This window comes from Maricaulis sp. (assembly GCF_048270095.1).
Taxonomy (GTDB): Bacteria; Pseudomonadota; Alphaproteobacteria; order Caulobacterales; family Maricaulaceae; genus Maricaulis.
On record NZ_JBLWTL010000009.1, the window covers coordinates 1 to 106,037 of the forward strand.

Here is a 106,037-nt window from a genome sequence, read left to right on the forward strand (position 1 = left end):
CCTTGCGCACCATCGGGATCAGGGCGAGGGCCTGGCGGCCGGGTTCGCGTCGGGTCAGCAGGAAGAAGAAGAGGGCATAGAGCAGGATGAAGAGATTGAGCGCCGCGATCAGCACGCCGCCCCTACCGGCGCGAAGGCTCGAGACCAGGATGCGCCCGACCGATCCGGCCAGCGATCCGATCTGGGTCGCGATTGTGGCCTGATACTGGATCATTTCGTCGCGGAAGGGCAGCCAGGCGGGCAGGCTGTCGAGTCCGTTTGTCCGGATCAGCGTCACCTGTTCCTGCACCCAGGGCGTCACCATGGTGGTGACCTCGATCGCCTGCTCTGCCACGACGCCGAGCAGGATGGAGGCGGGGATGATAAAAGCCAGCACCGAGCCGGTGACGAGCAGGCCGGCAGCAATCCCCTTGCGTCCGCCCAGCTTGCCGCTGAGCCAGTCCTGCGGCGTCTGCAGGAAGAGGGTCAGCACGGCGGCCAGGAAGAGCGCAGCGAGATAATCGCGGATCATCCACAGGAAGATCCAGGAGATCACCAGCGCCAGAACGATAATGAAGCCCCGCTCGAGGGCAATTTTGCGGATCGGGGTCATGGGGCGTGGTGATCCTGTGCGCGGTGACGGTGAGGCATACTAGCGCGTCGGCTGGATTCGCCAAGAGTGGGCGCGGGCGTTCCCACCGAATTAGAGGGGGGAGAGTGAGCGCTTGGTGGCGGCTCGCTCGGGACCACAAACGGGCGAATGGATGCGCAGGATGGACCTCTCGCGATCGGAGGCAACAGCGTCAGATGAATTTTGAACGTTGCGAAGTGACGGCTTCAAGGAGCGGAAGGTTATTTGTGTGACGCTTCAGCGGGCCGGGGAGTGTCGGCGTCAAATCGGCTTGGTCCATAGCCTCCATTCTAGCGGGGTAGGGTAGCACTCCCATTTGCCCGGGTTGTAGTCAAAAACCGGCGGCGCGCACCAACTGGTTGGCGACGATTATCGAAGCTGCGGCTGCGAAACACCAAGTTACGATCCGGTACGTCCATACCGCGGGAGATGGCCCAATCGTCCTTACAGCTAGCGCGGGAAGCAAAAGAGTGAATGCAGTCATGCAAATATTCCCCGATGCTGACGCGGCAATAGACACCCAGTTGCCCTCCCGGAGAAATTCAGGACCCGATCCGTTCGCGAGCATGTCGACCGTCATGGCCGTAGAAGCAACAAGTGCAACGATATGAGTAGCTCGCGCGTTGCGCAGGGTTAGATGTGATTGCTTCGGTACGTTTAACCGCTCACTTTCGCGAAAGTTTAGGAATTGCGCAGCAAAGGTCGTGAGCATTATTGGGCGCCTGAGATTAGGGCGCTTGAGCGGATAAATGCATTGCGGTTCGAAATTCAACAGCCGTATTAATTTCGATGTGTGATCTGGGTTATCCGGCTCTAATTGATCCAGTAATTTCAAATCTTTTAGTAAATTTGGTGTGTATGACGACTTTGGCGGAATTGATATGTCTTCAACCACCATTGGACAAAGCGATTTCCCATCTTTAAAAAGGTCCGCTGTCAATTTAACTACATGGCCAGCATCGCCGAAATTCTCAAACTTAATCAATCTGTCTCTTGATAACTCGTCCGCATTCGGAACTGTAATTTGGACGTCCCACTTCCACCGTCGATTGAATGGTGGTGACGTCATGGAAAATTTCTTTCGGGCGCGTCGCGCCCGATCATCATCCCATTCGAGCATGTCCCGGCGCACGTCTCGGCGCGCGCGCCGGAGCTCGTCCCGGGCAGCTTGGCGTTGCCACTTCGCTTCAAGCTGTTCGCGTTTCTTCTCAGCGCGTAGCTTGTGCCCTCGCTCTCCCAAGACGCCCATCCAGATAAGAAAAACTACTATCCAGCCCATCTTCAATAGCCCTGCACGCCATTTTTCTAAGAGTGTTGTAAGATAGCTGAAGGGGCTAAGCCAATATAATATACATTATGCTGGTGTTGAGTGAGCACTAAATTTTGCATATTTTTCGTCGCCTGCCCCCCTCCTGTGTGGCTGGGCTCAACAATAGTTTACACGCCACACCAACTCATTGAAACAATTGACGCCACAAGCGTCGCAGTTTATAGCTTATCCGTGGAATTCACATAAAGAACGCTTAATACTTAATCTGTTGCTCAAGCGGCCTGTCACACTTTTCCTCTGAACTAGAAATATTATCTGACGACGCGCTCAGTCGTAGTGCCGGCTGGATCGAGCTCCAATATCCTTACCAGCTCTACCGCCTTCGGTGGGACCTCCTCCATCTAGGAACAGCCCCCCCCCCTTTACCCGTAAAGCCATTCCGGCAATCCCGTCGCCAGCCATGGCAATAACACCACCGCCCCGATCGCCAGGATCTGGATAATCACGAACGGGATGGCGCCGCGATAGATCGCGGCGGTTGTCACCGTCGGCGGGGCGACGCCGCGCAGGTAGAAGAGGGCGAAGCCGAAGGGCGGGGTGAGGAAGCTGGTCTGGAGATTCATCGCCATCAGCACGCCCAGCCAGACCGGGTCGATGCCCATCATCAGCAGGATGGGCGCGACGATCGGCACGACCACGAAGGTGATCTCGATGAAGTCGAGGAAGAAGCCGAGCAGGAACATCACCAGCATCACCACGGCCAGCGCGCCATACTTGCCGCCGGGCACGGCGGCGAGGGCGTGCTGGACCACCACATCGCCGCCAAGCTCGCGGAAGATGAGCGAGAACAGGGCGGCGCCGATCAGGATGACGAAGACCATGGCCGAGATATTGGCGGTTGAGGCCATGACATCATCGAGCACGCCGGAGCGTTTCAGGCGCACAAGGCTGAGCGCGGCACCGATCACGGTGATGACGACCAGCACGAAGGCGAGCAGTGTGGCGGCGGGCCCGAGATCGGCGACATAGAGCCGTCGTTCGCCGCCGATATTGGCCAACAACACCAGGGCAAACAGGCCGAGCAGCGCGGCCAGGCCGGCAAAGGCGACCAATTGCCCTGCCAACGGGTTTTTCGCGGCGCCGGCATTGCGGGCTCCTGCAATGAAGGTCGCGCCGACCGCGCCGACACCGGCGGCTTCCGTTGGCGTGGCGACCCCGGTCAGGATCGAGCCGAGTACGGCAGTCATCAGCGCCAGCGGCGGCAGCAGGGCGTGCAGGAGCTGGCCCCAATCAGTGGCGCCTTCGCTGGCCGGAGCGGCGGGCGCGTCCTTGGGGCGGAAGATGGCGATGCCGACCTGGTAGAGAATATACATCCCGACCAGCAAAATGCCCGGGATCAGCGCGCCGGCGAAGAGATCGCCGACGGAGACGATGTCGGGCGAGAAAATACCCTGCGAGCGTTGCGCTTCCTGATAGGCATTGGAGATCTGGTCGCCGAGCAGGACCAGTACGATGGAGGGCGGGATGATCTGGCCCAGCGTGCCGGAGGCGGCAATCGATCCGGCGGCAAGCTCCGGCGAATAGCCGCGCTTGAGCATGGTTGGCAGCGACAAAAGCCCCATCGTCACCACGGTGGCGCCGACAATCCCGGTCGAGGCGGCCAGCAGGGCGCCGACAATGATCACCGAAATACCCAGACCGCCCCGCATACTGCCGAACAGGGCGCCCATGGCTTCGAGCAATTCCTCGGCGATGCGCGATTTTTCCAGCATCACGCCCATGAAGACGAAGAGCGGCACGGCAACGAGGATGGAGCGGTCGACCTCCATCAGATTGCCGTAAATGCGCTGCGGGAAGGCGCGCAAATGCACCGGGTCAAACAGGTCCAGCGCCAGGCCGAGCAGGGCAAAGCCCAGCGCCACACCGGCCAGGGTGAAGGCGACCGGATACCCGCGCAGCAGGGCGGCAAAGGCGGCCAGGAACATCAAGAAGGGCAGGGCTTCGATGAAGAGGCTCATCTCACAACTCCCCGGCACTGGCATTGGCCGGCGTGTCCGGCGCCTTGTCGCCGGCAATCGTCAGCGCAGCGCGCGCGGCCATGGAGATGCCTTGCAAAATCATCAGCACCGCGAACAGGGGAATGGCGGTTTTCAGGGCAAAGACGAGCGGCAGGCCGTCGGCCTCGCGCGAGCGTTCCAGGATACGCCAGGTGGAATTCATATAGCCGGTCGAGGTCCACAGAATGAGGATATTCATCGGGATCAGCGCCAGATAGGTGCCGATCAGATCGACCCAGGCTTTGCCGCGCTCATCCATCTTGGCGTAGAAAATATCAACGCGGACATGGCCATTGGCCAGCAGGGTCGAGGCCGAGGCGAACAGGAAGAGGAAGGCGTGCATATAGATCACGCTCTCGGCCAGCTTGGTCGAGGCATAGCCGAACACATAGCGCTGCACGACGACAGTCGCGGTGGCAATCACCAGGCCCAGGGCAAACCAGCGCGCGGCCCCGCCAATGCTGGAACTGACCGTGTCGATGAGGCTGATCGCGCGGCGCAGGCCGCCGGTCAGGGCGCCGGGCAGGGCCATGAAACGGCCCGCCAGCGCGGCCAGGAGCGGGATCAGCAGAAGCGGCCAGCCGATCCGGCCCAGCAGGCCCAGCCCGCTTCCGGCAGTATGGGCGCTGCTGGCCAGATGATCGGCGGACCATGCGGCGACGCCGCCGCCCGTGAGGATATCGACCAGGGTCAGCGCCAGCACCAGGGCCCCCAGGGTCAGGATGAGTCTATCGCCCGCCCGCATCATGCCTAGCCGCCCAGCACGCGTTCGCGCTGCGCCATATAGGGCATTTCGGAAATCCGGTCCCAGCTGCGCATCGAATTGCGGGCGCCGAGATAGCTGTCATAGACCCGCCGTGTCATCGCATCGCTATTGCCGGTATCGGCGACAACCTGTTCGGAAATCGTGCCGATCCGGTCCCAGATCGCGTCGCTGAAGGCGCGCAATTGCACGCCATGCTGATTGACCAGAACATCGAGGGCGAGGGCGTTTTGATACTGGAATTCGGCGAGACACTGATTATTCGCCGCCCAGCAGGCCTGTTTCAGGATTGCCTTGTGGTCCGCGTCGAGGCCATTCCAGACATCGAGATTAATCCCGACCGCCAGGCTCGAACCGGGTTCGTGGAAGCCCGGGCCATAATAATAGGGCGCTTCGCGATAGAAGCCGAAGGCAAGGTCATTCCAGGGGCCGACCCATTCGGTCGCGTCGATGGCGCCCGATTGCAGCGCCGGATAGATCTCGCCGCCTGACAGGGTAACGGCCGCCGCGCCCAGTTCGCGCAAGACTGATCCGCCCAGGCCGGGCATGCGCATGCGCAGGCCGCGGAAATCCTCCAGCGTGTTGATCTCGCGCTTGAACCAGCCCGCCATCTGATGACCGGAATTGCCGGCCTGGAAGGGCTTGATGTTGAACTGGGCCGACAGCTCGTCCCACAGGGCCTGACCGCCGCCAAACTCGACCCAGCCCATGATTTCCGAAGCCGTCATGCCCATCGGCACGGCGGTGAAGAAATTGAAGGCTTGCGACTTGCCCTGCCAGTAATATTCGGCGCCGTGATACATGTCGGCCGTGCCTTCGGAGACCGCATCGAAGGCCTCGAAAGCGCTGACCAATTCGCCGGCGGCATAGACGCGAACGTCGAGCGAGCCGCCCGAGGCGGCATTGGCGAAGGCGGCAACATTATTGGCTGCGGTACCGAGGCCGGGGAAATTGGCTGGCCAGGTCGTGACCATGCGCAATTGCTTGACGCCGCGCAGAATGGCGGGTGAAGCCGGTGACCCGGATTGGGTGTTGCTTGACGTGCTGTCACCGCAAGCCGTGGCTACCGTGGCCGCGGCGATACTCGCACCGCTGAGAAATGTGCGTCGATCCATGCTGGTCTCCCCCAAGAGCGCGTCAGTCGTGTCGCGGATTGCAGTCTATGTCGTCCTCATCGTCGAATTCCAGCTCGGCATGCGGCTGCCACCCGGCGGGGGTCAGCACTTGCAGGGGCTGGAATTCGGCCTTGTACGCCATTTTGCGGCTGCCGCGTACCCAATAGCCCAGATAGACGAAGGGCAGGCCGGCGAGTTCTGCCTGGCGGATCGCGTCGAGGATCATATAGGCGCCCAGGCTGCGGCGCTCTGCCTCCGGTTCGAAGAAGCTGTAGATCATCGAAATTCCGTCACGCAGCACGTCTGTGAGGACGGCCGCGATCAGGTCGCCCTCACGATCGCGATATTCGGTGACATGCGTGCGCTGGGCACCATCCTCGACCATCATCACGTATTCGCTGAACGACATGCCCGCCATATCGCCGTCGTGATGGCGGCTGTCGAGATAGCGGTCGAGCAGTTCATATTGCTCAAGCGTGGCGCCAACCGCGTCCGTGGAGACCCGCAAATCGCTGTTGCGTGACAGGATTTTCCGCCAGCGCCGCTTCCAGTTGAAATGCCCGACATCAATGCGCGAGGAGCGGCAGGCATCGCATTTCTCACAGGCGGGGCGATAGAGCACCGCCTGGCTGCGGCGAAACCCGGCATGGGTGAGGGCGTCATTGAGGGCCGGGCCCTCGCCGACCTCGATGCGCGTGAACACCTTGCGCTCCATCCGGTCCGGCAAATAGGGGCAGGGCGCGGAGGTGGTCAGGAAGAAGGGGATTTGCTGGGTGGCAAACGGGTGGGTCACGTTCTCGCCTTGGGTTGATTCAGGTCAGGTGTTCAGCTCACTGCCAGAAGCGCGCTCAAGCCCCACCGAGCGCGAAATGCAGGGCAATATAGGCCGTATATCCGACCCAAAACAAGAGGATAAGTGGCGTGCCGGCGCGCAGATAGTCGACGAAGCGGTAATGTCCGGGCCCCATCACCAGCAGATTGGTCTGATAGCCGATCGGCGTTGCGAAGGAGGTATTGGCGGCCAGCAGGACGGTCATCGCGAACAGGGTCGGGTCCAGCCCCATCTGATTGGCGGCGCCGATGGCGATCGGTGTAAACAGGATGGCGGTGGCGCTGTTGGACAGGACATTGGTCAGGATGGCGACCAGAATGAACATGGCCGACATCAGCACCACCGGACCGAAGGGCGAGAAGGCTGAAACGACGCCCAGCGCCAGCAGGTCAGCCGCGCCGGTGGCCTGCATCGCCGTGCCCAGCGCGATGGCCGAACCGATCAGAAGATAGACCCGCATGTCCACAGCGCGCGCCGCCTGGCGTGTATTGAGGCAGCCACCGGCGATCATCGCGACGGCGCCGAGGAAGGAGGCGACCGCAATCGGCATGGCGCCGGTCGCGGCAAACAGGACGACGCCAGCGAAAATCGCCCGCGCAATATTGGCGCGGCGCGGGTCGGCCAGGGCGGTCGAGGACCATTCCATCAACAAGAGGTCGCGATCGGCCCGCATGGAGCGCATCGAATTGGAGGTCCCGAACAACAGCAGGGTATCACCGGCTTCGAGCCGGATCTCGCCCATGCGCGAGCGGATCATGCGGCTGCGGCGCTGAATCCCCAGCACGACACAGCCGGTGGAATGGCGAAAGCCGATCTGGGCAATGGTGCGGCCGATCAGGCGCGAACCGGGCGCGACGACGGCCTCGGTCATTTTCAATTGATCGCCCGGGCTGGGCTCATCGCCTGGACCGGCCGTCTGCAGCAGGCCGCGCATGAAGTCGGCATTCTTCGACAATAGCGCGGTCAGGGTCTGGCGGGTTGTCGCGACGATGACCAGATCTCCGGTCCGCAATTCAATCTGGTCGAAGGGTGGCAGCAGGGCGTGCTCGCCGCGCTGGATCATCCGCACCGTCATGTCGGGCAGGTCGACGAACATGCCGGCGACCGGCTTTTTGCCGACCAGGGGGTGATCGCTGGTGACGTCGAGCTGGGCGATGAATTGGCGGCCCCCCGCACCGGCCAGTTCCTCTTCCATGGAGGAATGGTCTGGCAGGAGTCTGGGCAGGATAAACATCACGTAGACGATGCCGATCGCGGCGAGAAAGAGGCCGGGCGCGGTCGGCGCGAAAAAGCCGAGATGGATGCCCGATGTCGACATCAGCGAATCGGCCACCAGGAGATTGGTCGAGGAACCGATCAGCGTCGTCATGCCGGCGAATATGCAGATATAGCTCAGCGGGATCATGAGTTTGGACGGGCTTTGCTCCATCCGCTTGGCGATGGCGCCAAGGATCGGCACGAACATCACCACGACCGGCGTGTTGTTGATGAAGGCGCTGATCACGAAGACGAAGGCGAACATGCCCAGCAGCGTCGCCTTGGGGTATTGATCGAAGGAGCGCAGCAGGGCCTGGGTCGGGCCTTCCATCGCGCCGGTCTGGAAAATGCCCTGGCCGACGATCAGCAGCGCCATGATGGTGATCAAGGCCGGGTTGGCGAAGCCGGCCAACAGGACGCTGACCGTGGGATTATCGCTTTCGAGCGGGAAAATATGGAAGAAAACCAGCAGGATCGCGACGATTGCCGCGGACACCATTTCAATGGCGAAGCGTTCCCAGCAATAGAAAACGATGGCGATGCACAGGCCGCCCAATACGGCCCACATCTGCCAATCATCTACAGACGTTATTTCCGGCATATTTTCGATTCAGGAAGCATCGGGCCCGATCTGGCCCTGATGCAAGGCTAGCATATGCCCCGCGCGCTTGCGAAGCCCTTTTGGTGCAAGCCGCTACCATCCGCATGCAGAAGACTGCCTCAGGGATCAGAGTTCGTGACCGGCCGGCAGGATTGGCGCTTCGCGCAGCAGGACGATCGAGATGCGGCGATTGCCGGGCATGAAGGGGTCATCGGGATAGAGCGGCTCAGAGCCGGCCTTGCCGCGCACTTCATAGATGCGGTCATCGCTGATACCGGCTTCCTGGACGACGCCCCGTGCCGCATTGGCGCGGTCAGCCGAGAGGTTCCAGTTGGTATAATTGCCGCTGCCGGTTGGCCCCGAATCCGTATGTCCGGAGATGGAAAGCCGGTTGGGCAGGCGTTCCGCGATGCCGGCGATGGCGTTGAGCAGGGTGACGGCCCGCGGATTGGGTTCGGCAGCACCCGGCGCGAACATCGGCCGGCCCTCCTGGTCGATCAGCTGGATCCGCAATCCTTCCGGGGTGATATCCATGATGACATGGTTGGACAGTTCGGCCAGTTCCGGCATGGACTGCATCGCCTGGCGCAAGGACATCGCCGCGCTCTGGAACATGGCGTCCTCGCGGCGCTGTTGCGCCTGCGCCATGGCGGACTGGGTTACATCCGGCGAGTCGGTGGATTCCGACGTCGAGGCCGGTGTGGCCTGTTCACTGTCATCGCTGTCCTGGGGCACGGTTGGCGCCAGTCGGCGCACCATGGACGCATCGCCATTGCCCTGCACGCCGTCCTGGCCGGGCGTGGTGCCGCCGAAGGGCTGGCCGGAACCGGAGGTCGAGGGGCTGACGCTGGCCGGGGCGAAATAGTCGGCAATGCCGCGTTTTTGTTCCGGTGTGGTGGTGTTGATCAGCCACATCAGCAGGAAGAAGGCCATCATCGCGGTCACGAAATCGGCATAGGCGACCTTCCAGGCGCCGCCATGGTGTCCGCCTGCGACCTTGGTGATCTTCTTGATGATGATCGGCCTGTCATTCGCCGCCATGTCTACCCACCTTGTTTAATCTCACCCAACTCCTGTAGACCGTTAACGTTAAGGGCAGGTTTCGAGCCGGATTGCGAAGGGAAGACCTTGATTGATAACCGCGCATTCCGTGACGCACTGGGGTGTTACCCGACCGGGGTGACCATTGTGTCGACCTATTCCGGCGGCGCGGCCCTGGGCATGACCGTCAATTCCTTTGCCTCGGTCTCGCTCGATCCGCCGCTGGTGCTGTGGTCGATCGAACGCTCGACGCACCGCTATGACCTGCTGCGCAATGCCCGCGACTACGTGATCAATATCCTCGCCCATGATCAGCGCGAAATGGCCGAGGCCTGCGCCCAGGAAGCGGATCTCGCTCTGTGCGGTGCAAGCTGGACCGGCGATGTCGCGCCCATGATTGACGGCGCCGTCGCGCGGCTGGTCTGCCGCCAGCATGCCGTCCATGCCGGCGGGGACCACGACATCATCATCGGCGAGGTGATCGCCCTTGATACGCCGCGGACCGTAGCTTCGCTGGTCTTCGTGCGCGGCGGTTACGGCGAGGCGGGCTGAAGCCGCAGCCGCCGGGCACCGTCCGGCATCGTGTCCGGCGTCCAGTCGGTACGCACCTGGAAATACTCGCCCCGGCCCCAAAGCGGCGCCAGATCGGCATAATGGCGCGACAGCACATTGCCCGACTGGCCGGTGGTGATCATGAAGCGTGAATTATCCAGATCCGACAAATCATACAGCGAGCGGTAGGACGCGCCGTGGGTCACGGCATAGCCGGGCTGGCGGAAGGAGAAGGGCGCGACATTGACCGTCGATCCGTCGCCGGGCACCGGAGTGGTGATGGTGAACCAGTCCTTCAGGATCGGGAAGCTGGAAAACGGCGTGTGGTCGCTGCGCGCAAAATGCACATCACCCCATTGCCAGGATGCGATATCGCGCCCCTGGGAGGCCACCGTATTGGCGATGGCATCGTCGAGCGAGGCGCCGAGCAGATCATGGCAGGTCTCGACATCCCCGGTCAGCGTATCGTCGCACCAATGGCTCAGATCGCCGGTCAGGACATCCATCATGAAGACCCGGCGGTCGGCATACCAGCGATTGAATTGCGTCCCGAGTTCGTCGGCATAGACGCGCCGTTGCAGCTCCACCATCCAGGCTGAATAGATCAGCGGTTCGGGCCGGTCGACGGCCATGTCGGCATCCCAGTCCTGCAACAGGGCGAGGGCGTCCTGCCCGGCCGTCGTCAGGGGTTCCGCGCCCAGCAGGACCGGCAGGATGCGCAGTGCCATGTCGGAGACCGTATCGACTTGCAGCGCCTGCAGGCTGTCGAGATCGTGGCGCGGCTGCGCTTCAATACCGTGATAAATCCGGCGAATGCGGCTGACGCCATACCATTCGCTCGACAGGTAGTGAGGGTAATTGTCCGGGACAATCATGTTGTTGGCGGTGGCGATGAAGCCGCGCCCGGGATTGCGCGTGTGCGGCAGTTCATCGAAGGGAATGGTCGAGACCCACGCGCCGGCGGCGTCACGAACCGGGATCCGGGCCGGGGCGTAGAAGCCGATATCGCCATCGGTGGCGGCAAACACCATGCTTTGCTGCGGCGCGACGAAACTGCGGACCGCATCCACGAAATCATCCCAGCCGCGACCGCCGGCGATCGCCATGCCGACGCCGGGCGTGCCGTCATCAGCTTCGTCCAGCATCCATTGCAGGGCGAAGAAATCGGCACCTTCGGGCAGGGCATAGTCGAAATGCTCAGGGTCGAGCACCGGGCCGGTTGCGGTTTCGCGGCGCGTGATGGTGACATCGTCGCCAAAACGGACCTCGATGGTCTCATCGCGCGTCCCGGTCACATCGGCCTGGGTCACCGGATGCAGGTCACCGACATCGGGCCCGGTATTGGTGAAGCCCCAGGCGATATGGTCATTGCGTCCCAGCGTCACGAAGGGCGTGCCGGGCAGGGTGGCGCCCACGGTTGAGCCTTGCGGCGTGGTCACGCGGGCCAGATACCAGATATCCGGCGCCCGCAGGCCCAGATGCGGGTCATTCGCCAGGATCGGGGCACCGGTCGTGGTGCGGCTCGCGGCGAGGACCCAGTTATTGGAGCCGTCGCGGCCCGGGTCTTCCGGGCCAATGGCGGGCGGCGGGCTCTCGATTGCCGCAGGTGCGGACGCATCCGTCAGGCCGAGATCGGCCATGCTCAGCGAACGCGGCGCATCGGCGGGGTAGCGGCCAATGAATTCCTCGGTGCGCTCGGCGCCCAGCGCGGCTTCGAGCGCGGTGCGGGCCGGTTCCTGGAAGGCATTGCCAAACAGGTCAAGCGCGATCGCCTTGAAGACGGTGACGGTATCGGCAGGGGTCCAGGGCTCCGGCGCGACCATCAGGATCTGGTATTCCGGTGGGGCGACATAGCCCGGCGCGGTGATGACGGCGTTGACGCCATCGCTGTAGGCCTGCAGCGCGAGCTGCACGTCGTCGGGCAGATTGCCGACCGTTTCCTCGGCGACACGGGCCAGTCCCATGGTCCGGAAGAAAATGTCGGTATCCAGCGCATCGGGTCCGAGAATTTCGGCGAGCCGGCCGCGAATCGCCCGGCGGGTGATCTCCATCTGCCACATCCGGTCCTGGGCGTGCGCCGTGCCGAGGGCGAAATAGGCGTCGTGGGAATTGCCGGCAAAAATATGGGGCACACCATAGCGGTCGCGCACGATGTCGGTGGGGGCGTCCAGTCCCGCCAGTTCAAGCGTGCCGCTGGTCTGTGGCAGCGAGGCGTAGAGCCGGTTGGCGAAGACCAGCGCAAAGACGGCGATCGCCGCGACAAGAAGGCCGGCAGCGATGCCGCCGATGCGCAATACGGATTTGATCATGATGACTTGCTCCCCTGTGCGCGGGAGACTAGCAAGGGGACAGTCGAATTGGGAGTGGTCAATGGCACGGTGCGCATTTTTGGGTCTTGGCGTGATGGGCTTTCCGATGGCGGGCCATCTGGTGAAGGCCGGGCATGAGGTCAGTGTCTGGAACCGGACTGCTGCCAAGGCGGACGCCTGGGCGCAGCGCCATTCAGGACAGGCCGCAACGACACCGCAGGCGGCCGTCGCAGGCGCGGATTTCGTCTTCTTCTGCCTCGGCGATGATCCCGATGTGCGCATTGTCGCCGGGCAGGTGATTCCGGCCATGCAGCGCGGCGCCATTCTGGTGGATCATACGACTGCGTCCGCGGAACTGGCGCGCGAGCTTGATGAGCAGGCGCGTGCCGCCGGCATCGGCTTTGTCGATGCGCCGGTATCGGGTGGCCAGGCCGGCGCCGAGAACGGGCAATTGACCATTATGTGTGGCGGCAGCGAGGCCGATTTCGCGCGCGCTGAACCTGTGATGGATGCCTATGCCAAGGCGGCCTCGCTGATTGGCCCGGCCGGTTCGGGACAATTGGCCAAAATGGTCAATCAGATCTGCATCGCCGGCATTGTCCAGGGCCTGTCGGAAGGTCTTAATTTCGCCAAGCGTGCGGGGCTGGATCCGGCCAAGGTGATCGGTGCGATTTCCAAGGGGGCGGCCCAGTCCTGGCAGATGGAAAACCGCTGGGAGACGATGGTCGCAGGCAAATTCGATTATGGCTTTGCCGTTGACTGGATGCGCAAGGATTTGCGCATCACGCTCGATGAGGCGGGCCGTAATGGCGCTGAACTCCCGGTGACCGGCATGGTCGATCAATTCTACGCCGAAATCCAGGACGCGGGCGGCAGCCGCTGGGACACGTCGAGCCTGATTTTCCGTCTCGATTTCCCGGGAAAGGGCTGACGCCATGCGTCTGTTTGAACTCAGCATGGACGATGGCGACCGGGTCGGGCCTGTGCATCAGGCCGTGCTCGCGACCAATCCGCTCGATTGCAGCCTGACCGATGTCGATAGCGGCGGACGGCGGCTGATGCGTATGGTGTTCAGTGAAGGCGACGGCCAGAAGGCCCTCGACACGATTTCCACCATGCTGGAGCATCAGGAGGGCTGGCGCCTGGTGGTCTTGCCGGTCGAGGCCAGCCTGCCGAAGCTTGAGGCCGAACCCGATCCCGAGGCGAAGAAGAAAATCCGCACGGTCGCGCTGCGCGAGGAGATCTATCAGGACATCCAGGCCGGCACCAAGCTTGATCGCGATTTTCTGATTCTGACCATGCTCTCCACCATCGTGGTGGTATTCGGGCTGGCCGCCGACAATGTCGCCGCCGTGATCGGCGCGATGGTGATTGCGCCGCTGCTCGGGCCGATTCTGGCCTTCGCACTCGGATCCGCCCTGGGTGATTTCGAACTGATGAGCAAGGCGACCCGCACGGCGCTGTCGGGGCTTTTCCTCGGCATGGCAATCTCGGTCGTTATCGGTCTCGTCTTCGACGTCAATCTCGGCTCGGCCGAACTGACCAATCGCACGATTGTCGGGCTGGATTCGACGGCCCTGGCGCTGGCCTCCGGTGCTGCCGCCGCGCTGTCCATCGTGGCCGGCCTGCCCTCGACCCTGGTCGGGGTCATGGTTGCCGTCGCGCTTTTGCCACCGGCGGCATCGACCGGCTTGTTTGCCGGTTCCGGTGAGTGGGCGCTCGCCGGCCGCGCCGGGCTCTTGCTGATGATCAATATCGTCAGCGTCAATCTGGCGGCCTTGCTGGTCTTTTTCTTCAAGGGTGTGCGTCCGCGCACCTGGCTGGAACGCCGCTCGGCCAAGCGCTCGGTTTATATCAATGCTGCCGTCTGGGCGGTGCTGATCGTAGCGCTGACTGCGGTGGCGGTCTATCTGACCGTGCCGGGCGTGCCGGAAGTGCCCGGTGTGCCGCGGCCATGAAGGGCGAAGAGATGACACCAACGAGCAAAACGGACGCAAACGGCCTGATCCGCACAGATCCGATGGCGATGGAGGTCTGGAAACGGTTGACGAAGGGGTTCGCGACCTGGCGGCTGTTGCTGGTGGCCGGCTTCACCCGGCGTGGGCTCCACCATTTCGGCAATGACCATCTGACGCCGCTCAACAGGGCGGGCCACTGGAAGATCGGTCTCGGACTGCTCGGTGGCCTGAGCGAAGCCCAGATCGATTTTCTCACGACCTATGCCGAGTTGAATGCCAGCCGGGTGGACCGGTCGTTCCGGACCTACGCCTTGCTGTTGGTGACCCTGCCGGTCGGTGCGACCATCGGGATCAACGAGATCGACCGGGATATCTGGGACCGGCTGGGTTTCAGCCAGATCGAGTCGGTGATCGCTATTTTGGGACTGTGGGCCATCGCGGTCGGGATTTTGATGGCCGCCGCCTGGCGGGCGCGGGATCTCGCCGATCTGCTGGTGTTCGAGCAGGCCCGGCGCGAGCTGATGCGCGCGCAGCAGACCGCAACGCCATGAATGTCGGCTCGATCTTCCTGATCCTCGATTTTGCCGGGATCGGCTTCTTCGCTTTTTCCGGCGGCATGCTGGCGGCGCGCAAATCGCTTGATCCATTTGGTGCCGCGATCCTCGGGGCCGTCGCCGGCATGGGCGGCGGGACTTTGCGGGACGTATTATTGGGTGAATTGCCGGTCTACTGGATCGTTGAGCCCAAATATCTCTGGATCGCGCTGGGCGGCGCCTTGCTGGGCTATTTCCTGGCCCCCGGTGCGCAATGGCTGGCGACACGTCGCATCGTCCTGATCTGGGCTGATGCGATCGGCTTGGCGGTGTTCTGTGTCCTGGGCGCCCGTGCGGGCCTTGATGCCGGTGCCCACTGGACGATTGCGCTCCTGACCGGGGTGATGAGCGCCGCCTTTGGCGGGTTGTTGCGCGATATCATCGTCAATGATGTGCCGCTGGTCCTGCGCGAGGATATCTATGCGCTCGCGGCCCTGGCTGGCGCGGCCGCCTTCGTGGCGGGCATGGCGCTCGGCCTCGATCCCAGCTGGGTGACAATCGGCTCCGCCGTGCTTGCCTTCGTCCTGCGCGGCTGTGCGATTCAGTTCAAATGGTCCCTGCCGGCGATCACACTTGGCGATTAATCGCCCTGACGGGAAATGACCCGGCGCCACCTCGCAGTGACGCCGGGCCCCTCAATCTAGTCGTTTCGCTGCTTGGTCATGCGCACCATCGCGATCCCGTAATCGGGGTCGGTGAAGCTCTCCTGCATCACCCAGCCATGCTTGGTGTAGAAGTCGATCGCTTGCCGGTTATCCCGGAAGCTTTCGAGGCTGATCACCTCATGATCCGCGAACAGCATGGTCTCCGCCTCGGACAGGAGGGCTGAACCGACGCCGCTGCGATGGCGATCAATTGTCACCATCATCAGATCGACCGTATTGCCGCGCAGGGCGCAGGCGCCGATCACCTCGCCATCAGCCACGGCGACGCGCGTAAAGGCATTGCGGTCGGTATAGTATTGCGGCACCGCGCCCGAGGCGATGTAGCCCTCCACCATAATGGCCCCGATCACGTCGGGATATTTGACCCGGATCGTCCGGTAGGAGAGGGCGGTGAGGGGCTCGACATCGTCCAGCGTGGCGGGACGAAGTAGAATAATTCTGTTGTTTTTCAATGGTCTGTTCCTGAAATAGAAAAGCGATCCGCGCCGGCATGGCCGGGCGGAGTGGGGTTTTCAAACCAGCCCGCTGCATCAGCGGGCTGTATCAGGACTCAAGTATGAGGCGCATAAACGCTCCGATTGGATGAGGGGGCACGCTAGGTTTGGGCGACGACCCGGTCAAGGGGCCGGGCGAATGAAAAGAGCTCCGGACCAGGGCCCGAAGCTCTTCATCGTCATGGGATTGACGGTGTCGGCGGCTATTCGCTCGACATGCCGGGAATGAGGCGTTCCGCGGTGGCCATCACAATCACCATCAGGGATGCCGCCGAGAGCACGGCGCCGTAATTACTGAAGATCGCGGTCAGATAGGCACCGACCGCCGGGATTGGTCCCAGCGCGCTGGCACCGCCGACGGCGAGGAAGATGGCGGCCAGGATGACGGCGCGGCGATGGTCGCCCTTGATGAAGAAGCCGCAGGCGAGGCCGAGTATGGCGAGGACGAGGCCTGCCATTTCAAAAGTGAAGAATGCGAAAGCAATCGCGACAAGGGCCGAGATGGCCCAGATGATTTTGTCCAGTGACATGAGATTCTCCCCAGGGTGTTTATTGGAAAACTACGCACTTGAACCACAACATAGGCCTGACGTTACGCCCGATACTGATCTGGGTGCAAGCATAAATCATCAACATGTAGTGGAATGCTACGGGACGCTCTCAAGATGTGGCGTTGACCTTTGGGTCAGCCCTGGGTTTCGGCCGGTCGCACGAGCGCGGGATTCATGGCGCGCAAGGCGAGCCAGGCACAGGCGGTGATCAGCCCGGCCAGTCCGGCGAGAAAAGCGGGCAGGGGCCAGTGCGTCGACACGTGCATCGCTACGGGAATGCTCACCAGGGCAAGGCCCAGGCTGATTAGCAGGCCCGGGCCGATGGCCCAGCGCAGCCGGCTGCCGCAATGCGGGCAATTGAAGTGGCCGCCGGTATTGGCCGTCGCGATTTCCCTGCCGGGGAGATCGACGGCGCAGGCCGGACAGGTCTTCTTCAGGCCCAGTTGTGACAACATGCGAGCCTCCGCTGGCAATACATTGAAAGCTTGCGCTCCAGTCATGGGCGCGTCAAGGGTGTATCTCTAGGTGGAGGCGTCGGCCAGCGCGCCTTCCAGATCCGCCAGCAAATCCTCGGCGCGTTCCAGCCCGACCGAGACGCGCACCAGATCGTTCGGCGTCGGGCTGGCCGGGCCTTCAATCGGTTTGCGATGCTCGATCAGGCTCTCGACGCCGCCCACCGACGTGGCCTGGATGAAGAGCCTGGTGCGTGAGGCCAGCTTGCGGGCTGCTTCATGCCCGCCCTTGAGCCGCAGGGAGAACAGGCCGCCAAAACCGCCCGTCATCTGGCGTGCGGCGATGGCATGGCCCGGATGGCTGGGCAGGCCCGGATAGAGCACCGCGCTGAGAGCCGGGTGGCCGGTCAGCTTTTCGGCGAGGAATAATGCCGTCTCGCTCTGGCGCTCAAAGCGGACCCAGAGCGTGCGCAAGCCGCGCAGCATCAGCCAGGTCTCGAAGGCGCCGGGGATGGCGCCGGTGCGGGTGTGGATCTCGGTGATCTCGGCCCAGCGATCATTCAGCTCGCGCGTCGCCAATACGCCAGCCAGCACATCGGAATGGCCATTGAGATATTTGGTCGCCGAATGCATCACGATATCGGCGCCCAGGGCCAGGGCCTGGGTGGTGCACGGCGGGGCACAGGTCGAATCAACGGCCAGTGTGGCACCGGCCGCATGGGCAATCTGCGCGCTGGCAGCGATGTCGACAACGGCCCAGGACGGGTTGGCCGGGCTTTCAATCCAGACCAGATCCGTGCCGGGCTTGCAGGCGGCTTTCAGCGCGTCGGTATCGCCGGGCGTGACCAGATCAAGCGTGATCCGGCCCTTGGCGGCTGTGCGCTGCAACAAGGCCTTGGCGCCGTAATACATCTCGCTCTGCGCCACGACATGGCCGCCCGTCGGCACGCTCTCCACCACGGCGGCAATCGCCGCCATGCCGGAGGCAAATAGCTTGGCTTCCGGCGCGCCTTCCAGCATCGCCAGCACCCGCGCCGCCTGGAATTCATTCGGCCCCGCCGGGCGGCGATAATCCGTCTCGCCGATCAGCTGGTTGTCGGCATCGCGGGCAAAGGTTGTCGCCGGATGGATCGGCGGGATCACGGCGCCGGTGGCGGCATCGATGGCGTGCATCGCCTGGGCAGTGAGGGATTCGCGGGAGGGGGGCTTGGTCATGAGCTATGCCCCCAGCGCCATCGCCGCCCGCCGCGCATAATACGTCACAATCCCCGACGCCCCGGCGCGCTTGAAGGCCAGCAGGCTCTCCAGCATGCAGCGTTCGCCATCGATCCAGCCGTTTGCGGCGGCCGCCTCGATCATGGCGTACTCGCCGGAGACCTGGAAAGCGAAGACGGGGATGTCGAAATTATCGGCGAGCAGGCGCACGATATCGAGATAGGGCAGGCCCGGCTTGACCATCACCATGTCGGCACCCTCGGCAATATCGAGCTCGACCTCGCGCAGGGCTTCCGCCGCATTGCCGGGATTCATCTGATAGGTCTTCTTGTCGCCCTTCAGCGCTGCGGCCGAGCCGATCGCCTCGCGATAGGGGCCGTAAAACCCGGAGGCGTATTTGGCGGCGTAGGAGAGGATCATCGTATTGTAATGGCCCTCGAATTCGAGAGCCTCGCGGATGGCGCCGATACGGCCATCCATCATGTCGGACGGGGCGCAAACATCGCAGCCGGCTTCCGCCTGCACCAGCGCCTGCTCGATCAGGCGCTCAATGGTGGCATCATTATCAATCGTCTCGCCATCGAGCACGCCGTCATGGCCATGCGTGGTGAAGGGATCGAGCGCAACATCGCAGATCACGCCGAGATTGGGCGCGGCCTCCTTGATGGTGCGAATCGCGTTGGGGATCAGCCCGTCGCGATTGACCGCCTCGGCGCCATCCTCATCCTTCTTTGCCGGATCGATATGCGGGAAGATGGCCAGCGCCGGTATTCCGAGTGCTTGAGCTTCCTTCGCGGCCCTGGCGAGGCCTTTCAGCGTCAGGCGCTCAACGCCGGGCATGGCCGCAATCGGTTCGGGTGTGTCCTGGTCGGTGATGACGACCGACCAGATCAGGTCGTTGCTGGTGAGGGCGTTCTCCTGCACCAGGCGGCGCGTCCAGTCATGCTGGCGCAGGCGGCGAAGGCGGGTGGCGGGGAAGAGGCCCATGGCATTGTCCTTGGCTGGTCAAACATCTCAAACTTGCGGCACGAACTTGCGGCGCTGGCACTTGCGCGATACGCCATGACAAACACTCATAGCCGACAGGAAGCCCGCTGTGCACTTCGCTCTCACTGAAGATCAGATACTGATTCAGGACGCCGCCCGCAATTTCTCCAATGACCGCCTCAAGCCCAATGCGGCGAAGTGGGATGAGGACAAGCATTTCCCGGTCGATGCCCTGCGCGCTGCCGCCGAAATGGGCTTTGCCGGTATCTATACGCGCGAGGATGTTGGCGGCTCGAACCTGTCACGCCTCGATGCCTGTTTGATCTTCGAACAATTATCGCGCGGATGTGTCGCAACGGCGGCCTTCCTCTCGATCCACAATATGTGCGCCTGGATGATCGATAGCTGGGGCACCGAGGAACAGCGCCAGCGCTTCCTGCCCGACATGATGTCGATGGACAAGATTGCCTCCTATTGCCTGACCGAGCCGGGCGCCGGCTCCGACGCCGCCAGCCTGCGTACCAAGGCCGTGCGCGATGGTGATCACTACATCCTCAACGGTGCCAAGGCCTTCATCTCCGGCGCCGGGACGTCGGATTATTATGTTGTGATGTGCCGCACCGGCGGTGATGGACCCAAGGGTATTTCCACCATACTGGTCGAAAAGGACACGCCGGGGCTCACCTTCGGTGCCAATGAAAAGAAGATGGGCTGGAATGCCCAGCCGACCCGGATCGTCAATTTTGCCGACTGCCGCGTTCCCGTCGCCAATCGCCTGGCCGATGAGGGCATGGGCTTCACCCTGGCGATGAAGGGGCTCAATGGCGGCCGCATCAATATCGGTGCCTGTTCGCTCGGCGGTGCCAGCGAGGCGATCGACCTGGCGCTGGACTATGTCTCGACGCGGCAGCAATTCGGACGCGCCATCGGCCAGTTCCAGGTGTCGCAATTCAAGCTGGCTGATATGGCAACCGAGCTGGAGGCCTCGCGCCTGATGCTCTACCGCGCTGCGGCCTCGGTGGATGCCGGGGACCCGTCAGCCGCGAAATATTGCGCCATGGCCAAGCGCTTTGCGACCGATGCCTGTTTCGATATCGCCAACCAGGCGCTGCAGCTGCATGGCGGCTATGGCTATCTCAAGGATTACCCGCTCGAGCGCATCGTGCGCGATTTGCGGGTGCACCAGATCCTGGAAGGCACCAATGAGATCATGCGGGTGATCATCGCCAAGGATTTGATGCGCTAGGAGCATTTTCAGCAAAAGTGGGAACCGGTTTTGCGGTTCGAAAATGCGACAAGGCGAAGAGCAGGAGCCGGCATGACCGAAGACGTCCCCCAACGGAAATTCGCTTCCTCGATGGAGGCTTTTGAACATGCCTGTGCCGAGCACGACACCTTGATCGTGCCTGAACATCCCATGCTCGCCATGGTGATGGAATCGGTCGCGGGCGATGGACTGCGCGCTGAAGGCGATGGCTGCGCAGAACTGACCCTGAGAGTGGCATCGGAAGATGGCGGTTTCGTTGTTATTTCTCGCACCACATTCGCGCCGAAACAGCCGCTGCAGCCCGGTGATCTGGTCTGCTGGGTGCCCTTGCAACAGGACGCTGAACTCGCCGCCCGCGCCCAGGATGCCCGCTTTGGCTGGGTCGGCCTGGTCTTCGCCTCATTCGAGCCGGAATGGGTCGAGGATGAATGGGTCGTGCGCGAGTTTTTCGAATGACGCGAGGCGTGTAATTTGCTATTCTGACCATGTTTATGGTCAGAGGTGAGGCATGATTGAAGTCGGTGTTCTGGAAGCCAAGACGCGGCTGTCTTCGCTGCTCGATGCCGTCGAGCGCGGCGAGGGGCCCTTCGTGATTACCCGCTATGGCAAGCGCATTGCCGTGTTGTCGCGGGAGGAACCCTATGTCGATAAGAAGCTGTCCGGTGAAGAGCTGGTGGCCAAGCTGAAGGCGTTTCGGGAGACGCAGCTGCCCTGTCCAGAGCTTGACGGGCTCAGCTGGGAAGAGCTCAGGGCTGAGGCGTGGCGGAGCTAGGCCCGCTTGTCGTTGATGCGTCCGCTGCTCTCGGCTGGGTGCTGAAAACCCAAGGGGGCCCGTGCAGTGACAAGTTTCTGGCCCAACTCCGGCGCTATCGATTGATCGCGCCCGATGTGTTCGCTTGGGAGACCGGCAATGTCCTGCGCCTCTGGGCGGTGCGGGGGAGCCTCGATCTCGCCGCCGCGCTACGCGAACTCCACGATTTGCGTGTCACTATTCTGCCGCCACGAGTGTCCGGGCATATCTATGAACTCACAGCATTCGCACGTTCGGTCGGATTGAGCCTGTTCGACACCGCCTATCTCGCCCTCGCCATTGAATCTGGCGGAGAACTGGCATCGAGAGACAAAGCCCTGTTGACGGTGGCGCGGGCAAACGCCATCCCTTGTCATGATTTGAGCGAGCCGAGGCTGTCATGACGCAGGAGCTAGAGGTGCTGGATGAGGGCCACAAGGGTTGGCTCTCCTGGATTGTGGCGCGTGACCACTCGACCCGTTCATCGCGACACCGCCTCGATAGCCTTCTCCCCCGCATGGCCTTGCTGGGCGAGGCCGCCTGCGGGCGGCCAATCGGGAAAGGTTGGCAGGAGATATCGCGTAAAGCCGCAGAACTCCGGGCTCACAATTTTGCGAAATCTGGACTAGCCTACGCACCTATTAGAGCCCGTCTGCGTGAGGGTCTGGTTGAGCGCAAGGCCCGGTTATTTTTCGAGCACTTCGCGGAGGATGCGAGGGCTTTTACGAATTGCAGTTTGGTTGCAAATCTGGAAGGCCAGCAAACTGTTGCCGGCTGGGATCCAATCTCGGCCTCGACCTTTGACATGGCGTTCGGTTTGACCGGTGAGCAAGTGACTGGAATTTTCTGTATTGAGGACGAGGATTGATCGAATGCCCGAAGAACCCGAAATCATCGCCCGCAAGACCGGCCATATCGGTCGCATCACCCTAAACCGTCCCAAGGCGCTCAATGCGCTGACCCATGGCATGTGCCTGTCGATGATCGAGGCGCTTCAGGCCTGGGCTGAAGACGATGCCGTGCAAGCCATTGTGGTCGACGGGGCCGGGGAGAAGGGGTTTTGCGCCGGCGGCGATATCCTCAAGCTTCACGATAGTGGCAAGGCCGGTAATGACGACGCCTGGCTGTTCTGGCGCGATGAATACCGGCTCAACACCCTGATCCACCACTATCCCAAACCCTATATCGCGCTGATCGACGGGATCGTGATGGGCGGCGGCGTCGGGGTGTCGGTACATGGCTCTCACCGGGTTGCAGGCGACAGGACGATGTTTGCCATGCCGGAGACGGGCATCGGCTTTCATCCCGATGTCGGCGGCGCCTGGTTCCTGCCACGTCTGGGTGGCGAGATCGGAACCTGGATGGGCCTGACCGGTGCGCGCCTGAAGGCGCCTGATTGCATCGCCGCCGGCCTGGCCACGCATTACTGCCCCTCGGCACAAAACGAGGCCCTGATTGCGGCGCTGGAAAACGCCGACCTCACCGGGGAGGATGCATTGGAAGTCCTGCTGGAGGAGTTCTCCGGCGATCCCGGTGACAGCGACCTGGCTCTGACACGGACGCTGATTGATGCCGCCTTCGCTGGCGACAACGTTGAGGCGATGATCGAACGGATGACGGGCGCCGGTGATGCCTGGTCGACCAAACAGCTCAAAATCCTCGCCGGAAAATCACCGACGGCGCTCAAACTCACCCTGGCAGGCTTGCGCGCCGGTGCGGACCTGAGCTTTGAGGGCGTGATGCGCCAGGATTTGCGCCTGAGCGCCTGGTGTCTGACCGGGACGGATTTCTACGAGGGTGTGCGCGCTGTCATCATCGACAAGGATAATGCGCCAGTCTGGTCGCCGGCCAGCTTGGTCGAAGTCGATGACCTGGCCATCGCTGCGGCATTCGCGCCGCTTGACGACACCCATGAAATGACTTTCCTCGACTGAGGCTTGGCGCCCAGCGAGTGCAGCAACACAATTCGGGAGAGTTCACATGGCGATCATCGCATTCATCGGCCTGGGCAATATGGGCTCGGGCATGGCAGCCAATCTCGTCAAGGCCGGCCATGAGGTCCATGCCTTCGATCTCAGCGCTGCAGCGCTGGCACACGCGGTCGAAAACGGCGCCACGGCAGCCAAATCAACCGCCGATGCTGTGTCCGGCGCCGCGGCCGTCGTCACCATGCTGCCCGCGGGCAAGCATGTGCGCGCTGTCTACGCCAGTGAAGTCTTCCCCAATGCCGCACCCGGCACGCTCTTCCTCGATTGCTCGACGGTGGACGTCGACAGCGCCCGCTTCGTCGGCAAGGCCGCGGTTGAGCAGGGCTTCCGCTTCGTCGATGCGCCGGTCTCCGGCGGCGTCGCTGCGGCCGCGGCCGGGACGCTGACCTTCATGGTGGGGGGAGCCGAGGCCGATTTCGCCGTCGCTGAACCCATCCTCCAGGCCATGGGCAAGGCGATCCTGCATGCGGGCGAGATCGGCTCCGGCCAGGCCGCCAAGATCTGCAACAACATGCTGCTGGGCATTACGATGATCGGGACGTGTGAAGCGTTTGCGCTCGCCGAGAAGCTGGGGCTCGACCAGCAGAAATTCTTCGACATTTCCTCCAGGGCTTCCGGCCAGTCCTGGTCGATGACGAGTTATTGTCCGGTCGCGGGGCCGGTCCCGACGACGCCGGCCAACAAGGACTACAAGCCGGGCTTTGCGACCGCGATGATGCTGAAGGATCTCAAACTGGCCCAGGACGCGGCCCAGGCGTCAGGCGCCTCAACGCCTCTGGGGGCCCAGGCCGAAGCGCTCTACGCGATGTTCGGCAATCTGGGCGGGCAGGATCTCGACTTTTCGGCCATCTACAAGATGCTTAACGGAAGCTGGAAGGCGGATTAAACGCTCTTTAGCCTGTTGCTGTTAGGCTGCCGCCAAAGATCAGAACGATCAGGTGGAGTGGTGATAATGGCATTGGCAGAAAATCTGGCCCCGATTCCGGAAACGAACACACAATATCTCGAATTGCTGCAGCTGGTTGAACGCCTGCACCGGCAATTGCTCGATGTTGTGAAGGACGAGCTGGATCGCGACAGCATGGACAATCTCAACAGCGTTCAGGCGCTGTTGCTGTTCAATATCGGTGATCAGGAATTGACCGCCGGCGAGCTGCGCACGCGGGGTCATTATCTCGGGTCCAACGTCTCCTATAATCTGAAGAAGCTCGTGGATGCCGGCTATATCCGCCATGAACGTTCGGCGGTTGATCGCCGTGCGGTCAAGGTGTCCCTGACGGATAGCGGAAATGCCGTGCGGGCCAAGCTGTCGGCACTGTTTGATCGCCAGGGTGCCTCACTGGGCGCGGTTGGCGGTGTGGATAATGGCAGCCTGCCGGCGGTGAATACGGCATTGACCCGTATCGAGCGCTTCTGGGCCGACCATATCCGCTTCCGCATGTAGCCCATTTCCCGCCGACTGTGATTTTTTGCCGGGTGCGGCGCTTCGCCCATTCGCAGCGCGCGCCTTAACGGTCTATACGTCGATTCAAACTTGAATAGACGCAGCAGACCGTTAATGAGGCCGGCATGGATTACCAGAACGCGTTTGAGGCGGCCGTACGCCGCGTAAAGGCCGAGGGCCGCTACCGTGTCTTCGCCGATCTGCTCCGCCGCAAGGGTGAATTCCCCGTTGCGCGCTGGCGGGCTCCGGACGGGCAGGTCAAGGATGTCACCGTCTGGTGCTCCAATGATTATCTCGGCATGGGTCAATTGCCCTGCGTCGTGGAGTCGATGAAAAAAGCCATTGATGATGTCGGTTCCGGCGCCGGCGGAACCCGCAATATTTCCGGCACCACGCATTATCATGTCGAGCTGGAACGCTCGCTCGCCGATCTGCACAACAAGGATGCGGCGCTGCTCTTCACCTCGGGCTATATCTCCAACGAGGCGACGCTTTCCACCCTGGGCAAGATCCTGCCAGGCCTGATCATTTTCTCTGACGAACTCAATCACGCCTCGATGATCGCCGGTGTGAAAGGCGCGCGCTGCGAGAAGCATGTCTGGCGCCATAATGATGTTGCGCATCTGGAAGAATTGCTGGCTGCAGCCCCCAAGGACGCGCCGAAACTGATCGCCTTTGAATCGGTCTATTCGATGGATGGTGATATCGGCCCGATCAAGGCGGTCTGTGATCTTGCCGACAAATACAACGCCCTGACCTATATCGATGAAGTTCACGCGGTCGGCCTCTACGGTCTGCGGGGCGGCGGGATCGCGGAACGTGAAGGTCTGATGCACCGGATCGACATCATCGAAGGCACGCTGGGCAAGGCCTATGGTGTCATGGGTGGCTATGTGGCGGCCAATGAGATCGTTATCGATGCGATCCGCTCGCTGGCTTCGGGCTTCATCTTCACCACCGCGCTGCCCCCGGCTCTGGCCGCTGGTGCGCGCGCCAGTGTCGAATACCTCAAATCGGCGCATGAACTGCGCGAGAAGCACCAGGAGCGTGCTGCGACCCTGAAGGTTCGCCTCGCTGAGGCCGGCTTCCCGGTCATGCCGTCGGTCACCCATATCGTCCCGGTTCATGTCGGCGATCCGGTTCTGTGCAAGCGGATGACTGACAGGCTGCTCGACGACCACGGCATTTATGTCCAGCCGATCAATTACCCGACAGTTCCCAAGGGCACTGAGCGCCTGCGCCTGACACCGACACCGCTGCATACGGATGCCATGTTCGACGCCCTGATCGAGGCGTTGCGGGATGTCTGGCAGCGGGCGTCGCAGCAGGACGTGGCGGTGAAGGGCTGATGCCGGTGGCTCGATGAGTGGTCGCGAGATCTACATCGAAATCCAGCAGGTTGGCGCCAGTGTCCGGGTTGCCGCGGTCGACGCGGCGACGGGCGAGGAGGTTGTGTTCCAGGTTCCGGTGCGCACCACCAGGGCTGAAATCGATCAACTGGCCCTGTCCAAACTGGCCTGGAAGATGAGCAAGACCGCCGCCGAGGGCCCGGACGAAAAACGGCCAGGCAAAAAGCCTGGCCGTGGTATTTCCGTCTGATCGTGAGCTGAGTGGGCGCCTTATGCGTCCTTCTTGCCGCGTCCCAGCCCGATATCCTTTGCAAACTGCGAGCGTTTGCGGGAATAGGCCGGCGCGACCATTGGATAATCGGAAGGCAGATTCCATTTGCGACGATAATCGTCTGGCGACATGTTGTATTGCGAGCGCAAATAACGCTTCAGCATTTTCAGTTTCTTGCCATCTTCGAGACAGACAATGTAATCGTCGCTGATGGATTTTGCCACCGACACGGCCGGCTTGGATTTCGTTTCCTGTTTCAATTCAATACCGGACACTTCTTTCATCGCGGTATGGACCGAACGGATCAGGTCGGGCACATTATCGGCCGGCATCGAATTGTGGGACAGGTAGGAAGCCACGACATCGGTGGTCATCCGCAGCAATTCTTCCTGATCGACGAGCATGATGTTTTCTTCTGACATTCTTTGGGCCTTTCGAATTTCTTTGACATATTCGGGGGGAGCAGCACCGGTTCAATGATTATCTCTTGATTTGTATTTTGAACTGTTCAGCAGTTCAAGCAATAATCCATAAATAGCGGTAATCAGGTTTTGTTTTGCCAGTGGATCGTAATACGCGCCAATCCAGTTGCCTGTTCTGAGTTTCGATGTGTCGCCGCGGCAACTCGACGCTTGTTTGTGGCGCGGACCGGCCTTATCACTCCGCCAAGCCTGTGTGCGTTGAAGAGGACAGATCATGCCGGAAGCTAATGCGACACCCGATGCAGGGAATCGGTTTTTCACCCAGTCGGTGGTCGATTCCGATCGCGAGGTCGCCCACGCGATCCACGCGGAAATCCTTCGCCAGCAAAGCCAGATCGAACTGATCGCGTCGGAAAACATTGTTTCGCGGGCCGTTCTTGAGGCCCAGGGCTCGCCGCTGACCAATAAATACGCCGAAGGCTATCCGGGTAAACGCTATTACGGTGGCTGCGAGCATGTCGATGTGGTCGAAACCCTGGCGATCGAGCGCGCCAAGGCGCTGTTCGATGTCCAGTACGCCAATGTCCAGCCCAGTTCGGGCAGCCAGGCCAATCAGGGCGTTTTCCTGGCGCTGCTCAAGCCGGGCGACAAGATCCTCGGACTCTCGCTGAGCGCCGGCGGCCATCTTACCCATGGCGCACGGCCGAATATGTCGGGCAAATGGTTCGAAGCCCATGCCTATGGCGTGCGCGAGGATGATGCCCGCATCGATTATGATGCGTTGCGCAAACAGGCCAATGAGCTGCAGCCCCAGATGATTATCGCCGGCGGGTCGGCTTATCCGCGCGAGATCGATTTCGTCGAATTCCGCCGCATTGCGGACGAGGTGGGTGCCTATCTGATGGTCGATATGGCGCATATTGCCGGCCTGGTCGCTGGCGGTGCCATTCCCAGCCCGACGCCGCACGCCCATGTGTGCACGACCACCACGCACAAGACCTTGCGCGGCCCGCGCGGCGGCATGATTCTCTCGAATGATCTCGAGCTCGGCAAGAAGTTCAACTCGGCGATCTTTCCCGGCATGCAGGGTGGCCCGCTGATGCACGTCATCGCCGGAAAGGCAGTGGCCTTTGGTGAAGCCCTGCAGCCGGAATTCAAGACCTATGCGCGTAATGTGATCACCAATTGCCAGGCGATGGCCCAGGCGGTCACCGAGGGTGGATACGCCATCGTCTCGGGCGGCACGGACAGCCATCTGGCGCTGATCGATTTGCGTCCCAAAGGTCTCAAGGGCAATCTCGCCGAACAGGCCCTCGAGCGCGCCTACATGACTTGTAACAAGAATGGCGTGCCCTTCGATCCGGAAAAGCCGACAGTGACCTCCGGTCTTCGTGTCGGTTCCCCGGCAGCAACCACGCGCGGCTTTGGCGAGACCGAATTCCGCCAGGTTGGCGAGATGATTGTACGGGTGCTCGATTCCCTGGTGGCAAGCCCTGAGGGCGATGCCGAAGTGGAGAGCCAGGTGCGTGAAGAGGTGAAAGCGCTCACGGCCCGCTTCCCCATCTATCCCGAATTGGCCTAAGGTAGCGCCATGCGTTGTCCATTTTGCGGTCATCTAGACACCCAAGTGAAGGATTCCCGTCCGGCCGAGGACGGGAATGCCATCCGCCGTCGCCGGCAATGTCCGGCGTGCTCGGCCCGTTTCACCACGTTTGAGCGTGTGCAATTGCGCGAGCTGACTGTGTTGAAAAAGTCCGGACGGCGGGTCCAGTTCGACCGCGAAAAGCTCAACCGCTCCATCCATCTGGCGATGCAGAAGCGTAATATCGAACCGGAGCGCATCGAGCAGATGATCTCCGGCATTGTCCGGCGCCTGGAATCGACCGGCGAGAGCGACGTCACCTCCGACAAGGTCGGCGAAATGGTGATGGAAGCCCTGAAAAACCTCGATGCCGTCGCCTATGTCCGCTACGCCTCGGTCTATAAGGACTTTCACAAGGTCCAGGATTTCCGTGAATTCATCACCGATGAAGACCTCGCGCCCGGGCATCCGGATTCGGAAGACGCGCCCGAATGAGCGCGAGCGATCGAGCGCGTGTCACCCTCAAACTCGCCACCTCACTCGATGGCCGCATCGCCCTCGCCAACGGGGTGTCGCAGTGGATTACCGGGCCTGAAAGCCGTGCTGAGGTTCACCGAATGCGCGCCGCCCACGCAGCGATCCTGACCGGTATCGGGACGATCCTCGCCGACGACCCGCAATTGACCGCGCGGCCTGAGGGTGTCACCCAGCCGGTTCAGCCCGATATCCTGATCATGGACACGGCGGGCCGTACGCCCGTCACGGCAGCTGTACATGGCGAAACCTCGCGCCGGGTGCGCCTCTTCCGGGATCGCGATCTGGGCGCCGCCATGACGGGATATGCCAGCGTGATGATTGAAGCGGGCAGTGCGATTGCCGCGTCGGCCCTGCAGGCTGGTCTGGTTGACCGCATCGAATGGTTTCGCGCGCCGGTCGTGCTGGGCGGTGACGGGTTGGGGGCAATCGCAGCTCTGGGCCTTGAGCGGCTGGGCGCTGCGCCCACATTCCAACGCGTGAGCCTGGTCGAGCGCGGGCTTGATTTGCACGAAAGCTATGAGCGGATTTCCTGATGTTTACCGGAATTGTCACGGCGCTTGGGCGCATCCGAGCGATCAGCGGCGAGGCCGTCAAACGGTTTGAGGTCGAGGGGCCTTACGCGCCTGACGGAATCGAGCTTGGTGCATCCATCGCCCATGCTGGCGCTTGCCTGACTGTCGTCGAGAAGGGGCCTGCGGCCTCGGGTGGCTGGTATGCGGTCGAGGTCTCGCCGGAGACATTGCGCCTGACGACGCTGGGCGAATGGGCAATCGGCAGCATGGTCAATCTCGAGCGCGCACTGAAGATCGGTGATGAGCTGGGTGGTCATCTCGTCACCGGGCATGTCGACGGTGTCGGCGAAGTCCGGGGCCGCCGCGAGGAGGGCAGCTGGATTGTCTTTACAGTGACGCCGCCAATTTCCCTCAATCGCTTCATTGCCCGCAAGGGCTCGATCACGATCGATGGCGTCTCGCTGACGGTCAATGCGGTCACGGCCGACAGTTTTGAAGTGATGATTATCCCCCATACGGCCAGTGCGACGACACTGGGTCAGCTGCGCACCGGGGCGCGCGTCAACCTTGAGGTTGACCTCATGGCGCGCTACGCCGCCCGTCTGAGCGAATTTCCGGAGGCTTCCGCGTGAGTGATATCCCCCTGTCTCCGATCGAGGATGTGATCGAGGATGCGCGCAATGGGCGCATGTTCATCCTGGTCGATGCCGAAGATCGCGAGAATGAAGGCGATCTGGTCATTCCGGCCAAGTTTGCGACACCCGATGCGATCAATTTCATGGCCAAGCATGGCCGCGGCCTGATTTGCCTCGCGATGAGCCAGGAGCGTTGCGACACGCTCGGCCTGACGCTGATGGCGTCGGATAACCGTTCGCGTCACCAGACGGCCTTCACAATCTCAATTGAGGCTCGCGAAGGTGTCACCACGGGCATATCGGCGCATGATCGTGCGCGCACCATCCAGGTTGCCACCGATCCGGCGCTGGGCGCCGATGATATTGCGACGCCGGGCCATGTCTTCCCGCTCGTCGCCCGTGATGGCGGCGTGCTGGTTCGGGCCGGCCATACCGAAGCCTCACTCGATGTCGCACGCCTTGCCGGCGCCGGATCGGCCGGCGTGATCTGCGAAATCATGAATGAAGACGGCACGATGGCGCGACTGCCTGACCTGGTCGCCTTTGCGCAATTGCACGGTCTCAAGATCGGTACCATTGCGGATCTGATCGCCTATCGCCGCAAGCATGACCGCTTCATCGAACGCCGCCTTGAAACCGAGTTCAAAAGCGAGTGGGGCGGGCCGTTCAAACTGGTCGTGTTCCGCAACACGCTTGATGGCTCCGAGCATGTTGCCCTGGTCAAGGGCCAGCCCTCGGCCGACGCGCCGACCATGGTGCGCATGCACAAGGTCAGCTTTGTTGATGACGTGCTCAATGATGGCGGTGGCCGCGGCGGGCTCGTCGAGGCGGGGATCCGGTCGCTGTCGCGTCATGACGGGCCTGGCGTGATGGTGTTGATCCGCGAGACCAGCCACACGGCGATCGTCGAGCGGCTGGGCGCGCATCCGGCACTCCCGGAAAATGAGCGCCATGCCCGGCGGCTGCGTGAATATGGCGTGGGCGCCCAAATCCTGCTCGATCTTGGCGTGCGCGATATGATCCTGTTGACGACCAAGCCGCAAACCATAGTCGGCCTTGAAGGTTATGGGCTCAGTGTCAGCGAACAGCGCCATTTCCCGGAGACTCTGTGATGAGCCAGCCTCGTATCCTGATCATTGCCGCCAGCTTCTATCGCGATATCGCAGATGCCCTCGTCACCGGCGCCAGCCAGGCGCTGACCAAGGCCGGCGCCAGCTTCGAGATCGTCGAAGTGCCCGGCGCGCTGGAAATTCCCGGCGCGATCACGCAGGCCGTGCTTGGCGAAGCCGGTTTTGACGGATATGTCGCGCTGGGCTGCGTTATTCGTGGTGAGACGACGCATTATGACTATGTCTGCAGCGAATCGGCGCGCGGCCTGATGGATATCTCCCTGCGCGGCGTCGCGGTGGGCAATGGTATTCTGACAGTTGAAAATCGTGACCAGGCGCTCAAGCGGGCGATCGACAAGGATAAGGGCGCAGATGTGGCCGGGGCCTGCCTCGCACTGATCGCGCTGAGAGACCGGTTCAGGAGAGCTCCATGAGCGCGCAGAACAATGAGACCCCGTCGGACAACCGCGCACGCTTGCGCCGGGCGGCCCGGCTTGCCGCCGTCCAGGCCCTGTACCAGATGGAAATCTCCGGGCGCGGCGCGGCCGATGTGATCGCCGAGTTTCGCGAGCACCGCTTCGGACATGAGGGCGAGGGCGCTGATTTTGTCGAAGCCGACGAAGACTTCTTCGACGCCCTTGTTGCGGGCGTAGTCACCAAACAGGCCACCGTTGATCTGGCGATCAATGCATTGCTGGCCGATGGCTGGCGCCTTGAGCGTCTGGACGCGACCGTGCGCGCCATTCTGCGCTCGGGCGGCTATGAATTGTTCGAAAAAGCCGATGTCCCGGCGCGCGTCGTCATCGACGAGTATGTCGATGTCGCGCATGCCTTCTTCGAGGGTTCCGAGCCGAAATTCGTCAATGCCGCGCTCGACAAGTGCGCGCGCCAGGCTCGCCCCGGCGAGCTCTGAGCAATGGCGGGCGGCGGCGAGTTCGGTTTCATTCGAACGCGTCTGGCCCCGCTCGCCCGCGGCCATCCGGCGGCGCTTGACCTCACCGATGACGCGGCCGTACTGACGCCTGCTCCCGGCTGCCAGATCGTGGTGGCCAGTGACATGCTGGTGGCGGGCGTGCATTTCCTTGAGACCGATCCGCCGGAGGTCGCCGCCGAACGCGCGTTGCGGAGCAATCTGTCTGATCTCGCGGCGATGGGGGCTGAACCGCTCGGATATCTCAGCTCGATTGCCTGGCCCGCCGGCGTGACCCAGGCCTGGCGCGACGGATTCGTCGATGGCCTGGCCAGCGCCCAGGACAGGTTCGGCCTGGCCCTGTTGGGCGGCGACACCACGTCAGGCCCTGGCCCATTCACGATCAGTCTGACCCTGCTGGGGCAAGTTCCCGGCGGTTCCGCCCTGCTGCGCCGCGGTGCGCGGGCCGGTGATGATGTCTGGGTCTCCGGCACGATTGGCGATGCCAGGCTGGGACTGGAAATATCTCGCGGCGCGTTGGCCGCAGACCCGGTGCTGCTGGAGCGCTCCCGGCGGCCAAGCCCGCGTCTGGAGCTTGGCGTCGCGCTGCGCGGTCTGGCCTCGGCCTGTCTTGATGTCTCTGACGGGTTGATCGCGGATGCGGGCCATATCGCTGCCGTGAGCGGGGTCCGGCTGGAGCTGCAGGCGGGGCAGATTCCGCTTTCGCCCCAGTCGCGCCGCTGGCTGCAGGAAGCCCCCGGCGCCAGCCTGGTGACGCTGGTGACGGGCGGTGATGATTATGAATTACTGTTCTGCGCGCGGCAGGACTGCCGGGCCTCTATCGAGCGTCTTGGCCGCGAGACCGGCCTGGTCCTGACCCGGGTCGGATTGGTCGCGGACGGGGCGGGGGTCGCGCTGCTCGGCGAGGATGGCGAGCCCCTGGAGACAGGCGCGGGCGGATTTACGCATTTTTGACGCCGCTCTGGCATGATTGCCACTCAAGGTGAGGTGATCATGCGTATTTTCCTGGCGATAGTCCTGTCTGCCTGTTTCGCGTCTACAGCGCTGGCGAGTGGCGGCGGTGGTGGAGGCGGATCCGACAATTCCGGGCCGGTGAACCGCTTTCTGACGCTCTTCCATCTGCCGGCGACGCCAGCCGACGAGGAAACCGCGGTCGAGGATGAGATGCTGGAAGACCCTCGCGTCTTCACGCTTCCCGCCGTTGTTGCCCCCCTCTCGCTCAATGGTCGGCTGACTGGCTATGCCTATGTGCGCGTGCACGTGCGCGCCGGCGATGGCCAGAATGTCTGGACGATGCAGGAGCGCACCCATTTTGCCCTTGATGCGATGGTCCGCGCGGCCTCGCGAATGTCGCTGTCCAACGCTGAGGGCTCCGGTCTCAACCGTGATCTGGCGACCCAGGTCTGGACCGCCGTGTTGCGCGAATATTATGGTGCGTCGGCGATCGCCGAGATCCGGTTGAGCGGCGAAGACACCCGTATGCTGCGGCGCTAATACCCCTGCCGGACGGGTCCGGCCGCCCGCATTTCAATCTCTCCACAAGGCGTGTTGCGCCGCTCGAAGGCTTTGGGCATAGTCCGGCCTATCGGGGAGGTATGAAATAGGTCGACGTGATTCTCACGTTCGTGCTTTCCCCGTTTCCTTCCTCGACCAATCCGCAGAAATAAAAACGGGGCTACCTGCCATGAACATGCTTTTACTAGCAATTGCAGCGGCCATTCTCGCGCTCATCTACGGTGTCGTTCAGACACAACGTTTGATGAAGGAGAGTGCCGGAACAGAGAAGATGCAGGAAATTGCATCGGCCATCCAGGAAGGCGCTAACGCCTATCTCAAACGCCAGTACACCACGATCGCCATGGTCGGCGTCGCCGTCGGCATCCTGATCGCATTTTTCCTTGGCTGGCAGGTTTCTGCCGGCTTTTTTGTTGGTGCCATCCTGTCCGGCGCGGCCGGCTTTATCGGCATGCTGATCTCGGTTCGTGCCAATGTGCGCACGACCCACGCAGCGAGCAAAAGCCTGGCGGCAGGTCTGGACATCGCTTTCCGTTCCGGTGCGATCACCGGCATGTTGGTGGCGGGTCTCGCCCTGCTGGGTGTGGCCGGTTATTTCTGGATCCTGACCAATCTGATGGGCTTTGAATCGGCTGACCGCATGGTCGTTGATTCGCTCGTCGCGCTCGGTTTCGGTGCGTCGCTGATCTCGATCTTTGCGCGTCTCGGCGGCGGTATCTTCACCAAGGGTGCGGATGTTGGCGGCGACATGGTCGGCAAGATTGAAGCGGGTATCCCTGAAGACGATCCACGCAATCCAGCGACCATTGCCGACAATGTCGGCGACAATGTTGGCGACTGTGCCGGTATGGCAGCGGATCTGTTCGAAACCTATGCTGTGACCATCGTCGCGACCATGGTTCTGGCCTCGATCTTCTTCACCGGCGCGCTCGGTGTGACCATGATGCTCTACCCGCTCGCCATTGCAGCGATCTGCATCGTCACCTCGATCATCGGCACCTTCTTCGTCCGTCTGGGCAAGGGCACCAATGTGATGGGCGCGCTCTACAAGGGTTTGATCGCCGCGGGCGTGCTGTCAGTGGGCGGCCTGTGGCTGGTCACATCCTACTTCCTGCCGAACGGCATGGGCGATATCGCCGAGGTGTCCGGCCTGATGATCACGGGGCAGAACCTGTTCTTCTCCGGTCTCGTCGGTCTGGCGGTCACGGGTGCGATTATCTGGATCACCGAATACTATACCGGCACGGAATATCGCCCGGTCCGTTCGGTGGCGGAAGCCTCGGTTTCCGGACATGGCACCAATGTCATCCAGGGTCTGGCGGTTTCGCTTGAAGCCACCGCGATCCCGGCCTTGATCATCATCGCCGGTATCATTGCGACCTATTCGCTGGCAGGCCTGTTCGGCATTGCGATCTCGGTCACCACCATGCTGGCTCTGGCCGGTGTGATCGTGGCGCTCGATGCCTTCGGTCCCGTTACGGACAATGCCGGCGGTATCGCCGAAATGTCCGGGCTTGATGAAAGCGTGCGCAACACCACCGATACGCTTGATGCGGTCGGCAATACCACCAAGGCCGTGACCAAGGGCTATGCCATTGGTTCCGCCGGTCTTGGTGCCCTGGTGCTGTTCGCGGCCTACACGACCGATGTGGAACACCTGCTCCACCTCGCACCCGACTTCTCCCTGAAAAACCCCTATGTCATCGTCGGCCTCCTGTTCGGTGGGCTTTTGCCTTACCTGTTCGGCGGCATGTCAATGATGGCGGTTGGCCGGGCTGCAGGTGCGGTTGTCACCGAGGTCCGTCGCCAGTTCGCGGAAATTCCCGGGATCATGGAATACAAGGCAAAGCCCGATTATGGCCGCGCCGTTGATATTCTCACCAAGGCCGCGATCCGGGAAATGATCGTGCCGTCCCTCCTGCCAGTGCTCTCGCCGATCGTGCTCTACTTTGCGATCGACGCGCTCGCCGGACAGGAACAGGCGCTTGCAGCTGTCGGCGCCATGCTGATGGGTGTGATCGTCAATGGTCTCTTCGTTGCAGTCTCGATGACTGTCGGCGGCGGTGCCTGGGATAATGCCAAGAAATACATCGAAGACGGTAATCATGGCGGCAAGGGCTCCGAAGCCCACAAGGCGGCCATTACCGGTGACACGGTCGGCGATCCTTACAAGGATACAGCCGGTCCTGCGGTCAATCCGATGATCAAGATCACGAATATCGTGGCACTCTTGCTGCTGGCCTTCCTGGCCCGCTAGAGCGGATCCGGGCAGGGCGCCTTGCGTCCTGCCCACGCGCTCATCATCACACAGAGAAAAGCCCCGGTCGTAGGACCGGGGCTTTTTTCATGTCTGGCTCTGAAGCGCTTACTGGTTGCGGCGGGGTCCGCCAGCGCCGCCGGGGAGGTTTTCCTCGCCGCCGAACTGCTGGCCGGGCAGGCGGCCGATATTACCGAGCAATTGCTCGAGCAGGCTCAGCTCACGGCCCCGGGTCGGGGTTTCACGGCTGACATAATCAACCATGCGCCCGTCTTCGAGCGTGTATTCCACGACATCGGTCACGACGCCGGTCTCGTCATTGAAGCGGATGGCGACGATGCGGCGGTCGCGCGTTACGGGGCGCAGATAGGCCAGGGATTCGCGTGTTGCCGAGACGTAGAACCAGGTGTTCTCGTCGAACGTCCCGCGCATCGATGGATTGCCCAGCCGTTGCATGACCGAATCGCGCGAGTCCTCGTCGGGCATGATCGAGGGTTCCTGGCCGAGCGTGTAGCGATAGCCATGGGAACGAAGGATCGGATTGCATGCCGAAGCGCCCAGGGCGCAGGCGGCAATCAGTATGGACAGGCGAACGCGACGGCTCATGAAACACTCCTCGAGACCGCACGGGCGGTCTGTATGCCAACCTTGACCTAAACAAGGTGCAGCTTAGCTTCAAGCGCGAAGATTAGGGAGCCCCGATCACATGTGGCGGAACTGGTTCAGGCCGAGGCCTGAAAAGGCGATCGGAACGGCGCTCTACCGTGCCCTCCTGCAGGCGGCCCGGCAGCCGGCCCTGTATGGCGAAGCGGGCGTGCCCGATACGCTCGAGGGACGGTTGGAGCTGATCCTGCTGCACGCGGCGCTGGCGATCCGGACCTTGCGCCGGGATGGCGGTGAGGCCGGGCGGGTTGTCAGCCAGATCGTGTTCGACACGATGTTCGAGGATTTCGATATCGCCATGCGCGAGCTGGGTGTCGGTGATTCCGGCGTCGGCAAGAAGGTTCGCTTCATGGCCGAGGGGTTTTATGGCCGGGCGCAGAGCTATGCCAGCGCCCTGGACGACGCGGATCCGGCGGCGCTGGAGCTGGCCCTGTCACGAAACCTGCTGGCGGGCGAAACCGTTGATCCACGGGCCACAGCATTGGCGCGCTATGTCCGGACAGTGGTCGCCGCCCTTGATGAAACAGGCGGGCAGGCGCTGGCAAGCGGTGAATTGCCGGCTTTGCTGTCTCCGTGACAACCGAGTTCACGTGTTGCATCTCATCGGTCATCGGCTAAGTTCCGCCATCGTCCGGCGGCCGAAGCCGTCGTTTGGGACAGATTTGTTTGTCTATGAACGCTGAAATTATCATTTCCGTAGACGCCATGGGTGGCGATCTGGGTCCCAAGGCTGTGGTCGAGGGAATCGGGTACGCACTCAAGCGCTGGCCTGAGCGCCAGACCCGTTATTTGCTCCACGGCGATGAAGCGGCGCTTGGACCCTTGCTGTTGAAGCATCCCAAGGTGGCCGCTGTCTGCGAATTACGCCATTCAGATACCCTGGTCCAGATGACCGACAAGCCCGCCGAGGCCGTGCGCCGGGCGCGCGGGTCGTCAATGTGGAACGCGATCCAGAGCGTCAAGGCCGGTGAGGCCCATGCCGTCGTTTCATCCGGCAATACCGGTGCGTTGATGGCGATTTCCAAAGTTATCCTGCGGATGAAAAAGGGCATTCATCGCCCGGCCATTTCCGCCAATTGGCCGACGCCCAAAGGGCATACTGTCGTGCTCGATGTTGGCGCCAATGTGCAGTGCGGAGCGACCCAACTGGTTGAATTCGCCATTATGGGCGAGGCCTATCACCGCGCCGTATTTGGCGGTGAGCATCCGAGCGTCGGCCTTTTGAATGTTGGCCAGGAAGAGCTCAAGGGGAACGACATCGTTCGCGAAGCCGACGGGCTGATCCGCAATTCCGGCCTCGACATGGCCTATCAGGGCTTTATCGAAGGCAATGATATCAGCGCCGGCATTATCGATGTCGTCGTCACCGACGGTTTCACCGGGAATATCGCGCTCAAGACCGCTGAAGGTACAGCCCGACTGGTCGCTGGCTGGGTGCGCGAGGCGCTCACAAGTTCCTTCTTTGCCAAGCTGGCTGCGGGTCTGCTGGCCCTGGGTGCGCTCGACCGGCTCAAGCGCCGGATGGATCCGCGCTATATCAATGGCGGGGTATTGCTCGGCCTCAAGGGTATCGTGGTCAAAAGCCATGGTGGCGCCGATGGCGAAGGTTTTGCCTCGGCGCTCGGCCTCGCCCAGGTGATGGCGAAGAGCGATTTCATGAGCCAGATTCGCAAGAATCTGGACAGGTTTGCCAGCTTCGAAGAACAGGATATCGCTGCGGCGTCATGAGTGAATTTAGAGCACGTATTGCCGGGTTGGGCTCCTATTTGCCGGACCGGATTTTATCCAATGACGAGCTCTCCAACATGGTGGACACCAGCGATAGCTGGATCCGAGAGCGCACGGGCATCCGTCAGCGTCATATCGCAGCTGATGACGAGACAACCTGCGATCTGGCCGAGATCGCGTCCCGCCGGGCGATTGAACAGGCCGGGCTGACCCCGGACGATATCGATCTGATTATCGTCGCGACCACGACACCGGACTTCACCTTCCCCTCAACCGCGACCTTGCTCCAGGCCCGCCTCGGTGTCAGTGGCGGCGCTGCCTTTGATGTCCAGGCTGTCTGTTCCGGCTTCATCTACGGGCTGACCATCGCCGATAATTTCATCGCGCGCGGCCAGGCCCGCAATCTTCTGGTGGTCGGCGCGGAGACCATGTCGCGGATTCTCGACTGGACCGATCGCTCGACTTGCGTGCTGTTCGGTGATGGCGCAGGCGCCATGGTGCTGCAGGCGCACGAGCCCGGCGCCGATGCCGCCGCCGAGCCAGGCATACTGGCAACTTATTTGCGGTCAGACGGCCGCTTCAAGGATTTGCTCCACGTTGATGGCGGTCCGTCCTCGACAGGTACGGTCGGGCATTTGCGTATGCTCGGCAATCAGGTTTTCCGCCATGCGGTCACCAATATCGCTGAGTCCATGAGCACGATTGCAACGCGGACCGGCATCCGGATTGCCGACATCGACTGGTTCGTCCCGCACCAGGCCAATCAGCGCATCCTGGAAGGCGTGGCCCGGCGCTTGTCTATTCCGACCCACAAGGTCATCTCCACCGTTGCCGATCACGGCAACACCTCGGCCGCCTCTGTCCCGCTGGCTTTTGATCGCGCGGTTCAGGACGGTCGCATCAAGCCTGGCGACCTGGTTTTGATGGAAGCGCTGGGCGGCGGATTCACCTGGGGTGCTGTGCTGGCGCGGGTGTGATATCAATTATTACAGGTTTCACACGCCTAACCAAGACCTTGGCGTTGACCCGCAAGCCAATGCGGGCTTAACTCGGGACTCTGATTTGGGGATTACTATGTCAGATAAAACTTTAACGCGTGCCGATCTGGCTGAGGCCGTCTACCGGGAAGTCGGTTTGTCCCGGCAGGAATCGGCGGACCTGGTCCAGTCAGTACTCGCTTTGATGTCGGACACACTGGCATCGGGACATTCGGTAAAACTCTCGTCGTTTGGCTCTTTCCTGTTGCGTGACAAGCGTGGCCGGGTCGGGCGGAATCCGAAGACGGGAATTGAAGTGCCGATCGAAGCCCGGCGTGTCCTGGTCTTCAAGCCTTCCCAGGTGCTCAAGGAGCGCGTCGATTCGGCTCTGTCGAAAGACTAGTCACGGTTTGAGCCGAAGGCCGGCGCGAGACAGATATGTCGGTCACAGAGAAATCTCCGGACGCGTTCCGGACCATTGGCGAGGCCGCTGAAGAGCTTGAAGTGCCGGCGCACGTCTTGCGATTCTGGGAAAGCAAATTTCCGCAAGTCAGTCCGCTCAAGCGGGCAGGCGGGCGTCGCTTCTACCGGCCCGCGGACCTGGCGCTGCTGCGCGGGATCAAGCGTCTTTTGTATGAAGACGGTTTCACCATCAAGGGCGCGCGCAAATTCATTGCCGATAATGGCGTCGCTGCGCTGCTGGATCCGGTCGCACCTGGTGTGCCGCGTGAACCGGTCGCGGTCGACGCCGCGGATCGCGAAGCGCTCGACCTCCCGACCCGCCCGCCGCTCGCACCGGGCGACCCGGAGCGCAAGATTACCGATGTTCTGCGCGAGCTGGAAGCGGCCCGGGCCAGGCTGAAATCTGTCCTTGAACCGCGATAGTCCCGTCCTGCCTTTGCGCTGAACGCGCTGTTGCGGAGGCCGGGAGCTGTGCCTATAACCGGCTTCCCCGTTGAGGCTGGCTTTGGCCCGCCTGTTCAAGGAAAGTCGGAGCGTAGCGCAGTCCGGTAGCGCACTCGCCTGGGGGGCGAGGGGTCGCGAGTTCGAATCTCGCCGTTCCGACCATTTCCTGGCCTAACCACTGCCCAGTCTGACGGTTTCCGTGTCCCGGCTGACCGGTAAGCTGGCCGAGCGGGCCCTGCGACATCAAACCGCCGCCATTTCGTCTTGTTCCCGGCGCGTGATGCGTTACCAAGCCTTCCATTGCAGGAGGCCCCATGCCCTATCGCTCCACGTCCAGCCAGGCCGTCTCGAACTGGCTTTTCATCGTTGCCCTTATGGTCTGCGCCATGATCCTTGTCGGCGGGGCGACGCGCCTTACCGATAGCGGCCTGTCAATTACCGAATGGAAGCCGATCTCCGGCGCCATCCCGCCCTTGACCACAGCCGATTGGGAAGCCTCCTTCCGCCTCTACCAGCAAACGACGGAATTCCAGGAGCAGAATTCCGCCATGACGCTGGGCGATTATGAAACCATCTTCTGGTGGGAATGGGCGCATCGCCAGCTCGGCCGCATGATCGGTCTGGTTTATGGCCTGCCCCTGCTGGTGTTCTGGCTACGCGGCTCGATCAGCGCCCATCTCAAACCCCGTCTTCTGGCACTGCTGGGCCTCGGCGCGCTGCAAGGCGGTATCGGCTGGTGGATGGTCGCCAGCGGCTTGGTCGACCGGCTGGATGTGAGCCAGTACAGGCTGGCTGTGCACCTGGGGATGGCCTTCCTGATCCTCGGCGCCAGCGTCTGGTTTGGATTGACGGCGCGCACGGGCCCGCCACCCGTGCGCCAGGGCAGGCTGGTTGGCGCGGCAGCCGCGCTGCTGGTTCTGGTTTTCGTCCAGATCATGCTGGGGGCATTCGTTGCCGGCCTCGATGCCGGACGCATCTACAACACCTGGCCGTTGATGAATGGCCAATTGGTGCCAGAGGACTATCTCGCTGGATTGCCTTTCATGCAGGCGGTGTTCGAGAGCCATGCGGCAGTGCAGATGAACCATCGCTGGACGGGTTATGTCGTCGCGCTGGCCGTGATGGGCTTCGCGATTGCGATCTGGCGTGAACCGCGTGTGGCCCTCAAACCTTTCATGGTCATCTTGCCAGCCCTGGTGATTGCGCAGATCGGACTCGGCATTGCGGCGCTTCTGGCGGTCGTGCCGCTCGGCCTGTCTCTGGCGCATCAGGGCGGCGCAATTCTGCTTTTCATTGCCACGCTCATCGCCACCTGGACGGCCCGCCGCGCCATGTAGGGCATACCATGCAAAAGGGCCTGTCCAATCCGGACAGGCCCTGAAGGCGTGTATTATTCACCCTCGCGGGATTGCTTGGCGGCGCGATCAGTCTGCGCTGACGAGAGCCCGGCTGGCCGCATCGTGGGAGATGACCTTGATGCGCTGATCTTCCTGATCAAAGACGGCAATCATTCCCGAGATATAGGCCGTGAAGCCATAGGAAACCGGTGTGATCGCGATGGCCGATGGCTGGTCGATCCCCGGCGTGCTCAGACCGTCGATGATTGTCAATTCAGAGGCCGGCATCAGATCCAGAGCATAAAATGTATGAACCTGGCCGGTCGACCCGTCGGTCGCCAGCACAAGGCGGGAACCGTTGAAATCGCCAACCGCAAGGCTGACCACCGATTGATTGTTCTCCGCCTCGATGACGCCGTCCGGCCCGATGCGGGTGATGCCGCTGGCCGGGCTGGCAAAATAGATGTCGCCATCGAGCGTGGCGCATTGGCGGGCCGGAGCGGTGAGTGCGAAGCTCTGGCGCTGCTCGACGTGCAGGACATCCTCGCCGGCATCACGGATCCGCCAGATCTGGGCGCTCGCGCCATTGCCCAGAATCACCAGATCGACATAGCCGGCGCCCTCACGGTGCAGGCAGAGACCGGCCACACCGTCGGATGGCGTAGTCTCGGCCAGTGGCAGGTCGAGAACGCGAATACCGTCGGTGACGACGGCATAGCCCAGGACGGCGTTGGCGTCGGCGGAGGCCCCGAAGATCAGAGGCAGGTTTTCGCCGCGCAGCTGAAAGCCGGGCGCTGTCGCCAGGCCAGAGAGCCGCACACCGGCATGGCGGGTGCGAAGCTCGCCATCGGCATCGTACAGGTCGAGCCCGCCCTCACGCGGCGCGGAGACAATCAGGCCGAGCGAGGCGGCGTCGGGATTGGGCAGGAACGCGAGGGCCGCCGCGCCGCCTTGGGCCCTGACAAAGGCCGCGGTGACAAGGACTTCGCGATTGCTGGCCTCGAGTGCGGCGGCCTCCTCGATGGCCTCCTCTGGCGTCGGGCCACACGCGGCCAGTGCGCTGAGCGCCGCCGCTACAAGGAGCGATCGCCCCACGGGCCGCGCACCGCGAAGGTGCGGCCGGGATAGCGCTGAATGTTGAAGAACAGGGTTGAACCATCGGGACTGAAACATGGACCGGTAATCTCACTCTTATTGCCGTCCGGGCCGGAGGCTGCGTTGCGGCCAATCGTATACATCTGACCGGCAGGCGTCACGCCGCGGATGTATTGGTCGTCACTGCCGTCTTCCAGCACGATCAGATCGCCCCAGGGTGCGACGCAGACATTGTCGCATTTCTCCATGATTTGCGGGTCATCGCTTTCGACGAAAAGTTGCAGGCGTGCGGGGTGGGCGCTCTCGCCGGGCTGGCCTTCAAGCGGGCTGGGCTGGTAGCGCCAGATCTGGCCGATATGGGCCGGTCCGCCATCAGTGCTGGTGAAATAGCATTCGCCATCGCCCCAATACAGGCCCTCGCAACGGCTGAAGTGGGCTGCGCCGGCGGCAACGGCGCGGATCCACAGATCGGCATTGGGTGATTCGACATCGTCGAGATCAACCCATTCAACCTCAATCCAGTCGCCTACAGCCACATCCGGGCCGGACTCGGCCCAGTTGCGAACATCGAGCCCGGGGCGGCCGCGGACCGCCAGCGCCTGCAGCCGGCCGCCCTGGCTCAGCTCGCCGGGGACATCCGGCAGGAAGCGGTAGAAGCAGGACCCGTCATATTCGTCTTCGGTCTCATAGACGACACCGGTATCGGGATCGATCGCCACGGCCTCATGGCGAAAACGGCCCATTGCCTTGAGCGGGACGGGGGCGACCAAACCTGTTGCGGACGCGGGGACTTCAAAACAATAGCCGTGTTCGACCCGGGCAGCATCGCCGATTCCGACCGTGGTCTCCTCGCAGGTGATCCAGCTGCCCCAGGGTGTCACCCCACCGGCGCAATTATTATAGGTCCCGACCAGGGAGAGATATTCTTCCTCGACGGCCAGTGTCTGCGGATCGAGCACGAGGTGGCTGGTGCCACCCAGATTGGGCAAGCCATCGGCGGTCCAGTCATGAACACGCGTGCGATCAATCCGGTCAAGGCGCTCATTGACCGGGCCGAACGGGGAGACCTCGACCTGTCCCGGGTTGAGCTCATGATTGCGCACCAGCACGATGCGGCCGTCATCGCGGGCGAAACAACCCATGCCGTCATAATCGCCGGGGGCGAGAAGACCGTCGGTCATCTCGTCGCCGACCGTGGAGAGCACCTGATAGGAGAAGCCACGGGGCAAATCGAAGAGCTCCGCCGGATCCGCCCTGAGCGGGCCGTAGCCCGTGACCTGGTTGATATAGCCGCCAATGTCGCGTGACTGACATCCTGCCAAACTTGCCAGCCCGGTGAATGCCGCTGATGTGGCGATTGAATTGCGCAGGAAAAGCCGGCGGGTGAGGGTCATGACGTGGCTCCGGGTCGCTCAGGAATGCTTTGCTAATACAAGCGCATCACGACGGGAAGATGACGATCACAGCCAGATGCGGTATTATATAACCGCATTCCTAGCTGTATAAAAACGCAGCGGAAATTCGTGTGCCGCTTGACCGGGCGAAAATCCCGCCCTACACCGCGCGCTCGAAACCAAACCCACGCCAGCAGGCATGAGGCAGGATAATTATGAAAACCTTTTCCGCAAAGCCCGCGGATGTCGTCCACAAGTGGATCGTGATTGATGCGGAGGGGGTCGTTGTCGGCCGTCTTGCCGCTTTTGTTGCAACCCGTCTTCGTGGCAAGCATCGCCCGGATTTCACCCCGCACACCGATACCGGTGACCACGTCATCATCGTCAATGCCGAGAAGTGCGTCTTCACCGGCAAGAAGCGTGAAGACAAGCGCTATTATCGCCATACCGGTCACCCGGGCGGCATCAAGGAAACGAGCCCGGCCAAACTGCTCGACGGCCGTTTTCCCGAGCGCGTTCTGCAAAATGCGATCAAGCGCATGCTTCCCAAGGATAGCCCGCTCGCGCGTCAGCAATTCTCCAAGCTGCGTGTTTATGCCGGGACCGATCACAAGCATGAGGCCCAACAGCCCGAGCTGATCGATTTCAAATCCATGAACTCCAAGAATTCGAGAGGCTGATATGTCTGAAGAAGCCCGCTCGCTCGACGACCTGAAGGTCGTCATGAAAGCAGCCGATGCCGTCCAGGTTGAAGCTGAAACCGCTCCTGTCGAACCCCAGATCGACGCCCTCGGCCGTGCCTACGCGACCGGCAAGCGCAAGAACGCGATTGCCCGTGTGTGGATCAAGCGCGGTTCCGGCAAGATCACGGTCAATGGCCGCGACCAGGAAACCTATTTTGCCCGTCCGGTTCTGCGCATGTTGCTGCAGCAGCCGCTGGAATGTGCCGAACGCGTCAATGAGTTTGACGTTATCGCCACCGTCAAGGGCGGCGGTTTGTCCGGCCAGGCCGGTGCCGTGCGTCACGGTATCTCCAAGGCGCTGACCGCCTTTGAACCCGGCCTGCGTGGCGTCCTGAAAGCCGGTGGCTTCATGACCCGTGACAGCCGCGTCGTCGAGCGCAAGAAATACGGCCGCGCGAAAGCCCGTCGTAGCTTCCAGTTCTCGAAGCGCTAATCGGTCACCCGATTATCGGCTACAAGAATTACGGGCGGTTCCTTATGGGAGCCGCCCGTTTTTTGTTTGTGGTCCGGGCCGGGGTCCGACCAGACAGGGCCGGTCTGGCCCCGACGGAGATCAGGATGAGGCGCTGGGTGTCTTGGTCCGGGCTTTGACGGGCCTCTTGGTCGCCGGCTTGCGCTTGGCTGAGGGTTTGGCTTTTGCAGCGGATTTGGCTTTTGCAGCCGGTTTCGGCTTCGCGGGTGTCGGTTCCGGCGCCGCTCCCTCAGTCCTTACCTCGTCCTTCGCATCGCTCCTGACCATTACATTATTGCCGGGCGCGTCCCGGATGACCGCTAGCTTGCCACTCCCTGGCTGTCGGGCTGCCACATCCTTGCCGGAGCGCTCGTACAGCCAGTCGCGCCAGTCGAGCCACCAGGAGCCGGGGGTTTCTGTCGCGCCATCGAGCCATTGCTCGACCGTGTCGGGCAGGGCCTCATTGCTCCAGTATTGATACTTGTGCGCGTCGGGATGATTGATCACGCCGGCGATATGACCGGATCCGGCCATCATGTAGCGCACCGGGCCACCGAAGAGCTTGGCGCCGCGATAGACCGACGGGTAGGGCGCGATATGGTCGTCGCGAGAGGCTTGCATATAGACCGGCGTCTGGACCGAGCCGAGTGCGAGCTTGACGCCGTTGAAATCCAGCTCGCCCTTGGCCAGCTTGTTGTCGCGATACATGTTCTTGAGATACCAGAGATGCAACGCCTTGGGCATGCGGGTCTGGTCGGCATTCCAGAACAGGAGGTCGAAGGCCTGCGGCTGGCGACCGAGCAGGTAATTATTGACGACGAAGGACCAGACCAGATCATTTGATCGCAGCAGGTTGAAGGTATCCGCCATGGTCCGTCCGTCGAGCACGCCGCCCTGGGCGTCCATCAGGCGTTCGATTTCCTCGATCCAGACATCGTCAACGAAGAGCAGGAGTTCGCCGGCCAGTTCGAAATCGGTCTGGGCCGCGAAGAAGGTCGCCGAGGCGATCCGTTCCGGCGTTCCATTCGCCTCCAGCCAGGCCAGGGTCGAGGCGAGCAGGGTTCCGCCGACGCAATAGCCCACCGTATTGACCGAGGTTTCGCCGGTTGCGTCCTCGATGGCATCAATCGCGGCCAACAGGCCTTGATGCATATAGTCCTCGAAGGTCTTGTCCTTCAATTCCTTGCCCGGATTGACCCAGGAGATGAGGAAGACGGTGAAGCCCTGCTGGGTCAGCCAGCGGATCATGGAATTCTTTTCGCGCAGGTCGAGAATGTAGAATTTATTGATCCAGGGCGGCGCGATCAGAAGCGGGCGTGCCTTCACCGTTTCGGTGGTCGGCGCATACTGGATCAGCTCGATGATCTCGTTCTGGAACACGACCTTGCCGGGCGTGGTGGCCAGGTCGATGCCGACGCGGAACCCCTCCATATCGGTCTGGCGCAGGGCAAGACGGCCACCGCCCCCCGCCTGCAGATCCTCGACCAGGTTTTCCAGACCTTGCGTCAGATTGGCGCCATGGGTTCGCATCGTCTCGCGCAACACGTCCGGATTGGTCAGGGCAAAATTGGTCGGCGACAGGGCATCGGTCATCTGTTTGGTGAGGAATTCCACCTTGCGCTTGGTGCGTTCATCAACGCCCTCTACGCCCTGGACCAGCCCCATCATGAAATGCTGGTTCATCAGATAGGATTGCTTGATCGCGTCGAAAACCGGGTTCTCCGTCCAGTCATCACTGCGCCAGCGCTTGTCGCCCGGTTCCGGCTTGATGGTCGGTTCGACCGGCTTGTCCATCACCCGCCGCGTCGTATTACTCCACAGATCGAGATAGCCCTTGGCCAGTTCGGCCTGGGCTTTCATCATCAGATCCGGCTGGGTGACGATATGTTGCCAGACTTCCTTGAATTCCGGCGCCGAATGGAAGGGATCGGCCTGCGGCATCACCGCCTCGCCCTCGAGCGCCTTTTGCATCACATTGGACATCAGCTTTTGCGACTGCAGCGAGGCCTGCATCAGATTGCGTGATACCGTGTCGAGCGCGTCGAGTTCTGCCGCCGTCAGATTGGCCCAGGGATGGGTGGTATCGGCCTTGTCGTCGCTGCCGGAGCCGTGGGTCATGCCGATTCCTTGTGTTCGAGTGGTGACTCAGGAGATGATGAGCGTATAGAAAGCCATACACGCGTCCAGCGTCAGGAGATAGCATGACTTCGCCCCTTCGCTTGGCGGTTTTGCCGGTTGTGACAGTGTGCCTCCTACTGGGGGCCTGTTCGAGCTTCGAGCCGCTGGCCGACCAGAGTTCGACGCCGGACTGGGTGCGCGATCGGCTGGTGCATGATGTCGAGGGCCGCAAGGCACCGCCGGCGGTGGCTGCCGACAGCATGGCGGTCCGGGGCGCCGACCAGCTCGACCAGGCGGCCGCCGAAGTGTTGCGCCGTCGCGCGCAGCAGGCCGCCGAGATCGCTGTGATCGAGGCCGAGGGACGCCGCGCCGTTGATGATTTTGTCGCCGAGGGCCGCACCCGCACCACGCCGCCGCAATAATCCAGTTTCCAGTCTGTAGACCATCCATGCGCCGCGACGAGCCGGCGCCCCACAGGAGAATGAGCATGAGTGACACGCGCGCCCTGAGCGATCTGGCCCTGATGGCGGTCAATGCCGCTGAATCGGCGGCGATTGCCGCTTCGGCCTGGATTGGCCGTGGTGAAAAGGAATCGGCGGACCAGGCTGCGGTTGATGCCTTGCGTACCGGCCTCAATGCGATGCCGATGCGCGGCCGTATCGTGATCGGTGAGGGTGAGCGCGACGAAGCACCCATGCTGTTTATTGGTGAGGAAGTCGGCACGGGGACCGGGCCGGAGATTGATATCGCCCTCGATCCGCTCGAAGGCACGACGCTGACCGCCTGGGGCATGAATAATGCGCTCGTCGTCGTCTCATTCAGCCCGCGCGGCGGTCTGCTCAATGCGCCCGACACCTATATGGACAAGATCGCGATCGGGCCTGGCTTGCCGGCCGGCGTCATCGATCTCGACGCGTCGCCGCAGGACAATGTCGTCAACCTGGCCCGCGCCAAGGGTGTCTCGCCGTCCGAAATCACGGTGTGTGTGCTCGAGCGCGAGCGTCATCAATACATTATCGATGGCGTCAAATCCGTTGGCGGCCGGGTGCGGCTGATCAGCGATGGCGATGTCGCCGGCATTATGGGCGCGGCTGGACTGGGCACCGGAGTCGATATGTATATCGGACGCGGCGGTGCGCCCGAGGGCGTGCTGGCCGCGTCGGCGCTGCGCTGTATCGGTGGCCAGATGCAGGCCCGCCTCTTTTTCCGCACCGATGATGAGCGTGAGCGCGCGCGCCGCATCGGCGTGACCGATCTCGACCGCAAATATGAGCTCGATGAGCTGGCGTCCGGCCAATGCCTGTTCGTGGCAGCGGGCGTGACCCAGGGAGATCTGGTTGATGCCGTGCGTCATGCCGACGGCATGGTCCACACGCATACACTGGTGCTGGATTCGGCTGACCATTCGGTGCGCCGCGTTCGCAGCGCCCGGCCAGAGGCCTGAGCAGACCTGATCGGGCCGGAGGGGTGCGGACGGTATGAGCCTGGAGACTGATCCTCGCGAGGACGTGCCCGCCGCCTATCTCGGCGTTGAAAAATCACTGACCGGACGACGCTGGATTGCGCGGCCGGTCAATGAGCCCGATATCGCGGCCATCGCGCGCCAGCAGCAGATCTCTGACAGTCTGGCCCGTGTGCTGTCGGGGCGCGGCGTCGACCCCGGCGCGGCGGCTCAATTCCTGCGTCCGCGCCTCAAGGACAGCTTCCCCGATCCGTCGGATTTCCAGGACATGGACCGCGCCGCCAGTCTCGTCTGGGACGCACTTGATGCCGGCCGGTCACTCGCCGTGTTTGCCGACTATGATGTCGATGGTGCAACCTCGTCTGCCCAGCTTCGACGCTGGCTGCGCGCAGTGGGCCATGAGGCGATGCTCTATGTTCCCGATCGTGTCGCGGAAGGCTATGGGCCCAGCGCGGCGGCGTTCGACAGTCTTCGCGGGCAGGGCGCCGAGCTGGTCATCACGCTCGATTGTGGCGCGACCTCTCATGCCCCGCTCGAGCACGCCCGCGAGATCGGTCTCGATGTCATCGTGATCGACCACCATTTGATGGACGGGGATTTGCCGCCAACGGCCGCCCTGGTCAATCCAAACAGGCCCGACGACACGTCCGGCTGCGGACATCTGGCCGCGGCCGGGGTGACCTTCATCTTTCTCGTCGCGCTGAACCGGGAAGGGCGCCGGCGTGGCCGTTTTGAAGACGCGCCTGAACCCGATCTCATGCAATGGCTTGATCTGGCAGCGCTGGGCACGATTTGCGACGTGGTCTCGCTGACCAGCATTAATCGTGCCCTGACCGCCCAGGGGCTCAAGGCGATGGGCAGCTGGCACAATCCGGGTCTGAGACAGCTCGCCCTTGTGGCCGGCATCAAGGAAGACAGCGCTACCACCTATCATGCCGGCTTTCTGCTTGGCCCGCGAATCAATGCCGGCGGCCGTGTCGGCCGTTCTGATCTGGGCGCGCGGCTGCTCGCCACCGATGACGAGGACGAGGCCGCCGGGATCGCGGCCGAACTCGATGCGCTCAATACCGAACGCCGCGCCATTGAAGCCGAAGTGATGGAAGAGGCGCTGGCGCAGATTGAACGCCAGGGCCAGGACCGTGCCATTCTCGTGGCCTCCGGCGAGGGCTGGCATGCCGGCGTGATTGGCGTCGTCGCCGGCCGGGTCAAGGAACGCTATGGTAAGCCTGTGATCATTATCGGGCTCGATACCGGCGTCTCGCCCGTCCTCGGCAAGGGATCGGGGCGTTCAGTCGCGGGCGTCAATCTCGGCGGTGCCATTTCGGCGGCGCGCCAGGCCGGCCTGCTGATTTCCGGCGGTGGCCATGCCATGGCCGGCGGTCTGACGGTCGATGCCGAACGCATTCACGAACTGGTGGCCTTTCTCGACGAGCGATTGGCTCCGGAACTGGCCGCCGCGACCGATGCGATGGCGTTGCGGCTCGACGGGCTTTTGACCGCGGCCGGGGTCTCGCCGGAACTGGCCGGCAGTTTCCAGGCCGCCGGCCCGTTCGGACAGGGCAATTCAGAGCCCCGATTCGCGCTGTCCGACCTGCGCGTGAGTTTTTCCCAGCGCGTCGGCAAGGATCATGTCCGCTTCACCCTGACCGATAGCGGCGGCGCGACCCTGCAGGGGATTTCCTTCCGCACGGCCGACGGACCCATCGGTGAGGCGCTGCTGGCCGCGGATGAACGCCGCTGGCATGTGGCAGGGCGTGTTAAACTTGATCAATGGAACGGCCGAAACCGGGCCCAGTTCCAGCTTGAGGACATGGCAACAGCAATTCGCTGAAGTTTTTTCACATCAACGTCTTGCCACACGCCCCGGGCTTACGTATTAGACGGCCCTCATCGCGTTGGGCCCTTCGTCTATCGGTTAGGACGCTAGGTTTTCAACCTGGAAAGAGGGGTTCAACTCCCCTAGGGCCTACCACGCGATCTTCCACCCGATAATGTGTGCAAAATCACCCCTTCCGGGGACCGGAATGGTGTATCGGGTACAGACATATCGGTAATGGTCTCGACGAGGCCGTCAGGCAGGGAGAGCCGGGCATGGCCCATCTTTCAACCAAGACCTATGGCAATGATCGCGGACTGTCCTGCTGCTCGCGGCAATGGGCCGCCGACAGCGATTGCCACCTCCTGCACGGCTATTCCTTCGGGTTTCATTTCGTGTTCGCCGCTGAACAGCTGGATGCGCGCGGCTGGGTGCTCGATTTCGGGCGCGGCGGTTTCGGGCTGATCCGCGACTGGCTTCACGACATGTTCGACCACACCCTGCTGGTCGCGCGCGATGATCCGGAACGACCGGCGCTGGAAGCGCTCGGAACACGCGGTATTGCCCGCGTCCGGGTCGTTGAGGGGACGAGTTGCGAGCGGATGGCCGAGCTTACTTTCCGGCGTGCCGATGCGATTGTGCGTGAAGCGACGCAGGGGCGGTGCTGGGTGGAATCCGTTGAATGTTCCGAGCATGGCTCCAATAGCGCGATCTATCGCAGCCAGCCGGCGATCGAGCGGCTCGCCGAGTCGGATCGGCTCCGGCTCGCGATCGAGTCCGGGACCGACAGCGCCGATTGATTCGTTTCGAGGTGTGTGAACGCCGCTGACACGCTCCGGCGGCGATGCTTTGGTGCCGAATCCGTTCATTTTTTCCGTCACAGACTCGCCTGATAGGCGAAAAGTGCAGCCGGCGAATGTCACAGAAAAGACGCATTCGGTTGCGGGTTCTGCGGGCTCAGCCCACAATATGTAGTGGGTTCGCTTATGCCATTGCCGCGCAGGGGCAAGATATTGCGGATCGTTTACGCAACCAATTGCCCGATTAGACTTCTCTTCATGAATGAATTTGTGTAAAAACGTTCATGTAGGGTTGTTAAAGCGAGTGATGTGATGGTTCTGGCGCATGACGTGATTGAAGACACCGTGCTTGTCCGCCTTGAGGGGCGCATAAAATGGTACGATCCGGCCCGGGGTTACGGCTTCATTGATGCCAGTGACGGATCCGGCGATATTCTCATCCATGCCAGTTGTCTGCGTCGATACGGCCACGGTCCGGCACTGCCCGATGCGAAAGTGGTCTGCCACGCTGTGACAGGGGAGAAGGGCCGGCAAGCCGTCGAAATCCTCGAAATGACCGGCGGCGATGATGGGGCCGAGATCCGGCCGCGCCGCTTTCATCCCCATGCCGTCCTGAACACCCCCTTCCACGCGGCAGTGGTCAAATGGTTCGATGCCCTGCGCGGCTATGGTTTCGTCACCTGCGACGCGGTTGATGGCGATATATTCCTGCACGCCGCGACTTTGCGGCGCGCCGGTCTGGAAGATGTCCAGCCGGGTGAAACGCTGGAAATCCGCTGCGTAGAGGGCCCCAAGGGAGCGCTGGCCGCGGAAATCCGTGCCGGCGGGGCTGGCTAGACCGGGTGAATACCGCCTGTTGCGGACGGTGCGGCGTGATTGCGCCGCGGCTCTGGCTTGGCTAGCTTGCCGTCATGAAAAACCTGATCCTGATCTCCGCCCTGATCTTCGCCGCGCCCGCCTGGGCGCAGGACGATGCCGTGCCGGCCGAAATGGCTGCTACCACTCAAGCCGCGCCAGCGTCCGATAATGGCCAGGACGCCGGTCTGGCGCTGCCACCGGTCGCGTTTGGCGGTCCTGAAGCGCTGACCCTCGACACCGGCGAGACGCAACACGTCTTCATGGCCGAAATCGCCACGACCCCGGAACAGATGGAGCGCGGCCTTATGGGGCGCGAGCAGCTTGATCCCGATGCGGCGATGCTGTTCGTCTATATGCCGCCACGCCGGGCCTCGATGTGGATGGAAAATACGCTGATCAGCCTCGATCTTCTCTTCATCCGCGAAGACGGCGTGGTGGTGAAACTGATCGCCAATGCCCAACCCGGTTCGCATCGCAGCCTGGCGTCGGATTTCGATGTCGCTGCCGTGCTTGAAATCGCCGGCGGGCGGGCGGCCGAGCTGGGGATTCGCCCCGGCGCGATCCTGCGCGATGAGAGTTTCGGTTCGCTCGAGGTTGAAGCGGAGCTTGTCGAGCCCCTTGAAACCACATCAGAAGAGGGTGTTGCTGCACCTGAATCAGATTCAGAAGCACAGTAGACTTGCCTAACCGCAAAAGCGCTTTCATAAGGACGCTCTCGGGGCGTAGCGCAGCCTGGTAGCGCATCTGGTTTGGGACCAGAGGGTCGCAAGTTCGAATCTTGCCGCCCCGACCATTTACAAGGCCCGCAACAGGCAGGGCCGCAGCATGATGGGGAGAACCGCATGTTTGCGAAGATTTACCAGCCAGCCCGCAATGCAATGCAATCGGGCCGGGCTCTCTCCAAACACTGGTTTCTCGAATTCACGCCGGAAATGGCCGAGCGGTCGGACCCGCTGATGGGCTGGACCTCGAGCACGGACATGCGCGCCCAGGTGCGTCTGAGTTTCGACAGCCAGGAAGCCGCTGTCGCTTATGCGCGCCAGCAGGGCATCCCCTATCAGGTGACGACGCCGCAGAAAGCCAAGCGCTACGTCAAATCCTATTCCGATAATTTCGCCACGAACCGCAAACAGCCCTGGTCACACTGACCGGACGGGCCGTCGGCCGCGTCGCCTCCGTAGCTCAACCGGATAGAGCACCCGCCTTCTAAGCGGACGGTTACAGGTTCGATTCCTGTCGGGGGCACCATTTTCAGATTTTTGGTTCGTCGCGGCCTCGCATGCGCGGTCGGCGGCGGGATCGGCGGCGGGATCGGTGACCACTCGCGCCCCTGAAGGCGGAGTGATCACCGGCCAGTCATCAGAACCGCTGGAGGATCGCGATCCGGAAGGAACGTCCCGGGAGCGGGATCGTGTCCTTCAATTGCGAGGTGTGCAAACGCCCTTCCTCATCGGTGATGTTTCTCGCCTCAACAATCAACCGGGTGTCGGATCCGAATGGATGCGCGACTGCGGACAGGTTGACCATTGTATAGCCATCGGTTGGAAGCTCGGAATCGGCTGCGTCATCCTGGTCAGCTGCCCAGACAATCTCACCGCGCAAATCAATGATTTCACGCTGTAACTCCGCACCGATCGTGGTGGACAGCGGCGGCATGCGGGGAAGGGGGCCGAAACTGTCCGTTTCGCCCTGCACATACTCCAGGCTGAAATCGCCAACCAGCGCCCAGGGGCCGATCACGGTGAGATCGCGTTCGGCATAGAACTCGCCGCCCCACAGCGTGGCGTCGTCCTGCAGATAGCGATAGATCGGGGCTTCCTCAACGGGATCTTCCAGGCCAGTCGGGGCCAGGTAAATGAAGTCGCTGAAGCGCGAATAGAAGGCTCCTGCCTCCATCCGCCAAGCGCCGCCGCTCCACCGGGCGGTGCCGTCCAGCGCCCATCCCGTTTCCTTGCCGAGCGTGGATTCGCCGATTTCGACCGTGCCCGTCGCCGCATGCAGGCCGTCGGAGTAAAGCTCGGCATCGTTTGGTGCGCGCTCGGTCCGTGCGAGCGAGAGGCCGAGAAACAGGCCGTCGGCTGGCCGGATAAACGCGCCGGCGGCCACGCTGACGGTGTCGAAACTGCGGTCTGTTCCGATCGCAGTATCCAGTTCACGCCGCTCCACCCGCGCACCCATGTCAAATCCATAACCATCGAGGTCATAGCGTTGGGCCGCGAAGATGCCGACATCATGCGTACTGACCGGCGGAATGAAGGCTTCTTCGCCCGAGGCTGCGAGGTTGGTTTCCAGCATCTGGATTCCGACCGAGCCGTTCCAACGGCTTTCGCTGTGACCATTGACGAGGGCCGCACGGGCTTCCCAGCCATCGCTTTCGAACAGGGTCCCGATTTCGCCACCCGGCTCCAGCTCGACATGTTGATAGTCCGCAATGCCCGACGAAATATCGAGGTGATCGAACGGGCCCAGATCGAAGTTGAACTGGCCGCGAATGTCCCAGCGCGTCTGTTCCATCGCGATTTTCGGATCGCCTTCCTCGTGCTCGTCTTCGTGCTCATCCTCGTCTTCGTCGTGATGGTGGTCATGGGCCGGCAGACCATATTCGGCGTCATAGCTGCGCACCGATATGCCCAGGAAACCCCAATCACCGATCAACGAGGCCCCGGCGCCGAGGGTGTCAAAGGTCAGGCCGGAGTTTGGAACAGTGCCGGTGACTTCCTCGTCCTCGTGCTCATCCTCCTCGTGCTCATGCTCGTCGTGTTCAGCCTCTTCAAGCGCACGCAGCCGTGCCGATTCTGCATAACCGGGAATGTCGAAATCGCCGGCTTCGCGGTGCGAGGCCTCAAGCTGAAAGACGAAAGGGCCAACGCCGGTACGGATTCGCGCGGCTTCCTGATGGCCGCTGTCGACCGAGGAATACCCGGCATAGGCCTGGCCCTCGAACAGGCCATCAACAGGGCTGGTCGGGATGCGCCCGTCGATCACATTGATCACGCCCCCGATTGCGCCACCGCCATAAGCGATCGCCGCCGGGCCGCGCAGGATTACGATCTGCTCCGCGTCAAGGACTTCGGTGGTGGTGGCATGGTCCACGCTGACGCCGGACGCATCGACGAGGCCGACGCCATTGTTGAGGATCCGGACACGGTCGCCGCCCATGCCGCGGATGATCGGCCGGCCCACGGCTGGTCCGAAGGAGGTCGTGGAGATCCCGGGCAGGGCCGCCAGTGATGCTCCCAGCGATCCGTCGAAGGAGTCGACGACATCGTTCAGGCTGATCACATCAACGGACTGCAGTGTCTCTCCGCTACGAGCCTCGATCGCCGTCCCTGTGACGACGATTACGTCCTCCCGGGTGGGAGCGTCCTGCGCGGATGCGCCTGCCGCCAATGCCGCGGCCAATGCGATGCCGGACGCGGTGCTCAACCAGTTACCTGCCATGACTTCAATCCTTGCCGAAATGTTATAGTGTAACGGAGCAGAAGAAACGTTATAACATCTGAGGCGTCAACCCCGAATGCGGTGAGCAAGGCAGTGGAACTGATGACGTCGGGGGGAGTGGCGGAAAGGCACCGCTTGTACGGGTGCCCTGCTTGGCCGGCTGGAGGGTTTGGGCTTTCGCCGTGTGCCTCAACTGATCGCCGCGAAACCCTTTTCCAGGTCCGCGATCAGATCTTCCGGTGCCTCCAGGCCACAGGAAAAACGGATCAGGGCGCCCTCATGCCTGTGGGCCGTGGCGGTCCGCTTGAGTTGGGGATCGCAATGGATGGCGAGGCTTTCAAAGCCGCCCCACGAAAAGCCGAGACCGAAAATCTCAAGCGCATCGAGGAAGCGCTCGCTCTTTGCCACATCCCAGCCGGGGAACTCGACCGCAAACAGGCCACAACCGCCCGTGAAGTCACGTTTGAAGATGGCGTGGTCAGGATGGTCGTTGCGCACCGGATGGCGGATGGCGCCAGTCTCGCTGTGCGCGGCGAGCCAATCGGCAAGGACGAGGCTGGTCGCCTCGCTGCGTTGCATGCGCAGTGCCATGGTGCGAAAGCCCCGCAGGGCGAGATAGGCGTCGTCAGGCGCGGTGTGGATGCCAAAGGCGCGCTCGGTCGTCTGCAGCCGCCGGGCCATGGCGTCGTCGCGCGCAATCACAGCACCCATCAGCAGGTCGGAATGGCCGCCGACATATTTGGTCAGCGATTGCGCTGCGAGGTCGACGCCCAGGGCGAGGGGTTTCATCGTCAGTCCGGCCGACCAGGTGTCATCGATAATCGTCGCCACGCCCTTGTCACGGGCCACTTTGGTAATTGCCGGAATGTCCTGCAATTCCATGGTCAGCGAGCCGGGCGATTCCAGCACGATAGCCTGGGTATCGGACGTGATCAGGTCGGCAATTTCAGCACCCATGCGCGGCGCGAAAAACTTCGCCGTGACACCATAGCGCGGCAGGGTGTTGAGCAGGAAGCTGCGCACCGGACCGTAAATGCAATCGGCGGCCAGCACAGTGCCGCCGGCCTCGACCACGGTCATGATGGCGAGCGTGTTGGCCAGCAGGCCCGAAGAGGTGAGGGCGCAGCCGGCTCCGCCCTGCAGTCCGCTCAGGGCGTCGCGCAGGGCGCTCTGGGTTTCCAGTCCGACGCGGCCATAATGCGGCATGCCCGGCGGGAAATCATAGAGTTGTGCTGCCGAGGGCGCGAGAATCGTCGAGCCGCGCTCGACCCCCGGATTGACCAGGCCGCGCTTGTCATGGGGACGTCCCAGACGGGTGAGCCGGGTCTCGTCCTTCATCGTGGTCTGCGCCCGCCGCCCTTGACGATCGGCGTGTCCGTGCGCGACCCCCATTCCGACCAGGACCCGTCATAGACCGCCGAGGTCCGTCCGGCGCGTTCCAGCGCCAGGGCGAGGATGCACGCGGTCACACCGGAGCCGCAGCTGGCAATCAGTGGCAGATCGGGATCGAGACCGATATCATAGGCCAGATCGTCATCGATCTCGAGCAGCTGATTATCGTCATCGAACAGGTTCTCATATGGCAGGCTGGTCGAGCCGGGTATATGGCCGCTGCGCATCCCGGCGCGGCGTTCCGGTTCCAGACCGGCAAAACGGCTGAGCGAGCGCGCATCGAGGATCTGATGCGAGGCGTTGCGGCTGGCGATCTTGACGTCGGTTACGGTCGCGACCAGTTCGCGCCGATAGCTGGGCGTGTAGACGCCGGGCACTTCGGCTTCGGCGCCGGGTTGATCCTCGACCGGACCGCCTGCCGCGATCCAGGCCGGCAGGCCGCCGGCCATGACGCGGACATTGTCATGGCCCATCACCCGGAAGGTCCACCAGACCCGCGGAGAGCTGAAAAGGCCGATGCGGTCATAGACGATCAGCTCGCTATCATTGCCGATTCCGAGGGTTTCGACATGGCGTGCAAACACGTCCGGCTCCGGCAGCATGTGCGGCAGGGAGGAGCGTTTGTCCTTGACGGTATCGATATCGAAAGCCAGCGCGCCGGGAATAAACCCTTCGCTCTCAACCACCGGTCCGCCATCATAAGTCCAGCTGGCGTCGATGAATATTGTTCCGGGCTGACCCAGGCGGGTCAGGGCATCGGCGGCAGTCATAAGCGGGTCGGTCATGTGGCGGGCCATGCGGGCACTGGGAGCCCCTTTTCGTTTCGGAAATCCGGGTTATAGAGCTTTGGGCTATATTATAGAGCTTTGGATGGTAACGGGAACCTTGATTTCTCAAGTCTGCCACACGCCTGCGGACCGGCGGGACGCGGCCGGGGCTGGCGGGGTGTTTCAATCATGGCGTCTGTCCCTGGATTGACCATCGTCCGCTCTGCGCAATTCGGAGGCGCAGATGGGGTGGCGGTCATTGTGATCCGGCGGCGCGAGCGGGGCGTAGATACAGTATGAGATCATTATTCGAAGTGTTCAGGATAGCAGGCTTTTGCGCGGCGTTGTTCGCCATCGACATAGCCTATGCAGCAAACCAGCCCGAGCCGGCTGATATCCATTTCCAGGTGTTGCGCAATGGAACGCCCTTCGGCGAGCATCGCGTCAGCTTCACGCGGACGCCCGACGGAGAGCTCAGGGTGGATACCGAGATCGAGCTGACCGTCCGGTTCGGCCCGCTGACCGTGTTCCGCTATGAGCAGAGCATTGAGGAAGCCTGGGAGGGAGACGACCTGATTTCATTGGCCGGTGAGACATTGCGCAATGGCCGCGAATACACGATCGACCTGGGCCGTGACAGCGCCTTCACCGATCTCATCCCCTCCAGTCACTGGCGGGGTTATCAGCCAGGCACGGAGCAAATCCTCAACACCGAAACCGGCGAGCCGATGGCAGTCACGATCACCGAACTGGGCCGCCGTGAAATTCTCACGGGCCGCGGTTTGGTCGAGGCGCGTGGGGTCCGGATGACCGGAAGCCTCAGTGTTGACCTCTGGTATGATACGGACGGCGAGTGGATCGGTTGCGAGTTTGAGGTCGACGGGCAATCGGTCCGATATGTTTTGCTCTAGCCGGGCGGCTGATCCGGAACGGTCGCTTTCATATCCTTATAGGCTGCAAGGGCGGCGTCCCGTCCGGCTGCCAGATCACAGACCGGGAATGGATAATCACCGCCCAGTTTCAGGCCGGCCGCCTGGCGGATGCCCGCGGGGGCTTTCCAGGGTTGATGGATCCAGCGCACGGGCAGGCCTGCCAGTTCCGGTACCCATTGCTGCACATAGCGCCCGTCCGGATCGAAGCGCTCGCCCTGGCGGACCGGATTGAAAATGCGGAAATAGGGCGCAGCATCGGCACCTGAACCGGCGACCCACTGCCAGCTGGCCGCATTCACGGCCCGGTCGGCATCGACCAGCGTATGTTCAAACCAGGCCATGCCGTCGCGCCAGTCGCAGCGCAAATGCTTCACCAGGAAGGACGCGCACACCATCCGCACCCGGTTGTGCATCCAGCCCGTCGTCCATAATTGCCGCATGCCGGCATCGACCATGGGTATGCCGGTCTGCCCGGCTTGCCAGGCCGCAAGCCCGGCGGCATCGCTGCGCCAGGAAAAATGATCGAAATTGCGGTTGAAATTGACCGTCCGCAGATCGTCGAAATGGTGCAGGAGATAATAGGCAAATTCGCGCCAGCCAATCTCGGCCAGAAAGCGCTCGGTGGCCTGGAAGCCGGCGCCCGCGGCCTGCCGTGCCTGCACGCTGTGCCAGACCTGCCGCGGGGAGATTTCCCCGAAACCCAGATGAGGCGAGAGCATTGATGTGCCGGGCTTGTCTGGCCGATCGCGGCCGTCGGCATAGGAGTTCAGCGCCGCATCGAGGAAACGGTCCAGCCGCTCCTTGGCGCCGGCTTCGCCGGGTTTCCATTGGGCATCAAGGCCGGTGGCCCAGTCAGGCTTCGCCGGGCGCAAACCCCAGTCTTCCAGCGCCGCCCCCGTCGGGAGCGGGGCAGCCATGGGCAAATGCTCCGGTGCGGGCAGGGCAGGTCGGGGGCCCAGATCGCGGAGCGCGGCACGCCAGAAGGCCCCGAAAACCTTATAGGGCGTGCTCGAGCCGGTCAGCAGGGTGTCGGGGTTGATCAGCGTCGTGCCGGCAAAGGCGTGCGGTTTGGTGCCGGCCGTCTGCAGTGCGGCGGCGACGCTGCGGTCGCGGTCATCAATGGCCGGCTCGCCGGAGCGATTCCAGAACGCTTCCGCGATGCCGTGTTCGCGCGCCAGCGACGGGATAAGGTCTGCCGGGTCGCCGCGCAGCAGCGTCAGGCGGCCGCCTCGCGCTTTAATGTCCCGTGCCAGGCTGGCCAGTGAGCCCTGAAGCCACCAGTCGGCGGCCTCTCCGGGGGCCGTGCCCAGGGTGCGATCACGCTGGTCGATGAAGACCAGTATGAGTGGCCGTCCGGTCTGGATGGCGGCGTGCAGCGCGGGGTTATCAGCGAGGCGCAGGTCGCGGCGAAACCAGACGAGCGCGGCGCCGGTGGCGGAATTGGTTGCCATGAGAGCCCTGTGGACAGATAACGGGTTGAATTGGGTACGTGGCGCACCAGATACCGGATCAGTCACGCCTGCCAGAAATCACATCGGCCGGACCCGCGCGGTTCGCACCCTGCAAGAGGAATTCTTCGTGAGCCAGCTCAATGCCGTCATCTCCCTGCCCAGACCCGGCCGCGATCCGATCGAGATCGGCAATGCCCGCAAGCTCACCATTATTGCCGGCCCTTGCCAACTGGAAAGCCGTCAGCACGGGTTGGAAGTGGCGTCGGAATTGCGCGCCATTTCTGACCGGCTCGATATCGGGCTGATCTACAAAACCTCGTTCGACAAGGCCAACCGCACCAGTCTCAGCAGCCAGCGCGGCATGGGGCTCGAAGCGTCCCTGCCGGTGTTCGCCGAGATCCGCGAGAGCATTGGCCTGCCGGTCCTGACCGACATTCACACCGCCGAGCACGCGGTGATCGCCGCCCAGGCCGTCGATGTGCTGCAAATCCCGGCCTTCCTGTGCCGTCAGACCGATCTTCTGGTCGCCGCCGCCCAGACCGGCAAGGTGATCAATGTCAAAAAAGGCCAGTTCCTCGCCCCCTGGGACATGAAGAATGTGCTCGAGAAGATTGCCGCCGCCGGCAATCCCAATGTGATGGCCTGCGAGCGCGGCGTCAGCTTCGGTTATAATACATTGGTCAGCGACATGCGCTCGCTGCCGATCATGGCCAGTTTCGGCGCGCCGGTCGTGTTCGACGCGACCCATTCGGTGCAGCAGCCCGGCGGACAGGGCGCGACTTCGGGTGGTCAGCGCGAATTCGTTCCGACCCTGGCGCGCGCTGCCGTCGCCATTGGCGTCGCCGCTGTCTTCATGGAGACCCATCCCGATCCGGACAATGCGCCGTCGGACGGGCCCAATATGGTGCCGTTGCATGAGTTTGAAGGCCTGCTGAAAACCCTGCTGGAATTCGACGCCATCGCCAAGCGCGTCTAGTTCAAACCCGTCAGAAGCGGCGCCGGTCCGGGATGGCGATCACCGGTGCGTCCTCGATGGCTTCTGGCGCATCGAGGGTCGGCGCCCATTGGCGTTCATCCTGCAGGATGGTCGCCAGGTTCAGGCTTCGACGTGCGACGTCGAAGCGCAAATCCTCGTAGAAGAGATTGAAGGGCGGTAGCCTGTAGTCCTCGACCAGGCGGCGCGGACGATGCAGCGCCCGCGAACGCGGCTGCTCGAAAAACAGTACGCCATCGGCGCACTGGGCGCCGGTCTGGGCCGGGATCGGAGCGGGTACGGCGTCCGGGTCGAGCCCTTCAGCGGCGACGCCGCCGCGATGCAGGCGCGCCGAGGCATATTCATTGCTGACAGCTGACAAGAGCGGATTGACGCATAGCAAGCCGCGTCCATCGACAAAGTCGAGCTGGCCATCGGGCGTCCAGCTCATGGCGCGTTCGGTGATGATATGGATCCGGCCCTCTTCGGAGGCCATGGCCGAGGTGAAGGCATAGACGCAGCGCACATCTTCCGGCGTGATGCAGGGCGCAATCGCGTTGAGCGGTCCGGAAAACAGGTCGAGCGGTACCGGCGATTCGATGACATAGGCGGCCACCAGCCGGGTCTGCAGGTCAGTATTTCCGGCAAAACGATCCAGTAACAGGCCGAGCACATCGAGTCCGCCCTGGCCGTAACCGGCCAGAATAATCGGGCGGCTATCGCCGATCTGTGCGGTGAAGGCATCGAAGGCGCGCTGGATATCCTGATAGGCAAACAGGCGGGCGCGCACGCTGTCTTCGCGATTATTCATGAAGGCATAGAGCGAGGCCTGCCGGTAGCGCGGCGCGTAGAGGGCACCGGCATTGCCAAAGGGCGCGGCATAATTGGGCAGTACAATCTCTGTGATTGCTTCAACCGAGCTGGCTTTGTCGAGCTGGCCATTCCAGTTGCCGCCGCCGGAATAGGTCGTGGGATGGACGAAGAAGACGGCCGGTTCATCGTCATTGGTGAAGGCGTGACGGACATACCAGCCGGAAGTTTCGGCATAGTCGGCGCCCTCAGGCGGGGTGTAGGTCTGAAACGGAACACCTGGATCCTGGAAGGTGCGATACACCTGGTCGCGCAAGACCCAGGCAGCCACCAGGAGCAGCGCGGCCAGGACGAGGCAGGCGAGCAGGAAAGCATGCCGGGCGATCAGGTTCACACTCACAATAACTCCATCAAAACGACGCCCTATCATCCCTGTCGTATCGCGGGTGTGCAACCGGTTGGCGCGGTCGGGCGCTTCACGTATTGTGACCCTGTCTGAGGGCCGGGCGGCCGGGCGCGTGAACCGCGCAGATTGGGTGCACGAACACAATGTTTCGATGGCTTCGCAATAGTTTTCTGACCGGGATTGCCATTGCGACCCCGCTTGGTGTCACGCTCTTCCTGATCATCAGCTTCGTCGGGTTTGTCGACAATGTCGTCAAGCCGCTGATCCCGGCGCGCTATAATCCGGAAAATTATCTGCCGGGTGATTACACCATTCCCGGCCTGGGCGTCGTGATTGCGGTCGTCTTGCTGACCATGGTCGGCGCGCTCGCCGCCAATCTGTTCGGCCGCACCCTGATTTCAATGGGCGAGCGGCTGGTCGATGGTGTGCCGCTGGTGCGTCATGTCTATGGCGCGCTCAAGCAGATCGTTGAAACGGTCTTCTCCGGCAAGACCAATTCCTTCAAGGAAGTCGTGCTGATCGAGTACCCGATGAAGGGGCTCTATGTCGTCGCCTTCGTCTCGGCCGAAGGGCGCGGAGCGATGCAGGAGGTGATCGGCGATGATGTGATCGGGCTCTTTGTGCCGACAACGCCCAATCCAACCTCCGGATTCCTGCTTTACACGCCGCGCGCCAATACGATCCATGTCGACATGTCGGTCGAGGAGGCGGCCAAGCTGATCATTTCCTTTGGCATGGTCACGGCCGACAAACTGCCCAAGAGCGTCCGCGACACCCTGCCGCCGGACGTGACGGTGGCGCCTGTGGACGCGCCCTAGCCGGATTTAAGCAGCCTGATGCCGCGATCCTGCTCGAACAGATAGAGCAGAATGCGCAGCGCTTCACCGCGCGGTGTCGTCAATTCGGTGTCGCGGTGCACGGCCAGTTTGGCGGTGTCATTGGCCAGGGCGATGAGGTGGCCATGGGCTTCCAGCCGCGCCAGGGCGAAATCAGGCAGACCGCTCTGACGCAAGCCGAGTGGATCGCCGGCCCCGCGCAGGCGCCAGTCCTCCTCGGCGATGACAAAGCCATCATCGGTTTCGCGCATCATTTCAAGGCGCGCCTTGGCGGTTTCGCCGATCGGGCCCTTGTAAAGCAACAGGCAGGAAGAAGGCTTCTCGCCGCGTCCGACCCGGCCGCGCAACTGGTGCAATTGCGCCAGTCCGAAGCGCTCGGCGTGTTCGATAATCATGACCGTAGCGTCCGGTGCATCGACCCCGACCTCGATCACCGTCGTCGCCACAAGCACATCCATCTCGCCCTCGCGGAAGGCTGTTGCGACGCTTTCTTTCTCAGCGGCTTTCATGCGGCCATGGATCAGCCCGACGCGCTCATCACCGAGTGCCGCGCGCAAGTGCCGCCAGCGATCCTCGGCGGCGGAAAGCTCGGAAAGCTCGGATTCCTCGACCAGCGGGCAGACCCAATACACCCGGTCGCCCTTTGATATCGCGCGGCGCACGCCTTCGATGACGTCGTCGAGGCGCTCCATCGGCACAAGGCGCGTATCGGGCGGGATCCGTCCGGCCGGCTTTTCGTCGAGCCTGGAGACGTCGAGATCACCATGGACCGCCAGCGCCAGCGTGCGCGGGATCGGTGTCGCAGTCATCACCAGCGTATCGGGGCGGTGCCCCTTGGCGGTCAGCCGCATCCGGTCCGAGACACCAAAACGGTGCTGCTCATCAATCACGACCAGGGCGAGATCGGCGAACTCGACCCCGTCCTGGAACAGGGCATGGGTGCCGCAGACGACATTGACCGACCCGCTGCGCATCTGCTCGAGGATTTCAGCGCGCGCCTTGCCCTTGTCGCGCCCGGTAAGGATCGCCACGCTCAAACCGGCCGGACCGAGCAATGCCGTCAGCGTCTTGGCGTGCTGGCGGGCGAGGATCTCGGTTGGGGCCATGATGGCGGTCTGGGTGCCGGACTCCGCAGCCTTCGCAGCGGCAAGGGCGGCGACAAATGTTTTGCCGGCGCCGACATCGCCATGCAGCATCCGGGTCATGCGGGAGGGCAGGGCCATGTCGGCGCGGATTTCCTCATAGGCCCGTGCCTGGGCTCCGGTCGGCTTGAACGGGGCGTTTTGCAGTACGGCGTCCACCTTGCGGCCGTCGCCATCGAGCTGGCGCCCGGGCTGAGCCTTGCGCCGCGCCCGCGCCAATTGCAGCGCCAGCTGATGGGCGAGCAGTTCGTCGAAGGCCAGGCGTTCGCGCGCCGGATGCAAGGGCTCGAGGTCTGCGGCGGTTTGGGGGTGATGCGCCTCGTCCATCGCGCCCTTGAAATCAGGCCAGCCATGCTCCACGCACAAGTCTTCATCCTGCCATTCGGGCAATACGGGCAGCAGGCTCAGCGCCCCGGTTGCCGCCTTGCGCATCACCTTGGCCGTCAGCCCGGCAGTGAGCGGGTAGACCGGTTCGAGCAGGGCGGTCTCGGCCGCTTCATCCTCGCTCATGACCAGATCGGGATGCACGATCTGGATTTCCGACCCGAAACGTTCGGCGCGACCCGATACAATACGTGTTTCCCCGACGGGCAGGAGTTTTTGAAGGTATTCGCGGCGGGCATGAAAATAGACCAGGTGGAGAAAGGCGGTGCCGTCGAACAGGCGCACCTTGTAGGGCTTGCCCTGGCGGGCGCTGGGAAAATGCTCCTCGACCTTGGCAGTCAGGGTGATGATCTGTCCGTCGGGTGCCTCGGCGATGGTGGTGGTCTGGCTGCGATCAACCAGGCCAGTGGGCAGCTGGAACAGGACGTCCTTGACGCGCGGTCCCGCAGCCTTCGACAGCAGCGCCGCCAGTCGCGGGCCGATGCCGGGCAGGGCGATCACGTCCTGGAAGAGGGGGAAGAGAATCTCGGGTCGCATTATTTTTCACTCTAGCGCCAACATCTGCATCTGCCACTGGTCGACGCGGCCTCATTCGCGGACTATATCCGCCACCATGACCGAAACACTCGAGAATCGCCGCAAAAAACTGCGCATCCGGGCCTGGCGGCGCGGCTTCAAGGAAGCCGACCTGATCCTGGGCCGCTATGCTGACCAAGCTCTGGGCACGATGTCGGAAACCGATGTCGGCGATTTCGACCGCCTGCTCGATCAACTGGATGCCGATATTTACAGCTGGGTGATCGGCAGCGCGCCAACGCCAGCGGCCTTCGACACGCCGGTGATGGATGCCCTGAAATCTTTCCGAGTCGATCGCGATGCCGCCTTTGGCGACGGTCCCAAAGTCTGAATCCCACCGCATACCGACGCCAACCCAAAGCTGAAAACAGGCGATATGTCCGAAATTGAGATGATTGCCCGGGTTCAGGGACCCGCCACCGTTTGCGGCGCCCCTGAAGGCCTCGACGCGTTGGTCTTCGCCGATACGGCGCGGCTGCGGCGCGGCGTCAATGTCTTCATTGCGCGCGATGACAGCCGGGCGGCGGCTTTTGTCGCTGAACTGGGGTTTTTCGCGCCCGGTCTGGAAATCCTGCGCCTGCCGGCCTGGGATTGTCAGCCCTATGACCGAATCTCGCCATCGCCGCGTGTTGCGGCGCGCCGGGCGGCGACGCTGGCGCGGCTGGCCTCGGGGGATTTGCCGGACACCTGCCTGATCGTCACCACCGTCAATGCGATGGCCCAGCGCTGTCCGCCCAAGGACGTGCTGGCCCTGGCCGGGATCATCGCGCGGCCCGGCAATCGGGTGGATGTCGAGATCCTCAAACAGCACTTTACCATCAATGGCTATGCCCGCGCCGCCACGGTCATGGAGCCAGGTGATTATGCGGTCCGCGGCGGCGTCATCGATGTCTATCCGCCCGGCGCACCGGAACCGGTGCGGCTGGACTTCTTTGGCGATACGCTGGAATCAATCCGCTCGTTCGACCCGGAAACGCAGCGGTCCCTGCGCCAGTTGAACGCGATCGAATTCAATCCGGTCAGTGAGGTCTTGCTGGATGAAGCCAGCATTTCGCATTTCCGCGCCGCCTTTGTGCGCAGTTTCGGGGCCGCCAAGGGTGGGGATCCGATCTATGAGGCGGTCAGCGCCGGCTCGCGTCCAGCGGGTGTCGAACACTGGTTGCCGCTCTTCCATGACACTCTGGCGACGCCGTTCGATTATCTGCCCGACACCGCCCTGATCGCGATTGATCATCTCGCCGATGATGCCTTTGCCGAACGCGCCAAACAGGTCACCGATTATTTCGATGCCCGCCAGGAAGCGAGCAAGACGGCGCACCAGTCGAGCCTGTCTGCGCCGACTTATCGCGCCTTGCCGCCCAGCCAGCTCTATTTCGCGAAGGCCGAATGGGCGAAAACCCTGAGCGGCCGCACGGTCCGCCGCTTCACCGCCTTCAATGAGGCCGGCCCGCAAACCATCGATGTCGGTGGCAAGCAGGGCCGGATCTTCGCCGCCGAACGAGCTGCCGAAAATACCAATGTGTTCGACGCCGCGGCCCGGCATGTCCAGACGCTGGTCAAATCGGGCAAGCGCGTCGTGCTCGCCTCATGGAGTGCGGGCGCATCCGATCGCCTGGCCTCGGTCCTCAATGATCATGGCGTCGGCAAGATCATTGCCGTCGAACATTGGGACGAGGTCGCCAAGGCGCCGGCGAAAACCGTGCTGCGCGCCATCCTGCCGGTCGAGCGCGGGTTCGAGACCGAGACCATCGCCATCCTCTCCGAACAGGATATTCTCGGCGACCGTCTGGCGCGGCCGAGGCGGCGGCGCAAATCCTCCGACATCATTGTCGAGGCCGGTGCCTTGTCGCCCGGCGATCTGGTGATCCATGCCGATCACGGGCTGGGCCGTTTTATTGGCCTGAAAACCCTGCCGGTGCAGGACGCACCGCATGATTGCCTCGAGCTGGAATATTCCGGCGCGGCGAAACTTTATCTACCGGTCGAGAATATCGAACTCCTGTCGCGCTATGGCGCCGACAGCGATACGGCCCAGCTCGACAAGCTCGGCGGCGTTGCCTGGCAGGCGCGCAAGGCGAAGGCCAAGAAACGCCTGCGCGACATGGCCGATGCGCTCATAAAGATCGCCGCCAAACGCCTGGCCCGCACCGCAGATCCGATCGTGCCGGAGCATGGCAGCTGGGACGAGTTCTGCACCGCCTTTCCCTTTGCCGAGACTGATGACCAGCTCAATGCCGTCGAGGATGTGCTTGGCGATCTGGCGCGCGGCCGTCCGATGGATCGGTTGATCTGCGGCGATGTCGGATTTGGCAAGACCGAAGTGGCCTTGCGCGCCGCCTTTGTCGTCGCGATGAGTGGCCGCCAGGTCGCTGTTGTGGCGCCGACGACGCTATTGGTGCGTCAGCACTTCAAGACCTTTGTGGATCGGTTCCGGGGCTGGCCGGTCAAGGTGCGGCAATTATCGCGTCTGGTCGGCACCAAACAGGCCAATGCGACCAAGGATGAATTGCGCGACGGCAAGGTCGAGATCGTGATCGGCACCCATGCCCTGCTGGCCAAGACGGTGAAATTCGCCGATCTCGGCCTTCTGATCGTCGACGAGGAGCAGCATTTCGGGGTCAAGCACAAGGAAAGGCTCAAGGAATTGCGCGCCGACGTGCATGTCCTGACCCTGACGGCGACGCCGATTCCGCGCACGCTTCAGCTCGCCCTGACCGGAATTCGCGATCTCTCCATCATCGCAACACCGCCGGTCGACCGGCTGGCCGTGCGCACCTATATCGCGCCCTTCGATACGGTCACGATCCGCGAGGCCTTGCTGCGCGAGAAATATCGTGGCGGCCAGGCCTTCTTCGTCGTGCCGCGGATCAGTGATCTTGAGGAGATCATCACCTTCCTGCGCGAATCCGTGCCGGAGGTCTCCTTTGTGGCGGCCCATGGCCAGATGGCGGCGACGCAGCTGGAAGACATCATGACCGCCTTTTATGAAGGGCAGTATGACGTCCTGCTCTCGACGACGATTATTGAGTCCGGGATCGACATCCCGACCGCCAACACGCTGATCATTCACCGTGCTGACCGTTTTGGCCTGTCCCAGCTTTACCAGCTGCGCGGCCGGGTCGGGCGCTCCAAGACGCGCGCCTATGCCTATATGACCACGCCGGCACGACAGAAACTCTCCGACGGCGCGGAGAAGCGTTTGAAAGTCCTGCATTCCCTCGACGCGCTCGGTGCCGGTTTCACGCTGGCCTCCCACGATCTCGATCTGCGCGGCGGCGGCAATCTGCTCGGCGAGGAACAATCCGGCCATATCAAGGATGTCGGGGTCGAGCTCTACCAGTCCATGCTCGAAGAGGCCGTGGCCTCACTGCGCGAAGGCGGCGAGGAGCATGATGAGGGCGAGTGGACGCCGCAAATCAATGCCGGCGGCGCCGTGCTCATCCCTGATTATTACGTGTCGGACCTGGACGTTCGGCTGCAGCTCTATCGCCGCCTGTCCTCCCTCGACAGCAAGACCGACCGCGAAAGCTTTGCTGCCGAACTGATCGACCGTTTCGGACCCTTGCCGTCAGAGGTCGAGACCCTGCTGCGGGTCGTCGCGGTGAAGACGCTGTGCAAGCGGGCCGGGGTGGAGAAAGTCGATGCCGGGCCGAAGGGCGCCGTGATCCATTTCCGTGGCGACACATTCATCGATCCGGTCGCACTGGTCGAGCATATCTCGAAAAACCAGGGCCTTTTCAAGGTTCGCCCCGACCACAAGCTGGTCCTGCGGGCTGAATGGGACGCTCCGGATGATCGCCTGCGCGCCATCGAGCGGGCGATGGGGCCGCTTGCCGATATCGCTGTGAGAGCCGCCAGCCAGGGCGCGTCCGCCGGTTAGGCCAGCGCGGCCAGTGGATCATGACGCCGCAATTTGGCGACCGCTCGCTCGATCAGGTCTTCGGCGGCTTCGTCCGGGCGTAGCTCGACGGAGGCTGAAAGAACGCTGAGCCGGAAGGGCTGTAGCGGATCCTCGCTCTCGAATGCGGTGCAATCGGCGATCGCGGCGACGCGTTTGGCGACGCAATCAATCCCGGCCGCATCGGTGAAGGGCAGGATGGCCAAAAACGTGTCGGGGCCGATCCGGGCCGCGGCATCCTCGGTCCGCAGAAGATGGCGCAGCATGGCGGCGAATTGGCGCTTGGCCTTTTCGGTGGCGCTGGTATCGCCTGTATCACCGGCCAGGGGGGAGACGACTTTCAGGGCCAGCACGGACAGCGAAATCTCATCACGGCTGACCGCGTGGATGAGGTCCTGCAGGTGTGATGTCACAAAAGCGGCGTGGAAGAGGCCGGTCTCGATATCCAGGGTCCGTGGCTCGCGGCACGCTTCCAGTGCGGCCTTCGCCCGGCGGCGACGTCGGCGTTCGGCAGCCAGGGCGAGAATACGGTCGCGCATTTCGGCGTCGCCCGTGGTTGGGGAAATGATGTCGGACACACCGCGCGCATAGGCCTCTTCAGCGCTTTGCGGGTCGTCCTCGGTGTCCATCAACAACACCGGCGTATGGTAGAGGCGGGCATTGCGCCGCATGGCCGAGGAAATGGTAAATGCAACATCGCGCTTGCCTGCGGCATTGAGCACCACGGCGTCGAAGGGACGTTCATGCAAATAATCGAAGGCGGAATAGGATGAGAATGCGCCAATCACTTCGGCATCCGCGCCTTTGAGGACGTGCTGGAGCGCCATGAAACGTGGTGAGGCATCGCCGACATACAGAACGCAGGGCATTGGATCGACCGGGTCGAGACTGCGGCCGCGATCGCCATAAAGCGCGGTGACGGCCGTGCGGCGTTTGGCCACTTCTTCCATCGCATGCAGCCGGGTGAGGGCTCGGACGCGGGCCGCGATCTGAACCGGCAGGGTTGGTTCGCGTATCCAGGAATCAATAGCGTCATTGCCGGACAGCGTGTCCGGATGGACCACAATCACCGGGCGGCGACCGGGTGCGAAACTTTGCAGCGCGGCCAGACCGTCTGCGACATCGCGGTCGCTCTCGGCAAGGATGACGCTACAGGCCCAATGGCGTGGATTGCGGGCGGCCGGGCTGTCGCCGCGGATAGTCCGGGTGCTGAGAGCGAAGGATTCGAGCGCTTGCCCCAGACCGTCCACACGGTCGGGATGCCCGAATAACAGGACGTTCAATTCGCGCCCCATGCGCCCCCCTGCCGCAGACACCGATGATTGGGTGTTTCTTGAGTTTGTCACAAGTGCCACGCTTTCGAAACTGCCGATTCGCAAGGAAGCTCCCATGAAAGCGCAAGGACCTCTAAAAGGGGTTAAAGTACTGGAATTTGTTGGCCTGGGCCCGGCACCCTTTTGTGCCATGATGCTGGCCGATATGGGCGCCGATGTCGTACGCATCGACCGGCCCGGCGCTCACGGCGGCGGTGCCAGTGAAGTCTTGGCCCGCGGCCGCCGGTCGATTTCGCTGAATATGAAAGATGAGGCCGATCTGGCGATCTGCCGGGATCTGATCGGCAAGGCGGATATCCTGATCGAGGGTTTCCGTCCCGGCGTGATGGAACGCCTGGGCCTGGGCCCGGACGCCGCACTCGGTCTCAATCCGGCCCTGGTTTATGGCCGCATGACGGGGTGGGGGCAGACCGGCCCGCTCGCCCAGGCGGCCGGCCATGACATCAATTACATCTCCCTGACCGGTGCGCTCGGCGCCATCGGCACGCCGGACACGCCCGTGCCGCCGCTTAATCTGGTCGGCGATTTCGGTGGTGGCGCGATGTATCTCGCTTTCGGCGTCCTGGCGGGCCTGTTGCATGCGCGCGCTACAGGCGAGGGCCAGGTGGTCGATGCGGCGATCGTCGACGGGGCCACCTCGCTGATGGCGTCGCAGCACCAGCTTGCCGCGATGGGGTTGTGGAATACAAGGCGCGGCGAGAATCTCCTGGACGGCGGTGCGCATTTTTACGGCGTCTATGCCTGCGCCGATGGCGGTCATGTCTCGATCGGCCCGCTGGAGCCGCAATTCTACGCGCAATTGATGGACAAGCTCGGGATCGATCCGGCCTCAATGCCGCCCAGCTGGACCAGCGAGGACTGGGCGACAGCGAAGGCGCGCCTGGCGGAGGTTTTCCTTGGCAAGACGCGGGATGAATGGTGCGCCCTGCTGGAAGGCACAGATGTCTGTTTTGCGCCGGTCCTGAACTACGAAGAGTCCCCGGACCATCCTCACATGGCGGAGCGCGGCGTCTATGTGGAGATCGACGGCGTGCGCCAGGCCGCCCCGGCGCCGCGCTTCTCGCGCACCCCGGGTGCGGTGCAGGGCGCAGCGTCCAAACCCGGTGCAGACCGCGACGCCATTCTCAATGACTGGGCGGTAAGCAGTTGAAGTGTCGCGAGTTTTTTCCGGTCATGAAGATGACTGAATGCGTTCATGCCGGGTTCAGGCCCTGACCGGCATTCTCAACCTCGAGATCAGCGGACACCCTTGTCCCTCGCAAGTCCGCTTCTCTTCGTAGCGATACGAATACCCCGAGACGCCGGTCGCCCCCAACGACCGGCGTCTCATTTTTTGCTCCATCGATCGCTATGAACAGGGCCCGGCAAATGGGGTGACTGTTTTTGTCGCCTGCGCGATCCATGATGATGTCCAACGAGCCAATCGGATGGAGATCAATCATGGCAATCGCAATCAACGCATATGTCGAAGGCGCCGGTGGCGCACTGCGTTCAATGGCACCACACCGTTTTCGTGACGGCTATTTCCGCATGCAACAGCCCGGCGATGATATCAGCTGCCTCCATGTCGAGGATTTGCGGTCGGTCTGCCGCTATCTGCACAAGGGCTATCGGCTGGCGATGTCAGCGTCAGACGGGCATTCCATGCCGTCCTGGCTGCCATCGGAATCGGTGCGCATCGCCGTGCGCTGAGGCGCTAGGGAAAACCCGGAAAATCGCCCCGCCTGTGACCGGCAACCATCTCTGCAAGGGCAGGCGGAGCCAAGACCTCGACCTGATCGCCCCAGGCATAGAGATGCCAGCACATTTCAAGATAGCCAGAGGCGAAGAACCGGACCAGCAGGGAGCCGTCGGGCTGTACTTCGCTGGTCTGGTCGGGATGAAAGCGGAAGCGGGCCGCGTGCGGCGCGGCTCGGGCGGTAAATTTCCAGATGACCTCACCGAATTCGGCCTGGCTCTGGAATACGCCAAAGGCCTGTCGGGCATAGGCCTCCAGATCGAAGCCTTCATCGCGGGCAAACCAGTTCTCGGTGATGCTGGCGCGTTCGATATCCTCGACCCGATAGTGCCGCAAATGTCCATCGGGCTTGGACGGATCGCGGGCGACGAGATAGCGGCGGGCCCCGAGGAGCAGGCCATAGGGCTCGACACGGCGCTGCATGGCAGCGGTGTCCTGACGCCCTCGGTAGAGAATGTCCAGCGCGAACGGGCCTTTGAGGGCTTCGGCAATCGCGGCATCGACGACCGGATCGCTGGCCGGGCGCGGACCGGGCCGGGCCGCATGCCCCATGGCCTCCAGCAGGGCCTCCTCATCGGCCTCGAGCCGGGCATGGCGCTTGTCGGGCGTCAGGATCTTGATGGTTTCGCGCAAGGAACGCAGCCGTTCCGCTTCCGTGGGCAATCCTTGATGCTCAAGCGTGGCGCAAGCCAGTTCCAGTGTCGCGATTTCGTCCGGCGTCGGGGCGAAAAATTCCGCAACCCGGCGCCGCGGCACCCGCCAACGCTTGCGACCCTCGGAATCAATATAGTCCTCGGTATCGGGGAAAGTCTGGGCGAGGGCGTCCGTCATGCGCTGGGCGGTGCGGCGCACAACGCCGAACTCGGCCTCGATATCGCTCAGCGTAATGCCGACATGACCGCTGGCCATACGCGCCAGGCGCAAGAGATCGGCGGCTTTGGCGAATGACATGAAGTCTCCTCACTGCAAGGGTGCGCAAAACGCCATCTTGGCGTATTAGGCATCGCTACCCTTCGAACCGGACCTATTCCTGCCATCATGCTGCAATCAATCAAGCGCTTGTTGAAGATCAAAATCGATCTCCCGCCCTGGCTGGAGATCATCATTGCCGCCATCAGCCGTTCCATGGCGCGCGATGTCATGCTGTTTGCCGGCGGCGTCTCCTTCTTCGGCATGCTCGCACTCTTTCCGACTATCGCCTTGGGCATTTCGATCTACGGCCTCGCCTTCTCGACGGCTGAGGCCGAAGCCCAGATCGCACGCTTCGCCGAGATCATGCCGGCAGGCGCGCAAGAGTTTGTCATGGGCCAGATCGGCCGCATCACCGAAGCCCCGATCACGGCGCTGTCATTCAATGGTGCCGTGGCCCTGTTGATTGCCCTGTTTGCGGCGGCGCGCGGGGCCAAGGCGCTGATCGCCGGTCTCAATCATCTCGCTGAGGATCGCGATATCCGCAATGTGATCCATTTCAACTTTCTCGCCATCACCTCCCTGCTGATCGGCGGCGCGCTGATCACGGCGGCGAATCTGGCGGTGCTGGTGATTCCGGTCTTCATGCGGCAATTATTCGAGGCGCTTGGACTGGAGCCGCTCGATATACGCTCGGTGATCAATGAGTGGTCGGCGACCGGCCTGACCATGTTCGCGGCGCTGACATTGCTCTATCACATGACGATGCGCCGCAGCGAATATGCCATCGCCTGGGGCCCGTCACTCATCGCGGCGGCGGTGTCGTGCGGACTGTGGTTGAGCCTGTCGAAAGGGTTTTCCATCTATGTCAGCCGGGTGCTCGATTTCGGGATTTACGGGTCGATGGGCGCGCTTGTCGTTTTCCTGCTGTGGATTTACTGGTCGGCCTATGCCGTTTTCTTTGGCGGCGCCCTGGCGATCGAGATTGATGCACGACGTCAGACAATTCCCGAACCGGATTCAGGCGGCTAGTATTTTGCTGCGCCTGCGATATAAACATGAACCGAACATCAACTTTCGACTGAGGTCCCGATGAAAAAGGTATTTCCCGACGCCAAGTCTGCGCTGGACGGTTTGGCATTCGACGGAATGACGGTGATGTCCGGAGGTTTCGGCCTCTGTGGCATTCCGGAGAATTCGATCGCTGCGCTACTCGCCGCCGGCGTCAAGGATCTGACAGTGATCTCGAATAATTGCGGCGTTGACGGTTTCGGCCTCGGTGTCCTGCTCGACGCCAAGCGGATCAAGAAAATGATCTCCTCCTATGTCGGGGAAAACAAGGAATTCGAACGACAATACCTGGCCGGTGAGCTGGAGCTGGAATTCAATCCGCAAGGCACATTGGCCGAGCGCATCCGTGCCGGCGGTGCCGGGATTCCCGGCTTCTACACCAAGACCGGCGTCGGCACGCTGATCGCTGAAGGCAAGGAAGCGCGCAAATTTGGCGGCGAGAGCTATATCCTCGAAACCGGGTTGACGGCCGATGTCTCGATCATCAAGGCCTGGAAGGCCGACCCGCAAGGCAATCTCGTCTTCCGCAAGACGGCCCGCAATTTCAATCCGATGATGGCGACTGCCGGCAAAGTGACGATCGCCGAGGTCGAGGAAATCGTCGAGCTCGGTTCGCTTGACCCCGACCAGATCCACACACCGGGTATTTTCGTGCAGCGCCTGTTTGTAGGTGAGTTCGAGAAGCGGATTGAACAACGCACCGTACGTCAAAGGGAGACCGCATAATGGCCTGGTCACGTGATGAAATGGCGCGCCGCGCCGCCCAGGAGCTGGAAGACGGTTTTTATGTCAATCTGGGCATCGGCATTCCGACCCTGGTTGCCAATTACATTCCGGAAAACATCGACGTCACCCTGCAGTCGGAAAACGGGATGCTGGGCATGGGCCCATTCCCCTATGATGACGCGGTCGATGCCGATCTGATCAATGCCGGCAAGCAAACCATCACAGAGCTGCGCCGCACGAGCTATTTCTCGTCCGCCGACAGTTTCGCCATGATCCGCGGCGGCCATATCGATTTGTCGATCCTGGGCGCGATGGAAGTGTCGGAGACCGGCGATATCGCCAATTGGATGATCCCCGGCAAGCTCGTGAAGGGCATGGGCGGAGCGATGGATCTGGTCGCCGGTGTGAAGCGCGTCGTCGTGATCATGGATCACGCCAACAAGGCCGGTGAATCCAAGCTCCTCAAGGCCTGTTCGCTGCCACTGACCGGCCAGGCCTGCGTCGACCGCATCATCACGACGCTGGGTGTGTTTGATGTCACGCCGGATGGTCTGGTTTTGATCGAACTGGCGCCAGGCGTATCCCTTGAGCTCGTCGCCGGGCAGACCGAGGCCAAATACTCGGTCTCTGATCACGTGCTCAAGCACGAAGCGGCCTGATATCCAAACCCTGCCGGAGCGGCTCACTCGAGGGTGAGCCGCGCCGACTGGTTGGTACACCTCGCCTGACCCTCACTGGTCAATGATGACCGATATGCTAGTGTCTTCGCGGTATCAACCGGCATCCGGGCCGCACGTCCGGCCTCGATAGCGCCAGGGGAATGCGACTATGCGAAGGATGACTTTGTTCGGTCTGTTGGTGGCGAGCTTGACGAACATCGTGCCGGCTATGGCGCAGGAGTCAGACTTCTCCCGCCTCTTGTCCGCTCCCTTGATGATTGACCGTGCAGAGCCTGTCACCGCGATCCCTCTGGAGCTGCGCGGCGGCAAGCTCTTCATCGGCGCCGCGGCCAATGGCGCGACCGGCGAGTTCATTCTTGATACCGGTTCGCCGACCATTCTCTCACGCGAATTTGCCGATACGCTGGGTCTGGAAATTGTGGCGCAAAATACCGGGCGGGATGCCAATGGCACTGAAGTAACCATGGATTTCGCCATCCTCGACACGCTGCAGATCGGAACGGTTGTGTTTCACGACATCCCGGTCCTGATCCATGACTTCAGTAGCCTCGATATGGGGGCCTGTATTGTCGGGCCCGGTATTCTCGGCTCGGAGCTTTTTCCCGGCAGCGTCTGGCGGGTTGATACCGAGGCGGGTCAGCTGCACGTCGCGGCCAGCCTGGCGGCTTTGCCGGCGCTCGATCCAGTGGTGTCCGCGCGCCTGTATGACTTTGGCTATCCGCATGCGCCAATTGTCGATTATGCGGTCGGCGATGTCTCGGACAAGGCTCTGTTCGATACCGGCAGCAGCGCTGAAGTGGCGCTGTTTGGCCCTGTGGCCGAGGCGATGTCGGTTCAGGGGGTGATCAGCGCCGGTAGCGCGGTCACCGGCACTGGTTATGAAGGCGAATCCGCCGGCGGTCTGGGCGAGGCCACCACGCTGACGCGGTTTACGCTTTCGGAATTCAGGTTCGATCGCGAAAGTCTGGGGGCCGTGCGCGCAGCGACCCGGAGTGTTCCGCCGACCCTGGTGGGGGCCGGCATTCTCGCCTCACATATCGTAACGCTGGACTATCCGGACGGACAATTCCTGCTCTCAAACCGAGACAATGCAGCCCCCGCCACTGCGGAGGCCGGTTATGGGCTGGCCTTCATCGGTGAAGACGTCCGGGTGGTGCGGTTGTTCGACGATACCCCGGCCGCCAGAGCGGGGGTGCGATTGGGCGACCAGGTTACCGCGATCTCGGGGCGCTCGCTCATTGTGAGCGAGGGCAATTCGAAATGCACAGTGGCGAACTGGCTGTTTGCCAGCTTTGATGCTGCCACAGCGGCCGAGCTCGAGATCCTGCGCGACGGCGTTTCCAGCCCGATCAGCATTCCACCACATTGACGGCGAGACCGCCCTGGCTGGTCTCCTTGTATTTTTCCTGCATGTCGACACCGGTCTGACGCATGGTCTCGATCACCTGGTCGAGCGAGACCTTCATGTCGGCGGAGGTCGCGCGCAGGGCCAGGCGTGCCGCATCGATCGCCTTGATCGCGCCGATCGCATTGCGTTCGATACACGGGATTTGCACCAGTCCACCGACGGGGTCGCAGGTCAGGCCGAGATTATGCTCCATGCCGATCTCGGCAGCATCCTCGATCTGATTATTATTGGCGCCCATCGCGGCTGCAAGCGCCCCGGCGGCCATCGAACAGGCAACGCCGACCTCGCCCTGGCAACCGGCTTCAGCGCCGGAGATGGAGGCGTTTTTCTTGTAGAGCGCCCCGATAGCCGCAGCCGTCAGGAAGAAGCGCTGCAGGGCTTCATCATCGGACGGGTTGCGGTGGTAGCGGTCGAAATACCGAGCGACGGCAGGGATGATGCCCGCTGCGCCATTGGTCGGTGCGGTGACGACGCGCCCCCCGGCGGCATTTTCCTCATTGACCGCCATTGCCCATAAATTGATCCAGTCCATCGCGACGAGCGGATCATCGGCTGGATCGGTCTGTTCAATTAACAGATCGCGGTAAAGCTTGGGCGCCCGGCGTTTGACCTTCAGTCCGCCAGGCAAAATCCCGTCCTCGCGCAGGCCGCGATCAATGCAGGATTCCATGGTGCGCCAGATGGTCTCAATCCCGTCATGGACCTCCGCCTCGGTGCGAAACGCGCACTCATTGGCGAGCATGATGCGGAAAATCGACAGGTTTTCCCGCTCACCAATGGCCAGCAATTCGGCGCCGGAATTGAACGGGTAGGGCTCGCCTTCCTTGACATCTGCGGCGGAATTTCGCCCGGCTTCGTGCTCGTCGATGACGAAGCCGCCGCCGATTGAGTACCAGATCTCTTCCAGCAAGACGCTCTCATCGCTGGCAAGGGCGCGAAATTTCATGGCGTTGGAATGAAATGGCAGGCGAACATCGCCGCGAAATTGCAGATCGCGCCGCTCGGAGAATTCGATCGCGCGGCCGCCGGGCAGGGTGAGGCGATGCTCGGCGCGAATGCGCTCCAGGCGCTGCGGGATCTCGGCCGGATCGACGCGTGAGGGGTCGCAGCCTTCCAGTCCCAGCAGAACGGCCTTGTCAGTGCCGTGACCCAGGCCGGTCAGGGCAAGCGAGCCATAGAGCTCGGCCTCCAGACGGGCAATGCTGGCCTCGCCATGAGAGCCGATCACGCGCTCGACAAATTGTCGTGCGGCCAGCATCGGGCCAACCGTGTGCGAGCTGGACGGGCCGACGCCGATCTTGAACAGGTCGAAGACACCAAAATGCATGAGAAATCCGCCGGATGGGCGCAAGCAGGCCGGGCGTCAGCCGAGGCCGCGATCGCGCGTGAATGCGTTGAAGCAGATAATGGTCTGCGTGTCCTTGATGCCCGGAATGGTCTGGACTTTCTCGTTCACGAAACGCCCGATATCGCCATCATCCTCGATCCCGAAATGCGCCAGAAGGTCGAAGGCGCCGGAGATGGAGTGGACCATCGGGGCTTCGTCGAGCTTGTCCACCAGCGACGCGGCGACATCATAGGTGTGGCCCAGCTCGCATTTGATGAAGACGTAGAATTGGCGCATCGCGGACTTCCTTCTCAACCCCAGGATTCGGATCGACCCTAATACCAAGCTAGCGAAGTTTGAAACGTTGAATCTTCCCGGTCTGGGTCTTGGGCAGGGCGGCGATAAATTCGATGGCGCGCGGATATTTATAGGGCGCGATGCTGGCTTTGACGTGATCCTGCAACAGGGTGACCAGATCATCGTGCGCGTCATGACCCTCGGCCAGCACGATGAAGGCCTTGACGATCGTGCCGCGTTCGGTGTCAGCCGCGCCGACCACAGCGCATTCCAGCACCGCATCATGCAGCATGAGGGCCTGCTCCACTTCCGGGCCGGCAATATTATAGCCCGACGAGACGATCAGATCATCGGCGCGCGAGACATACCAGAAATAGCCGTCTTCATCGCGGCGATAGAGATCGCCGGTGATGTTCCAGCCCTTCTGCACATAGGTTTTCTGGCGCTTGTCGTCGAGATAGAGGCAGCCTGTGGGCCCCTTGACGGCCAGCCGTCCGATCTCGCCATCTGCCACAGCGTCTCCCGCCTCATCCACGACCCGGGCCTGATAGCCGGGCACAGGCCTGCCGGTGGCGCCGGGCCGGATATCGGGACCGGCCGCTGAAATGAAGATATGGATCATCTCCGTCGCACCGATCCCGTCAATCAGCCGGATACCACTCAGGGCTTCAAAGGCGTTCGAGGTCGAGGCGGGTAAATGCTCGCCCGCCGAAATACCCTTGCGCAGGCTGGACAGGTCGAAGCGCTCCCACAAGCCCATCAGGGCCCGGTAGCCTGTCGGCGCCGTGAACAGTGTGGTCACGCCGAAGCGCTCGATGGTCTCGCACAAGGCCTCGAACCCCGGCCGTTCGGGCAGGGCGGTGGCAAGTCCGGCGCGAGCGGGAAATACCACACAGGCGCCCAGGCCGAAGGTGAAGGCAAAGGGCGGCGTGCCGAGATAGATCTCGTCGGCTTCCGGCTGCAAGACGCTGGCAGCGAAACTGTCCGCCATCGCCAGGACGCTGGAATGGAAATGGGCGCAGGCTTTTGGCTCACCGGTGGTCCCGGAAGTGAAGGCCAGCAGGGCGATATCGTCGCGCGCGGTATCGGCGGCGGTGAATGTGCCGGGTTTTCCAGCCATGGCCCGCGCCAGCTGTCCGTCCTGACCCCAGGTGAGCAGGGCATCCAATCCGGGCTGAAGCTCGGCGGCCTCCCGCACCGGCTGCGCCAGCGCCGCGTCACACAGCGCATAGCTCACCTTGCCCTTGGCGATCACCTTGGCGATCTCGCCGGCGCGCAGCATGGGCATGGTCATCACAGCCACCCCGCCAGCGAGGATGGTGCCATACCAGCTGGCGATGAGCTCGATCGAATTGGGGCCGTGCAGCAGGACACGATTGCCCGGTACCAGGCCCATATCCTGTACCAGGACATGCGCGATCTGGGCCGCTTCGCGGCGCAGGTCTGCCCAGCTGATATTGCGCCCAGCCGAATAGATCGCGACCTTGTCACCGCGGTTGTTTTCAATATTGGGATCAAGCAGTTCCGCCGCGCAGTTCAAGCGGTCTGGATAGGCCAGTGCGGGGCTGTCGAAACAGAATTCCGGCCAATCCGACGCAGCGGGCAAGTGCTCGCGCGTAAAGCTGTCGATATGCCCACTGGTCTGCATCGTCATGACGTCCTCCCCGACGTGTCCGACTTCTGGCGCCTGGCGCTAGAGCGGGACCACCGCGGTGGTCTCGATCTCGACCTTCGCCCCCGGCTCGATCAGCCCTGCAACGATGACGAAGGCCATGGTCGGATAATTGCGCCCGATCAATGCCTTCCAGATGCCGCCAATCCTGGATTCGGCGGCGATATACTCATCCCGGCTGGTGATATAGCCGGTCATGCGAACGATATGCTCAGGGCCGGCACCGGCTTCACCCAGGACCGCGAGCGTGTTCTCAAGGACTTTCTCGAACTGGGCCGCGAAATCATCCGAGACGATGACGCCATGCTCATCCCAGCCAATCTGTCCGGCGACATAGATCTGACGCCCTGTGACGGCGATACCATTGGAATAGCCCTTCGGGCGCGGCCAGCCGTCTGGAAGCAGGATTTGCATCACTTGACCTCCTCGAAAGTGAGCATGCGCGCGCGCATGATCTCCGGAATCCGGACCGGGACATGCTTGCCCATGTCGATATAGACCAAGACCAGCTTGGCAATCATCCGGACCTCATTCTCATGCCAGGCCTTGATCGTGAGCTTGAAGGAGCTGCGCCCGACTTCGGTGACGACCAGTTTGAAGGCCAGTTCGTCGTCGAGACGGCTCGGGGCCTTGAACTCCACATCGATATGGGCCAGCGGGACCGCATGATTGCCCTTGACGATCATGGCGTCGAAGCCGTGCTCCAGCCCGGTCTCGAACCAGTCCTCGACACAGGCATTGATCATCTCGAAATAGCGCGGATAGAACACAATCCCGGCCGCATCGACATCGGCAAAGCGCACGCGGCGATCAACGCGAAAGACCATTATTTCCACTCCGAAAGATGCTGACGGGCAATCACGAGTTTTTGCACTTCCGAGGCGCCCTCATAGATGCGCAAGGCGCGGATTTCACGGTAGAGCGCTTCTGGAACCGACCCCTTTGTAACGCCGAGCCCACCGAATAATTGCACCGCTGTATCGATCGCCTTCTGGGCCGATTCCGTGGCGTGGAGTTTGGCCATCGCCGCTTCGCGGGTGATCCGGGCTGCGCCGGTGTCCTTGGTCCAACCAGCACGGTAGATCAACAGCGCGCTGGCATCGATATCCAGAGCCATCTCCGCCAATTGCGTCTGCACGCCTTGCTGGTCAGCCAGTGTCGCCCCGAACAGCTTGCGCGTCGTGGCGCGGCCGGTGGCCTCGTCCAGCGCCCGGCGGGCAAAGCCAAGCGAGGCGGCCCCGACGGTCGAACGAAACACGTCGAGTGTCGCCATTGCGATCTTGAAGCCCGCCCCGGATGTGCCGATCAGGCTATTGCCGGGCAGATGACAATCCTCGAAGACGAGGCGGGCGAGGGGGTGGGGGGCGATGGTCTCGATACGCTCGGCGATCTTCAGGCCCGGTGCCTTGGCGTCGAGGATGAAAGCGCTGAGGCCGCGCGCGCCTGCCGCTTCGCCGGTCCGGGCGAAGACGACGTAGAAATCGGCGATGCCGCCATTGGAAATAAAGGTCTTTTCGCCGTTCAGGCGCCAGCCATCGCCGTCGGGTGTGGCCGTGGTGGCGATCGCGGCGACATCAGAACCGGCCTCTGGTTCGGTCAGGGCGAAGGCGGCGCACAAATCACCGTTGGCGACACCGGGCAACCAGGTCTGTTTCTGGGCGTCGCTGCCGAACAGCGAAATGGCACCGGATCCCAAGCCCTGCATTGCAAACACGAAATCGGCCAGGCCGCAGCGATAGGCGAGATGTTCGCGCATCAGGCAAAGCGAGCGCACATCGAGCGTCTCGGTCGCGCCGCCATAGGCCGCCGGGACGCAATAGCGTGTCAGCCCGGCTTGTCCGAGCTGATGCCGGATTGTGCGGCAATCGGCATCGACATCTTGATGCTCGGCAAAGCCGTGATCGCCGAATTGCGCCTGGGCCCAGCTACCAGCCTGTCGCGCCAGATCGCGATGGCTATCATCGAGGAAAGGCCAGTTGAGATAGCTGATATCGGCCATTCAATTGCCCTCGAAAACGGGTTTCTGCTTGCCGACAAAAGCGGTGTAGGCGCGCTCGAAGTCCTTGGTTTGCATGCAGATTGCCTGGGCCTGGGCCTCGGCCTCGATGGCGGTGTGCAGGCTCATATCCCATTCGGTATTGAGCTGGTTCTTGGTCATCGCGTTGCCGAAATTCGGACCGGCAGCGATCCGGGCAGCCCAGTCCCTGGCCGCAGGCAGCAATTCATCGGCGGCGGTCAGGCGATTGTAAAAGCCCCATTTTTCGCCTTCATCCGCCGACATGGAGCGGCCGAGATAGAGAAGTTCGGAGGCGCGGCCCTGGCCGATAATGCGCGGCAGCATGGCGCAGGCGCCCATATCGCAGCCAGCAAGGCCAACCCGATTGAAAAGAAAGGCACATTTCGCTTCCGGCGTGGCAATGCGCAGGTCCGAGGCCATCGCCATGATCGCGCCGGCACCGACACAGACGCCGTCAATTGCGGCGATGATCGGCTGCGGGCAATCGCGCATCGCCTTGACGAGATCACCGGTCATGCGGGTGAAGTCGAGCAATTCCGGCATTTCCATCCCGACCAATGGCCCAATGATTTCATGGACATCGCCGCCAGAGCAGAAATTCCCGCCAGCGCCGGTGATGATGATTGCCTTGACCGATTTGACGTAGACGAGGGCGCGGAACATGTCGCGCAGTTCGGCATAGCTTTCAAAGGTCAGCGGGTTTTTGCGTTCGGGACGATTGAAGGTGATCGTGCCAATGCCATCGGCGAAGGACCAGAGATAATGGGTCGGTGTATAGGTCTTCGGATCCATCGAGATTAATCCCTGTCTTGCCGGCCAGCACCAGGCGCGGCCATCCCCGTTACACCCGTGATTCCGGAGTGATACCCCCAAGACCTACGACGGTGCGCGCGCAGCGTCTACTCTCCCAACGGTCAGGGGGCTCCCGCCCAAATTCCCGTTAGCCTCTCGCGGCAATCTGGTAGAGACTGGGTTCAACCGTCATTTCAACCCGCTAGGTCATCATGAACGCTCCGATCACCATTTCCCGCCTGTTCACCGACAAGTCCGATCTCGGACGCACCGAGATGCGAGAGCATCAGCAAGGCGCGTTGGAAAAAGGTGAGATATTGCTCGAAATCAAGAGCTTCTCCCTGACGACGAATAATATCACCTATGCCGCATTTGGCGATGCGATGCAGTATTGGAACTTCTTCCCGACCGGTGAGGCGGGCTTCGGACACATGCCGGTCTGGGGCTTTGCCGATGTCATCGCGTCCACCACCCCCGGGATTGCCGTAGGTGAACGCTTTTATGGCTATTACCCTATTGCAAGCCACGTGGTGATGCGCCCCGGCCGGATCTCGCCGCGCGGTTTCTATGACATCGCCGACCACCGGCTCGATCTGGTCTCGGCCTATAACCAATATTCCCGCTGCAGCGAGGACGCTGTCTACCGCGCCGACCGCGAGGATTTGCAGGCCCTGTTCCGGCCGCTCTTCGTCACCGCCTTCATGCTGGCCGACTACCTTGAGGACAATGACTGGTTCGGGGCCCAGCAATTATTGCTCTCCAGTGCGTCGAGCAAGACGGCCTATGGCACCGCCTTCTGCCTGCTCAGTGAGGACCGGGTGAAACTGGCCGCGCTGACCTCACCGCGCAATGCGGATTTTGTGGGCGGGCTTGGCTGTTATGAGACGACGAAGCTCTATGATGATATCGAGACGCTGGATACCTCAATCCCGACTGTCTATGTCGATTTCGCCGGTGACGCGGCCTTGCGGGCGCGGATCCATCATCATTTCGATCCGTCGCTGACGCATGATTGCGTTGTGGGTGCCGCCCATAATGCTCCCCATTCCAAGCCGGTCGACATGCCCGGGCCGGCGCCGAAATTCTTCTTCGCACCGGAACAGATCGCCAAGCGGAACAAGGAGTGGGGGCCGGACGAATTCAATGCGCGTTTCAATCACGCACAGGAAGCCTTCTTCGCCCAGCTCTCCAGCGCCGATCCCGTCTGGATGACGGTCAAGACCGGCCACGGCTTTGTGGCGGCGCAGGCGGTGATCAAGACGCTGGCCGAAAGCGGCGGTGACCCGGCCATCGGGCATATGATCGAGTTCGGCTGAGCCGGACAGGCTGGATTATCGCTGATCCCGGGCGGTTCATCGCCCGGGATCAGCGGAAAGCCGCGTTTGGCTGAAAAAGCCGGTATGGTTAAATTGCGCCGCCGGAGATGGTAATCGCCTGTCCTGACACGGATCCGCTGAGCGGTGAACACAGCCAGGTCACCGTTTCGGCGACTTCGTCGGGCTGGATGAGACGGCCCTGTGGATTGGTCTTGGTCAGTTCAGACAAGGCGTCTTCGCGCGACCGGCCCGTCTTGGCCATAATATTGGCGACCGAATTATCCACGATCGCGGTTTCGACATAGCCCGGGCAGACCGCGTTGAAGGTCATGGCGGTGCCGGCATATTCGATGGAGAGCGATTTGGTCAGCCCGACCACGGCATGTTTCGAGGCGACATACGGCGCGATATAGGCGCCGCCGCGCAGGCCGGCGATCGAAGCGATATTGACGATGCGGCCATAGGCCAGTTTCAGCATCGGCCCGATCACGGCCTGGGTGCAGCGCACCAGTCCCTCGACATTGACCGCCTGGATGCGCTGCCATTCCTCCATCGAGGTGCGGTGGAAGGCAGCCGCGCCGACAATCCCGGCATTATTGACCAGGATATCGATCACGCCGCCTGATGCCGCCTTGGTGAAGGCTGCTTCGACACTGGCCGCATCGGTCACGTCGAGCTGGATAGCCTCGGCGCCGTCAATGGTCTGCGCCGCCTTTTCCAGCCGGACCAGATCGCGGCCCATGATGATGATTTGCGCGCCCTGGGCCGCGAGGCTTCTGGCGCAGGCCAGTCCAATACCGGTTCCGCCGCCGGTGATGACGGCGCGATGTCCTGTCAGAGTGCTCATGGGGTGGGGGTCCCTTCTGCGGCGCGCGCGAGATTGCGCGTCAATTGGTCAAAACCGGCCTCGTATTGCGGCGGGATATGGACACCGTCATAGCCGAGCTCGGCGGCGGCCCGCAATGTCCACATCGGATCGATCAGATGCGGGCGGGCCAGCGCGACCAGATCGGCACGGCCGGCGGCGAGAATGGAATTGACGTGATCGGTCTCGTAAATATTGCCGACCGCCATGGTGGCGCAGCCGAGCTGATTGCGGATGCGGTCGGAAAACGGCGTCTGGAACATGCGCCCATAGACCGGGCGCGCCAGCGGTGTTGTCTGGCCCGCCGAGACATCGATCAGATCAGCGCCGGCCTCGCGGAAGGCCCATGCAATCGCCAGGCTGTCGGCCTCGGACAAGCCGTCATCGCCCATCCAGTCCGTTGCCGAGAGCCGGACGGCCATCGGCATGTTTGATGGCCAGACAGCGCGCATGGCCGCAAAAACCTCGAGCGGAAAGCGCAGGCGGTTGGCGACCGGGCCGCCATACTCATCGCTGCGCTGATTGGAGACGGGTGTGAGGAAGCTGGAGAGCAGATAACCGTGGGCACAATGCAGCTCGACCATGTCGAACCCGGCTTTGAGCGCGCGATGCGTCGCGGCGACGAAATCGGCCAGAACCGCATCCATATCAGCGCGGTCCATTGCCCGGGGTGTCTGGTTTGTCTCGCTCCAGGCCAGCGGCGAGGGCGCGAGCAACGGCCAATTGCCGCTTTCGAGCGGTTTGCTATTGCCTTCCCAGGCCAGGCGCGTCGAGCCCTTGCGGCCGGCATGGGCCAGCTGGACCGCCATCTTGGCGTGACTTTGCGAATGCGCGAAATCAGTGATCGCGCGCCAGGCGCTCACATGTTCGTCGGTATAAAGCCCGGCACAGCCCGGCGAGATGCGGCCATCACGGCTGACATCGGTCATTTCGCTATAGACGAGGCCGGCGCCGCCCAGGGCGCGGGCACCGTAATGCACGCTGTGGAAAGGGCCCGGCAGACCATCTTCGGCGGAATACATGCACATGGGCGAAACCACGACGCGGTTTTCCAGCCGCATGCCGCGCAGTTCAAACGGCGCAAACATGGGCGGGCAGGCATCGGACTTCGCGCCGCCCGTCGCCTGACCGGTGAACCAGCTCTCCACGCCCGCGAGCCAATCGGGATCGCGCAGGCGCAGATTCTCGTGGCTGATGCGCTGTGAACGGGTCAGCAGCGAATAGGCAAACTGCTTGGGCTCGAAGCCGATATAGCGATCGAGATGTTCAAACCATTCGGTCGAATTGCGCGCCGCGCTCTGCAATTTGAGCACCTCGACGGTGCGCACCGCCTGATAGTCCTCCAACCCCTCTGCGACCGGCTTGTCGGTGCTGGTGAGGACATCGGCGAGCATGATCGCGTCTTCAAGCGCCAGCTTGGTGCCGGAGCCGATCGAGAAATGCGCCGTATGGGCGGCATCCCCGAGCAGGACGATATTGTCATGCACCCAGTTCTCACACAGCACGCGCGGGAAATTCAGCCAGGCCGAGCCGCGCAGATGGCGCGCATTGGACATCAGCTCATGGCCGTCCAGCCAGGGCGCGAACAGGGCTTCGCTGGCGCGGCAGCATTCATCCTGGTCCATCTCGCCGAAGCCCAGCCCCTCCCAGGTTTCCGGAGCGCATTCGACGATGAAAGTCGATGTGTTGTCGTCGAAGCGATAGGCATGGGCCCAGACCCAGCCATGCGGTGTCTCGACAAAGATAAAGGTGAAGGCGTCAAACACTTTATGGGTGCCCAGCCAGACGAATTTATTGCGGCGCAGCTCGATATCCGGCTTGAACCGATCGGCAAAACGGGTGCGGATCTTTGAATTCAGCCCGTCCGAGGCGACGATCATGTCGGCATCGGCAAAGGACGAGAGATCATCGCCGATCTCGGCCTCGAAATGCAGCCCGACACCCAGTTCGCGCGCACGGTCCTGCAGCAGGCTCAGGAGTTTCTGTCGGCCAATGCCGCAAAACCCGTGGCCGGTCGAGGTCTCGGTGACGCCCTTGATGACGACGTCGATATCATCCCAATGCGCCAGGCTGGCACCAATGGCGCGGGCGCTGGGTGGATCATTGCGGCCGAGATTTTCCATCGTCTGATCGGAGAAGACGACGCCCCAGCCAAAGGTGTCGCCAGGCTTGTTGCGCTCATAGACATCGATGATGCAATCGGGATCGCGCAGCTTCATCGAGATGGCGAAATAGAGACCGGCGGGGCCGCCGCCAATGCAGGCAATTTTCATCGTCGACAATCCCCTTGAAGCCGGTCAGGTGACGGCGGAACGGGTTGCGAAACGCTCCTCGCGCCATTCCCCGGTCTGCATGATCTCCGCCAGCGCCTCGATCGCCAGCCAGACATCCTCATAACGGGTATAGAGTGGCGTGAAGCCGAAACGCAAAATATCCGGTGCCCGGAAATCACCGATAACGCCGCGCTCGATCAGCGCCTGCATGATGGCATAACCGTGTTTGTGACAGATCGAGACCTGGCTGCCGCGCCGCGCCGCGTCGCGCGGGCTGGCAAGCTCGAACCTGGTCAGCCGGGCTTCGATCAGGGCGATGAACAAATCGCCCAAGGCCTGGGATTTGAGCCGGATCGCTGCCATGTCGGCCTCCAGCATCAGGTCGAGCCCGCATTCCAGCGCCGCCATGCCGAGAATACCCGGCGTGCCGCACTGGAAACGGTCAATTCCGGCGCCCGGCTCATAAGCATCGTCGAAAGCAAAGGGCGCGGCATGGCCGAACCAGCCCGACAGGGCCGGGAAGACGTGGGCATGATGGCGTTCGGCGCAGAACAGGAAGGCCGGCGCGCCGGGGCCGCCATTGAGATATTTATAGCCGCAGCCAACCGCAAAATCGGCCTCGCAGCCATTGAGGTCGACGGGCAGGGCGCCGGCACTATGGCTGAGATCCCAGATCACCAACGCACCGGCCGCGTGGGCAGCGCGCGTCAGGGCGGCCATGTCGTGCAGGCGGCCGGTCTTGTAATGGGTCTGGGTCAGCAAAAGCACGGCGACCTGGTCGTCGAGTGCCGCAGGGATCTCGTCGGCAGGCAGGAGTTTTTGCGTCAGACGGCCACCGCTGAAATGCGCCAGACCTTGCATCATATAGGCATCGGTCGGGAAGTTTCCGGTCTCCGACAGGATGATGGAGCGGCCGGGTCGCAATTGCACGGCCGCGCTGAGCGCCTTGAAAACATTGATCGAGGTGGAATCGGCGGCGACGACTTCATGGTCCTTCGCCCCGATCAGGCGGGCGATCTTGCTGCCCAGACGCCGCGGCGCCTCGATCCAGTGATTGGAATTCCAGGAGCGTATCAGATCCTGGCCCCATTCGCGGCTGACAACATCGGTCATCCGCGCGGCGGTCACTCTGGGCAGGGCACCGAGCGAATTGCCGTCGAGATAGACCACGCCCTCGGGCAGCTCGAAGCGCTCGCGGAACTCGCGCAGCGGATCGGCGGCGTCCATCGCGCGGATAGTATCCAGATCCATCAGCCCAGCTCCCGCAGCACGGCCCGCACCGGCGCGGCATCGGCACCGGCGATTTTCAGTGGCAGGGCCATCAATTCATAACGCCCGTCGGGCACGGTGTCGAAGACCAGGCCTTCGAGGATACGCATGTCATGGCGCTGCACGGCATGGTGAGCGTCCATGGTCTTGGAGGTCTGCGGATCGAGCGAGGCGGCATCCACCCCGATCAGGCGGCAACCGGCCTTGGCCAGCCGCTCGATCACATCGGCGTGCAGGGCCCGGAAATTATCGTCCCACACCGCATGCGGGAAGGTCTGATAGGTGCGGATCAGCACGCGCTGCTCACCCTCGATCAGGGGCCAGTCGAGATCATCCATCACCACATGCTCGCCGGTCCAGCCAGCGGTGACGAGGCGGCAGGGTCCCAGATAGGGTGCCAGATCGACGCTGGCAGCATCAATCCCGGCCGTGTCGTAATGCGAGGGCGCATCGGCATGGGCGCCGCTATGGGTGGAGAGTGTCAGGCGGGAGACCTTGACCGGGCAGCCCGGCCCGATGGCCCAGGTCTCGTCGATCGCAAACGCCGTGTCGCCCGGCCAGACCGGCAGGCCAGGGCGAAGGGTTTGTGAAATATCCCAGATTTTTGCCATTTTTTGCTTTGCCATGACGATCTAGAGCGAGGTCCGCACGGTCCAGATCTCCGGGAAAAACCGCAGATCGAGCGCCTTCACCAGATAGCCGACCCCGGCGGTGCCGCCCGTGCCGCGGCGATAGCCGATAATGCGCTCAACGGTCTTCATGTGATTGAAGCGCCATTGCTGGAATTTATGCTCGAGATCGACCAGTTTCTCGCCCAGCTCATAGGCTTCCCAATGGGTTTTGCTGTCGCGATAAATCTCGCGCCAGACATCTTCCACCCCCTTGCAGGGCTCGTAGGGCTCGGTCCAGTCGCGCTCGATCTTTTCGGCGGGAATGGCGTAGCCGCGCCGGGCGAGAAGCCGCAGCGTCTCATCCCACAGGCTCGGCGCTTCCAGCGCGCCGGTGACCATCTCCCAGGCCTGCGGATTGGATTTATGCACCCGCGCCAGCTCGGCATTCTTGTTGCCAAGGCGGAATTCCATCGTGCGATACTGGTAGGACTGGAAACCCGAGCTCTGGCCGAGACTGTCACGGAAAGCGAGATAATCGGCCGGCGTCATCGTGGCGAGCACATCCCAGGCGGCGATCAATTGCTCCTGAATTCGCGCCACACGCGTAAACATTTTCAGCGCCGGACCGATCTCGTCCTTGCGCAGATGCGCGACGGCGCCGGCAGTCTCGTGCAGGATCAGCTTCATCCACAATTCGCCAACCTGGTGGATCAGGATGAAGAGCATTTCGTCATGCTCGGAGGATCGCGGGTGTTGCGAGTCCAGCAAGGTGTCGAGGCCGAGATAACCGGCATAGGACATCTTGTCCTTCATATCCCAGTGAATGTCCTCGCCGGACACGTCGACACTGGACGCAAACTTGTCAGCCATCATCATCCCCTGGCCCCGGTTTTCCGAAGCCTGTCAGGCGCGACTCGCACGCCGGTTTCTGCCTAGAGGTGTAGGGGATAAGCGGGGGCGGGGGCAAGCATGCGCCCGGGGGCGATGCGTCGCAGAACCGGTCTTGCCAGTCCCGATCGGCCTGCCTAGCGTCACACTGTGCGGGTGGAGGCGAAATGCCATGATGGATGCAATCGGCGAACAGACAGTCTGGGATGTGATCGGCCTGTATTTGCGGCTCGGATTCGAGCACATCCTGCCGAAGGGCCTCGACCATATCCTGTTCGTTCTGGCGCTCTTTTTCGCGTCATCGCGGCTGAAACCGCTGGTCTGGCAGATCTCGGCCTTCACTCTGGCCCATACGCTGACGCTGGCCCTGGCGGTGCTGGGCGTCATCACGCTGCCAGCCCATATCGTCGAACCTGTCATCGCGCTGTCCATCGCCTTCGTCGCGATCGAGAATCTGGTGTTCAGGGATATGCAGCGCTGGCGGCCGCTGGTCGTGTTCGGTTTTGGCTTGTTTCACGGGCTTGGCTTTGCCGGTGTGCTGGTCGGGCTGGGTCTGCCGCAGGGCCAGTTGCTGCCGAGCCTGCTCAGCTTCAATCTCGGCGTTGAGGCCGGGCAGCTGACCATCATCCTGGCGATGTGGTTCGCCCTGCACCGGTTTCGGGATGCGAACGGGTATCCGCTGCTGGCCAAGGCGGCCTCGGCGCTGATCGCGCTGGTGGCTCTCTGGTGGGTTGTGGAGCGGGTATTTCTGGGCGGGTAGGGCGTAGAAAAAGGGCGGCCCGAGAGCCGCCCTTTTCCGTATTCCATGCGCCGGAAGACTATTCCCAGCCGCAGCTGCTGTCAGCATTCTGTTCCTGCAGATGCGTCATCAGTGGCTGGAAATAGGCGATGATCGCCGAGCCATCCATTTCGCGGGTGCCGGTGAAGGCCTCCAGCGCGTCGGGCCAGGGCTGCGAAGCGCCCATTTCCATCATCTCGTTGAAGCGCTGGCCGACTTCCTCATTGCCATAAACGGTGCAACGATTGAGCGGGCCTTCCCATCCAGCCATGTCGCAAGCGGCCTGCTGGAACTGGAATTGCAGGATATAGCTCAGGAAATAGCGCAGATAAGGCACATTGTTCGCGATGTGGTATTTCGCGCCCGGATCGAAGGCATCGGCCGGCCGGTCAACCGGTGGCATCAGGCCCTGATACTGCTCACGCAATTCCCACCAGGCGGTGTTGTACTGGTCCGGCGTGATCTCGCCGCGGAAGACGCGCCAGCGCCACTGATCCATCATGACGGCGAAGGGCAGGAAGGCGATCTTGTCGAGCGCCAGATCCATCATCAGGCCGAGATCGGCAGATTCGTCAGGCACTTCGTCTTGGCCCAACAGGCCGATCTGGACCAGATAATCCGGCGTCACCGAGAGCGCGACAAAATCGCCGATCGCTTCGTGGAAGCCGTCATGGGCGCCATTGCGGAACAGCATGTCCTGGCCGCGATAGGCGCGCTGGTAGAAGTTGTGGCCCAGCTCATGGTGCACGGTGCGGAAATCTTCCGCATTGACGTGGGTACACATCTTGATCCGGATATCTTCCTCATTGTCGAGATTCCACGCCGAGGCGTGGCAGACGACATCACGATCGCGCGGACGCGTGATCAGGGAGCGTTCCCAGAAGGTTTCCGGCAGTGGTTCCAGGCCAAGCGAGGTGTAGAAGCGCTCGCCCGTCTCCACCATTTGCAGCGGCGTGTAATCATTCGCCTCGAGCAATTGCGTCAGGTCATAGCCACCGCCTTCGCCGCTATCGATGCCGACAATATCATTGATCGGTGCCCAGCCCTGGGCCCACATATTGCCCAGCAGGTCAGCGCGGATCGGGCCGCTCGTCGCCTGGACATCATCGCCATAGGTCTCGTTGAGGCCGTCGCGGACATAGCAGTGGAGCTGTTCATACAAGGGCTCGACCTGGCCCCAGAGACGCTCGACTTCGGCCTCCATCTCGTCAGCGGGCATGTCGTAATTGGACAGCCACATCTCGGCGAGGTCGGAGAAACCCAGTTCGCGCGCGCCGGCATTGGCGATCTCGACCATCTCGGCATAATCCTGGCTCATCTGGGCCGGATTGATCGCGGCGCGCCAGTCATTCCACATCATGGCGAGGAATTCGGGATCGCGTTCGGTACCCATCATCACTTCCAGCGTGTCCAGCGTGACGGGTGTGTCGTCAATATCGATCGTGCCGGTGGAATAGGCGGAACTCATCCGCGTGGTCAGTTCCGCCAGGCGCTGGGCGTGATCGCCGCCAGCCGGGGTGGGAAGGGTGATGCCGGCGGTCAGCATGGTCATCTTGCGACGCATGTCGAGCGGCAGTTCGGTGTCGGCAAAGCGGGCCGTGGCACCGGCTTGCTGGACCGACAACTCGGTGGCTTCCGCGCTCATCCGGCTGACCAGATACTCGGTGTCTGTCGTGATGAAATTGGCATAGACCCAGGCCGTGTGGGCGGCAAATTCACCGAAATCAGCGATTTCAGCCTCGGTCTCTGCGAGAAACTCTGCTGCATCGTCAACCGAACCGGCCGCAACCGGCGCCGTGTCGGTCATCACGGATTCGTCAGCTGTGACGGTATCTTGCTGGGTATTTGCATAGGCAAAATAGCCACCTGCCGCCAACAAGGCGCCAACGGCTACACCGGCCAGAAGTTTGGTCATGGTTCAATTCTCCCCATTCTCGCGGCGCGACGCGCCGAATTGTCCCCATCCTCATCTTCTGGCTGCCGCCGTCAAGCGGCTCGGCCTCAGCCTCGCATCAGCCACCCAGCCGCTTGGCATGCCAGGCCAGATGCTCGCCGATGAAACTGGCGATGAAGAAGTAGGAATGATCATAGCCAACCTGGCGCCTGACGGTGATGTCGCGGCCCCTGATTTCCGCCTCGAGCAGGTCGGTGCGTAATTGTTCGGCGAGGAAATTATCGGCCTCGCCCTGATCGATCAGGATGGGTGGCAGATCGGTCTGGCTGTCGCGCAGGAGCTGGCAAGCGTCGTGGGCGGCCCAGCTTGAGCGGTCTTCGCCGAGATAGCTGGTGAAAGCCTTGATCCCCCAGGGCACTTGCATCGGCGCGACAATCGGCGCGAAGGCCGAGATGGCGGCGAAGCGGCCGGGATGCGTCAGCCCGATGGTCAACGCGCCATGCCCGCCCATGGAATGGCCCATGATGGACTGGCGCTGCATGTCGAGCGGGCAGGCCTCGCCAACCAGGCCTGGCAATTCGGTGGTGACATAATCCCACATCCGGAAATGCTTCGCCCAGGGCGCCCGGGTCGCATTGAGGTAGAAGCCTGCACCCTGGCCAAGATCATAGGCCTCATCGTCGGCGACGCCGTCACCGCGCGGCGAGGTGTCGGGGCAGATGATCGCGAGGCCGAGCTCGGCGGCATAGCGCTGGGCGCCGGCCTTGATGACGAAATTCTCGTCCGTGCAGGTCAGCCCCGCCAGGAACCAGACGACCGGTACCGGGCCCTGCGCGGCCTGGGGCGGGAGGTAGACGGAAACGGTCATCTCGCAATCGAGCACACTGGAGCGGTGGCGATAGCGGCGCTGTTCGCCGCCGAAGCACTTTACCGAGCTGATCAATTCCATGGTGAGCCTCTATTATTCTAACGTGGAGCCTTGCCGCGCTTGGCGGCCTGGATGACGATTTCCAGCCCGTTGAGAAAGGCCGAGCGATCCTTGGGGCCAAACGGCTTCGCCCCGCTGGTCTGCATGCCGGTCTCGCGCAGATCGGTCATCAGATTGCGCGTCGCCAGGACCGAGCCGATATTATCCGGCGTGAAGGCCTTGCCGCGATGATCGACGGCCAGGGCCCCGGCCTTCAGGCAGCGATCCGCCAGCGGGATATCCGTGGTCACGCAGACATCGCCGGGGCCGATCTCGTCGGCAATCCAGTTATCGGCCGCATCCGTGCCCTGGTCGACAATCACCAGCCGGGCCCAGTTGGAATTGGGCCGCCGGATACCGCCATCGCAGACGAACAGCATTTCGATCTCATGGCGCTCGCCGACGCGAAGGACTTCATCCTTCACCGGGCAGGCATCGGCATCGACGTAGAGTTTCATGGCTTGTCCCCTTTGGCGAAGACCTCGACCGCCCGCCCAGCCCTGTCGAATTTGCAGATCGCGTTGTCATCCAGATAGATAAGGCTATTCCGTTCGAAGTCGTCCATCGAAACAGTAATCACCGCGGTATCGGCGTAGGACGGATGAAATGAGCCGAGGAAGCCGAACATGCACAGGGCTTCGGCAGCCAGTTCCTGAATGGCGATACCGTCCTTGAACCGCGGCAAGGCGGAAATGGGATTCGGCCAGCGGGCTTCCATGTACCGACGCATCAGCGCGTTCGGCGTGTCGATACCATAGCATCGGCGGATGACCCGAGTTGTCTCGCTTTCCTGTCTGGCTTCGGTGGTCCCGAATATCCAGCTGTGGCCCCCGTGTGTAAGCAGGAATTGGGACGGAGACCCTGCGAAATACCCATCTGGCGTGCTATTGCAGGACAACCGCAACAAGTCGATGTCTCGCCCGGCATCGCGAACGCGTTCCCCGCCGCCGTTAAAGATGGGGCCGTCGCGACCGAAGGTGTCCATGTCGAGACTCTCACGGTGCCAGCGGTGCCCCGCGGTCGGCGCTTGCTGGTCTGGATTCATCCCGGTTTCACCGCAACTGACCCACCAGAGCCAGCATCGCTTCCAGATTGGCCGCACCAAGCTTGCGGCAACGCTCCGGCGACCAGCCATGCACCGGATCGGGCAGGTCGGCATTGTCCTTGAACGGCATTTCCAGCGTCATCGCCAGACAGCCAAATTCATTGGCGAGATAATTGGTGCAAACCGACAGATTGGCCGTGCCCGGCGCATCGACATCATAGCCATGCTTGGTCTGGAAGTCGGGACTGGCTGAGCAGAGGGCGGCTTTGTAGGCGTCGAGATTGACCTGGCCGCGCTGGTCGAAATTCGGCGCGCCTTCGCCGCCGGCGATGAAGTTGTAGGGCAGGGCCTCATCGCCATGCACGTCGAGCGCCAGATCAATGCCGGTCTCGCGCATGCGATTGAGGACGTGGAAGACTTCCGGTGAGTTCTCCAGGCTGGCCTTGTCCCATTCGCGGTTGAGATTGACGCCCTTGGCATTGGTGCGCAGATGGCCGCGTTTCGATCCATCCGGATTCATGTTCGGCACAATGTGGAAGACGGCCTTCGAGCGCAGCTTGCGCGCGACCGGATCATCGGGATCGAGCAGACGGTCGAGAAAGCCCTCCATCCACCACTGCGCCATCGTCTCGCCGGGATGCTGGCGGGCCGTGACCCAGATGGTGCGTTTCTTCTTCGAAGGCTCGCCGACCGTCAGGCAATCCATCGTCTGCCCGTCGAGCGTCTCGCCAAGCACGTCCAGCGTGACGCCTTCGCAGCTCTGTACCGCCGCAATCAGATCCTGGTGCCGCTCCATCGAAAAGGGCGCGAAATAGGCAAACCAGATTGTGTCGAGTTCGGGCGTGTGCTGCAGCGTCAGAACGCCCTTGGCATAGCTGGTCTCGACGCGGAACCAGGTCTCGCGGTCGTAGGAAGCGCAGGCCTGATAGCCCGGCCAGCCCTCGAGATAGGCCGCGCCGCCGGCATTGGTGATGTGCATCACCAGATCTTCGTCGCGCGCGCCGGAGACGCGGAAATGGAACCATTGATAGAAATCGGAATCCTTGTCCTTGCGGATCTCCAGCTCGATGTTTTCGGGATTGCTGGAATTCTTGACGACGATATTGCCGCTGTCGAACTTGTCGGTGATGTGCAGGGTCATGGGCGCGCTATCCGGGCAGGGGGTGAGTCTTCGCCCGTGTCTTACCCCGCCAGCGGGATCGAGGCCAGATCGACGACATCAAGCGAAAGCTCGCCGGCGAGCGCGGCGAGACGTTTATCGGCGGTGAGCAGGGGGTATTGATAGGATTGCGCCGTCGCCAGATAGACGCAGTCATAGATCGAATAGTCCAGCTCGGAGGCGAGGCGCTGGGCCAGGATGATCAGTCTGAAATCATCGACGATGGATAGCCGGCGGTCCAGCTCCCGAATGGCATCCTGAGCCTGAGCGAGTGTCGTATCCCCACGTCTGACGTATTTCCAGAGCGCATTCGCCGTCTCGGTGAGGATCAGGCGCGGCGCGATGAATTCATGGGCCTCCGCCGCCGCCGCGGCCCGCTCATGACCCGGAACCAGAATGAAAAGTTTCGTTGCCACGCTGGCATCAAGGATGAAAACGCTCAACGGTCGCGATCCTCACGGATCAGGTCTGTCGGGTCGAGATCCGATGGTCGCGAGCTCTCTCGCATCCCCTTGGCGAAGGCCAGGAAGGCCTGTTTGTCCGACATGACCTTGGCCGTCAGCAGTTCGCGCAGATATTGCTCAAGCGAGGTGCTCGCCGACTGAGCATTCAGTTTGAGCTTGGCGATGACCTCGTCATCGAGATTGCGAATGAGAATCTGGCCCATGGCGGACTCCGTGATAGCAGGGCGCTATCATAGTGCGGGGCCCGGTGCTGTGACAAGGATTTTCCGGTCCTCTGCGCGCCTAGAGAAAGAGCAGGGAGCGCAGCGTATAGGCCGTGATCGCAACGGCGGCCGAGCCTGCCAGGCAAAGCCCGAAAAACCACAATAATTTGCGCCCGAGCGGCGGTTCATCGCCAGACTCTGGCGGCGGGGTGGGGCTGAAGAAGTTACGCACTGTGATACCCGTCGCCCGGCTTCACCTTGCCCCAGAACACCGAATAGACATACGCCGTATAGGCCAGAATGACTGGCAGCATGATCACCGCACCGACCAGCATGAAGCCGAGCGCATTGTCCCGGGCCGCCGTCTCGTGGATTGTGAAGGCGAAGGGGACGAGCCAGGGAAAGAGACTGACGGCGAGGCCGAGATAGCCTGACAGGAAAATCCCGGCGGCGAGCAGATAGGGCCGCCAGTCCGGTGCCTTGCCGGCACCGCTGACCAGATCGCGCGCCAGCCAGCCGGTCAATATCAACCCCGACAGCGGGATCAGGCCCAGGGGCAGGAGTTTGCCGGGCTCAAGATGCGTCATCGAAAAACCCCAGCGTTCAGTGACCCGCGGATCCACCGACAGTGTCGCCAGGCTGATGGCCGCAAATCCGATCGCCACGGCGACCAGGGCGAGGATGGCCCAGCGGCGGGCTTTGGCCTGTAATCCGGCCTCGGTCTTGAGGACAAGCCAACAGGCGCCGAGCAGGACATAGCCGGCGACGACACCAAAGCCGGCCATCAAGGAGAAGGGGGTGAGCCAGTCCAAGGGCCCGCCGGCGAAAGCCCGCCCCTCGACGGCAACGCCCTGGATGAAGCTGCCCAGAATAATCCCCTGCGATAGCGCGGCGGCAAAGGAGCCGCCATAGAAGGCGCCATTCCAGAACAGCCGCGTCGGCCGGCGCACCGCCTTGTGCCGGAATTCAAAGGCGACGCCGCGGAAAATCAGGGCTGCCAGCATGAAGATGACGGGCAGGTAGAAGGCCGGCATCAGGATGGAATAGGCCAGCGGGAAGGCGGCGAACAGGCCGCCACCGCCCAGTACCAGCCAGGTCTCATTGCCATCCCAGACCGGCTCGATTGTCGCCGTCATCATATTGCGTTCGTCTTCAGTGCTGGCGACGGCGGTGAGCATGCCGATGCCCAGATCCATGCCGTCGAGCAGGACATACAACATGATCGCGACAGCAATCAGCACGGCCCAGATCAGCGGCAGGTCGAGGTGGAGGGCGTCCATGATCGGCTCCTATCCGGCCACTATAGTGTCGGCCGGCTTTTGCGCCGGGTCATCGACAGCACCCAGCGGCGAGCCAGGCGCGCGGCGTTCGCCCGACCCCGCTTCCGGCGGCTGATCGTCAAAACCACGTGTCGCGATCCGCGCCATATAGATGGTTCCGGCCGTAAAGATGATGGCATAGACCGTCATGAAGATCAGAAGCGAGAGCGCGACCTGACCGGCCTCGACCGGCGAGACGCTATCGGCGGTTCGCAGCGCACCATAGACGGTCCAGGGCTGACGTCCGACTTCGGCCACTACCCAGCCGGAAATGACCGCGATGAAGCCCAGGCTGCCGCCCGGTATCGCCAGCCAGTGAAACAGGCCCGGCCGGTCCAGCCCGCCACGCCACCACAGGATCAGGCCCCAGACGCCAAAACCGAGCATCGCCAGGCCGGCACCGACCATGATGCGGAAGCTCCAGAAGACCAGCCACAGCGGCGGACGCTCATCCTCGGCAAAGCTGGAATACGCGCGCAAGGGCTCGTCGGTATTGAACAGGAAAGGGCTGGTGCCCGGAATGGTGATCTCGCTGCGGCCACATTCATTGGCGGACGGCCAGGCGAGCAGGACCGTGCCCTGCACATCCAGCGTCTCACACCAACCCTCCATCGCCGCGACCTTGGCGGGCTGGTGTTCGTGTGCCACTTCGCCGGACCAGTGCCCGGCCCAGATCTGCAGGGGCATCAGCACGGCCAGCGTGCCCGCCGCCATGCGCATCTGCCAGCGCGTCGGCTCGCTCTTGTGTCCGCGCAGTGTCTGCCAGGCCCCGGCTGCCAGCACGACAGCGGCCGTGGTGATGAAGGCGGCCAGCATCATGTGGACATAGCGCGAGGGGAAGCTGGCATTGAAGATGACCTCCATCCAGCTGGTGGCAAAGAAATTGCCGGTGACCGGGTCGATATCGAACCCCTGCGGCGTCTGCATCCAGGAATTGGCCGACAGGATCCAGAAGGCGGAAATCGAGGTGCCTATGGCGACGATGACCGTGGCGGCAAAGTGGAGCTTGCGGCCGACCTTGTTCCAGCCGAACAGCATCACACCGAGGAAGCTCGCTTCCAGGAAGAAAGCCGTCAGGACCTCATAGCCCAGCAAAGGCCCGAGCACGCTGCCGGTGCGGTCGGAGAAGACGCTCCAGTTTGTCCCGAACTGGTAGGACATAACCACCCCGGTCACCACGCCCATGGCGAAGGCGAGCGCGAAGATTTTCACCCAGTGGAGGTAGAGCTGCTTGAAGACCTCGCGCCCGGTCTTCAGCCACAGGCCCTCGCACACGGCCAGGAAAGCAGCCAATCCGATGGTGAAGGCGGGGAAGAGAATGTGGAAGGCAATCACGAAGGCGAATTGCATCCGTGAGAGCATCAGCGCGTCGAAGTCCATGGCCGGGGTCTTTCGCTGTGGCAGCCACGGCAGACAAGCATGCGGCGATGGCGATGCAAACGCGGCGCAAGGTCGCGCGTCACAATTGCCGGTTCGGCCCCCGGGGCGGAATAACGGCCCGCCACCGGCGGGCTTTTAGCGCATCAGTAAACCACCACACTCCGAATGCTCTTGCCGGCATGCATCAGATCGAAAGCGTCATTGATCTTGTCGAGCGGCATGGTGTGGGTGATGAGGTCGTCGATATTGACCTTGCCGTCCATATACCAGTCGACAATGCGTGGCACATCGGTGCGGCCGCGGGCGCCGCCAAAGGCCGAGCCGCGCCAGACGCGGCCGGTGACGAGCTGGAAGGGGCGGGTGGAGATTTCCTGGCCGGCGCCAGCGACGCCGATGATGATGCTCTCGCCCCAGCCCTTGTGGCAGCATTCCAGCGCCTGGCGCATCGTGTTCACATTGCCGATGCACTCAAAGGAATAATCGGCGCCGCCATTGGTCAGGTCCATGATCGCCTCGACCAGGTTTTCGACCTTTGTCGGATTGATGAAATCGGTCATGCCGAACTGTTTGGCGATCGCCAGCCGGTCCTCATTGATATCAATGCCGATAATCTTGCCAGCGCCGACCATGCGTGCGCCCTGGATGACATTGAGCCCGATTCCACCAAGGCCAAACACGACGACATTCGAGCCGGGCTCGACCTTGGCATCAAACGCCACCGCGCCAACGCCCGTGGTCACGCCGCAGCCGATATAGCAAATCTTGTCGAAGGGGGCGTCTTCGCGGACCTTGGCGAGGGCAATTTCGGGCAGGACGGTGAAATTGGAGAAGGTCGAGCAGCCCATATAGTGCAGGATCGGCTTGCCGCCGATCGAGAAACGGCTGGTGCCATCGGGCATCAGGCCGGCGCCCTGGGTGGAGCGGATCTTCTGACACAGATTGGTCTTCGGATTGAGGCAATATTCGCACTCACGGCATTCCGGCGTGTAGAGCGGAATGACGTGATCGCCCGGCTTCACCGAAGTCACGCCAGCGCCGACCTCGCGCACGATGCCGGCGCCTTCATGGCCCAGAATCGCTGGAAATGCGCCTTCCGGATCATCGCCCGAGAGGGTGAAGGCATCGGTATGGCAAACACCCGTCGCCATGATCTCGACCAGGACTTCGCCGGCGCGCGGGCCTTCAAGATCAACGGTTTCGATAACCAGCGGGGCTCCGGCCTGATAGGCGATGGCGGCACGTGTTTGCATGATGTCTGTCTCCCTCACAGCGTGTTCACGCCATGGTTACGGGATCAATGCGCGCCGGTCGAGTAGTAGTCTGCTTCGCGCGGCCGCTGGCTGCGTGTAGGCTGGCAATATCCGGGGAGGGCTCTCATGGCCAAAATGGTTCAACGCATCGTGCTGATCGCGCTGCCGCTTTTCATCGCGGCGATATTTCTCGACTCGCTGCGCTATAAATTCACCGACGCGCCGGAGACCCAGGTGATCTTCGGCCTGCTCGATGGCTGGGCCGCGACATGGGGGGCGGCAGGCCTGTTCGCGCACACCGGCCTGTTCAGCCAATACGTGATCGGAACCGCGGAACTCATTGCTTCTGCACTGCTATTGAGCGGATTTATACCCGGTTTGAAGCGCTTGCAGCTGCTCGGCGCCGGTCTCGGCCTGGCGGTGATGACGGGCGCTATATCCTTCCACCTCTTCACCCCTTTGGGTATCGATCCCAATCAGGATGGCGGCGGGCTCTTCGTCGCGGCCTGCATGGTGTGGCTGTCCTGCGTGGCCTTGCTGGCGCTCAGGCGTCAGGACCTGCTGGCGACCGGTTGCGGCTTCATCCGGCTCCTGATCCACACCCCGGCCCGATAGGCCAGCAGCAAGGCCAGTATGCCGCCATGGATCCAGGGGCCGAGCTGATTGCCCTTCACCATGAAGCCGTAGTGCAGGCAGGCGATCACGGCGAGCGGATAGACGCTGTAATGCAGCGTCTGCCAGAGCCGGGCGCCGAGGCGGCGGACCATCACATTGAAGGAAGTCAGGGCCAGCGGGATCAGCAGGATGAAGGCCGTCATGCCCAGGGTGATATAGATCCGCTCGACGACATCCTCCCACAGCCCGGCCCACATGCCTGTCCAGCTCATGCCGGCAGCGAGATAGAGGTCGAGACCGAGATAGGCGGCCAGATGCGCGGCGGCATACCAGAAGGCCGCGAGGCCGATACGGCGACGGATTTTCATGATCGGCAGCCAGCGCGTCAGATCACGAAATGGCGTGATCGCAAGCGAGATCAACAGGATGCGCAGGGCCGTATCGCCGAGAAAACGATGGGTTTTCTCGATCGGATTGAAGCCGAGATCATTCGGCGCGCCGTTCAGCAACAGCCCCCATTGCCAGGCCAGCCACAGGCCGGGCAGGGCCAGGGCCCAGAAGGTCAGGGGTTTGAGCCAATCCTTCGCGAAGGCCCGCAGGAATGTGCTTTTGGCCATGCCTAATGGTTCTCGATCAGGTCCATGCCGGCATAAAGTCCGGCGACTTCAGGGCCATAGCCATTGAACATCTCGGTCTCGCGGCGCGCAAACGGGCCCGCACCGATGACCCGTTCCGAAGCCTGGCTCCAGCGCGGGTGGGCGCGGTTTGGATTGACGTTGGAGTAGAAACCGTATTCGCGCGGTGCCGATTGCTTCCACGAAGTCTCCGGCTCGTCCGAGACGAAGCGAATTTTAACGATGGATTTGATGGACTTGTAGCCATATTTCCACGGCACGACGAGGCGGATCGGGGCGCCATTCTGGTTGGGCAGCACTTCGCCATAAAGACCGACCGCGAGGAAGGCGAGTTCATTCATCGCCTCATCCATGCGCAGGCCTTCCTTGTAAGGCCAGTCGAGCACGCGGGTGCGGGTGCCGCGCATTTCGCCGGCATCCTGGTAGGTGATGAACTGGACATAGCGGGCGTCCGAGGTCGGCTCGAACTGGCGCAGGATATTGGCCAGTGGCACCCCGATCCAGGGGATGACCATCGACCAGGCCTCGACGCAGCGCAACCGGTAGATGCGCTCCTCAAGTGCCGAAAAATCCACGACATCTTCCAATGCGAACCGGCCGGTACGGGCCGCGTGGCCCTCGATTTCGATCGACCAGGGATCGGTCGTCATGGCACTGGCATAACGGGCCGGGTCATCCTTGCCGACGCCGAATTCATAGAAATTATTATAGCCGGTCACCGCCTCGTAAGGCGTTGATTCATCCGCCACATTATAGCCGGTGGGCTGAAAGCGCAGGGGGCCGGATGTCGGATGGCCACCGCTGGCTGTCTGGGCGGACGATTCTTCCGCCGCCCCGCAGCCGGCCAGCCCTGCCAGGCCTAGCGCCCCGGCTGTGGCCATGATCTGGCGGCGATTGAGAAAATCGGCCTTGGAGGTCACAGCGCGCTCGGGCAATTGCCAGCGATGGGGTTTTGAGATCAGCATGATATTCCTCGGCTATTGGCACTGGGTGAAATTGAGGATAGGGCAGTTTCGGCCCGACGTATCCCCGCCGCACGCCTTTGTGATGACATGTCAGCGGCTCGCCTGCCATTGCCTGGCCGCCAGCCTGCCATTGAATACCCGCCCGGCTATCGCGAGATGGCCATTGGATGTCATGATACGTGCCTGACGTCCGAACGGATCAATTATGACGCCCCGAACCGAGCTGCCCCGGCCGCATGATGACGCCTGGCGCTGGCGTTTCGATTGCCGCGACGCCCTGGCGGTGATCGAGGTGCGGCTGGCCGTGCGCGATGATCTCGATGTGATCGATGGCATCGAGATTGACAGCTTCACCGCTGACCGTTTCGCCCGCCGCAATCTGCGCCGCATGCTGGCGGCCCGCAAAACCCTTTTCCTTCTCGCCCGGATTGGCGGCGAGCCGGCGGGCTATCTCGCCCTGGCCTTCCGCCGCGGCAGCGCCATCTCGCGCATCTATTCCATCGCCGTCGCGCCCGACCACCGCGGCGTGGGCGTGGCCCAGGCCCTGCTCGCCGCCGCGACCGATCTGACGGCGCGGCGCGGCTGTGGCAAAATCCAGCTGGAAGTGCGAAAATCCAACACGAAGGCGATCACCGTGTATCAGCGCGCAGGATTTCACTTGCGGGGCACACGGGAAGCCTATTACGAGGACGGTGAAGCGGCGTTGCTATTTGAAGCTGAGGCGCCGCACAGATCAGGAGAGCGATAGCTCGTGAGCGACTGGCTCATTCTCGTTGAACATGCTGGCGATCTCGGCCAGCACGAAACGCCTCACAAGGTCATGCGGATTCGCGATTATATCGTCAATGCGCAGCTCTTCACCGGCCGGCGGCCGAATATCATCAATCTGGCGCGCAGCTATAGCTATCAGTCGAAGGGCTATTACGCCTCGCTTCTGGCTGAAGCGCGCGGCCACCGGATTGTGCCGACGGCGCAATCGGTCGTCGAGCTCAGCCGCAAGGGCCTTTACGCCCAGGCTTTGCCCGATCTCAATGTCGCCTTGATGAAGGATCTCGGCGGCGTCGCCTCGGAGGACAAACACCTCCTGATCTCCTTCGGCAATTGCCAGAACAAGGCGCTCGCCAAATTCTCCAAGCTGTTGTTCGACTGGTTCCGCGCGCCGGTGCTCGATGTGACACTGTCGGCCTCGGGCAAGGAGATCCAGCAAATCAGGGCGGTCTCGCCGCATGTCCTCAAGAATGAGGACCGGCAATTCTTCCTCGACTGCCTGGGCCAATACACACGCCGCCAATGGGTCGCGCCGAAAGAGCGCACCGCCGCGCGCTGGTCGCTGGCCATCCTGACCGATCCGAAGGAAGAATTCCCGCCCTCGAGCAAATCCTCGGTCCAGCGCCTCGCCAGTGTGGCCGCCAAAATGGGCGTCGAGGTCGATTTGATCGGCCCGAATGATCTGGCCAGCCTGGCCGAGTATGATGCGCTCTTCATCCGCACGACGACGGCGATCGACAATTTCACCTATCGCTTCGCCCGCCGCGCCGAGCAGGAGGGCATGCCCGTCATCGATGATTGCCGCTCGATGATCCGCTGCACCAACAAGGTTTTCCTGAAAGAACTGATGGAGCAGGGCGGTGTGCCGGCCCCGAAGACCGAAATCCTCGACGCCACCACGCCGATGACCGGCCTGTTCGACCGTTTGGGTTCCACCGTGGTCCTGAAGGCACCGGACGGCTCCTTCAGCCGCCAGGTCCACAAGGTCACCAATGAGGCCGAACTGGCCCGGCGCGCCAAGGAGTTATTCGCCGACACCGCCCTGATCATCGCCCAGGAATTCATGCCGACCGATTATGACTGGCGCATCGGCGTGCTCGATGGCGAGCCCCTCTTTGCCTGCAAGTACAAGATGGCGCGCGGCCATTGGCAGATCATCAAGCACGAGGCCGACGGTAAATATACCGAGGGCGGCTTCGAGACCATGGCCGTCAGCGATGCCCCGCCCGAAGTGATCGAAATCGCCAAAAAAGCCGCCAATCTGATCGGCAATGGCCTTTACGGTATCGACATGAAGCAAAACGAGAACGGGATTTTCGTGATCGAAATCAACGACAATCCCAATCTGGAAACCGAAGTCGAAGGCGCCGTCCTCAAGGACGAGCTCTGGCGCGCCATCATCGGCTGGTTCTCGATGCGGCTGGAGCGGCGGATGAATGCGGTGAAGGTTAAAGGGTAGGGCTCTACGATCCTCACCAGCTCCGCCCCGGGCTGCGCCCGGCGCACCTCTTCCATCAAGGAAGAGGAGGGGGTTTGACCTCGACCGCTTCGACTATCTCCCGCCTCTTCCTTGATGGAAGAGGTGGCCGCGAAGCGGTCGGAGCTGGTGACGGCCTCGCGGTGCCGTGTGAGTTCGCTCAGCGGCGCATATCGCGCAAGCCGGCCTCCAGCGCGTCGCGGATGCTGATCAGCACGCCGTCCATATTCCTGTGCACATCCATGTTCCAGATGCGCAGGACGGGAAAGCCTTCGCCTTGAAGCCAGGCGTCGCGGATCGCGTCGGCTGCGCGGTGGTCGTCCAGATTGTGCTGGCCACCATCAAGTTCGATCACGAGTTTCGGGGTGAAGCAGACGAAATCAACGATATAGCGGCCCAGCGGGGTGTGGCGCCGGAAGACGAAGCCATCGGCCCGCCAGGTCTTTAGCCGATTCCAGAGCCGGACTTCTTGCGGCGTCATGCGCTTTCGCAGCGCTCGCGCGTGCTTGACCATGGGACGTGTCATAGGGGTATTCTGCACGGCTGGGCGCGGGGTTCGCGTGACGGGCCTCATGGGTCGCGCTTTGCGGCCCTCACCAGCTCCGCCCCGGACTGCGTCCGGCGCACCTCTTCCATCA

General features: G+C 62.4%; 107 protein-coding genes, 4 tRNA genes and 1 pseudogene. 60 read left to right on the forward strand and 52 right to left on the reverse strand.

The annotated features are described in order from the left end of the window. The 8 genes from ACN0YJ_RS07115 to ACN0YJ_RS07150 all read right to left on the reverse strand — a co-directional run. Positions 1–592, reverse strand: a 592-nt coding sequence (locus tag ACN0YJ_RS07115) for an AI-2E family transporter (RefSeq protein ID WP_417495759.1), incomplete at its 3' end; no start/stop codon positions are given. A gap of 349 nt (positions 593–941) precedes the next feature. Further along, entirely contained in the window at positions 942–1,889 is a 948-nt protein-coding gene (locus ACN0YJ_RS07120) for a hypothetical protein (RefSeq protein ID WP_417495760.1), read from the reverse strand. 413 nt (positions 1,890–2,302) lie between these two features. After that, the gene (locus ACN0YJ_RS07125; protein ID WP_417495761.1) at positions 2,303–3,898 is read right to left on the reverse strand and encodes a TRAP transporter large permease; all 1,596 of its coding nucleotides are present in this window, start codon (positions 3,896–3,898) and stop codon (positions 2,303–2,305) included. Position 3,899: 1 nt separating this feature from the next. Next, complete coding sequence (locus ACN0YJ_RS07130; protein WP_417495762.1) at positions 3,900–4,685, reverse strand: TRAP transporter small permease subunit; 786 nt, start codon at positions 4,683–4,685, stop codon at positions 3,900–3,902. A 2-nt stretch (positions 4,686–4,687) separates the two neighbouring features. Next, positions 4,688–5,815 (reverse strand): TRAP transporter substrate-binding protein, encoded by a 1,128-nt coding sequence (locus ACN0YJ_RS07135; protein ID WP_417495763.1) that lies wholly within the window; start codon positions 5,813–5,815, stop codon positions 4,688–4,690. Positions 5,816–5,837: 22 nt separating this feature from the next. Next, on the reverse strand, positions 5,838–6,608 hold the full coding sequence (locus ACN0YJ_RS07140) for an arginyltransferase (RefSeq protein ID WP_417476313.1): 771 nt from the start codon (positions 6,606–6,608) through the stop codon (positions 5,838–5,840). Between the two features lie 55 nt (positions 6,609–6,663). Continuing rightward, positions 6,664–8,472 (reverse strand): SLC13 family permease, encoded by a 1,809-nt coding sequence (locus ACN0YJ_RS07145; protein ID WP_417476312.1) that lies wholly within the window; start codon positions 8,470–8,472, stop codon positions 6,664–6,666. Positions 8,473–8,631: 159 nt separating this feature from the next. Beyond that, the gene (locus tag ACN0YJ_RS07150) at positions 8,632–9,546 is read right to left on the reverse strand and encodes a flagellar motor protein MotB (protein ID WP_417488758.1); all 915 of its coding nucleotides are present in this window, start codon (positions 9,544–9,546) and stop codon (positions 8,632–8,634) included. A gap of 87 nt (positions 9,547–9,633) precedes the next feature. On the opposite strand from ACN0YJ_RS07150, the gene ACN0YJ_RS07155 reads away from it, so the two are divergent. Continuing rightward, positions 9,634–10,098, forward strand: a complete 465-nt coding sequence (locus ACN0YJ_RS07155) for a flavin reductase family protein (RefSeq protein WP_417495764.1) — start codon at positions 9,634–9,636, stop codon at positions 10,096–10,098. Here the strand turns inward: ACN0YJ_RS07155 and ACN0YJ_RS07160 are convergent. Beyond that, positions 10,080–12,407, reverse strand: coding sequence for a penicillin acylase family protein (locus ACN0YJ_RS07160; protein ID WP_417495765.1), 2,328 nt, complete (start codon positions 12,405–12,407; stop codon positions 10,080–10,082). The two genes, ACN0YJ_RS07155 and ACN0YJ_RS07160, sit on opposite strands and share 19 nt — an antisense overlap. Before the next feature lies 1 nt (position 12,408). Between ACN0YJ_RS07160 and ACN0YJ_RS07165 the strand changes: the two genes are divergently transcribed. From ACN0YJ_RS07165 to ACN0YJ_RS07180, 4 genes are read left to right on the forward strand one after another with little or no spacing between them, the layout of a single operon-like run. Next, positions 12,409–13,338 (forward strand): NAD(P)-dependent oxidoreductase, encoded by a 930-nt coding sequence (locus ACN0YJ_RS07165; RefSeq protein WP_417495825.1) that lies wholly within the window; start codon positions 12,409–12,411, stop codon positions 13,336–13,338. A gap of 4 nt (positions 13,339–13,342) precedes the next feature. Continuing rightward, on the forward strand, positions 13,343–14,365 hold the full coding sequence (locus tag ACN0YJ_RS07170) for a TIGR00341 family protein (protein ID WP_417476308.1): 1,023 nt from the start codon (positions 13,343–13,345) through the stop codon (positions 14,363–14,365). Positions 14,366–14,376: 11 nt separating this feature from the next. Continuing rightward, on the forward strand, positions 14,377–14,916 hold the full coding sequence (locus tag ACN0YJ_RS07175; RefSeq protein ID WP_417495766.1) for a hypothetical protein: 540 nt from the start codon (positions 14,377–14,379) through the stop codon (positions 14,914–14,916). Further along, positions 14,913–15,542, forward strand: a complete 630-nt coding sequence (locus ACN0YJ_RS07180; RefSeq protein WP_417476306.1) for a trimeric intracellular cation channel family protein — start codon at positions 14,913–14,915, stop codon at positions 15,540–15,542. Before ACN0YJ_RS07175 ends, ACN0YJ_RS07180 begins: the two co-directional genes overlap by 4 nt. Before the next feature lie 56 nt (positions 15,543–15,598). Here ACN0YJ_RS07180 and ACN0YJ_RS07185 read toward each other — a convergent pair whose 3' ends face one another. The 5 genes from ACN0YJ_RS07185 to hemB all read right to left on the reverse strand — a co-directional run bounded on the left by ACN0YJ_RS07185 (position 15,599) and on the right by hemB (position 19,322). Beyond that, positions 15,599–16,075 carry a GNAT family N-acetyltransferase gene (locus tag ACN0YJ_RS07185; protein ID WP_417495767.1) on the reverse strand — a complete coding sequence of 159 codons (477 nt, stop codon included), beginning with the start codon at positions 16,073–16,075 and terminating at the stop codon, positions 15,599–15,601. A gap of 245 nt (positions 16,076–16,320) precedes the next feature. Beyond that, the gene (locus ACN0YJ_RS07190) at positions 16,321–16,647 is read right to left on the reverse strand and encodes a hypothetical protein (protein WP_417495768.1); all 327 of its coding nucleotides are present in this window, start codon (positions 16,645–16,647) and stop codon (positions 16,321–16,323) included. 155 nt (positions 16,648–16,802) lie between these two features. Beyond that, the gene (locus tag ACN0YJ_RS07195; protein WP_417476303.1) at positions 16,803–17,123 is read right to left on the reverse strand and encodes a hypothetical protein; all 321 of its coding nucleotides are present in this window, start codon (positions 17,121–17,123) and stop codon (positions 16,803–16,805) included. 66 nt (positions 17,124–17,189) lie between these two features. After that, a complete protein-coding gene (locus ACN0YJ_RS07200; RefSeq protein WP_417495769.1) occupies positions 17,190–18,335 on the reverse strand; it encodes a trans-sulfuration enzyme family protein in 1,146 nt (381 codons plus the stop codon). Positions 18,336–18,338: 3 nt separating this feature from the next. Continuing rightward, the gene (gene hemB, locus ACN0YJ_RS07205; protein WP_417495770.1) at positions 18,339–19,322 is read right to left on the reverse strand and encodes a porphobilinogen synthase; all 984 of its coding nucleotides are present in this window, start codon (positions 19,320–19,322) and stop codon (positions 18,339–18,341) included. Positions 19,323–19,431: 109 nt separating this feature from the next. Here hemB and ACN0YJ_RS07210 point away from each other — a divergent pair, with 109 nt between their 5' ends. From ACN0YJ_RS07210 to ACN0YJ_RS07255, 10 genes and pseudogenes are all read left to right on the forward strand, one after another. Further along, the gene (locus ACN0YJ_RS07210) at positions 19,432–20,568 is read left to right on the forward strand and encodes an isobutyryl-CoA dehydrogenase (protein WP_417488750.1); all 1,137 of its coding nucleotides are present in this window, start codon (positions 19,432–19,434) and stop codon (positions 20,566–20,568) included. 72 nt (positions 20,569–20,640) lie between these two features. Further along, positions 20,641–21,045: a hypothetical protein gene (locus ACN0YJ_RS07215; RefSeq protein ID WP_417495771.1), complete on the forward strand. Its 405-nt coding sequence runs from the start codon at positions 20,641–20,643 to the stop codon at positions 21,043–21,045. A 52-nt stretch (positions 21,046–21,097) separates the two neighbouring features. Beyond that, positions 21,098–21,361 carry a type II toxin-antitoxin system Phd/YefM family antitoxin gene (locus ACN0YJ_RS07220; protein ID WP_417495772.1) on the forward strand — a complete coding sequence of 88 codons (264 nt, stop codon included), beginning with the start codon at positions 21,098–21,100 and terminating at the stop codon, positions 21,359–21,361. Then, the gene (locus tag ACN0YJ_RS07225) at positions 21,349–21,783 is read left to right on the forward strand and encodes a type II toxin-antitoxin system VapC family toxin (protein ID WP_417495773.1); all 435 of its coding nucleotides are present in this window, start codon (positions 21,349–21,351) and stop codon (positions 21,781–21,783) included. Before ACN0YJ_RS07220 ends, ACN0YJ_RS07225 begins: the two co-directional genes overlap by 13 nt. Then, positions 21,780–22,247 (forward strand): hypothetical protein, encoded by a 468-nt coding sequence (locus tag ACN0YJ_RS07230; RefSeq protein WP_417495774.1) that lies wholly within the window; start codon positions 21,780–21,782, stop codon positions 22,245–22,247. Before ACN0YJ_RS07225 ends, ACN0YJ_RS07230 begins: the two co-directional genes overlap by 4 nt. 4 nt (positions 22,248–22,251) lie before the next feature. Continuing rightward, a complete protein-coding gene (locus ACN0YJ_RS07235; RefSeq protein ID WP_417495775.1) occupies positions 22,252–23,313 on the forward strand; it encodes an enoyl-CoA hydratase/isomerase family protein in 1,062 nt (353 codons plus the stop codon). Between the two features lie 16 nt (positions 23,314–23,329). Then, positions 23,330–24,253, forward strand: a pseudogene (gene mmsB / locus ACN0YJ_RS07240) (3-hydroxyisobutyrate dehydrogenase); the annotation flags it as partial. Between the two features lie 66 nt (positions 24,254–24,319). Continuing rightward, positions 24,320–24,811 (forward strand): MarR family winged helix-turn-helix transcriptional regulator, encoded by a 492-nt coding sequence (locus ACN0YJ_RS07245; RefSeq protein ID WP_417495776.1) that lies wholly within the window; start codon positions 24,320–24,322, stop codon positions 24,809–24,811. Positions 24,812–24,936: 125 nt separating this feature from the next. Further along, on the forward strand, positions 24,937–26,160 hold the full coding sequence (gene hemA, locus ACN0YJ_RS07250) for a 5-aminolevulinate synthase (protein WP_417495777.1): 1,224 nt from the start codon (positions 24,937–24,939) through the stop codon (positions 26,158–26,160). A 13-nt stretch (positions 26,161–26,173) separates the two neighbouring features. Continuing rightward, positions 26,174–26,410 (forward strand): DUF6898 family protein, encoded by a 237-nt coding sequence (locus ACN0YJ_RS07255; RefSeq protein WP_417488744.1) that lies wholly within the window; start codon positions 26,174–26,176, stop codon positions 26,408–26,410. 20 nt (positions 26,411–26,430) lie between these two features. On the opposite strand, the gene ACN0YJ_RS07260 is transcribed toward ACN0YJ_RS07255, so the two are convergent. Next, entirely contained in the window at positions 26,431–26,853 is a 423-nt protein-coding gene (locus ACN0YJ_RS07260; protein ID WP_417476291.1) for a MucR family transcriptional regulator, read from the reverse strand. Positions 26,854–27,127: 274 nt separating this feature from the next. Here ACN0YJ_RS07260 and glyA point away from each other — a divergent pair, with 274 nt between their 5' ends. From glyA to ACN0YJ_RS07310, 10 genes are all read left to right on the forward strand, one after another. After that, the gene (glyA, locus tag ACN0YJ_RS07265) at positions 27,128–28,435 is read left to right on the forward strand and encodes a serine hydroxymethyltransferase (RefSeq protein WP_417495778.1); all 1,308 of its coding nucleotides are present in this window, start codon (positions 27,128–27,130) and stop codon (positions 28,433–28,435) included. 9 nt (positions 28,436–28,444) lie between these two features. Beyond that, positions 28,445–28,930: a transcriptional regulator NrdR gene (nrdR, locus tag ACN0YJ_RS07270; RefSeq protein WP_417476289.1), complete on the forward strand. Its 486-nt coding sequence runs from the start codon at positions 28,445–28,447 to the stop codon at positions 28,928–28,930. Next, the gene (locus tag ACN0YJ_RS07275) at positions 28,927–29,505 is read left to right on the forward strand and encodes a RibD family protein (protein ID WP_417495779.1); all 579 of its coding nucleotides are present in this window, start codon (positions 28,927–28,929) and stop codon (positions 29,503–29,505) included. The genes nrdR and ACN0YJ_RS07275 overlap by 4 nt, the downstream gene beginning before the upstream one ends. Continuing rightward, positions 29,505–30,116 (forward strand): riboflavin synthase, encoded by a 612-nt coding sequence (locus ACN0YJ_RS07280; RefSeq protein WP_417495780.1) that lies wholly within the window; start codon positions 29,505–29,507, stop codon positions 30,114–30,116. Before ACN0YJ_RS07275 ends, ACN0YJ_RS07280 begins: the two co-directional genes overlap by 1 nt. Continuing rightward, positions 30,113–31,231, forward strand: a complete 1,119-nt coding sequence (gene ribB, locus ACN0YJ_RS07285) for a 3,4-dihydroxy-2-butanone-4-phosphate synthase (RefSeq protein WP_417495781.1) — start codon at positions 30,113–30,115, stop codon at positions 31,229–31,231. The genes ACN0YJ_RS07280 and ribB overlap by 4 nt, the downstream gene beginning before the upstream one ends. Beyond that, positions 31,231–31,662: a 6,7-dimethyl-8-ribityllumazine synthase gene (gene ribH, locus ACN0YJ_RS07290; protein WP_417476285.1), complete on the forward strand. Its 432-nt coding sequence runs from the start codon at positions 31,231–31,233 to the stop codon at positions 31,660–31,662. Before ribB ends, ribH begins: the two co-directional genes overlap by 1 nt. After that, positions 31,659–32,141: a transcription antitermination factor NusB gene (gene nusB, locus ACN0YJ_RS07295; protein WP_417495782.1), complete on the forward strand. Its 483-nt coding sequence runs from the start codon at positions 31,659–31,661 to the stop codon at positions 32,139–32,141. The genes ribH and nusB overlap by 4 nt, the downstream gene beginning before the upstream one ends. A gap of 3 nt (positions 32,142–32,144) precedes the next feature. After that, positions 32,145–33,113, forward strand: a complete 969-nt coding sequence (thiL, locus tag ACN0YJ_RS07300; protein ID WP_417495783.1) for a thiamine-phosphate kinase — start codon at positions 32,145–32,147, stop codon at positions 33,111–33,113. Between the two features lie 39 nt (positions 33,114–33,152). Further along, the gene (locus ACN0YJ_RS07305) at positions 33,153–33,653 is read left to right on the forward strand and encodes a hypothetical protein (protein ID WP_417476282.1); all 501 of its coding nucleotides are present in this window, start codon (positions 33,153–33,155) and stop codon (positions 33,651–33,653) included. Positions 33,654–33,843: 190 nt separating this feature from the next. Beyond that, a complete protein-coding gene (locus ACN0YJ_RS07310; RefSeq protein ID WP_417476281.1) occupies positions 33,844–35,931 on the forward strand; it encodes a sodium-translocating pyrophosphatase in 2,088 nt (695 codons plus the stop codon). Positions 35,932–36,039: 108 nt separating this feature from the next. Here ACN0YJ_RS07310 and ACN0YJ_RS07315 read toward each other — a convergent pair whose 3' ends face one another. Further along, positions 36,040–36,537 (reverse strand): outer membrane protein assembly factor BamE, encoded by a 498-nt coding sequence (locus ACN0YJ_RS07315; RefSeq protein WP_417476280.1) that lies wholly within the window; start codon positions 36,535–36,537, stop codon positions 36,040–36,042. A 100-nt stretch (positions 36,538–36,637) separates the two neighbouring features. On the opposite strand from ACN0YJ_RS07315, the gene ACN0YJ_RS07320 reads away from it, so the two are divergent. From ACN0YJ_RS07320 to ACN0YJ_RS07350, 7 genes are all read left to right on the forward strand, one after another. After that, positions 36,638–37,171: a ubiquinol-cytochrome C chaperone family protein gene (locus tag ACN0YJ_RS07320; protein ID WP_417495784.1), complete on the forward strand. Its 534-nt coding sequence runs from the start codon at positions 36,638–36,640 to the stop codon at positions 37,169–37,171. A gap of 95 nt (positions 37,172–37,266) precedes the next feature. Next, positions 37,267–38,322, forward strand: a complete 1,056-nt coding sequence (gene plsX / locus ACN0YJ_RS07325; protein ID WP_417476278.1) for a phosphate acyltransferase PlsX — start codon at positions 37,267–37,269, stop codon at positions 38,320–38,322. Continuing rightward, complete coding sequence (locus ACN0YJ_RS07330; protein ID WP_417495785.1) at positions 38,319–39,299, forward strand: beta-ketoacyl-ACP synthase III; 981 nt, start codon at positions 38,319–38,321, stop codon at positions 39,297–39,299. Before plsX ends, ACN0YJ_RS07330 begins: the two co-directional genes overlap by 4 nt. Before the next feature lie 97 nt (positions 39,300–39,396). Continuing rightward, positions 39,397–39,702 (forward strand): integration host factor subunit alpha, encoded by a 306-nt coding sequence (locus ACN0YJ_RS07335; protein WP_091767329.1) that lies wholly within the window; start codon positions 39,397–39,399, stop codon positions 39,700–39,702. Between the two features lie 35 nt (positions 39,703–39,737). After that, positions 39,738–40,184 carry a MerR family transcriptional regulator gene (locus ACN0YJ_RS07340; protein WP_417495786.1) on the forward strand — a complete coding sequence of 149 codons (447 nt, stop codon included), beginning with the start codon at positions 39,738–39,740 and terminating at the stop codon, positions 40,182–40,184. Between the two features lie 106 nt (positions 40,185–40,290). After that, positions 40,291–40,367: transfer RNA gene (locus tag ACN0YJ_RS07345), tRNA-Pro, on the forward strand. 152 nt (positions 40,368–40,519) lie between these two features. Next, positions 40,520–41,542 carry a COX15/CtaA family protein gene (locus ACN0YJ_RS07350; protein WP_417488735.1) on the forward strand — a complete coding sequence of 341 codons (1,023 nt, stop codon included), beginning with the start codon at positions 40,520–40,522 and terminating at the stop codon, positions 41,540–41,542. An 87-nt stretch (positions 41,543–41,629) separates the two neighbouring features. On the opposite strand, the gene ACN0YJ_RS07355 is transcribed toward ACN0YJ_RS07350, so the two are convergent. Beyond that, positions 41,630–42,637, reverse strand: coding sequence for a hypothetical protein (locus tag ACN0YJ_RS07355; RefSeq protein ID WP_417495787.1), 1,008 nt, complete (start codon positions 42,635–42,637; stop codon positions 41,630–41,632). Further along, positions 42,616–44,031 carry an alkaline phosphatase PhoX gene (locus ACN0YJ_RS07360; RefSeq protein ID WP_417495788.1) on the reverse strand — a complete coding sequence of 472 codons (1,416 nt, stop codon included), beginning with the start codon at positions 44,029–44,031 and terminating at the stop codon, positions 42,616–42,618. The genes ACN0YJ_RS07355 and ACN0YJ_RS07360 overlap by 22 nt, the downstream gene beginning before the upstream one ends. Before the next feature lie 215 nt (positions 44,032–44,246). Between ACN0YJ_RS07360 and rplM the strand changes: the two genes are divergently transcribed. Both rplM and rpsI read left to right on the forward strand, forming a co-directional pair. After that, positions 44,247–44,711 carry a 50S ribosomal protein L13 gene (gene rplM / locus ACN0YJ_RS07365; protein ID WP_091767314.1) on the forward strand — a complete coding sequence of 155 codons (465 nt, stop codon included), beginning with the start codon at positions 44,247–44,249 and terminating at the stop codon, positions 44,709–44,711. A 1-nt stretch (position 44,712) separates the two neighbouring features. Further along, positions 44,713–45,207: a 30S ribosomal protein S9 gene (gene rpsI / locus ACN0YJ_RS07370; RefSeq protein WP_417476266.1), complete on the forward strand. Its 495-nt coding sequence runs from the start codon at positions 44,713–44,715 to the stop codon at positions 45,205–45,207. A 120-nt stretch (positions 45,208–45,327) separates the two neighbouring features. Here the strand turns inward: rpsI and phaC are convergent, their stop codons facing one another. Next, positions 45,328–47,343: a class I poly(R)-hydroxyalkanoic acid synthase gene (gene phaC / locus ACN0YJ_RS07375; RefSeq protein ID WP_417495789.1), complete on the reverse strand. Its 2,016-nt coding sequence runs from the start codon at positions 47,341–47,343 to the stop codon at positions 45,328–45,330. A gap of 83 nt (positions 47,344–47,426) precedes the next feature. Between phaC and ACN0YJ_RS07380 the strand changes: the two genes are divergently transcribed. The 10 genes from ACN0YJ_RS07380 (at position 47,427) to ACN0YJ_RS07425 (ending at position 53,527) form a co-directional block, all read left to right on the forward strand. Then, positions 47,427–47,765, forward strand: coding sequence for a hypothetical protein (locus ACN0YJ_RS07380; protein ID WP_417495790.1), 339 nt, complete (start codon positions 47,427–47,429; stop codon positions 47,763–47,765). Positions 47,766–47,830: 65 nt separating this feature from the next. Further along, positions 47,831–48,787, forward strand: coding sequence for a class II fructose-bisphosphatase (gene glpX / locus ACN0YJ_RS07385; protein WP_417476260.1), 957 nt, complete (start codon positions 47,831–47,833; stop codon positions 48,785–48,787). 34 nt (positions 48,788–48,821) lie between these two features. Then, positions 48,822–50,636, forward strand: a complete 1,815-nt coding sequence (gene recJ / locus ACN0YJ_RS07390; protein ID WP_417495791.1) for a single-stranded-DNA-specific exonuclease RecJ — start codon at positions 48,822–48,824, stop codon at positions 50,634–50,636. 66 nt (positions 50,637–50,702) lie between these two features. After that, a tRNA-Glu gene (locus ACN0YJ_RS07395) sits at positions 50,703–50,777 on the forward strand. 119 nt (positions 50,778–50,896) lie between these two features. Next, entirely contained in the window at positions 50,897–51,421 is a 525-nt protein-coding gene (locus tag ACN0YJ_RS07400) for a 6-pyruvoyl trahydropterin synthase family protein (protein ID WP_417476256.1), read from the forward strand. 312 nt (positions 51,422–51,733) lie between these two features. Continuing rightward, positions 51,734–52,258, forward strand: coding sequence for a cold shock domain-containing protein (locus ACN0YJ_RS07405; RefSeq protein WP_417495826.1), 525 nt, complete (start codon positions 51,734–51,736; stop codon positions 52,256–52,258). 74 nt (positions 52,259–52,332) lie between these two features. Beyond that, entirely contained in the window at positions 52,333–52,956 is a 624-nt protein-coding gene (locus ACN0YJ_RS07410; RefSeq protein WP_417495792.1) for a DUF192 domain-containing protein, read from the forward strand. A gap of 39 nt (positions 52,957–52,995) precedes the next feature. After that, positions 52,996–53,072, forward strand: a tRNA-Pro gene (locus ACN0YJ_RS07415). A gap of 49 nt (positions 53,073–53,121) precedes the next feature. Continuing rightward, positions 53,122–53,427, forward strand: a complete 306-nt coding sequence (locus ACN0YJ_RS07420; RefSeq protein WP_417476253.1) for an ETC complex I subunit — start codon at positions 53,122–53,124, stop codon at positions 53,425–53,427. 23 nt (positions 53,428–53,450) lie between these two features. Beyond that, positions 53,451–53,527, forward strand: a tRNA-Arg gene (locus ACN0YJ_RS07425). A 111-nt stretch (positions 53,528–53,638) separates the two neighbouring features. On the opposite strand, the gene ACN0YJ_RS07430 is transcribed toward ACN0YJ_RS07425, so the two are convergent. From ACN0YJ_RS07430 to ACN0YJ_RS07440, 3 genes are all read right to left on the reverse strand, one after another. Next, positions 53,639–55,720 carry a TonB-dependent receptor gene (locus ACN0YJ_RS07430; protein WP_417495793.1) on the reverse strand — a complete coding sequence of 694 codons (2,082 nt, stop codon included), beginning with the start codon at positions 55,718–55,720 and terminating at the stop codon, positions 53,639–53,641. Between the two features lie 189 nt (positions 55,721–55,909). Next, on the reverse strand, positions 55,910–57,058 hold the full coding sequence (gene metC, locus ACN0YJ_RS07435; protein WP_417495794.1) for a cystathionine beta-lyase: 1,149 nt from the start codon (positions 57,056–57,058) through the stop codon (positions 55,910–55,912). Continuing rightward, positions 57,055–57,897 carry a sulfurtransferase gene (locus tag ACN0YJ_RS07440; protein ID WP_417495795.1) on the reverse strand — a complete coding sequence of 281 codons (843 nt, stop codon included), beginning with the start codon at positions 57,895–57,897 and terminating at the stop codon, positions 57,055–57,057. The genes metC and ACN0YJ_RS07440 overlap by 4 nt, the downstream gene beginning before the upstream one ends. Before the next feature lie 278 nt (positions 57,898–58,175). Between ACN0YJ_RS07440 and ACN0YJ_RS07445 the strand changes: the two genes are divergently transcribed. Continuing rightward, complete coding sequence (locus ACN0YJ_RS07445; protein WP_417495796.1) at positions 58,176–58,790, forward strand: DUF6134 family protein; 615 nt, start codon at positions 58,176–58,178, stop codon at positions 58,788–58,790. On the opposite strand, the gene ACN0YJ_RS07450 is transcribed toward ACN0YJ_RS07445, so the two are convergent. Further along, entirely contained in the window at positions 58,787–60,262 is a 1,476-nt protein-coding gene (locus tag ACN0YJ_RS07450) for a cryptochrome/photolyase family protein (protein WP_417495797.1), read from the reverse strand. The genes ACN0YJ_RS07445 and ACN0YJ_RS07450 overlap by 4 nt on opposite strands. 127 nt (positions 60,263–60,389) lie before the next feature. Here ACN0YJ_RS07450 and kdsA point away from each other — a divergent pair, with 127 nt between their 5' ends. Further along, positions 60,390–61,238, forward strand: a complete 849-nt coding sequence (gene kdsA / locus ACN0YJ_RS07455; protein WP_417495798.1) for a 3-deoxy-8-phosphooctulonate synthase — start codon at positions 60,390–60,392, stop codon at positions 61,236–61,238. A gap of 10 nt (positions 61,239–61,248) precedes the next feature. Here the strand turns inward: kdsA and ACN0YJ_RS07460 are convergent, their stop codons facing one another. Beyond that, the gene (locus ACN0YJ_RS07460; RefSeq protein ID WP_417495799.1) at positions 61,249–62,445 is read right to left on the reverse strand and encodes a DUF3089 domain-containing protein; all 1,197 of its coding nucleotides are present in this window, start codon (positions 62,443–62,445) and stop codon (positions 61,249–61,251) included. A 149-nt stretch (positions 62,446–62,594) separates the two neighbouring features. On the opposite strand from ACN0YJ_RS07460, the gene ACN0YJ_RS07465 reads away from it, so the two are divergent. After that, a complete protein-coding gene (locus tag ACN0YJ_RS07465; protein ID WP_417476237.1) occupies positions 62,595–63,269 on the forward strand; it encodes a DUF502 domain-containing protein in 675 nt (224 codons plus the stop codon). Here ACN0YJ_RS07465 and recG read toward each other — a convergent pair. Next, positions 63,266–65,350: an ATP-dependent DNA helicase RecG gene (recG, locus tag ACN0YJ_RS07470; protein WP_417495800.1), complete on the reverse strand. Its 2,085-nt coding sequence runs from the start codon at positions 65,348–65,350 to the stop codon at positions 63,266–63,268. The two genes, ACN0YJ_RS07465 and recG, sit on opposite strands and share 4 nt — an antisense overlap. Positions 65,351–65,426: 76 nt before the next feature. Here recG and ACN0YJ_RS07475 point away from each other — a divergent pair, with 76 nt between their 5' ends. Beyond that, positions 65,427–65,720: a succinate dehydrogenase assembly factor 2 gene (locus ACN0YJ_RS07475; RefSeq protein WP_417476233.1), complete on the forward strand. Its 294-nt coding sequence runs from the start codon at positions 65,427–65,429 to the stop codon at positions 65,718–65,720. Between the two features lie 45 nt (positions 65,721–65,765). Continuing rightward, complete coding sequence (gene mfd, locus ACN0YJ_RS07480; protein ID WP_417489468.1) at positions 65,766–69,269, forward strand: transcription-repair coupling factor; 3,504 nt, start codon at positions 65,766–65,768, stop codon at positions 69,267–69,269. Here the strand turns inward: mfd and ACN0YJ_RS07485 are convergent. Beyond that, positions 69,266–70,582 carry a diguanylate cyclase domain-containing protein gene (locus ACN0YJ_RS07485; RefSeq protein ID WP_417495801.1) on the reverse strand — a complete coding sequence of 439 codons (1,317 nt, stop codon included), beginning with the start codon at positions 70,580–70,582 and terminating at the stop codon, positions 69,266–69,268. The genes mfd and ACN0YJ_RS07485 overlap by 4 nt on opposite strands. A 94-nt stretch (positions 70,583–70,676) precedes the next feature. Here ACN0YJ_RS07485 and ACN0YJ_RS07490 point away from each other — a divergent pair, with 94 nt between their 5' ends. Then, entirely contained in the window at positions 70,677–71,771 is a 1,095-nt protein-coding gene (locus ACN0YJ_RS07490; RefSeq protein ID WP_417495802.1) for a CaiB/BaiF CoA transferase family protein, read from the forward strand. Positions 71,772–72,061: 290 nt separating this feature from the next. Beyond that, positions 72,062–72,313 carry a hypothetical protein gene (locus ACN0YJ_RS07495; RefSeq protein ID WP_091767261.1) on the forward strand — a complete coding sequence of 84 codons (252 nt, stop codon included), beginning with the start codon at positions 72,062–72,064 and terminating at the stop codon, positions 72,311–72,313. Positions 72,314–72,317: 4 nt separating this feature from the next. On the opposite strand, the gene ACN0YJ_RS07500 is transcribed toward ACN0YJ_RS07495, so the two are convergent. Further along, positions 72,318–73,310: a helix-turn-helix transcriptional regulator gene (locus tag ACN0YJ_RS07500; protein ID WP_417495803.1), complete on the reverse strand. Its 993-nt coding sequence runs from the start codon at positions 73,308–73,310 to the stop codon at positions 72,318–72,320. Positions 73,311–73,418: 108 nt separating this feature from the next. Between ACN0YJ_RS07500 and ACN0YJ_RS07505 the strand changes: the two genes are divergently transcribed. The 4 genes from ACN0YJ_RS07505 (at position 73,419) to ACN0YJ_RS07520 (ending at position 77,114) form a co-directional block, all read left to right on the forward strand. Then, complete coding sequence (locus ACN0YJ_RS07505) at positions 73,419–74,300, forward strand: YihY/virulence factor BrkB family protein (protein WP_417489474.1); 882 nt, start codon at positions 73,419–73,421, stop codon at positions 74,298–74,300. A gap of 60 nt (positions 74,301–74,360) precedes the next feature. Continuing rightward, positions 74,361–75,065 (forward strand): CoA transferase subunit A, encoded by a 705-nt coding sequence (locus ACN0YJ_RS07510; RefSeq protein WP_417476221.1) that lies wholly within the window; start codon positions 74,361–74,363, stop codon positions 75,063–75,065. Beyond that, the gene (locus ACN0YJ_RS07515) at positions 75,065–75,724 is read left to right on the forward strand and encodes a CoA transferase subunit B (RefSeq protein ID WP_417495804.1); all 660 of its coding nucleotides are present in this window, start codon (positions 75,065–75,067) and stop codon (positions 75,722–75,724) included. The genes ACN0YJ_RS07510 and ACN0YJ_RS07515 overlap by 1 nt, the downstream gene beginning before the upstream one ends. Before the next feature lie 274 nt (positions 75,725–75,998). Continuing rightward, on the forward strand, positions 75,999–77,114 hold the full coding sequence (locus tag ACN0YJ_RS07520; RefSeq protein ID WP_417495805.1) for an aspartyl protease family protein: 1,116 nt from the start codon (positions 75,999–76,001) through the stop codon (positions 77,112–77,114). Here the strand turns inward: ACN0YJ_RS07520 and ACN0YJ_RS07525 are convergent. From ACN0YJ_RS07525 to ACN0YJ_RS07555, 7 genes are read right to left on the reverse strand one after another with little or no spacing between them, the layout of a single operon-like run. Continuing rightward, positions 77,095–78,480 (reverse strand): L-serine ammonia-lyase, encoded by a 1,386-nt coding sequence (locus ACN0YJ_RS07525; RefSeq protein WP_417495806.1) that lies wholly within the window; start codon positions 78,478–78,480, stop codon positions 77,095–77,097. The two genes, ACN0YJ_RS07520 and ACN0YJ_RS07525, sit on opposite strands and share 20 nt — an antisense overlap. Positions 78,481–78,516: 36 nt before the next feature. Then, on the reverse strand, positions 78,517–78,777 hold the full coding sequence (locus ACN0YJ_RS07530) for an Lrp/AsnC ligand binding domain-containing protein (protein WP_339745040.1): 261 nt from the start codon (positions 78,775–78,777) through the stop codon (positions 78,517–78,519). 49 nt (positions 78,778–78,826) lie between these two features. After that, positions 78,827–80,425 carry a benzoate-CoA ligase family protein gene (locus ACN0YJ_RS07535; protein WP_417495827.1) on the reverse strand — a complete coding sequence of 533 codons (1,599 nt, stop codon included), beginning with the start codon at positions 80,423–80,425 and terminating at the stop codon, positions 78,827–78,829. Between the two features lie 45 nt (positions 80,426–80,470). Next, positions 80,471–80,863 (reverse strand): RidA family protein, encoded by a 393-nt coding sequence (locus ACN0YJ_RS07540; RefSeq protein ID WP_417476212.1) that lies wholly within the window; start codon positions 80,861–80,863, stop codon positions 80,471–80,473. Continuing rightward, the gene (locus ACN0YJ_RS07545; RefSeq protein WP_417476210.1) at positions 80,863–81,276 is read right to left on the reverse strand and encodes an acyl-CoA thioesterase; all 414 of its coding nucleotides are present in this window, start codon (positions 81,274–81,276) and stop codon (positions 80,863–80,865) included. Before ACN0YJ_RS07545 ends, ACN0YJ_RS07540 begins: the two co-directional genes overlap by 1 nt. Further along, positions 81,276–82,448 (reverse strand): acyl-CoA dehydrogenase family protein, encoded by a 1,173-nt coding sequence (locus tag ACN0YJ_RS07550; protein WP_417495807.1) that lies wholly within the window; start codon positions 82,446–82,448, stop codon positions 81,276–81,278. Before ACN0YJ_RS07550 ends, ACN0YJ_RS07545 begins: the two co-directional genes overlap by 1 nt. Next, positions 82,449–83,258 (reverse strand): enoyl-CoA hydratase family protein, encoded by an 810-nt coding sequence (locus tag ACN0YJ_RS07555; protein ID WP_417489482.1) that lies wholly within the window; start codon positions 83,256–83,258, stop codon positions 82,449–82,451. A gap of 212 nt (positions 83,259–83,470) precedes the next feature. On the opposite strand from ACN0YJ_RS07555, the gene ACN0YJ_RS07560 reads away from it, so the two are divergent. Further along, positions 83,471–84,574: a DUF2855 family protein gene (locus ACN0YJ_RS07560; protein ID WP_417495808.1), complete on the forward strand. Its 1,104-nt coding sequence runs from the start codon at positions 83,471–83,473 to the stop codon at positions 84,572–84,574. A gap of 88 nt (positions 84,575–84,662) precedes the next feature. On the opposite strand, the gene ACN0YJ_RS07565 is transcribed toward ACN0YJ_RS07560, so the two are convergent. The 5 genes from ACN0YJ_RS07565 to kynA are packed head-to-tail and all read right to left on the reverse strand — an operon-like array spanning position 84,663 to position 90,462. After that, positions 84,663–85,421: an SDR family NAD(P)-dependent oxidoreductase gene (locus tag ACN0YJ_RS07565; protein ID WP_417495809.1), complete on the reverse strand. Its 759-nt coding sequence runs from the start codon at positions 85,419–85,421 to the stop codon at positions 84,663–84,665. Further along, positions 85,418–87,712: a bifunctional salicylyl-CoA 5-hydroxylase/oxidoreductase gene (locus ACN0YJ_RS07570; protein ID WP_417495810.1), complete on the reverse strand. Its 2,295-nt coding sequence runs from the start codon at positions 87,710–87,712 to the stop codon at positions 85,418–85,420. The genes ACN0YJ_RS07565 and ACN0YJ_RS07570 overlap by 4 nt, the downstream gene beginning before the upstream one ends. A gap of 24 nt (positions 87,713–87,736) precedes the next feature. Next, complete coding sequence (gene kynU, locus ACN0YJ_RS07575) at positions 87,737–88,963, reverse strand: kynureninase (RefSeq protein WP_417495811.1); 1,227 nt, start codon at positions 88,961–88,963, stop codon at positions 87,737–87,739. After that, a complete protein-coding gene (gene kynB, locus ACN0YJ_RS07580) occupies positions 88,963–89,592 on the reverse strand; it encodes an arylformamidase (RefSeq protein ID WP_417495812.1) in 630 nt (209 codons plus the stop codon). The genes kynU and kynB overlap by 1 nt, the downstream gene beginning before the upstream one ends. Before the next feature lie 21 nt (positions 89,593–89,613). Then, positions 89,614–90,462 (reverse strand): tryptophan 2,3-dioxygenase, encoded by an 849-nt coding sequence (kynA, locus tag ACN0YJ_RS07585; RefSeq protein WP_417476194.1) that lies wholly within the window; start codon positions 90,460–90,462, stop codon positions 89,614–89,616. Positions 90,463–90,652: 190 nt separating this feature from the next. Between kynA and ACN0YJ_RS07590 the strand changes: the two genes are divergently transcribed. Then, positions 90,653–91,240: a HupE/UreJ family protein gene (locus tag ACN0YJ_RS07590; protein ID WP_417495813.1), complete on the forward strand. Its 588-nt coding sequence runs from the start codon at positions 90,653–90,655 to the stop codon at positions 91,238–91,240. Between the two features lie 58 nt (positions 91,241–91,298). Here ACN0YJ_RS07590 and ACN0YJ_RS07595 read toward each other — a convergent pair whose 3' ends face one another. From ACN0YJ_RS07595 to ACN0YJ_RS07640, 10 genes are all read right to left on the reverse strand, one after another. Next, complete coding sequence (locus ACN0YJ_RS07595) at positions 91,299–93,173, reverse strand: M2 family metallopeptidase (protein WP_417489490.1); 1,875 nt, start codon at positions 93,171–93,173, stop codon at positions 91,299–91,301. A 97-nt stretch (positions 93,174–93,270) separates the two neighbouring features. Beyond that, positions 93,271–94,101, reverse strand: coding sequence for an S-formylglutathione hydrolase (fghA, locus tag ACN0YJ_RS07600; protein WP_417495814.1), 831 nt, complete (start codon positions 94,099–94,101; stop codon positions 93,271–93,273). A 17-nt stretch (positions 94,102–94,118) separates the two neighbouring features. Beyond that, positions 94,119–94,577: a YaiI/YqxD family protein gene (locus ACN0YJ_RS07605; RefSeq protein ID WP_417495815.1), complete on the reverse strand. Its 459-nt coding sequence runs from the start codon at positions 94,575–94,577 to the stop codon at positions 94,119–94,121. Continuing rightward, on the reverse strand, positions 94,574–95,104 hold the full coding sequence (locus ACN0YJ_RS07610; RefSeq protein WP_417495816.1) for a hypothetical protein: 531 nt from the start codon (positions 95,102–95,104) through the stop codon (positions 94,574–94,576). Before ACN0YJ_RS07610 ends, ACN0YJ_RS07605 begins: the two co-directional genes overlap by 4 nt. Before the next feature lie 67 nt (positions 95,105–95,171). Next, positions 95,172–96,299: a M14-type cytosolic carboxypeptidase gene (locus tag ACN0YJ_RS07615; RefSeq protein WP_417495828.1), complete on the reverse strand. Its 1,128-nt coding sequence runs from the start codon at positions 96,297–96,299 to the stop codon at positions 95,172–95,174. Between the two features lie 47 nt (positions 96,300–96,346). Next, a complete protein-coding gene (locus ACN0YJ_RS07620; RefSeq protein WP_417495817.1) occupies positions 96,347–96,766 on the reverse strand; it encodes a type II toxin-antitoxin system VapC family toxin in 420 nt (139 codons plus the stop codon). Beyond that, positions 96,763–96,990, reverse strand: coding sequence for a FitA-like ribbon-helix-helix domain-containing protein (locus ACN0YJ_RS07625; protein ID WP_417476181.1), 228 nt, complete (start codon positions 96,988–96,990; stop codon positions 96,763–96,765). The genes ACN0YJ_RS07620 and ACN0YJ_RS07625 overlap by 4 nt, the downstream gene beginning before the upstream one ends. A 224-nt stretch (positions 96,991–97,214) precedes the next feature. After that, complete coding sequence (gene cydB / locus ACN0YJ_RS07630; protein WP_417495818.1) at positions 97,215–98,270, reverse strand: cytochrome d ubiquinol oxidase subunit II; 1,056 nt, start codon at positions 98,268–98,270, stop codon at positions 97,215–97,217. Positions 98,271–98,279: 9 nt separating this feature from the next. Continuing rightward, on the reverse strand, positions 98,280–99,689 hold the full coding sequence (locus tag ACN0YJ_RS07635; RefSeq protein ID WP_417495819.1) for a cytochrome ubiquinol oxidase subunit I: 1,410 nt from the start codon (positions 99,687–99,689) through the stop codon (positions 98,280–98,282). Between the two features lie 143 nt (positions 99,690–99,832). Next, a complete protein-coding gene (locus tag ACN0YJ_RS07640) occupies positions 99,833–100,939 on the reverse strand; it encodes an S-(hydroxymethyl)glutathione dehydrogenase/class III alcohol dehydrogenase (protein ID WP_417495820.1) in 1,107 nt (368 codons plus the stop codon). A 126-nt stretch (positions 100,940–101,065) separates the two neighbouring features. Here ACN0YJ_RS07640 and ACN0YJ_RS07645 point away from each other — a divergent pair, with 126 nt between their 5' ends. Next, positions 101,066–101,554 (forward strand): hypothetical protein, encoded by a 489-nt coding sequence (locus tag ACN0YJ_RS07645; protein ID WP_417495821.1) that lies wholly within the window; start codon positions 101,066–101,068, stop codon positions 101,552–101,554. Here ACN0YJ_RS07645 and ACN0YJ_RS07650 read toward each other — a convergent pair. Both ACN0YJ_RS07650 and msrP read right to left on the reverse strand, forming a co-directional pair. Continuing rightward, complete coding sequence (locus ACN0YJ_RS07650) at positions 101,491–102,171, reverse strand: sulfite oxidase heme-binding subunit YedZ (RefSeq protein ID WP_417495822.1); 681 nt, start codon at positions 102,169–102,171, stop codon at positions 101,491–101,493. The genes ACN0YJ_RS07645 and ACN0YJ_RS07650 overlap by 64 nt on opposite strands. 2 nt (positions 102,172–102,173) lie before the next feature. Then, positions 102,174–103,154 (reverse strand): protein-methionine-sulfoxide reductase catalytic subunit MsrP, encoded by a 981-nt coding sequence (gene msrP / locus ACN0YJ_RS07655; RefSeq protein ID WP_417489499.1) that lies wholly within the window; start codon positions 103,152–103,154, stop codon positions 102,174–102,176. 205 nt (positions 103,155–103,359) lie between these two features. Between msrP and ACN0YJ_RS07660 the strand changes: the two genes are divergently transcribed. Then, positions 103,360–103,902 carry a GNAT family N-acetyltransferase gene (locus ACN0YJ_RS07660; protein WP_417476167.1) on the forward strand — a complete coding sequence of 181 codons (543 nt, stop codon included), beginning with the start codon at positions 103,360–103,362 and terminating at the stop codon, positions 103,900–103,902. A 3-nt stretch (positions 103,903–103,905) separates the two neighbouring features. After that, entirely contained in the window at positions 103,906–105,381 is a 1,476-nt protein-coding gene (locus ACN0YJ_RS07665; RefSeq protein ID WP_417495823.1) for a RimK family protein, read from the forward strand. A gap of 178 nt (positions 105,382–105,559) precedes the next feature. Here ACN0YJ_RS07665 and ACN0YJ_RS07670 read toward each other — a convergent pair whose 3' ends face one another. Beyond that, positions 105,560–105,925, reverse strand: coding sequence for an endonuclease domain-containing protein (locus ACN0YJ_RS07670; protein ID WP_417495824.1), 366 nt, complete (start codon positions 105,923–105,925; stop codon positions 105,560–105,562). Between the last annotated feature and the right edge of the window lie 112 nt (positions 105,926–106,037).

Coding starts and splice junctions, on each gene's coding strand:
- ACN0YJ_RS07190 (WP_417495768.1), bottom strand. CDS start 16,647: ATGTCACTGGACAAAATCATCTGGGCCATCTCGGCCCTTGTCGCGATT.
- ACN0YJ_RS07255 (WP_417488744.1), top strand. CDS start 26,174: ATGAGTGGTCGCGAGATCTACATCGAAATCCAGCAGGTTGGCGCCAGT.
- ACN0YJ_RS07330 (WP_417495785.1), top strand. CDS start 38,319: ATGAGTGAATTTAGAGCACGTATTGCCGGGTTGGGCTCCTATTTGCCG.
- ACN0YJ_RS07650 (WP_417495822.1), bottom strand. CDS start 102,171: ATGGCCAAAAGCACATTCCTGCGGGCCTTCGCGAAGGATTGGCTCAAA.
- ACN0YJ_RS07420 (WP_417476253.1), top strand. CDS start 53,122: ATGTTTGCGAAGATTTACCAGCCAGCCCGCAATGCAATGCAATCGGGC.
- mfd (WP_417489468.1), top strand. CDS start 65,766: ATGTCCGAAATTGAGATGATTGCCCGGGTTCAGGGACCCGCCACCGTT.
- ACN0YJ_RS07670 (WP_417495824.1), bottom strand. CDS start 105,925: ATGACACGTCCCATGGTCAAGCACGCGCGAGCGCTGCGAAAGCGCATG.
- ACN0YJ_RS07125 (WP_417495761.1), bottom strand. CDS start 3,898: ATGAGCCTCTTCATCGAAGCCCTGCCCTTCTTGATGTTCCTGGCCGCC.
- ACN0YJ_RS07605 (WP_417495815.1), bottom strand. CDS start 94,577: ATGAAACTCTACGTCGATGCCGATGCCTGCCCGGTGAAGGATGAAGTC.
- ACN0YJ_RS07595 (WP_417489490.1), bottom strand. CDS start 93,173: ATGACCAAACTTCTGGCCGGTGTAGCCGTTGGCGCCTTGTTGGCGGCA.
- hemB (WP_417495770.1), bottom strand. CDS start 19,322: ATGGGCCTCTTCCCCGCCACCCGCCTTCGCCGCCTGCGCCAGCATGAC.
- hemA (WP_417495777.1), top strand. CDS start 24,937: ATGGATTACCAGAACGCGTTTGAGGCGGCCGTACGCCGCGTAAAGGCC.
- ACN0YJ_RS07195 (WP_417476303.1), bottom strand. CDS start 17,123: ATGTTGTCACAACTGGGCCTGAAGAAGACCTGTCCGGCCTGCGCCGTC.
- ACN0YJ_RS07335 (WP_091767329.1), top strand. CDS start 39,397: ATGTCAGATAAAACTTTAACGCGTGCCGATCTGGCTGAGGCCGTCTAC.
- phaC (WP_417495789.1), bottom strand. CDS start 47,343: ATGACCCACGGCTCCGGCAGCGACGACAAGGCCGATACCACCCATCCC.
- ACN0YJ_RS07625 (WP_417476181.1), bottom strand. CDS start 96,990: ATGGGCCAGATTCTCATTCGCAATCTCGATGACGAGGTCATCGCCAAG.
- ACN0YJ_RS07275 (WP_417495779.1), top strand. CDS start 28,927: ATGAGCGCGAGCGATCGAGCGCGTGTCACCCTCAAACTCGCCACCTCA.
- kynB (WP_417495812.1), bottom strand. CDS start 89,592: ATGGCAAAAATCTGGGATATTTCACAAACCCTTCGCCCTGGCCTGCCG.
- ACN0YJ_RS07540 (WP_417476212.1), bottom strand. CDS start 80,863: ATGCAAATCCTGCTTCCAGACGGCTGGCCGCGCCCGAAGGGCTATTCC.
- ACN0YJ_RS07135 (WP_417495763.1), bottom strand. CDS start 5,815: ATGGATCGACGCACATTTCTCAGCGGTGCGAGTATCGCCGCGGCCACG.
- ACN0YJ_RS07590 (WP_417495813.1), top strand. CDS start 90,653: ATGATGGATGCAATCGGCGAACAGACAGTCTGGGATGTGATCGGCCTG.
- ACN0YJ_RS07485 (WP_417495801.1), bottom strand. CDS start 70,582: ATGGGGCGCGAATTGAACGTCCTGTTATTCGGGCATCCCGACCGTGTG.
- ACN0YJ_RS07245 (WP_417495776.1), top strand. CDS start 24,320: ATGGCATTGGCAGAAAATCTGGCCCCGATTCCGGAAACGAACACACAA.
- ACN0YJ_RS07220 (WP_417495772.1), top strand. CDS start 21,098: ATGATTGAAGTCGGTGTTCTGGAAGCCAAGACGCGGCTGTCTTCGCTG.
- ACN0YJ_RS07260 (WP_417476291.1), bottom strand. CDS start 26,853: ATGTCAGAAGAAAACATCATGCTCGTCGATCAGGAAGAATTGCTGCGG.
- plsX (WP_417476278.1), top strand. CDS start 37,267: ATGAACGCTGAAATTATCATTTCCGTAGACGCCATGGGTGGCGATCTG.
- ACN0YJ_RS07235 (WP_417495775.1), top strand. CDS start 22,252: ATGCCCGAAGAACCCGAAATCATCGCCCGCAAGACCGGCCATATCGGT.
- ACN0YJ_RS07405 (WP_417495826.1), top strand. CDS start 51,734: ATGGTTCTGGCGCATGACGTGATTGAAGACACCGTGCTTGTCCGCCTT.
- ACN0YJ_RS07315 (WP_417476280.1), bottom strand. CDS start 36,537: ATGAGCCGTCGCGTTCGCCTGTCCATACTGATTGCCGCCTGCGCCCTG.
- ACN0YJ_RS07180 (WP_417476306.1), top strand. CDS start 14,913: ATGAATGTCGGCTCGATCTTCCTGATCCTCGATTTTGCCGGGATCGGC.
- ACN0YJ_RS07565 (WP_417495809.1), bottom strand. CDS start 85,421: ATGAGCACTCTGACAGGACATCGCGCCGTCATCACCGGCGGCGGAACC.
- ACN0YJ_RS07535 (WP_417495827.1), bottom strand. CDS start 80,425: ATGCAGACCAGTGGGCATATCGACAGCTTTACGCGCGAGCACTTGCCC.
- ACN0YJ_RS07130 (WP_417495762.1), bottom strand. CDS start 4,685: ATGATGCGGGCGGGCGATAGACTCATCCTGACCCTGGGGGCCCTGGTG.
- ACN0YJ_RS07440 (WP_417495795.1), bottom strand. CDS start 57,897: ATGACCGACCCGCTTATGACTGCCGCCGATGCCCTGACCCGCCTGGGT.
- ACN0YJ_RS07310 (WP_417476281.1), top strand. CDS start 33,844: ATGAACATGCTTTTACTAGCAATTGCAGCGGCCATTCTCGCGCTCATC.
- ACN0YJ_RS07510 (WP_417476221.1), top strand. CDS start 74,361: ATGAAAAAGGTATTTCCCGACGCCAAGTCTGCGCTGGACGGTTTGGCA.
- ACN0YJ_RS07450 (WP_417495797.1), bottom strand. CDS start 60,262: ATGGCAACCAATTCCGCCACCGGCGCCGCGCTCGTCTGGTTTCGCCGC.
- kynU (WP_417495811.1), bottom strand. CDS start 88,963: ATGGATCTGGATACTATCCGCGCGATGGACGCCGCCGATCCGCTGCGC.
- ACN0YJ_RS07120 (WP_417495760.1), bottom strand. CDS start 1,889: ATGGGCTGGATAGTAGTTTTTCTTATCTGGATGGGCGTCTTGGGAGAG.
- nrdR (WP_417476289.1), top strand. CDS start 28,445: ATGCGTTGTCCATTTTGCGGTCATCTAGACACCCAAGTGAAGGATTCC.
- ACN0YJ_RS07200 (WP_417495769.1), bottom strand. CDS start 18,335: ATGACCAAGCCCCCCTCCCGCGAATCCCTCACTGCCCAGGCGATGCAC.
- thiL (WP_417495783.1), top strand. CDS start 32,145: ATGGCGGGCGGCGGCGAGTTCGGTTTCATTCGAACGCGTCTGGCCCCG.
- ACN0YJ_RS07215 (WP_417495771.1), top strand. CDS start 20,641: ATGACCGAAGACGTCCCCCAACGGAAATTCGCTTCCTCGATGGAGGCT.
- ACN0YJ_RS07305 (WP_417476282.1), top strand. CDS start 33,153: ATGCGTATTTTCCTGGCGATAGTCCTGTCTGCCTGTTTCGCGTCTACA.
- ACN0YJ_RS07320 (WP_417495784.1), top strand. CDS start 36,638: ATGTGGCGGAACTGGTTCAGGCCGAGGCCTGAAAAGGCGATCGGAACG.
- ACN0YJ_RS07145 (WP_417476312.1), bottom strand. CDS start 8,472: ATGTGGGCCGTATTGGGCGGCCTGTGCATCGCCATCGTTTTCTATTGC.
- fghA (WP_417495814.1), bottom strand. CDS start 94,101: ATGGAATTGATCAGCTCGGTAAAGTGCTTCGGCGGCGAACAGCGCCGC.
- ACN0YJ_RS07660 (WP_417476167.1), top strand. CDS start 103,360: ATGACGCCCCGAACCGAGCTGCCCCGGCCGCATGATGACGCCTGGCGC.
- kynA (WP_417476194.1), bottom strand. CDS start 90,462: ATGGCTGACAAGTTTGCGTCCAGTGTCGACGTGTCCGGCGAGGACATT.
- glyA (WP_417495778.1), top strand. CDS start 27,128: ATGCCGGAAGCTAATGCGACACCCGATGCAGGGAATCGGTTTTTCACC.
- ACN0YJ_RS07465 (WP_417476237.1), top strand. CDS start 62,595: ATGTTTCGATGGCTTCGCAATAGTTTTCTGACCGGGATTGCCATTGCG.
- ACN0YJ_RS07515 (WP_417495804.1), top strand. CDS start 75,065: ATGGCCTGGTCACGTGATGAAATGGCGCGCCGCGCCGCCCAGGAGCTG.
- glpX (WP_417476260.1), top strand. CDS start 47,831: ATGAGTGACACGCGCGCCCTGAGCGATCTGGCCCTGATGGCGGTCAAT.
- ACN0YJ_RS07400 (WP_417476256.1), top strand. CDS start 50,897: ATGGCCCATCTTTCAACCAAGACCTATGGCAATGATCGCGGACTGTCC.
- ACN0YJ_RS07610 (WP_417495816.1), bottom strand. CDS start 95,104: ATGGACACCTTCGGTCGCGACGGCCCCATCTTTAACGGCGGCGGGGAA.
- ACN0YJ_RS07340 (WP_417495786.1), top strand. CDS start 39,738: ATGTCGGTCACAGAGAAATCTCCGGACGCGTTCCGGACCATTGGCGAG.
- ACN0YJ_RS07495 (WP_091767261.1), top strand. CDS start 72,062: ATGGCAATCGCAATCAACGCATATGTCGAAGGCGCCGGTGGCGCACTG.
- recJ (WP_417495791.1), top strand. CDS start 48,822: ATGAGCCTGGAGACTGATCCTCGCGAGGACGTGCCCGCCGCCTATCTC.
- rpsI (WP_417476266.1), top strand. CDS start 44,713: ATGTCTGAAGAAGCCCGCTCGCTCGACGACCTGAAGGTCGTCATGAAA.
- ACN0YJ_RS07170 (WP_417476308.1), top strand. CDS start 13,343: ATGCGTCTGTTTGAACTCAGCATGGACGATGGCGACCGGGTCGGGCCT.
- ACN0YJ_RS07150 (WP_417488758.1), bottom strand. CDS start 9,546: ATGGCGGCGAATGACAGGCCGATCATCATCAAGAAGATCACCAAGGTC.
- ACN0YJ_RS07640 (WP_417495820.1), bottom strand. CDS start 100,939: ATGCAAACACGTGCCGCCATCGCCTATCAGGCCGGAGCCCCGCTGGTT.
- ACN0YJ_RS07410 (WP_417495792.1), top strand. CDS start 52,333: ATGAAAAACCTGATCCTGATCTCCGCCCTGATCTTCGCCGCGCCCGCC.
- ACN0YJ_RS07545 (WP_417476210.1), bottom strand. CDS start 81,276: ATGGTCTTTCGCGTTGATCGCCGCGTGCGCTTTGCCGATGTCGATGCG.
- metC (WP_417495794.1), bottom strand. CDS start 57,058: ATGAAGGACGAGACCCGGCTCACCCGTCTGGGACGTCCCCATGACAAG.
- ACN0YJ_RS07520 (WP_417495805.1), top strand. CDS start 75,999: ATGATTGACCGTGCAGAGCCTGTCACCGCGATCCCTCTGGAGCTGCGC.
- ACN0YJ_RS07635 (WP_417495819.1), bottom strand. CDS start 99,689: ATGGACTTCGACGCGCTGATGCTCTCACGGATGCAATTCGCCTTCGTG.
- ACN0YJ_RS07570 (WP_417495810.1), bottom strand. CDS start 87,712: ATGAAAATTGCCTGCATTGGCGGCGGCCCCGCCGGTCTCTATTTCGCC.
- ACN0YJ_RS07645 (WP_417495821.1), top strand. CDS start 101,066: ATGGCCAAAATGGTTCAACGCATCGTGCTGATCGCGCTGCCGCTTTTC.
- ACN0YJ_RS07430 (WP_417495793.1), bottom strand. CDS start 55,720: ATGGCAGGTAACTGGTTGAGCACCGCGTCCGGCATCGCATTGGCCGCG.
- ACN0YJ_RS07500 (WP_417495803.1), bottom strand. CDS start 73,310: ATGTCATTCGCCAAAGCCGCCGATCTCTTGCGCCTGGCGCGTATGGCC.
- rplM (WP_091767314.1), top strand. CDS start 44,247: ATGAAAACCTTTTCCGCAAAGCCCGCGGATGTCGTCCACAAGTGGATC.
- ACN0YJ_RS07490 (WP_417495802.1), top strand. CDS start 70,677: ATGAAAGCGCAAGGACCTCTAAAAGGGGTTAAAGTACTGGAATTTGTT.
- ACN0YJ_RS07165 (WP_417495825.1), top strand. CDS start 12,409: ATGACTTGCTCCCCTGTGCGCGGGAGACTAGCAAGGGGACAGTCGAAT.
- cydB (WP_417495818.1), bottom strand. CDS start 98,270: ATGGACGCCCTCCACCTCGACCTGCCGCTGATCTGGGCCGTGCTGATT.
- ACN0YJ_RS07360 (WP_417495788.1), bottom strand. CDS start 44,031: ATGACCCTCACCCGCCGGCTTTTCCTGCGCAATTCAATCGCCACATCA.
- ACN0YJ_RS07445 (WP_417495796.1), top strand. CDS start 58,176: ATGAGATCATTATTCGAAGTGTTCAGGATAGCAGGCTTTTGCGCGGCG.
- ACN0YJ_RS07475 (WP_417476233.1), top strand. CDS start 65,427: ATGACCGAAACACTCGAGAATCGCCGCAAAAAACTGCGCATCCGGGCC.
- ACN0YJ_RS07560 (WP_417495808.1), top strand. CDS start 83,471: ATGAACGCTCCGATCACCATTTCCCGCCTGTTCACCGACAAGTCCGAT.
- ACN0YJ_RS07175 (WP_417495766.1), top strand. CDS start 14,377: ATGACACCAACGAGCAAAACGGACGCAAACGGCCTGATCCGCACAGAT.
- ACN0YJ_RS07280 (WP_417495780.1), top strand. CDS start 29,505: ATGTTTACCGGAATTGTCACGGCGCTTGGGCGCATCCGAGCGATCAGC.
- ACN0YJ_RS07230 (WP_417495774.1), top strand. CDS start 21,780: ATGACGCAGGAGCTAGAGGTGCTGGATGAGGGCCACAAGGGTTGGCTC.
- msrP (WP_417489499.1), bottom strand. CDS start 103,154: ATGCTGATCTCAAAACCCCATCGCTGGCAATTGCCCGAGCGCGCTGTG.
- ribH (WP_417476285.1), top strand. CDS start 31,231: ATGAGCCAGCCTCGTATCCTGATCATTGCCGCCAGCTTCTATCGCGAT.
- recG (WP_417495800.1), bottom strand. CDS start 65,350: ATGCGACCCGAGATTCTCTTCCCCCTCTTCCAGGACGTGATCGCCCTG.
- ACN0YJ_RS07550 (WP_417495807.1), bottom strand. CDS start 82,448: ATGGCCGATATCAGCTATCTCAACTGGCCTTTCCTCGATGATAGCCAT.
- ACN0YJ_RS07555 (WP_417489482.1), bottom strand. CDS start 83,258: ATGGATCCGAAGACCTATACACCGACCCATTATCTCTGGTCCTTCGCC.
- nusB (WP_417495782.1), top strand. CDS start 31,659: ATGAGCGCGCAGAACAATGAGACCCCGTCGGACAACCGCGCACGCTTG.
- ACN0YJ_RS07525 (WP_417495806.1), bottom strand. CDS start 78,480: ATGCATTTTGGTGTCTTCGACCTGTTCAAGATCGGCGTCGGCCCGTCC.
- ACN0YJ_RS07380 (WP_417495790.1), top strand. CDS start 47,427: ATGACTTCGCCCCTTCGCTTGGCGGTTTTGCCGGTTGTGACAGTGTGC.
- ACN0YJ_RS07350 (WP_417488735.1), top strand. CDS start 40,520: ATGCCCTATCGCTCCACGTCCAGCCAGGCCGTCTCGAACTGGCTTTTC.
- ACN0YJ_RS07530 (WP_339745040.1), bottom strand. CDS start 78,777: ATGCGCCAATTCTACGTCTTCATCAAATGCGAGCTGGGCCACACCTAT.
- ACN0YJ_RS07160 (WP_417495765.1), bottom strand. CDS start 12,407: ATGATCAAATCCGTATTGCGCATCGGCGGCATCGCTGCCGGCCTTCTT.